We start from the raw sequence: 115,343 nt of genomic DNA on the forward strand, positions 1-115,343 counted from the left end.
GCGCGGTTGATCAGCACGGCGCAGGGCAGGCCGAGCTTGCGCACCATTTGTACGGCCAGATCGAGGTCGTTGAGTCCAAACGGCGTGGGCTCGGTGACCATCAGCACGAAGTCAGCGCCGGATACCGAGTTCAGCGCAGGGCACGAGGTGCCCGGCGGCGCGTCAAGGATTACCAGCCGATCGCTGTCCAGCCGACGTTTGACCTCGCGGATCAACGGCGGGCTTTGGGCCTCGCCCACGTTGAGTCTGCCCTGTAAAAAGCGCACGTTGCCGCTGTGGCCACTGAGCACTTCGCCGATCGGCCGTTCGATTTCGCTGATCGCGTCACGCGGGCACGAGGCCAGGCAGTTGCCGCAGGAGTGGCACAGCTCGTCGAAGGTCATCACCGATTTTTGCAGCACGGCCAGGGCGTTGAAGCGACAGGCGCGGGCGCATGCGCCGCAGAAGTCGCAAAGCTGATAGTTCACGCGCGGCACACGGGTATTGATGATTTCGCGTTTGGTTATTTTTGGGTGGAGGAAGAGCTGGCCGTTGGGCTCCTCCACGTCGCAATCCGCGTAGAGCACATCGCCGGCCACGCGCGCAAGGTTGGTCGCCAGAGTTGTTTTGCCAGTGCCCCCTTTTCCAGAGGCCACAGCAATTCTGAGTTGTCGATCGCTCATTTTTTCCGTTGCGCTCGCGGCCGACGATCGCTCGTCTACTTGCCGCTGAAGGGCATTGCCAGTTTTTTCAGCTGGTCCTGGGTGATTTCGGATCCGTAGGTGAACCACTGCACCAGCGGCTTCTCGTCGCTTTGGAGCAGCACCCACTTGTCGCCGTCCTTGTCCAGGAAGGCCCATTCGAGCTGGTCGGTGACCGCCGGGACCACGCCCTTAAAGAACGTCGCCTTGCCGTCCTCGAAGCTCATCATCGGTACGGACTCTCCGGCCTGCAGCAGCTTGACCGCCTCGTTGGCGTGGCAGCTCTCGCAATGCCGCCCGCGGCTGATCGAGTGCGTGTAGTAAGGACCGTAGCCCACGAACTTCTTATCGCCGGTCACCAGGCTCATCGCTGTGCCCGACGTAACCTTGCCCTCGTAGTTGACCAGCAGCAGCCAGTCCTTGTTCTTGATGAACGTGCCCTTGCGCGAGCCGGTGCGCAGGAACGTATCGAAGTGGCAGTTGTTGCACGAGAAGGTGCTCTGCACGTGGCAGGCCGAGCAGTCCAGCTTGTCGCCGTGGACAGTGTGCGAAAGCAGGGTCGAGTCCATTGGCAGAGCGTTTGTGGACTCGGCCGAATGGCAGTCCAGGCAATCGGTGTCCACTGCGCCTTGGTCGCGCATGGTCGTGTACTGCGTGCCGTTGCCGTGTACGTCTTCGCCGCGATGGCAGCGCGAGCAGCTGAAGCCCGCGGCCATGTGTACGTCAAGGCAGCCGGCGTTGCGATCCATGCCGAAGGTGCCCTTCTCGCGGCTGTGGCAGGCAAAACAGGTATCGTTCTGATGCGACATCGCGCCGGAGTAGCTGAAGTTTTCTCCGCGCTTCTCCGCGTGGCACTGGTCGCAGGACTTGACATGGCAGTTGCTGCAGTCCAGCTGGTCGTAGGGAATGCCCGTGAGCGACATGAAGCCGCCCTCTTTCTCATACCAGTAGCGCATGCCGTTGCCCGTGGCGTGCAGGCTCTTGTCGAAGAACGAGCTGTCAGCCTCGTCCTCGGCCAGCGCTGCCACGGTGAGCAACATTAACGCTGCAATTACCCCCAAGGCCACAATAGACCTTCCGCGCAACTTCATTCTCTCCCCCTTGTGCGATTAAATGCTTGTATGCGATACAACGCGCGGCTTAGCCGCGTACGAGCTTGACCTTGCAATCCGGGCACATCTGTTCAAAGCACGGCGTGCCTTGCTGGTGCGCTATGCGCTTGCCGCACTGCGGGCAGACACACGCGCCGCCGGGACCGTTGGCCTGGCCGCCCATGCGTCCTTGTCCGCCGCCACGTCCCAGGCCGCGACCGCCGCCGCCTTGTCCACGGCCTCCGCCGCCCTGTCCACCGCCTTGTCCTTGTCCGGGCATCATTCGCTCCTTATACCACAGGCCGGGGCCTGTGAATGATGTAATTTACTTCTGGGACTCGAGATCGCCGATGCGGGCCTTGATCGCTTGCAACTCGCTCTCCAGGGCCTCGGCCTCACCCTTGAGGTATGAGGCTTCCTGTTCGGCTGTGGGTTCGGGATAGGCTGCTTGTGGGCCGGAATTCCAGCCCATGTTTTGGCCCTGGCCCCAGCCCTGTCCGCGTCCGCCACCCCAGGCGCGGCCCCTGCCGCCTCCCCATGGTGCGAATCCGCGACCCGCGCCGCGGCCGTAACCCATGCCGCCGCCGCGACCAGCGCCGCGGCCGTATCCGCGGCCCGGCATAGGACTGGCGTATCCGGGCGCTGAATTGTCTGCGCAAAAGCCTGCGCCCCGTCCGGTCATCGATCCCATTCCATTGGGTCCTGTTCTGTCTCCACCTGGCATTTTCTATCTCCTTCTATTGTTATATCCCAGCGCGGAGCGACCGGATTCTCGGTGCATCCTCCCCCGGCCGTGGCCATGGCCGTGTCCGGGGTGTCTGGGGACGAGGGTTCCTAAAAGAAACTCGTTCAACGACTGGTCGATCTCGCCGACCACGCCGTCGATCACCCTAATGCCGCTGTGACGCAGGGCATGGGCGTCGCAGTTGCGCAACCCGCCGCAGAGCACCAGGCTCACGCCCTGGCTCAGCAGCAGCATTACCCGCTCTCTGGGGTCAAGCCCCACCAGAGCCAGGTCCTGCTGGTCATCGATTTGATTGTTGCAGATATCGACAAGGGTGATGCTCGATGCGCAGTCAAAGCGCGGCGAGATCCTCGTGCCGAAGGTCGGAATCGCGATGCGCTGCTTCTGTTCCACATTGTCTAATAGCAGCACGATTCATGCCGAAGTTGAGGGCATGACATATCGTCATGAAATGATAGGATATTTACCAATTGACGAGCAATGCTTCTTGCCTCCTGGTAGCATAAGTGCTACTTTGGGCTTGAAATGTGGTAGCAAAAACGCTACCGGAAGGTGAAGGAAGTCTCATGAATAATCCTAGTCAGGCTATTGAGACGATCCTCGATTCGATTGCCGACGGCGTATTTACCGTGGATCATCAGTGGCGCATTACATCGTGGAACGCGGCGGCCGAGCGGATCACAGGCTTTGGCCGCGAGCAGGCCCTGGGCCAGTACTGTTACGACGTGTTTCGCTCCAACGTCTGTCAATCCGACTGCTTGCTACGTCAGACCCTTGAGCACGGCAAGCCGCTGATCGACCGCCGGATTGATATCGTGACCGCGGGCGGCGAGGACAAGCCGATCAGCATCTCAACGGCCGTGTTGCGTGACCGCGACGGCGAGCTGATCGGCGGGGCCGAGACATTCCGTGATCTGTCGGCCATTGAGAGCCTGCGCAAACAGCTGCGCAAGCAGTACACGTTTCGCGACATCGTGAGTAAGAACCATCGTATCGAGCAGATCTTCGATATTCTGCCCGACGTGGGCCAATCCGAGAGCACGGCGCTGATCTTGGGCCCATCGGGTTCGGGCAAGGAGCTGTTCGCGCGGGCGATTCACGATCTGAGTCCGCGACGCGAGGGGCCGTTTGTGGCGGTCAACTGCGCGGCGTTGCCTGACAACCTGCTCGAGTCCGAGCTGTTCGGCTACGTGGCAGGCGCGTTTACCGACGCGCGGCGCGACAAGCCCGGCCGCTTTGACCTAGCCGCGGGCGGCACGCTGTTTCTCGACGAGATCGGCGATCTGTCCGCCGCATTGCAGTCCAAGCTGCTGCGTGTGCTCGAGCAGCGCACCTACCAGCCGCTGGGCACCAGCAGCGAGAAAAAGGCCGACGTGCGCATTGTGGCCGCGACCAACCGCGATTTGCGGCAGCTGATCAGCATCGGTCGTTTCCGCGACGATCTGTACTACCGGCTTAACGTAGTGAGCATTGAGCTGCCGCCGCTGAGCGAGAGGATTGAGGACGTGCCGCTGTTGGTCGAGCATTTCATTGAGCGGCTCAACCTCAACCAGGGGCGTGAGATCCGCGGCCTGAGTGCGCGAGCAATGGAGGCGCTGATGCGCTACTCCTGGCCGGGCAACGTGCGCGAGTTACAGAACATCATTGAGCGCGCGTTTGTTATGTGCCGCGATGAGCTGATCGATTTGCAGCACCTGCCGCGAGACATCGTGCCCGAGCAGCCGACCGAGCCCGAGCACGAGGGCGACCCGTTGAAGCAGGCCCAGGCCCAAGCCCTGCATCGCGCCCTGGCCGCGCACGAGGGTCACCGCCAACGCACTGCCGATGCCCTGGGGATCCACAAGACGACCCTGCTGCGCAAGATGAAAAAATTTGGGGTCAGCTACCCCTGAGCGACGCCCGCCCAAGCGCCTTGCCGGGTGCCGGGCGATGTTATATATCACTCAGACATTGCAAAAATAACCAGCGGGTCAGGAGGCAGATAATGGCGGTGCAGGAGATCACATTGGAGCAGCTCGACGTCGAGCAGTTCATCCAGCGGCAGGTGGAGCAGATCAGGCAGGCGGTGGGTGAGGGGTTGGCGGTCAACGCCCTGTCCGGCGGTGTGGACTCGGCCGTGGTAACGATGATCGGTCACCGCGCGCTGGGCGATCGGCTCAAGACCTACTTCATCGAGAACGGCATCATGCGCGCGGGCGAGGCGCAACAGATCAAGGATTGGTTCGACGAGCTGGGAGTGCCGATCGAGATCGTCGACTCCAAGGACGAGTTCTTCGCCGCGCTCAAGGGCAAGCTCGACCCCGAGCTCAAGCGCGAGGCGATTACCCAGACCTTTTACAAGAGCGTGTTCGGCAGATTGGTGCGCGAGTCCGGCGCCCACCACCTGCTGCAAGGGACCAACTACACAGACGTCGAGGAGACCGTGGCCGGCATCAAGCGTCAGCACAACATCCTCGAGCAGCTGGGCATCGATACCGAGCAGGAGTTCGGCTACAAGGTGATCGAGCCGATCATCGAGCTGCGCAAGACCGGCGTGCGTCTGGTGGGCAAGGCCCTGGGTTTGCCCGAGGTGATCTACACCCGGCCGCCGTTCCCCGGACCGGCCCTGGCCACGCGGGTGATCGGCGAGGTCACACCAGAGCGCGTGGAGACCGTGCGCCAGGCCACGCTGGTCGTCGAGCAGGAGCTGGCCGACTCCGGCGCATTCCAGTACCTGGCCGTGCTGCACGAGGATCGGGTCACCGGCATTCGCCAGGGTAAGCGCGACTTCGGATTGCAGATCGAGGTGCGCTGCTGGGAGAGCACCGACGCGGTGGTGGCCCAGCCGACCGACGTCCCGTTCGCCAAGCTGCGCACCATTGCCGACCGCATCTGCCAAGAGGTGCCCGGCGTGGTCAGCGTGACCTACAACATCGCCTCCAAGCCGCCGTCCACAATCGAGGTGGTCTGAACCGCCACGAAATTGATCGAAGACGGGCCGCTCCTATCCGGGCGGCCCGTTTTTTAGTTGAGCAGGTATAGCGCGCTGTTGAGCAGGGATGCGAACCCGACCCACAGCACGTAGGGAACCAGCAGTGCGGCGGCCATCGGCGAAACTTTCTTGAACGCCGAGTGAGTCCAGGCCAGTAATCCCAGCAGCAGCAGGATCACCACCAGTCCCAGGAACACGTCGTGTAGGCCGAAAAACATCGGCGACCAGATCGCGTTGAGCCCGAGCTGAATCGCGAACAGCTTCAGCGCTCGCCGCACCGTCGGTCGCTCGATCCCTTGACGCCAGACCAGATAGGCGGCAATTGCCATTAAAAGATACAGCGTGGTCCAGACTGGACCGAACAGCCAGTTGGGCGGGTTAAACCACGGCTTGTTCAGACCCGCATACCAAGTGGGGATCGACGGAACCGTAAACAGCGCGCCCAACACGCCGGTCGCCTGGCAGATCAGAATCAAACCAAGCAGCTTGGCCGTCTCGCGCAATACGCGCATCACTGGATTTGGCGGAGAGCGTCGAGCACCGTGGTATTGGCCGGGATGTCGGACATGCCCGAGCTGTAGTGCAGGTAGGTGATCGTGCCCTCGCTGTTGATCACGAACAGCGCGGGCATCAACCCGAGCTTGAGCAGGCGGTACTGCTGGCCGTAGAGCTCGCCGAGCCTGGCGTCGGGATCGGGAATACCGACGTAGGGCAGCTTGTTCTCGGTCCAGAACTCGCGCATCTTTTCCGCGTCATGGCGCGCCACCACTGCGATTTGCGCGTTGGAGGCTTCGAACTTGGCGATCTCGTCTCGCATCTGACCCAGATGCTTGCGCGAATACGGTCAGCCGAAGCCGCGTAGAAACACCAGCACCAGCGGGCCGTCCTGTAGCAGGCCGCGCAAATCGACCTGTTCGCCGTCGAATGTCTGCGCCTGAAAATCGGGCGCACTCTGGCCTTTGTTGAGCATCGGTCCTCCACAAGCACTGGCGCTCAGCGCCAGCACGATCAGCCCTATGAGCAATGTTCCCAGATACAGCCGCGTGCTTCGTAGTGTTTTCCCCATCAGCCCTCCCGTGTTCCAAGGTAGTACTGATACCCGGAGTGAGTTGCTGACCAATGTCATATTGTATGCGGTTTTTCGGCAGGTGGACGTGCGATAAACGAGCGCGGCGGGCAGCCGTTGCCGCCCACCGCGCATCAATACAGATTATTTATCAAGCGGGGTCCGGATCGTCGTCGTCGTCGGGCCAGACCTCGTCGTCGTCATCATCGTCGTCGTAGCCCGTCCAGGGATCCCGATAGGGCAGGTCGATGGCCAGCACGTCGTCCCATGAGTCCATGTCAGTGACAACCAGCGCGGCCTCGGAGATCGAGTAGATGTAATCGCCGATTACCACTGAGCGCAGTACGTTGTTGTTGCCGTACAGCGGATCGGAGCCCGTTTCGCCGGTGAAGTCCGAATGGTCCACGTCGTGCAGGTGGGTGAAGCCTTGTTCCACCGTGGCGCGGTAGATCATTAATGCGTGGTAGTCTTCGCCATACTTGAGATCGTCGTCATCATCGTCGTCGCCATAGCCCCACTCACTGTAGGGGAAGGCCAGCAGGTCTTTGCTCGCGTAGTACAGGAACGCCTTGTGATCCTGGTTGGCCAGGGATCGACCATCGTAATTGCCGATGTTCTCCTGGTGCAAAATCGTCGGCGCGGCGAAGTCGCTGACGTCGAACAGTACGAGTTTGACGCCCCAGGTGTCGCCCCACTGATCGCCCTGCAGGCCGAAGCCCAGCAGGTAGTCCTCGCCAAAGGGATGCAAGTAGGCCGAGTAGCCGGGCATCTGCAATTCGCCGACCACGGCCGGAGCCGTCGGATCGCTCATGTCCAGGGTGAACAGCGGATCGATCTGCTCGAATGTCACCAGGAATCCGCGATCACCCAGGAAGCGCGCCGACCTGATCTCCTCGCCCGGCGCGATGTCGCGCAACGCGCCGACGACCGTCAACTGCATCGAGCCCTGCTCGAGCACGAACACGTGGTTGGCCTGTTCCCCGCTCCAGTTACCGGTGGTGGTGGCGATCCGCAGGTAGTCCTGGTACTCGCTCATCGAGAACTGATTAAGCACCCAGCCCTCGACCTCGCCCGTGCCCACGTAGATCGCCTCGGAGGCGGTGGAGGCGATGTCGAACTTGTGGATCAACGAGCTGTCGGGGTCGTAGTCCTCGAACCAGTCCCAGGCCTGCCACGGATCGGTGGTCACGTACAGCGCGCTGGTCGAGGCATAGACGATCGAGCCGTCGGCGATCAGCCCGATGTCGTGCTGCTTGGCCGCCGGATCCTTCATATCGATGGAGATCACGCTCAGCGAGTCGGTTCCCTGGGAGTTGCTCGGTCGATAGAGGTCGGTGCAGTCGCTGAGTGTGCCCGAACTGATCTGCTCGCCCTGGGGCGTGTGCACGATTTGGTACAGCCGCGGCATCCAGGATTCGAGTTCGCTCGATTCGATCAGCTCGCGGTTCTCGCGCTCGAGTGCGTCGTAGGCCGCGTTGATCGCGTCGAAGTCGCAGTTTTCCCAATATTCGTCGCAGTACGGCGAGGGGTCGATCCAGGTCTTGTAGTCCGGCCCCTTGTCGCTGGACCAGAGGGCAACGCGCACGCCGTTGTCAACGCGGCGCGAACTCAGGTAGTAGCCCTCGACGTAGTCCTCGCGCACCAACTGCATTGCGGCGGGGTCGGAGATATCGACCACCGTAAGTTTGAGTACCTCCCGCGGCAGCTGTTCAACGTCCAGGTCGGGCCAAACGTCGTCGGGGAGCTGACTGCGGCCTACAGCGGAGAAGACCAGCACGTAGTCGGCATAGAGGAACATCTCCGTGGCCACGCCCGTGATCTCGATTCGGCCCAGCTCGGTGGTCTGGTCCGCGGGCTTGGGATCGAACACCAGCAAATGGCCGTTGGTCACCAGCACCAGCCGCTCGCCATCGGTCTTGACCAGGTCGGCCTCGTCGACTCCCTCCTCCTGCACGTTGGTGTCGGAGTGGTCGTCGTCATCGCGCCCCGCGTCGTCGTCGTCGCCCGTCGAGTCGTCGTCGCCCGAGTCGTCGTCGCCCGAGTCGTCGTCAGCCGAGTCGTCGTCGCCGAGTTCGTCGTCGTCATCGCCGTACCAGCCGAACGGGTCGTCACGGTACTCGTCGATGATTCGTTCCATCTGTTCGATCTCGAGCGCGCGCAGATAGCTTAGCGCCTCGTTGCAGCTCTCCATGCGGTGCAGGTTGTTCGACGTTTGGGCGGTCTCGCCGCCGCCATTGCCGTCGCCCTGGCATGAGACGAAGATCAGCGGCGCAACGAGCAGCGCCAGCCCGAACGCGATCATCGATATAATTCTGAGCCTGGTTCCCATTGCATCCCCCGCATCGACCGATTGAAAATTCCGCCTCGACCATTGTTCAGTGGCAAAAAATATACCAATTGCCGCCACCGCGTCTGGTCGAAACACCCGCGACAATGATAATCAATATTTACCCCGTTCAATAGAAATATTAATTCGTTAGGCAGCTTGATCGAATCCCGGTTCGTCTGATGAAAAACTGATATGCAGCGCGGAAAACCGTCGACAGCGGGCCGAGGTAATGGGTGAAATTGCAAAGGGACCGCAACTCTGATAATGATTTATTATTGACGGGTTTCGGTTACAGACGACAAAAAAAATTTAATACCCCAGGCCAGGAGGCTCGAAGTGAATAGAAGCATATTCACGCTTTGCTTGCTGTTGTTGACCGTCGCGCTTGCGGCGCCGCTGCCCGCGTCGGCCGGTCAGGCGTTCATCCCGACCTCGTTCGGCCTCACCGCGCGCGGCATTGCCATGGCCAACGCGCTGACCGCGATCCCCGATCCCGGGGCGTCGTATTTCAATCCCGCGGCCCTGGCCGCAGAACCCGGCGGGGAGATCGCTGTCAGCTTCGAGTTCGCATCGCCGGACTTCACCGTGAAACGCGAGCTGGACAACAAGACCACGGCTTATGACGAGGACAACGAGATCATCGCCGCGGCGATGAAGTTCGATCTCTCGGGCATGTTCAAGGGCGATCGGATAGTCGCCCTCGGGATCTCGATGGCCATGGACGACTACATGCGGCAGTTCGTCAGCTTCGGCGACGTGCGCGACGACCGCGGTCAGTTCGTGCGCTACGGCACGCCCGGCGTGTTCATGGCGTTCTCCCTTGCCGCGCAGATCATCCCGCAGTTGACCCTGGGCGTGGGCGCGCACATCAACATCGAGGCCAGCGCCAAGATGTCGCTGGTCACCGACCTGAGCGGCAACACCTCGTCCGAGAGCATGTCGATGGCTGCCAAGGCGAGCATGGGACCGCTGGCCGGACTCTACCTGGCGATCGACCGCTATCACGCGGGGCTGGCCTACCGCGGCGAGAACATGGGCAAGCTCGGACCGATGGACGTGCAGACCGACGCCACGGTATCGCAGTCCAAGCTCGCGGGCCTGCCGCTGTCGCTGAACTTCCGCGACAACTTCACCCCGCAGCAGGTCGCCCTGGGATTCGCCGTGGACGCCACCGACTGGATGCTCGTGGGCGTCGACGCGGCCTGGCATAACTGGGCCGGGTTCAACGATGAGGTCGACGACTACAACAAGGACCAGGGCCGTGCGGACAGCGATGTCGAGTTCAAGGATGTGTTCGTCCCGCGACTGGGCCTGGAGTTCAAACCCCTCGACGGGCTGTTCGCGCGTTGCGGCTACGCCTACGAGCCCACGCCGCTGAGCAAGCCCGGGACGTTCAAACCCGTGCCGGACAACGAGCTGATGCAGGGCTACGTGGCCGTGGACAACGCCAAGCACGTGGCGAGCCTGGGAGTCGGCTACACCTGGGAGAAACCGCCGCTGCTGGCGCTGCCGATCAGCTTCGACGCGTATTACCAGCTGCACTACCTTGTCCCCGAGACCTGGGAGACATCCGACGGCTATGAGTACGCCTCCGAGGGCATGATGCACACCGGAGGCCTGGGCCTCACGCTGCGCTTCTGATTGGAGGTGCACGATGCAGATCGCACGTAGATTGATTCCGATTTTGCTGCTCGCCGCGCTGCTGTTTGGTTGCCAGGGCGAGGAGCTTGAAGACCTCAACCCGCCCTGGACCAGCGGCGCGTTACAGATCGAGATGTGCATGCCCTACATCGGTCAGCAGAACGTCAGCCTTGCCATGCGGCCGGTGATCATCTTTGACAAGCCCGTGGACCAATCGAGCCTCGCTGGGCAGATCAGCCTGGCGCGGGTGGACGACGGCGTCGAGACCGAGTTGCCCATCGAGCTTGCCGTCGATGGTCGCAGCGTTTGGATCGACCACGAGCCGGGCCTGGAACAACTGACCGATTACGTGATCCATTTCGGCGACCGCATCAGCGGGATCGACGGCAGACGTTTCACCGGCCTGAACGTTTCGTTCAGCACCGAGGGGCACAACCCGATCGCGGGACGCCGTCCCGAGGTGATCGCGCTGATGCCGATCGTCGATAACAGGGTCTACGAGATCGCCACGCTTTGGGCGGCGTTCAGCGAGCCGATCCAAACCGCGACCGTGGTCTACGGCGATACCGTGCGGCTGACCCGCGACAGCGATGAGAGCCTGGTGCCCACGACGATCTGGCCGGGCTGGACCGTAATGACCATCGACCCGGACGAATATTTAATCGTGGGCGAGAGCTACACGCTGACCATCGGCAGCGGGATCGAGGACCTCAACGGCGAGAGCCTGATCGAGTACGTCTACGGCTTTACGGCCCTATTCTCGGGCGAGCTGGTCGACCTCACGGTGACGCACTGTCCCAGCGCCAACGATCCGGACACGCCGTGCGGCAACACCGAGATCGACGACCTGCCCACGTCCAAGGTCACCGGCCGCTCGTCCAACACGTTCTATACGATCAGCAAGCTGATCGGCGAGGGCTACGTCTATCACGGCGGGCCGTTGCGATCGGTTATGGGCGGCGCGGAAACCAATCCCGACATTACGCCGGTGCTGCTGCCGCGCGGTCAGCAGGTCAACGTCAGCGCCCTGGGCGTGAGCCTGGGCGGCGAACTCTCCACCGGAGTGACGTCCGGGCCGATGACCCTGACCCTGCTCAGCGACGTCTACGGCTTCCAACTCGGAGCGGAATATCTCTATGGCTCGCCCGGCGGTAAGCCGGGGATGTACATGATCCTCGACACCGCGCTGGTGGCCCAAACGCCGCTGGTCAACGCGATGTTCTCGCAGAACATCCTCGGCACGCAGCTGGTCGGCACTTCCGAGGTCAACCCGCAGACCGGCGATTTGTTCATGGACCTGGGCTCCTACATTACCCTGGATTTATTGGGCGAAAGGGCCACCACCGTGGTCTCGCTTAGCTACCAGCCGCCCAAAGATCCCTACGACTTCGAGCCCGACACCACGCCGCCCTCGGTGGTCTCGGTCGGGCCCGTGCCCGACAGCGACAACGCGCCGCTGACCGAGCCGGTGACCGTAACCTTCGACGATGTGGTGCTGCCCGCAAGCCTCGAGGGCAAAATCCGTCTGCGCGGCGGAACTCACGAGGGCCTGTGGAAGTTCCGCGGAACAACCGCCGTGTTCCATCCATCGCAGCCCCTCGAGCCGCTGACCCAATACACGCTGATGGTCGATGCGGGCATCGAGGACATGCTGGGCAACGCAATGGAGCAAGGCTACAGCTCGACCTTCACCACCCGCGCGTCCGAGGCCAGCGCCGAGGCTCCCACTTTGGGCACAACCAGCCCCAGCCAGGGCGGAACGCATGCGGTCGACATGCCGGTCGATCTGTTCTTTGGACAGGCCATCGATCGCGACAGCGTGGAGCCGGGAGTCAACGTCAGCATGATCGACGTCTCGTCCGGGGGCGCGGTGGACGGCTCGTGGCTGGTCGGTTTTCATCAGGTGCGTTTTATTCCCAACGAGCAGTTCACGCCGGGCTCCACTTATCGGCTGACGATCGGCGACAGCATAACCAACGTCGAGGGCGTGCGCCTCGATACCGAGCCCAATCGCCTTGCAGGCGGGCCTGATATCGAGATCGAATTCAACGCAGTGGAGTCGCTGGGCTACATACCGTTGGTGCTGATGATCGCGCCGGTGGCTGACGCCGACGACAGCGGGTTCCTCGGCATCGGCGAGCAACCGACTCCGGAAAACTCGATTTCGATGGACATCGCATTGATCAAAGAATCGAGCTATGCCAGCGGGATCATGGTCGCCTTTGCGCGCGGCCTGGAAGACGTCGGCGGACGCCAAGTCTTCGGCCTTGACCTGGGGGCCGGGATCCTGATGCACGTGACTTCCACCAGCATCGAACTGGCGCTCGAAAAGGGTTCCAAGGAGGAGCCGGGGCTGCTGGACATGGGACGAATCATCATCGCCTCCACTGATCCGGGCTCGGCCGATATCTACGATCTCGGGGACGGAGGTCTGGGGTTGGATATCCTGATGCAGACCGAGTTCAGCGTGGAGAACGAGCTGCTCAACGGGTTCCTGGTTCACGAGTTGGTGCTGAGCCTCGACGCTGCAATGGACTTCACCGCCGACGGCAGGATGGCCACGCTGATCTCCGGCCAGAGCACGATCATCATGGACGTGCCGATCATCGGCAGACTCGAGATCCCGGCGGACGTCAGAATGCGGGCGGTTACGCCGCAGCTGGAAAGGCCGTAACCCGGGCTGTCCCGTCGTTCTCGTCGATATTCCACCGACGCAGGTTGGTGCTGCGCGAGCCTTGCAGCGCCTCGCGGCCGACGGATTTCGTTGACAAGCGATCCGGCCTCTTTCTATGATCGACGCGTGCTATCTTAAAAATCTATGGAGGGGCAGATGCAGCAGTACAAGAAAGACCCGATCGTCTTCCTGGTGATTAACTTGTTTACGATGCTGATCCCGTACTTCCTGCACGTGGGAAGTTTCTTTAACGCCAAGCGGCCCGACGCCAAGATCAATTGGGTGGTCGATTGGCTGCTCTCGATGTGCACCTGCGCCATCGGCTGGCTGTTCGTCGTGTTTCCCAAGCACAGCAAGCTGCTCGACGAGCTGCGTGCCGAGGTCGGACTGCCGCCGAAGAATCTGGGTATCCTCCACGCCTTCCTCTCGCCGTGGGGTGTCTATGAGATGGCCGTGGGCATCAACGAAATCGTCGACGCCCAGGCCCAGCAAGCAGCCGCTCCGCCGCCCCAGGGTTGATGCGGAGGGCGGACTGAAGATCCGCATGTACAGGGCCCCGGAGCATTTTTCCCGGGGCCCTTTGTCCGTGCACAACCTGCGCCCGGCCCTGCGCGACCTGTTCGCGCCGGAGTTTATCGCGCTCAGCGTAGTGCTGCTCGCGGCGTTTGCCCTGCAAAGCGGCAACGTCGGGCCGCCGCTGTGCCCGTTTCGGCACTTGACCAACCTGCCGTGTCCGGGCTGCGGCATGACCCGCGCGTTCGTGGCCCTGGCCCACGGCCGGATCGTCGAGGCGCTGGGCTACAACCTGCTGGTGCTGGTGCTGTTTCCGGTGGCGGCTTGGCACTGGAACCGGCTGTTCTGGTACTTCGCCCTGGGGCTTGACGCGCCGCGCCTTGTGCCGCCAAGCTGGCTGCGGCCTTTAGGATACGTACTGCTCACCACGGCGCTGATTTTCGCCTTCTGGCGGATGGCCCTGCATTGGGACGAATTCAGGCCCCTGGGGATCATCCGCGATTGGTTGGCCGATGCAATCTAATACAAAGAACTCCTCGCAACGCAGCCTGCTTAGCAGGCTGGTCTCAACGCTGATCGTTACGCTGATGGCCCTGCTGTTGATCGCCTGGCTGGTGCTCGGCGAGAGCAAGGCGCAGATTTCCGGCCAGTTCCAATCCGCGGACTACGAGAGCCTGGCCGCGGCAATGCTCGACCCGGCGACGTTTGCGAACCTCGACAGCGGGTTCGACGGCATCGATGCGGACGTGATCGAGACGCTGTATTCCCTCGACGATCCGGCACTGTCAGAGCGGCTCTACCTGTTGAGCATTGTCACGAACCTGGGCGTGGTGCACGGCCAAAGTACGGCGCTGCTGTTGTGCTCGGTGAGTACGGGCGAGGCGGAGCAGGCAGTCGTGTGCAAGGTGCCGGACGTGCGCGACCTGGCCCGACGCAATCTGAGTTTCAAGTCGGACCAGCGCGTGACCGAGGCCTACCGCGGCGCGCTGCGCGGCCTGGACCTCGAGTTCAGATGTCCCGCAGAGGTGCCCTGTGGCTATCAGATCGAGGCCCGCGTCAAGACCTGGCTGCCCAAAGGCATGGCGCGCGGCCTGGTTATCGACGAATTTAAAGCGGTGATATCCGCCCTGGATCAGTCCGAGCCCTGACCCGCAGCAGGTTCCAGCCCGCGGCGTCGGCCAGCTGCACGCGCACCAGGTCCCACTGTTCGATAAAGCGCGCCACCCGCCGCGCATCGTCGCGCGGAAAAAGGATCGCGTCGATGTGTCCGCCGCTACGCATGTACGGCCCGATGTCGAACGGCTCGAGGTACTTCTGCTCGCCGGGCATGTAGCTCAGCGAGCGGATTCCGGTCAGCGCGGAGAACGCCAGCGAGTCGTGGGTCAGCACGATCTCGCCCGGGTCGAGCAGCTTGGTGGCGGCGATGCACGCTGCGTGCGCGCCGTTGTCGCGCGCGCACCACTTGTTGCGGCCATCGTAGGTCGAGAGCAGGCCGATATTGATCAGCGCGATCAGCGCCAGCAACGCTACGGCAACCTTGCGCGCCGGACGCTCCAGCGAACGTCGGTCGCGGCGTAGCGCAAACGTAACGATCCCGCCGACCGCGAACACGCCGCATACCAGGTAGTCGAGCATGAACGGGATCAGCACGGTGAAGAAGCGATTCTCCACCAGCCAGGGGATGATCAGCACCACCCCGAGATACGGCGGCACGTAGAAGTCGGCTGCGCGCCTGCGCCTGATCAGCGAGTACAGCCAACCGATGGCCATCAGGCCGAACAGCGCGCGCAGCGCCCAGCGCACGCCGCGGCTCTCCCGGTCTTCGCGCAGCAGCAGGCTCTGGGGCGCGTACCAGCTCGCGCGTTCGAGGTTGTCTTCAACCCGCTGGACGAGCTTGTGTGACAGCGGGTCGATCTGCCCGCCGTTCGGACTCCAGCCCTTGGTGCGCAGCACGCTGGTCTGCGACGGCGAGAGGTTGCCCGGCTGCAAGGTTTCGATCGTTAAGTAGTAGGGCAGCGCCACGAACAGCGCCAGCGCCCCGACGGCCAGCAGTTTGCGCCAGGCCCCGCTCATACGCAGCAACAGGTAGAGCGCAGCCCCGACGATCAGGGCGATGCCGATCTGTCGCGTGAGTGCGGCGCACAGCACGCAGGCCAGACCGACCCAGAAGTGCGCGCCGAGCCTGTCGCGTTTGACCGACTGTTCCAGGCACAGCAGCGCGGCCAAGGTCCATGCAAGATACGGCGCCTCTCCCTGAATGCGCCCGCAGAACAGGTAGAAGGTCGAGCCGGCCATCGCCAGCAGCGCCAAACCGCTGATCAGCGGACCCCATGAGCGGCCGTAATAGCGCAGGGTCAGCAGCAGGCACAGCGCGCCGCTGAGGATGATCCCCAGCTTGAGCATGGCCAGCGATTCGCTGATCCGCGCGAACAGCGAGAGGTAGGCGGGCAGCACCGGCGGGTAAATCGTGAACGGCGCCAGGTCGGGATGGTTGATGCTCACCAGCCCCATGCCGCGCGCCAGGGCCCGCGCCCCGAGCACGTAGGCGCCGGAGTCAAAGCGCGGGTAGGGCGGCTCGGCCAGCCGCACCAGCAGCAGCAGGCCCAGCACCAGCGCGATCAGCCACAGCCAACGCGGCAACGCTTGTTCTGTTTTTTCAGCTTCCGCTTTTAGCCGGTCCATCGGTTCAACTTGAATCCTGACGATCTAACAAGCAATATTTAGACAGCTTCACTTGGTAGCACTGAAAAGCCCTGCGCGACAAGTAAAAGGAGAAGCGCCATTCGTCTGGGACTGATATCACTGCATCGTTGCGGCAACATCGGCGACGAGGCGATCCTCGAATCGCTGGCGCGGCAGGCGCGCGTTGTAGCGCCGCACGCCGAGCTGTACTCGTTCACCTTCGGCCCGGCGGGCCACGCCATGCTAAAGCTGGGCGACCCGGACGATCCGAGCGAGGCGTCGAGGCGTCACGAGCTGTTCAGGCCGGGGAAGGCCGACCCGCGTCGGCTCTCGATCAGCGCGTTCCTGTTGCGCGCCCAGGCGCTGAGCATGTTGCTGCACATCGAGCAGCTCGACGCGCTGGCCTACGCCGGAGGCTACTGGCTGCACGACCTGAATCCCGTCAACTTTGCGGCGATCAGCGGCGTACTGCGAATCGCACGCGGCATGGGACGCCGGGTCGGGGTGATCGGTGTGGGCGCCGGTCCGCTGGAATCATCCGCGGGCAAACGGCGAGTGCGCCTGGCCCTCGAGAACGCCGAGGCGCTGACCGTGCGCGACGAGCACAGCCGCCGGGTTTTAATCGACGCCGGGCTGTCGCGGGTCGAGCTGACCGCGGACCCGGCGTTGGAGCTGCCCAGCGCGCCGCAGAGCGAGGCTGAGCTGATCTTGGAGCGTGCGGGTCTCGACCCCAACCAACCCTTGGCAATCATCACGCCCTGCGCTTGGTTTCGCATGAGCGAGTTCTACAGCCGCCGCGACCAGCACATCGCGGCCATGGAGCGCAGCCTGGCCATCGTGGCCGACGGCCTGGCAGAGGCCGGGATGCAGCTGCTGATGCTGGCGAGCATGGCCCCCGAGGACACGCTGACCTCGCGCAGGATTTTGAGCCTGATGCGCGGCCAAACCGCCACAGCGGTGATCGAGGCCATTGATCTGTTGCCCGGCCAGGTCCAGGCGCTGATCGGCCGGGCGCGGCTGCTGGTCTCAATGCGGCTGCATCCGCTGATCTTCGGGCTGAACTGCGGCGTGCCGCTGGTGGCGGTGGACTACGACGCCAAAGTGCGCGAACTGTGCGGGCGCGCCGGGATCGAGCAGTGGATGGTCGATCCGGGCCAGGGCGATTTCAGCGGTGCGGCCCTTGATCTTGTGCGCTCGTTACTCGACGATCCAAGTAAGCAGCTTGCCATGGCGGCCCGGGGGCGCAGCGCGATGGTCGCGCGGCTCGCGGGGAACGCCGCGGCGATCAGGAGGCTGGTCCGATGAAATTCACCATCGTTATTCCGGCCTACAACGAGGAGCAGGCGATCCGCGCCATTGTCGAGCGCTGCCTGGCGGCGCGCGAGGCGCTGGTGCGCGACACGCTTCTGGAACAGGTGCAGATCACCGTGGTCTCCGATGGTTCCAGCGACCGCACGGCGCAGATCGCTAGCGAGTTCGAGCCCGAGATCAAGCTGATTGCTTACGAGCGCAACCGCGGTTACGGCGCGGCGATCAAGCGCGGGTTCGCCGAGTCGGACGCCGAACTGGTCGGTTTCTTGGACGCCGACGGCACCTGCGATCCGCTGGTGTTCGTCGAACTGGTCAATAAGCTGCACAATGAGAACGCCGATGTCTGCCTCGGGTCGCGCATGACGCCCCAGAGCCGCATGCCCGCCACGCGACGGCTGGGCAACCGGCTCTACCGTCGGCTGATCAACATCATCGGCGAGTCGGAGATCACCGACGCGGCCAGCGGCATGCGCGTGATCCGGCGCGAGCGGTTGCCCGACCTCTATCCGTTGCCCGACGGCCTGCACTTTACCCCGGCGATGAGCTGCCGCGCGGTGCTCGACGAGGGGTTGAAGATCGTCGAGGTGCCGATGACCTATGAGGAGCGGGTGGGCGAGAGCAAGCTCAACGTGCTCGGCGACGGAATGCGCTTTCTGGTGGTGATCCTCGATATCGCGCTGACCTACCGACCGTTAAGATTGTTCGGCGCGCCGGCGCTGCTGCTGCTGATCCTAGCCCTGGGTTTCGGCGGCGGTATGCTGGTCGACTACGCGGCCACGGGCAAGGTCGCCGACTCGATGATCTTCCGCGCCATCGCGGTGGTCGCGTTCGCCGTGGGCGGCGCTACGCTGCTCAGCGTGGGCGTGCTCGGCGAACAAGCTGCCGCTCTGCTCCATCCGCGTTCGGCCGGACATCGACCGATCGCCGGGTTGATGAGCCGCGTCCTGGGCCAGGCGGTGCTGCTCGGGGCCAGCGCCGCGCTGCTGGTAATCGGCGGTCTGCTCGGTCTGCGGCCGCTGTTGCAGTATGCGCTGGGCGGCCACATCGCCGTGCACTGGAGCCAGTTGATCCTCGCCGGACTGTGCGTGGTGCTCGGGGTCCAGGCTTTCGCTCTGGGCGCTCTGGGACGGATGCTCAGCCACTTGCAGATCAAGCGCCGCGCCCAGCTCGACGAGCTTTTGGGGAACGGCCCGCAACAGTGAGGATCGCCTGTGTAAATCCGCCGTTCATCGGCCGTTACTCGCGCTCTCAGCGCAGTCCGGGCGTGATCAAAAGCGGCACGATGTACTACCCCTACTGGCTGGCGCACGCTGTCGCGCTGCTCGAACAGCGCGGGCACCAGTGTCTGCTGCTCGACGCGCCGGCCTCGGGCCTGGGCCTGGATGCCACGCTCGAGCTGCTGGACGATTGGCGGCCGGGCCTGGTGGTGCTCGACACCTCGACCCCGAGCTTTGAGAGCGACGCGCGCATCGCCGCGCAGCTCAAGGGGCGGCTTAGCGGTGCGCGGGTGGTGCTGGTCGGAACCCACGTCTCGGCCCTGCCCGAGAGCTGCCTCGCGGCCGCGTCTCCCGTTGACGGCGTGGCGATCGGCGAGTACGACCTGACCATCGCCGAGCTGGCCGATGTTCTGGCCGGGGACGGCGATCCGCTCGATGTGCCGGGCCTGGCCTGGCGCGCTGACGACGCGATCGTGCGCACCGCCGGGCGCGCGCCGATCGAGGACCTGGATCAGTTGCCCTGGATCGCGCCGGTCTACGCCGCGCAGCTCGACCCGCGCGACTACCGCTTCAGCCTGTCCGGCTTTCCCATGGCAATGCTGATCTCCGGCCGCGGTTGCCCCAACGGCTGCTTTTTCTGCGTCTACCCCCAGACCATGCACGGCAGACGATATCGCGCGCGCAGCCCCGAGCACGTGGTGGGCGAGATGGAGTGGATCGAGCGCAACATGCCGACCGTGCGCGAGATCGTGTTCGAGGACGATACGTTCACCGCCGACGAGTCTCGCGTGCTGGCGATCTGCGAGCTGATCCGCGGCCGCGGCCTGCGGCTGCCGTGGTTCGCCAACGTGCGCGTGACCACCGGCCGCGAGACGCTGCGCGCCATGCGCGACGCGGGATTTCGCGCCTGCGCCGTGGGCTATGAGAGCGGCTCGCAGCAGCTGCTCGACGAGATGCACAAGGGAATCACCCTCGAGCGCTCCTACCGTTTTGCCGCGGACGCGGCCGAGCTCGGCGTGCTGGTCCACGGCTGCTTCATGGTCGGATTCCCGGGCGAGACCGAACAGACCATGCAGGCCACGCTGCAACACGCGATCCGCCTGAATCCGGACAGCGCGCAGTTCTACCCGCTGTTTCCCTATCCGGGGACCGAGGCTTTTGCCTGGGCCGAGCAGCACCAGGCCCTGACCAGCACGGACACTGCGCAGTGGGTCGACGGGCAGGGCCGACACCGCGCGGTGCTCTCGCTGCCCGGACTTTCCTCGCAGCGGATGTTCGAGTTCTGCGAGCAGGCCTCGCGGCGATTCCACTTCCGGCCGCGCTATTTGGCCAAGAAGCTGTTGCAACTGCTGACTCGGCCCGTTGAGGGGCTGCGGTCGCTACGCGCCGGCCTAAGCTTCGTGCGCTATTTATTGGGGAGCGGCCGTGGCTGAACTGTGCGTGGCGATCCTCACCCGCAACGAGGAGCGCAACCTACCCGAACTGCTCGAGAGCTTGGTCGCCCAGAACATCGACCGCTCGCGATTTTGCGTGATGGTTGTGGACAACACATCGAGCGATCACACCGTGGAGATCGCCCGCAGCTTTGCCGACCGGCTGCCTGGTCTGCGCGTTGTCGACAATTCGCTGCGCGGGATTGCGATCAGCCGCAATCTGGCGCTACGCGAGGCCCAGCAGCCCTTAATCGCTTTTACCGACGCGGACTGCGTGGTCCCGCCGCACTGGGTCGGAAGGCTGCTCGAGGGCTATCGCGCGCACCATGAGCGCGACGCGGCGGTGGTGGCGGTGGGCGGGGGCAACGTGCCGCTGGCCGGGCAGGGCCGCTTCATGGACGCGTTGGGCATCACCCTGCGCAGCTTCTTCGGCAGCCACGGCTCGGTGCAGGGGATGGTCTTTGAGCGCGACCGCGATGTGGAGCACATACCCACGCTGAACATCCTCTACGACCGCGAGCGCGTGCTGGGGATCGGCGGATTCGACGAAAAATTCCTGATGGTCTCCGAGGACCCGGAGCTCAACCACCGCCTGCGCAACGCGGGGCTGCGCATCGTCTATCTGGCCGACTGCGTGGTGCAGCACAAGATGCGCCCCGACCTGCGCTCCTGGCTGCGCAACGTCAAACTCTACGGACGCGGCCGCACGCAGATTATCCGTAAACACCCAGATCATTTTCAGCTCAAGTTCTTGGTGCCGCCGCTGGTGGTGCTGTGCCTGGCGCTGACGCCTTTGGGGTTGCTGTGGCGGCCGCTGGCATTGCCGCTGTGCTACTTCGTTGCGACCCTGTTGTTGGCCGCGGCGCTGGCGATCAAGGCGCGACGTATCGACTGCCTGGGCTGGGCCTGGGTGATTCTCTCGCTCAACCCGATCGCCTATGGACTGGGCATGATTCAGGGTTTTTTCAAGCCGCAGCCGGGTCCTGATGATTGACCCAGAGCCTGGATTGTTCAGGCTAAATATTTTGAGACGATCGGCCCGAGCTTGCGCACGGTCTGCTCGGGAATCACCGCGCGGTCGGTGATGATCCCGTACTCCAGGGCCGAGGCGCATTTGCAGTTGCGCTCGCCGCCGATCTTGGGCACGGCCGCGGCGATTAGCTTCTGCGCCACGACCACGTTGCTGTTCATGATTTCGAGGATCGACTCGATGCTCACGTCGTCGTCCGGCTCGCGCCAGCAGTCGTAGTCCGTGCACATCGCCATCGTGGCGTAGCAGATCTCGGCCTCGCGCGCGAGCTTGGCCTCGGGGATGTTGGTCATGCCGATCACGTCCATGCCCCAACTGCGGTAGACGTTGCTCTCGGCGCGCGTGGAGAACTGCGGGCCCTCCATGCAGATGTAGGTGCCGTACTGGTGGATCGTCGCCCCGACCTCGATCCCCGCGTCGTAGAGGATCTGCGCCAGCTCGGAGCAGACCGGATCGGCGAACGCCACGTGGGCCACGATCCCCTCGCCAAAGAACGTGGGCACGCGCGATTTGGTGCGGTCGAAGAACTGGTCCGGGATCAGGATCTGCCCCGGCGCGATGTGCTCCTTGAGGCTGCCCACGGCAGAAACCGAGATGATCCACTGGGCGCCGATTTGCTTGAGTGCGTAGATGTTGGCGCGGAAGTTGATGTCAGAGGGCATCAGCCGATGGCCGCGCCCGTGACGCGGCAGGAACGCCAGCGTGACGTCGCCGAGCTTGCCCACCACCAGCGCGTCCGAGGGCTCGCCGAAAGGCGTGTCGATGCGCTCCTCGCGCACGTCGGTCATCCCGTCCATCTGGTACAGGCCGCTGCCGCCGATGACGCCGATTACTTTGTCGCTCATTGGGATCCTCCGAGGGGCTTTAATTCTGCCACTAATTGACCGCAGGCGGCGGCGATGTCCGAGCCGCGGGGTTTGCGAACCATCGCGGCCACGTTTGCATCGAGCAGTATCTGTTGAAACTCGCGCACACGCCGCTCTTCGGGCGGGGCGTAGTCTATACCGGGACCGGGGTTGAGTGGAATCAGGTTGACCTTGGAGGGCACCCGTCCCATCAGCGTGGCCAGCCGCCGCGCCTGGCGGTCCGAGTCGTTGACCCCGGCGATCAGCACGTACTCGAATGTGAATCGGCGGCGGTGCGCCAGTTGCACACGCTCCAGCGCGTCGAACAGCCGCTCGAGGTTGAAACGACGGTTGATCGGCATAATCCGTGCGCGCGTGGCGTCGTCCGGCGCGTTGAGGCTTACCGCCAGGCTCACGCCCGTGCGCCGGATCATCTCGTCGATGCGGTCGGCCAGGCCTACGGTGGAGAGCGTCAGCCGCCGCGTCGAGAGGTTCGGCCCGTTGGCGCTGAGCATGATCTCGCAGGCGCGGGCCACGTTCTCGAAGTTGTCCAGCGGTTCGCCCATGCCCATCAGCACTACGTTGCTGATCTCGCGCCCGTTCTCGGAGCGCAGCAAGAGCATCGCCGCCAGCCACTGGCCGCAGATCTCGCCCGGGCGAAGGTTGCGCCGCAGGCCCAGCGCGGCGGTCGAGCAAAACGCGCAGCCCATACGGCATCCGACCTGGGTGCTGACGCACAGCGTCATGCGCCGCGGTTCGGGGATCAGCACCGCCTCCACGGCCAGGCCGTCGGCCAGCCGCATCAGCAGCTTGCGCGTGCCGTCGGCCGCGATTTGCTCTTGTTCGATCTGCGGTAGGTCCACGCTGAAGCGCTCGGCCATCCGGCTGCGGAACACTTTGGCCAGGTTGGTCATCGACTCGAAATCGACCACGCCCTGGTGGTAGATCCAGCGCAACACCTGCGCCGCGCGGTAGCGCTCCTTGCCTAGATCGCTGATCAGCGCGGCGAGCTGGGGCTCGCCGTAATCGAGCAGGTTGTCGCGCAAGAAAACCTCCCGGCGGGGTTAGCCCAGATTGGCGAGGATAACGAAATTATTGCTAGCAGATTGTGTGCTGCAGCAGAAGCTTCGTGGATAATTCGGTCTAACAGTCGACCGCGAACCACGAGCGCTCGATCACCTCGCCGGCCTCGAAAATGACCATCACCGCCTGGCATCCGTTGTTGACCAGCCAGATCGCGGTCCCGCTATGCGTGGGCGATTGCTTGATTTCGGTGGTGCCCGGCGTGACTCCGAGCAGGGCCTCGATTTGTTCGATGGTCATTCCGGGCAGGATCTGCTCGGAAATCTGTTCGGCGTCCATGCTCTGGGCGATCTGTTCGCTTGCCGGATAGGCAGACACCGATTGTGCGGCAGCCGCCTGTTGCTCGTAGGTCTCCATCTGTTGCCGTTCGGTCTCGGCCTGCCGCACGTACTGCATCACGCCCAGGCCCAAAAAGGCGATGATGATCACCGCGGTTCGCAGCCAACGGCTGGCGGGCTTGGGCTTGGGCTGCTCCGCGTTGGGCTTGGCAGGCTGAGCTATCTGCGCCTGCTGCATCATCGACTGGTAGCGCGCCGGCTGCTTCAAACCGCAGAACGGGCAGGTGGGCGCCTCGGCGCTGATTTGCTCCTGGCATCGAGGACAGGAAAAGAAATTCATATGCTACCTATGCCACATCCGAGACTGTTATGCCACTGCGCCGCGCGGCTGGCCGTGGTACTCGTACTGCGCTAGGTATTCATTCTATAATCCCTTCTCATGCGCACACTAAAAATCGTCGCGGCACTGTTGGTGGTGGCCGGCCTTTTCGGCGGCGACCATCCGCGATACATCAGCGATTACTACAACGCCCCCGCGCCGCGGGTCGAGATTTCCAAAGACGAGCAGCAGGTGGCCGATCGGGTCAATGATGCGTTGCGCAGCCGCGGCCTTACGATCCTGAGTATGGATCCGCGGATGGTGCTGGTCTGCCGCCACATCAGCGCCTATCTGCAGGCCAACGGCATCGAGCGCGTCGACGTCTTCGATTCGGACGAGATCAAGCGACAGCTCAACGATGCGGGCGTGACCGACGGCCGGATCATGATCCACCTGGGCAACTCCCACGGGGTCGACGAGTTCATCGGATCGTCGCTGGACAAGCTGGTGGAGCAGGTGCGCAACGCGGGCATGACCCACGTGGGCGTGGGGGTCGTCTCCGGCGGAATGCTCTCGCGGGTGAGCTTCATCACCTTGATCATGACTAAGCGGCCGGTGTTGCTGGGCACGCTTCCGCGCAAGGTCGCGGGCGGAACGCGCCAGAGCCTGTCGATTGCACCGGCGCGCGGCGTGAAGAACGTCGGCCTGCACTTCAGCGACCCGGCGGGCCGCGAGCTGCCCGTGGAACTGCGCGGCGCAGCGGGCGGTAAACGTTTCGCCGAATTAAACTTCAACGCCGGCGGCGGCGCGTACACCATCGAGGTGACTTTCGAGGGCGACTACGGCCCGGAGGTCGGCGCGCTGTTTCAGGTCCAGTGCCAGGGACCCGCGGCCGCGCAGTCGCAGGCCTCGGTCAGCCCCTACACGGAGATCGACTGGGATATCCGCAACGAGCAGGAGGCCGAGGACCTGATCCTGATGTTGATCAACGACGAGCGGATCAGCGCCGGTCTGACTCCGCTTACGCTCTACGGCCCGCTGTCCGACGTGGCCCGTGGGCACAGCCGCGACATGGCGCAGAACAACTTCGTCGGGCACCTCTCGCCGGGCCGCGGCGACGTCTCGGATCGCGTGGACGCCGCGGGGATCAAGTGGTCGCGCGTCACCGAGAACATCGCCCGCGCCGAGACGATCCAGGACGCGCACCGCGGGCTGATGGGCAGCCCGGTGCATCGGCGCAACGTGATCGATTCGGAGGTCAACTTCGTGGGCATCGGCGTGGTATTCATCGACGGGCCCTATGGCGGTCGCCAGGTGCTGGTGACCGTCGATTTTCTCGCCATGCGCTGAGAGGGTTGCAATGAATCGTATCTCACTGCTGTGGGTGATGGTTTTACTGCTGCTGGTTTGCGCCACCGCGGCCTGCGAGGGCAGCAGCGATGAGTCAGACGCGCGGGGCGGATCCGACAACGACGCTGACGACGATGATGACGACGACGAATTGCCGGACGAGTGCGACAATCCGTTTTGCGTGTTCCAGGAGTACGACTTGGGGTCCGATTGGATTTGCGCTCCGGGCGACGAATACGGCTGCTCGTGTTACGAGGATTACGAGCAGTTTATTATCGAGGCTCAGCAATTCGCCGCGCCCTTGCCCGGCGGGCTCGACGAGCTGCTGGCGCAACTCGACGCCATTGAGGGTGGCGACGTGCCGATAGTCGAGGGCCCGCTGGAGCCCGAGGAAATGCGACGGATTGTGCTCGAGGCGCTCAACGTCGATTTCCTGATCCAGGGCATTGACCAGCGGCCGCTGTGGACCGTAATCGTCTCCCAGGAGCAGCAGACCAACTCGCTGCAGCAGCGAATCGTGTTCAGCGACCCCTACATCGGATCGTTCGAAGCGCTGTTGGCGATTCCCGACGACGGAGAGGAACTACCGGCGATCGTAGTGCGTCACGGCCACACCGAGTACCCCCAGGGGACCTTTGGCCAGACCTTTGGCAGCGGCGCGGTGCGGCGCGGATACGTGGTGCTGATCCCGCACAGCCGCGCGCTGTGCGGCGGCGACTACGAGCGCACCACCACCATGGATCTGCTGATCGAGGGCTTCACTTTTCAGGGCTTGCGCTATTACGAGACCCTGCTGATGCACAAGTATCTGCGCTATCTGGGGTGGCGCGACAACACGGTGGATGCCGACGCCCTGGGGCTGCTGGGCCACTCGGGCGGCGCGGCGTCGGTCAACCTCAGCGTGCGCATCGACCAGGGGTTCGCCGCGTTCGTGGGCGACTTCAATTCGACCTACTGCTGGCTGGATGACGTGGGGCGCTTTCTCGACGACACGGTGCCCCCACTATGGGCCTATCACGACTTGATCAACGATTACACGACCTGCCCAATGCCGTACTACGCCGCACAGTACGGCGAGCTGAACAATCAGGACCTGTGGGATTTCTTCGAGGAAAATCTTGGGCAGTAGTTCGGACTAGAAACGGCAGGGCCGCGGCAGGCGAAGTTCGTCCTGATCGCTCCACGGCTTTACGTCAGTCCGGTTTCATTCATCCTACGCGGCCCCGCCGTGTTGTTAAGATGAATATCAACATTCGTGCCAGGGACGCTGGTCTCGAAATTCCAACGGGTTAGCCGTGAAGCTCCAATTCCGACCGGATCGACGGACTACTGTTATCCGATGTTCGTCTCAGATATCCGTGGCAAATCAAAATGGAAAGATTGCGCCGGATCGCGGATAATCCGAATAATCAGAATAACCCGGACATCGACGGCATACAGCAGACAGGAGAGAAGATGAGCATTCTGGTTGTGGGCTCGGTTGCCCTGGATACGATCAGCACGCCCTACGGCAAGGTCGAGCGCGCCCTGGGCGGCTCGGCGACCTACTTCAGCGCGGCAGCGCGTTTCTTTGCGCCGGTGCGGTTGGTCGGCGTGGTTGGTGAGGATTTCCCCGAGGAGCACGTACGCTTTCTCAACGAGCACGAGATCGACACCAGCGGGCTGGTGCGCACTGCGGGCGAGACGTTCCACTGGATCGGCGAGTACGGTCATGAGCTGGGCGACGCGCGCACCATCGACACCAAGCTGGGGGTGTTCGCCGAGTTTCGGCCCGAGGTGCCCGAGCATTTCCGCGACAGCGAGGTGGTGTTCCTGGCCAACATCGATCCCGAGCTGCAACTGGACGTGCTGCGCCAAGTGCGCAATCCGCAGATCGTGGCGCTGGATACGATGAACTTCTGGATCGAGGGCAAGCTCGAAGCACTGCGGCGGGTGCTGTCCGAGGTCGACGTGCTGCTGATTAACGAGACCGAGGCGCAAATGCTCTCGGGCGAACGCGGGCTGATCGCCGCGGCGCGCAAGGTCTGCGCCATGGGTCCTTCGACCCTGGTGATCAAGCGCGGAGCCCACGGCGCACTGCTGATCATCGACGACGAGCTGTTCTGTTCGCCGGCGTTTTTACTCGACGAGGTGCACGACCCCACGGGCGCGGGCGACACTTTTGCCGGCGGGTTCGTCGGCTATTTGGCGCGCGCCGGCAGCCTGAATTCGCGCACCGCGCGGCAGGCGGTGGTCGCCGGATCGGTGATGGCCAGCTTTAACGTGCAGAGCTTCTCCTTGGAACGCCTGGGTGCGCTCGAGCAAGGCGAGGTGTTGCGACGGCTGGAGGAATTCGGCCGGCTGACCGCGTACGAGCCGCTGGCGCTCGACTGACGCGATGCTGCTCCCGGTGGGACACGGTCAGGGCCTTAAGCGCTGGCCGTGGCTCACTTTCGGGCTCATCGGCGTCAACTTCGTCTGCTTAGCCCTAACCGCAATCGCCCTGGTTTTCGTTCCCGTCGATACGCTGACGGATCTGCTGGCATTCAAGCCCAGCAGGTTTCTGCCCTGGACTCTGCTGACCTCGTTATTCCTGCACGCGGGCATCGGGCACCTGCTGGGCAACATGCTGTTTCTCTATTTGGCCGGACCGCCGTTTGAGGATCGTTACGGTCGCTGGGGACTGCTGCTGCTCTATCTGTCCGGCGGTGTGTTCGCGAGCCTGTTCTACGCCGTCTTTCACTGGGGCGCTCAGACGCCGCTGGTCGGGGCCAGCGGCGCGATTTCATCGCTGCTGGGCATGGCGCTGGTACGTTTTCCCAATATCAGGATCCGCTTCTACTTCACATTTATGTTCGTGTTCTGGTGGCCGTTCGAGGTGCGGGCCTGGATCATGCTGCCGCTGTGGTTGGCCCTGCAGGTGACCTTCGCCCTGCTGGCCGAGGGGCAGGGCGCGGGAGTGGCCTTTTCGGCGCACATCGGCGGGTTCCTGTTCGGAGTGGCCGCGGCCCTGGCCATCAAACGTTTGGGCTTGGAGGATCGGCTGACCCCCGAGGAGGTTAAGGATGCCGACAACTGGTACCAGCCGCTGTTTAAGCCCGACGAGCGTCTGATACTTGTCGAGGATCTGCTCAACGTCAACCGCGTTGCCGAGGCCTCGCGCGAGATCGCGGCCTACCTGAGCGAGAACCCGCATACCCCCGAGGCGCTGGGTCTGCACACGCGCGTGCTGCTCGATCAGGGCCGCGACGGTGCAGCGCTGCAGCAGGCGCGCCGAACCATCTCCGGCCTGCTGCTCGCGGAAAATCCCGACGGCGCGCTGGGCTTTCTGCGCAAACTGCGCGACGGCGGGTACGATCCCGATCTGGGCCCGTTGCCCTATTTCAAGCTCGCCTCGCAGCTCAAGGCCCGTACGGATTACCACCATGCCGTCGAATACTACCTCGAGTCGGTGCGCGTCGCGCCCGGCTCGAGCCTGGCCGCCAAGGCGCTGCTGGCCGCGGCCGGGATCTGTAAGGACAAGCTGCGGGACGGCCCACGCGCCAAAAAGTTTTACGACGAGCTGCTGCGCAAACATCCGAGCTCGCCCCAGGCCGACGCGGTACGCAGCATGCTGGTTGAAATGTAATGGTGAGCTGTCGGTTCAGCGATGCGTGGTCAAGTGCCCGTTCAGATGGCCGATCAATGAGCCGAAGAAGTTTTTAGTTGAGGCGATTGGCGATGGTTCCCAATAGCTGCCCTGTTGACCCCGATCTTGATCTGAAAGGATCAAGCAGGATGCGCTGTACAGACGCTCGGCCATTAGTTTTTCACAGAATAGGCGATACCTTTCAGCGTATGATGCGCCCTTGAACTCTTTAAGCACTGGGAAATGACTTTCGTTTACCCTGACTGGCTTGGTGGAGCCATCTGTTTTCTCTAAGAGCATGAAGTAGCCCAGCCACGGATGTGGCGAACTGTTAAAGGCACCGTCGCGATAGGCAGTCCACAGATCTGTAGCGTTGCCCAGGGACTCTTCGATTCGATTGTTGAAGTTGTTTCCAAACGAGCCGACCTGTGACTTGAGTTCGATCGCTGCAATAAGTTGGTTGTCAATAATTACGATAAGATCCCATTCCTTCATCGGTCTGAAAAAGCCCGGGATGTCGGTTTTCCCTTTTTTCGTTCGAAAGATCGTGTCTTCGGGTACACCGGCTTCAAGCAGAAGTTCCGAGAGCATGTCGAGGAATCCATCGAGCTGCTTGCCCCCGGTGGCTGCTCCTCTACTGCCTTGGTCTATATTGCCTGCCATACTTTGTTTGCGTTGTTGAAGCTCTCTGGTTTGCCAGAATGTCTTGACTGCTTGCCTTATCCGTTGGTCAACAGTGTTCATGAGTGGATTTCTATTTTAGCGTTGGTAAACAGACCTTCAGTTTCTCTACGGACACGGGTTGCCGAGTACTTAAAGTACTCAGGGTCGGTCTCTACTCCAATGCTGTTTCGGCCAACACGAGCGGCCGCCAGGCAGGTTGTTCCGGAGCCCAGGAACGGATCCACAACTACGTCTCCGACAAAACTGTACATCCTGATCAGTCGTTCGGCCAGTTCCAAAGGGTAGGGGGCTGGATGATCCTTGGTGGAAGCTCCTGTCAGACCGGTCCATATCTGCTGAAACCACAACCGGTGTTTTTGCTCGGGAATCAGACTCAAGACGCGTACAGGTACGCTGGGCTTTCGATAGCCCCCGGGCTTGCGTTCCATTAGAATGAATTCGATATCGTTTTTAATTATTGCATTGGGTTCGTAGGGCTTCCCGAGAAAACCGCCGCCTCCATTTTCCACTTCATATGAAGCGTTGGCGATCTTATGCCAAATAATTGGGGCTAAGTTGTCAAAGCCGATATTTCTGCAATGTTCCTGAATGGAGGCATGTAGTGGAACGACCATATGCCTGCCGCCGTTTTTCCGTCTGGAAAGGCAGACGTCGCCTACAACGCAGATCAGTCTTCCACCGGGGACCAAGGCGTCGAAGCACTGCTGCCAGACCAAGTCGAGCTGTTCTAAAAACAGTTGATAATCTTTGATATGGCCCATCTGTTGATCGGTTTTCCTATATTCTTTCAAAGTCCAATATGGAGGTGACGTCAGAACCAGATGTACGCTGTTGTGCTCGATAAAATCCATCTTGCGAGCATCGCCGAGAACAAGGTGGTGCTCAGAGGGGACCATAGGGAGTTGCTGCTCGATATCAGCGACGATCTTCTGGTCCTTTGCGAACATGGGGAGCTGTTTTTGGTGGTTGGTAATCGAGCCAATGCTTTTTGGAAGATGGCTTTGCCAATCGATTGACAGTGTGAGAGTTGACAGGTTTAGATTCAAGTGTCCGTCGGGTGCTCTGCTGGGGTTTAGAGCGAGGCAACAATCGCCTCGTGTACCGCCAATGCGAAGATAGCGGAATTCAACTTACGTCGCAATGGACGATGTTGCGTGCTAGTTGACCTTGGTCGCCCAGATTTCCTTGTGCAGGTCCACGTACTGCACCTGGTAGACCAGCCAGTTGCGGGTCGGGTGGAACATCGGGTCGGTTTTGTAGGGGTGGCGCGAGCTCTCCAGCCGTCGAAGATCGCTGCCGTCGAGGTTGACCAGGAACAGGTCTGTAACGTAGTTGGCTTCGCCGCCGAACACTCCCAGCGGCGTAACCATGCTGTTGCTCACCGGCTTGTTGGGGTTGATAAAGATTCCCTCGAACGCCAGTTGCTTCGAGTGCGGCGAGAACGCCGCCTCGCCAAAACCCTCGTAGTTATCGGCCGGAGCCAGCATCGGCTGGGCCAGCCCGCCGATGGCGTCGACGATCATTAGCACGTTGCCCACCTCGTCGGACGAGGAGTGCTGGTGAAAGGCGATTCTCAATCCATCGGGCGTGAAGAACGGCCTGGTCGAGAGGCCGTCGTTGGTCAGCTTCAGTGCGCCCACTCCGGGGCGATAGGTGTAGATGTCGTCGCTGACGACGCGACCCAAGTCTTCGGTGGTGAAGCTGCGCGCGCGCGTGGTGGGTCGGCCCTGGAACGCCAGCAGATTCTCGTTGGGCGACCAGACCGGGTTGGAGGCCACGATGCCCGAGACCGTCTTGACCGTAGGCTGGCCCTCTTCCTGGAGGCGCATGACGTGCAGCAGCTCCGGGCCCCAATTGTAAACGTTGGAGCTGCCGCGGCTCATGGCGATGTAGGCCAGGTAGGAGCCGTCGGGGCTGGCTGCCGGCGAATGCCCCTGGGCGATCATCGTTGTTTTGTGTCGCCTGAGTTCCACGCGATACAGCACCGGTTTGCCGTCTTCCCCGGAGGCCTGGTACACCAGCTCCTCTTTTCCCGGAAGCCAGCAGTAACCCAGGTCCCAGACCTCCCAGGCCGTAAATTGCGCCAGCTCGATCTCCTCGCCACCGGGAAACTTCTTGACGATCAGCGTCGAATCCTGGGCCGGAGCCCGGTGCTGCACGGCGTCGCGCAACTGGTCGAACGCACCGAACAGCGTGAACTTGGGCGTTTTAACGAATGCGACGTACTTGCCGTCCGGACTAAAGCGCGGATTGATCGCATCGAACTTGGCGTAGCCGGCGACGCGCACGGTGGAGGGAAAGACGAAAACCTTGAGGGCCGCCGCGGCCACCAGCAGCAGGATCAGTACGCCAATGATCTTCAGCCACGGCAAGCTGCGGCCGTCCGCGGATTGCGAATCGTCGTCGGAGCCGCTGGGCTCGGGCCGTAACGGCGGCAGCCCCTTGAGCCGGCGCAGCCGTTCCTTGATCAGCACGTTGCCCGGCGAGAGCTTGTCGGCGGCCTCGAAATGTTCGATCGCCCGGTCTTTGATCCCGGCATCCTTATAGTGCTGGGCCAGTTGCATATGCAGGGCCAACGATTCGGGTTTTTCCGTCAGCTCTTGGTGCAGGCTTTTAATTTTTTGCACCTCGTCGGCCGCAACGCCCTCGAGCACAATCTCCAGCTCGCGCTGGCGGTCGGCCCTCGGCGCGCTGACCAAGCGCATCCTGGCTCCGCAGTTGCTGCAGACAATGGCGTTTTGCAGGTTCGGCGTGCCGCAGCTGGAGCAAGTTTGCTGACCAGGACTCATGCAATCCCTCCCTAGTGCGATGCAACGCAGAGGTTGAGGCGCACTTGATGAACCATATTGCATTCGACGCGAGTTGACCCAAATTATTTTACGGATGCGCGCTTAAAGCAACTCGAGCTCGACGATCGCCACGCCGCCGCCGCCCTCGCCGCGCTCGCCGGGTCGCCACGAGGCCACGTAGGGGGATTGCGTCAGGTATTCGCGCACGAGCCCTTTGAGTACGCCCGAGCCGTGGCCGTGGATGATCGTTACCCGGCCGCGGCTGTCGCGCATCGCACGGTCGAGAAAATACTGGGTGCGGGCCAGGGCCTCCTCGGCGATAGTCCCGCGCAGGTCCAGCCGGTTCGCATCGTTCCCAAGCGTCGCAGCATCGGCGGGAGTTTCTCGCTCGAGACTGATGCGGGTGATCGTCTCGCTTCCACCACTCGCGCCCCGGAGCGGCAGCGCCACGTCGTCGGCCGCCAGGGTGATCACCGCCGAGCCCAGCTGCACACGCACCTCGCTGCGGTGGTCCGGGCCGGTGACCAGCTTGCCGTGGGCGTTCATCGGCGCGACCACTACCTCGTCGCCGGGCCGTAGCGCCGACCAGTCGTGGATCAGCACGCTCTCGATGGTTTTACGTTGCGAGGATTTTTCGGGCGCCGCCTGGACCACCAGGCGTTCGACCAGGCGGATCTCCTCGCGCGCCCCCTGGGCAGTTCGGTCCGAGGGCTCGGAGCGGAACGCGGCCAGCGCGGTCTTGATTTTCTGCCGCGCGCGGTCGGCCTCGCGCCGGATATTCTCCGCGGTCCTGCGTTGCAGCTCCTCGCGGCGCTCGCGTAAACGCCGGGTGATCTTGCGCTGCTTTTCGCGCTCCTCCGCGGCCTGATGCGCGTACTGCGCGGCTTTGTTCGACTGATCGATCAGCTTCTGGCGTTCGCGGTCGAGGCGTTCGATCGCGCCCTCGATCAGGCTCGCGCCCGAGCCGACGAGCTGCTCGGCGCGGTCGATCAGTTCAACGGGCAGTCCCAGTTTGCGAGCGATCGACAGCGCGGAACTGCGGCCGGGAACCCGCGGCAGAAAGCGGTAGGTCGGGACCATCCGCCGCTCGTCGAACTCCACGCTGCCGTTGTCGAATCCCTCGCGGCTCTCGGCCAGGGCCGCGAGTTCGGCGAAGTGGGTGGTGACCATCGTGCGGCAATCGCGCGACGCCAGCACTTCGAGCAGCGCCGTGGCCAAGGCTACGCCCTGGCGCGGGTCGGTCCCCTCGCCGACCTCGTCGAGCAGCACCAGGCTACGCTCGTCGATTCCGGCCAGGATCTCGCGGATCGTCTCCAGGTGTGCCGAGAAGCTGCTCAGGTGCGCCTCGAGGCTCTGCTCGTCGCCGATGTCCGCGAACACCGCGCCAAACAGAGCGATCTGCGAGCCGTCGCCGCAGGGCAGGTGCATCCCGGTACGGGCCATCAGCGCGAACAGCCCCAGGGTCTTGAGCAGCACGGTCTTGCCGCCGGTGTTCGGGCCGGTGACCACCAGCGTCGTGGTCGCGGGGCCGATCTCCAGATCGTTGGGCACGACCTCATCGCCGGCGAGCACCAGCAGCGGGTGCCGCGCCGCACGCAGCACCACCTGGCGGTCGACGCTGATCTGCGGCTCGACAGCGGACATCCGCTCGGCGAGCAACGCCCGGGCCATGATCGCGTCGAGCTCGATCAGGCACTTGCCCGCGTCGAGCAGCCCCGGGGCCACCTGCAGCACGCGGCCGCTGAGTTCGCGCCTGATCCGCGTCTCCTCGTGGCGGACCTGCAGCTCGCAGGTGCGCAGGTCGTTGCCCAGGCGCGTGACCTCGCGCGGCTCGATGAACAGGCTGGCGCCCGAGGAGGAGATGTCGTGCACAATGCCTTCGATGCGGCTTTTGTGCTCGATCTTTACCGGGACCACGTATCGGCCCGAGCGTACCGTGACCAGCCGTTCCTGCAGATACTGCGTCACGGCCGGTGTGTCGAGCAGCCGGTCGAAGGTCTCGCCGATCTGCTCGCGCAGCCGAATCTGACGGGCGCGCAGGCGCTCGAGCTCGGGGCTGGCCGTGTCGAGCATCTGCCCCTGGTCGTCGAAGCAGCGTAGGATCTCGTGCTCGACCCCCTTGGCCGAGACCAGCCGCCGTGTGCGCTGGTGCAGCAGCGGCAGGTCGCTGTGCATCTCGTTGATCGTCTGCTTGATCAGCCGCGAGCAACGCAAGGTGCGGGCCACGGCGATCAGCTCGTCGGGATCGAGCGCAGCGTCGAGCCGCACGCGTTTGATCACGTCGTCCAGGTCGTGGACGCCATCGAAGTTCAGGTCGCGACCGGTGGAGAGTACCCCGCGCGACTCGGATGTCTCGGCCAGATCCGCGCGGACTTGATCGAGGTCGCTTTGCGGCTCGAGCGCCCGGCAAGCAGCGGCGCCGCCGCGGGTGCGGGCGAAGCCGGCTAAATACTGCAGCAGCCTGGGCCAGTCCAACGCGGCCAGCGTGCGCCGCTCTAGGGTCTCACGCGCCATCTCAGGTTCCTGGTTTGCGGCGCGGGCGGCGTAGGTCGAACCTGCCGCGGATGCTGTCGTCGATCAGCAACGTGCCCTGGAATACCTGGAACTGCAGGTCGCTGGAGAAGCTGTCGCTGCCGTTGAGTTCGATCTTGTGCGCCAACGGACCATCGGGTCCCTCGAGTCGAAATCGGAAGGATCCGGAGAGCCTGTTTTGCAGACCCTCGGTGCGAAGCACGATTCCGGGCGTGGCAACCTCGGACAGTTCGGGCGGCAGCTCGTCAAAATCGAGCAGTTCCAGCCGGCCGACGAGGATTGTCTGTGTCTGGCTTTTGCTCATCCGCTGCTCGATTATGTTGAATCGCGTCTCGATTTTGCCGCTGTCGGAAAACGCCAGCCGTCCGTGGAACTCGTCCCCCTGATATTCGTAGTGCGGCGCGTGCGGCCAGAGGGCCAGGACCAACAGCAGCGCCAGCAATACGCAGGCCAGCAGCACGAAGGTCGGCATCGGCAGGCCCAGGACCTTGCGCTGTTTGGGCGTCATCTGCCCGACGCGCACGGCCTCGCGGGTCAGGCTCCTGATGCGTTCCGAGCGGTCCTGGGTTTCGTTTAATCGTATCGGCCGCCGTTCGCGGCGTCGCTGGGCCTGGGCCTTGCCGCGCTCGACGATCCGGGCGACATCCGAATGCTCGTCGTCCTGCTTGCGTCTGCTCATCGCACCATAATATCAAAACACGGCAGCCGTGGCTGATTACGAAAATGAGCCGGTCTGGGACCGGCTCATCGTGGTTGGTTGTTGGTTCCCGACTTGTAGCTAAGCGCGTTTGCGGATCAGCTTGCGGAAGTGCGGCACGACCTCTTTGGGGATCATCGTGATCCGGCGGTAGCGGATCGCCACGTTCTCAAGACGCAGCTCGTACTGGCGCTTGGGGTCGTGCTCGCTGGCCTCGATCGTCACCTTCAACGGAACCTGTGACTCGGTGATCTCGCGTTCGAGCGACTTGTAGGTTTTGTAGTAGGCGAACATCCGGCGGCCGCGCGCCGAATCGAAGAAATCGAAGTTCTTATTGCGCGAGGGCGGCTCGGTTGCGCCCAGCAGTCGAAGGAGATCGCGGCCGAACTCTTTGTCCATGCTCATACTCTGCGCCTCTCAAGTGCTGATTGCCTATTGCGCTGTGATGTCTGCTCAGCGGGATCGGCGATCGCAAAACGGGAAAAGGGGCGCTTTCCCCAGGTGGCTATCGTCCGGGCCTGTCAGGGCCCCTCAACTTGGCTCCCTAAAGGCCCGAAGATTTTATTTGAACCACGGCCCTTAGTGCAAGCATATTTATTACTTATCTCAAACAAGGCGCTTGTGTCGATGAGCCCGGATACATATCATTGAGTCATGAATGAACAGAACGGTACCCAACCCGGGGTCGAAATCCGCAACCTGCTGATCGATCTGGCGATTATCCTGGCGATGATGGGCCTGCTCACCCTGCGCATTAAGGGCTATTTTTAGCAGGGGAAAACATATTCCCATAAAAAAGCCGAGGGCGCAGGCCCTCGGCTTGGATCGTCTGGCGCGCCCGGGAGGATTCGAACCCCCAACCTACGGATCCGTAGTCCGTTGCTCTATCCATTTGGGCTACAGGCGCTTCAAATGGGCGGCCTTAATAGCACGCCCGATCGATCGCTGTCAACCCTTCGACTTTCCCCGGTTTGAAGGCCGGGCTTGCTCAGGATTGACCCTTCGGCTTGTACTCCGGGCAGGCCCTGAGAGGCGCTTTCAACCCCGCCTTGAAAGGCGGGGGTTGGCGTCGTCGAATGGGTCAACTGATAATTCTACAGTACTACAGCTCGCTGAGCTTGAGGTTGAACGCTTCGGCCACGCCGGGGCAGGTGACCCGGCCCTGGTGTACGTTCACGCCGAGCTTCAGCGGCTGATTCTCCGCGATCGCCCGCCCGAACCCCTTGTCGGCCAGCTCCAACGCGTAGCTCAGCGTGACGTTGGTCAGCGCGTAGGTGCTGGTGCGCGGCACGATCCCGGGCATGTTGGCTACGCAGTAGTGCACTACGCCGTACTTGACGAACGTCGGCTCGGCGTGGGTCGTGGCCCGGGTGGTTTCGATGCAGCCGCCCTGGTCTACGCTGATATCGATCAGCGCTGATCCGGGACGCATGCTTTTGACCATCTCGCGCGTCACCAGCTTGGGCGCCCTGGCCCCGGGGATCAGCACCGCGCCGATCAATAGATCCGCGCGCGCGACCTCGGTGGCGATGTTGGCGCGGTTGCTCATCAGGGTCACGACTTGGCCGCGGTGGATATCGTGGATGTAACGCAGCCGTTTGGGGCTGATGTCGAGGATCGTCACCAGCGCGCCCATGCCCACCGCGATCTCGCAGGCGCACGAGCCGGACACGCCCGCGCCGATGATCACCACCCGCGCGGGGGCCACGCCCGATACTCCGGCGAGCAGTACTCCCGAGCCGCCGTTCTCGGTCTCGAGGCACCACGCTCCGACCTGCGCCGAGAGCTTGCCCGCGACCTCGCTCATCGGCGTGAGCAGCGGCAGGCTGCCGTCGGGCAGTTCGATGGTCTCGTAGGCCACGCCGGTGCACTTGCTGTGCATCATCCGCTGGGTCAGGTCCCTGTCGGCGGCCAAATGCAGGTAGGTGAACAGCAGCAGGTCCGGCCGCAACAGGTCGATCTCGGGCCCGATCGGCTCCTTGACCTTGATCACCATCTCCGAGCTGTTCCAGACATCCGCGGCCTTGGAGACCAGCTTGGCCCCGGCCTGCTGGAAATCGCGGTCGGAGATGCCGCTGCCTACGCCTGCTCCGCGCTGGATCAGCACGCTGTGCTTGTGTGCGACCATCGCTGCCACGCCCGCGGGCGTGATGGCCACGCGCCTCTCCTCGGTCTTGATCTCTTCTGGGACCCCGACGATCATGGCGTTACTCCAAATGTTTGTGTGTGCAGCAGGAACGGGTGCCTAGTGGTAATAAGGATTTTATCCCAGATGGGAGAATTGGCAATAGCTAAAGGATGTTGAAGGAGCGACTCAGCTCAGGACCATCTCGTTTAGCCCCATCTCCTGCAACACCTCCGGATAGAGCCCGAAGGCCGGCCTGAGCAGAGGCAGCACCTTCAGCGCGCGCCCCACGTCCCCCTCGGCCTTGATCTTGCCGCGGACCAGCTCGGCGATCACGTCTTGGCGGCCGTGCCAGAAGCGGTGAAATCCCTCTGAATCCTGGGTCAGCACCAGGTCTGCGTTGTTCTTCTCGTCGAAGCTGTAGCTCAGGCATTTGCCCTCGGGAGCTTCGGGGTCGCCGAAGAATACGTTGAGTGTCAGGTCGTGATCCGCGCAGATGAAGCACATCTTGATCTTCATCCGTGAGATTTTCTCCGCGGCCGCGGGGTTGCCCGCCAACCTGTCCAGATACGTTCCCCACACTTTTTTACAGAGGTTCTTATCCATTGCCGCCCCCTCCCGAGTGTATCGAAAGGGCATACACTGATGCCTCTCAGGTTGTCGAACTGAACCTACTTCAATGATACTAAATCAGGGAAGTGGGCGCGTGTCAACGCAATCAATCACCGAATTTCGTGATTCTTACCCTGTATGTTGATGGTTTGACACAGATCGCGAGGTCTCTATAATGAATCGCCTTTGTCAATGCCGGATACAAGGAGAAAATTCGATGGGCATGACCGATTATCTGTTTTCATCCGAGTCGGTTACAGAGGGACACCCGGACAAGGTATCCGATCAGATATCCGACGCGATACTCGACGCGATCATCGAACAGGACAAGAACGGTCGCGTGGCCTGCGAGACGATGGTGACGACCGGCATGGCGATCATCGCCGGCGAGATCACCACCACGGGCTACGTGGATATGCCGGCGACCGTCCGCGAGACCATCAAGCAGATCGGCTACACCGACGCCTCGATGGGCTTTGATTGTAAGACCTGCGCCGTGCTGACCAGCATCGACAAGCAGTCGCCCGACATCTCCCAGGGCGTGACCGAGGGCCAGGGACTGTTCGCAGAACAGGGCGCCGGAGACCAGGGGATTATGTTCGGCTACGCGTGCAACGATACCCCCGAGCTGATGCCGATGACGATCAGCCTGGCGCATCGGCTTACCGAGCAATTGGCCGCAGTGCGCAAACAGGGCACGCTGCCCTGGCTGCGCCCCGACGGCAAGAGCCAGGTCTCGGTGCGCTACGTGGACAACAAGCCGGTCTACGTCGACTCGGTGATTATCGCCACCCAGCACTCGCCCGAAGTGAGCTACGACGACATTGTCCAGGGCGTGCGCAGCGAGGTGATCGACAAGATCGTCCCGGCCTCATTGATGGACGCCAAGACCAAGTTCTACATCAACGCCACCGGACGTTTCGTGATCGGTGGGCCCCAGGGCGACTGCGGCGTGACCGGCCGCAAGATCGTGGTCGACTCGTACGGCGGATGGGGCTCCCACGGCGGCGGCGCCTTCTCGGGCAAGGACCCGTCCAAGGTCGACCGCACGGCCTCGTACATGGCGCGCTACGCCGCCAAGAACGTGGTCGCCGCCGGGCTGGCCGACCGTTGCGAAGTACAGCTGGCTTACGTCATCGGCGTATCCGATCCGCTGTCGGTCAACGTGCATACCTACGGCACGAGCAAGATCGATCCGGACAAGATCGCCAAGCTGATCCGTGAGATTTTCCCGCTCAAGCCGCGACCGATGATCGAACACCTGGACATGCTGCGTCCGATATTCCGCAAGACCGCGTCCTACGGACACTTCGGCCGCGAGCTGCCCGAGTTCACCTGGGAGCGCACAGATAAGGCCGCCGAGCTGAAATCAGCCGCAGGACTGTAGGAGAAGCAATGGCCGTTTACGACGTTAAAGATCTCAATTTGGCCGCCAAGGGGCGCAACCGCATCGAGTGGGCCGAACGCACGATGCCCGTGCTGCGGCAGATCCGCGAGCGCTTTGAGCTCGAAAAACCGCTGCAGGGCGCGACGCTGGGCGCCTGCCTGCACGTCACCACCGAGACCGGTGTGCTGGCGCGTACGCTGGCCGCGGGCGGCGCCACGGTCGGGCTGTGCGCCTCAAATCCGCTCTCGACCCAGGACGACGTTGCAGCCTGTCTCGCCGAAGAGGGGATCAACATCTTCGCGATCAGGGGCGAGGATAACGAGACCTACTACAGACACATCAACCAAGTGCTCGATATGGGCCCGACGCTGACCATGGACGACGGCGCGGACGTGGTCTCGACGATCCACCAGGAGCGCCGCGATCTGATCGAGAACATCATCGGCGGCACCGAAGAGACCACAACCGGCGTGATCCGGCTGCGGGCGATGGCCGCCGAGGGCGTGCTGGCCTACCCGATCGTCGCGGTCAACGACGCGGACACCAAACATCTGTTCGACAACCGTTACGGCACCGGCCAAAGCAGCATCGACGGCATCCTGCGCTCGACCAACCGGCTGATGGCCGGCTCGGTCTTTGTAGTCGCGGGCTACGGCTGGTGCGGTCGCGGAGTGGCGATGCGCGCCCGCGGCATGGGCGCCCGCGTGGTCGTCACCGAGGTCGATCCGCTACGCGCCCTCGAGGCGGTGATGGACGGCTATCAACTGATGCCAATGGCCCAGGCCGCCCCATTGGGCGACGTGTTCTGCACGCTCACCGGCGACATTCACGTGATCCGCGGCGAGCACTTCGAGCTGATGAAGGACGGCGCCATCGTCTGCAACTCGGGACACTTCAACGTCGAGCTCGACCTGGAGACGCTGGCGGAAATGGCGACGGCCCGCCGCGATGTGCGCGAGTTCGTCGAGGAGTTCAGCATGTCCGACGGCCGCAAGCTCTTTGTGCTGGGCGAGGGCCGACTGATCAACCTCGCCGCGGCCGAGGGGCACCCCAGCTCGGTGATGGACATGAGCTTCGCCAACCAGGCGCTGTGCGCCGAGTACATGCTCAAGAACGCCGCCGAACTGGAGACGCGCGTCTACACCGTGCCCGAGCAGATCGACAAGCAGATCTCCAAGCTCAAGCTCGAGTCGATGGGTGTGAGCATCGACGTGCTGACCGATGAGCAGGTCAAGTACCTCAACTCCTGGAACCAGGGGACCTGATCGGCTGAAGCGACATTTAGAACCTTCAAGGCCCGGCGCTTGCCGGGCCTTTTCATTTTGCTGCGCATGGATAATGCGGGTTGGGGCGCTTGCCTCGAAACAGGCCTGCCGATAATCTGCGGCCGATGAAAAAAATTAAACACTGGTTGCAGGCCATCGGCCTGTTCCGTGGATTTTGGCTGGTGAGCCTGATCCCGGTCTCGACCGGCGCGGCGCTGGCGTGGCACGGAGGCGCACGGTTCAGCGCGCCGCTGTTCGCCCTGACCCTGGCCGGAGTTTGGGCGCTGCACATTGCGGCCAATCTGCTCAACGACTACTACGACCACATCAACGGCACGGATGATCACAACCAGGTAATCACGCCGTTCAGCGGCGGCACGCGGGTGATCCAGCAGGGGCTGCTCCCGGCGCGCTCGCTGCGGCGCGCGGCAATCGGTTGCCAAGTGGCCGGGGTGCTGCTGCTGACGCTCTGCGCCGCAATCAGCGGTCGCTGGTCGATCATGATCTGGGCGCCGCTGGGCGTACTGGGCGGACTGTTCTACTCCGGCGCCGGGCTGTGGCTGATCTCGCGCGGGCTGGGCGAGCTGACCCTGGGCGCGGTGTTCGGCCCGACGCTGGTCAGCCTGGGCTGCTATGTGCAGTCCGGATCGATTAGCAACGCCGCCTGGCTGGCCGGGATCGTCTTCGGCCTGGGCGCAAGCGCCGTGCTGACGATCAACGAGTTCCCCGACGTGCCTGCCGACGAACTGGCGGGCAAACGCACGCTGGTGGTGCGCCTGGGCCGACAACGCGGATTCGCACTCTACGCAACGATGATCGCGCTGATGCCGGTATGCATCCTGCTCGGCGTGGGATTCAGACTGTTCCCCATCGGCTGCCTGGCCGCGCTGATCCCTGCGGCTCTGGGCGCGCTGATCGTTGCGCGCGGCGAGCGGCCGCTGCGCGAGCTGGCCAAACAGATCGCGGCCTCGCGCAACACGATCGTGCTGCACGTGTCCACCTGGGCGCTGTTTCTGGCCGGCATCGGCTCGCACCAAATCGGTCGATGAAACCGGTCGGCCGTTCCGAGCTGCTAGGCGTCTCGGGGCTGTTGCTGCTGCTGATCGCGCTGTTCCTCTCGCCGCTGCTGATCCCCGGCGTGATGCCTTCGGCCTCGGGCATTTTGCACGTTTGGCCGACCTTTGAGATCGACGCGGACTATCGTCCCTACAACGATCTGCCCTCGGACCTGGCGGTGCAGCACGAGCCGTGGACGCATTACGCCCGGCAGCGGTTGGCCCAGGGCGAGCTGCCGCTGTGGAACCCGCACCAGGCCGCGGGCGTGCCGTTCATCGCCAACATGCAATCCGCGGTCTACTCGCCGCTGACCTGGATCGTCTACCTGCTGGGTGACCGCTGGGGGCCGGTGGCGCGCGCCGCGCTGATTCTCTACCTCTCGGGCATGCTGGCCTTCCTGCATTTGCGCGGGCTGGGTTTGGGCCCGCGTCCGGCCCTGGTGGGAATGGTCGGCTGGACCTTTGGCGGGGCCCTGGCGCACTGGCTGTTCTGGCGCAGCTCGTTGTTCGGATTTCTGCTTCCCGGCTCGCTGTACCTTACCGACCGCGCCTTTAAACGGCCGGATAAACTCGCCTCGTGCGCGTTGCTACTAGCGGCGCTGGTGGCCCTGGGAATCACCGCGGGCCACCCCGAGCGGGTGATGCTCTGCGCTGTGGCCGCGGCTGCCAACCTAGTCTATCGCAGCTTGATCTGCGGCCTGCCGTGGCGCGAGCGTGGGCGCGCGATCCTGGGACTTGTGGGCGGAGGGCTCTACGGCGGGCTGCTCTCGTCAGCCGCGCTGCTGCCGTTTATCCAGTACTCGCAAAACAGCGTGGCCTGGGTCTCGCGCGCCGGGGGCTACGCCGCGGGCCTGCTGCCCAAGTCCGCGGCCGTGCTGTTGTTCGCGCCGGATCTCTACGGCAATCGCGGGCTGTGGTTCAGCATCGATTGGTCCGCGCCGTGGACCAACGATTGCGAGGCGCTCAACGCGGTTGTCGGCCTGGCGCTGCTGATGCTCGCGGCAATCGGGCTGCGCCGCGGCAGGGCGGGGCGTTGGTTTTATTTTGCGTTGGCAGTGGGCGCGGCGCTGTTGGCCTACGGCGTGTGGCCCGCCTGGCCGCTGGCCAATCAGCTACCCCTGCTCGATCGCATGGCCCTTGGCCGCTTCAGCGCGCTGTTGGCCTACGCGCTGGTGGTGCTGGCCGTCATGGCCCTGCAGGATTTGGCGCAGGGAAAGTACGACCCGCTTTCCGGGCCCTCGCTGGTGCGCATCGGCGCGCTGTTCAGCGTTGGAGCGCTGCTCGTGGCCTGGAATCTGCTCAACGTCGATCGCTTTGTGCGCTCGCCGGGGATCCAAACCTGGTGGGTCGGCTGCGCCGTGCTTGCCGCGTTGAGTGCCGTAATCTGCCTCTGGCTGCTGCGCGGCATCGGCCGCAACAGCGGCTGGGCCTGGGTCGGACTGGTAGTGTTGGTGTTCCTCGAGACCGGCGGGCGCTGGGCCGGGTTCTCACCGCAGGTGCCCGATGAACTGTATTTTCCGCGCACAGCCGCGGTCGAACAACTGCGCGCTGCTGCCGGTCGCGGACGTTTCGCGGCGGTGGGATTGGCCAACCCGTTTGCGCCCAACCTGGCTACCGAGTACGGGCTGCGCGACGTCAAGGTCTACGACAACCTGGAGATCATGGAGTACCGCGTGCTGTTCGACGAACGGATCGAACATTTCAGCACTGGTCAGATCACCCAGCGCTTTGACCTTGACGCGCTAAGCGTGCTCGGGGTTCAGGCGGTCCTGGCGGTCAACGAGGACCCGGCGACCCTGGCGACGGCCGACGCCTCGCGCCTCGAGCCATACTACGCGGGTCGCGGCGTGTTCATCAGTCGCAATCCCGAGGCCCTGCCACGAGCGTTTTTTGTCAGCGCCGCGCGTCAAATTGCGAGCCCGGCCGACGTGTTCGAGCGCGACGCTCAGGGCCTGATCGCACGCCGCGCAGTGCTGTTGCAGCAGGCGCAGCCGCCGTTGCAGCCGATTCCACTCGAGTCCATCGATGCAGTACGCTGGCTGCGCGACACACCGGAGCTGGTGCAGCTTGAGGTCGATGCGCCACGGCGAGGCTGGCTGGTGCTGCTCGACTCGTACTTTCCAGATTGGTGCGTGCTGGTAGACGGCGAGCAAGCAACGCTGCTGCGCGCAAACCTGGCGTTCCGCGCGGTGGCGATCGAGGCCGGCCGTCACGTGGTGCGCTTCGAGTATCGGCCGCGCTGGGTTTACCTCGGGCTGCTGCTCAGCGCTCTGGCCACGCTGATTTGGCTGGCGGCGGCTGCGACCTGCGTGCTGCGCGGTCGACGGATGACAAGCGGCGACTAGCGCACTAACATCCACGACCATGGATGATCGAACCATCGCCGTTGTCGGCGGCGGTCCGGCGGGCGCCTACCTGGCGCATTTGCTCGGGGCTGCCGGTGCGCGCGTGGACCTCTACGAACCGCGCGGCGCGTGGGAAAAACCCTGCGGCGGCGGCGTGCCGCCCAAAGTGCGCCAGCTGATCCCCGAGGCCGCGAGCTACGGCGGACCGCGCAATGTAGTGGACACCGGCGTGTTCATCAGCCCGCGCGGAATCGAGATGAGCTTTCGCTCCGGGCGACCGCTGTGGATCGTGCCGCGCCTTGATTTCAACAAGCATTTTCTCAACCTGGCGCGGCAACACGCGGGCGTGGCGATCCATCGTCTGCGGGTCAGGGCGGTCCGGCGCGACGGCGATGGCTGGGTGCTGCACTGCGGCAAGGGCGAGCGGCCGCGACGCGCGGACTTCCTGGTGGCTGCCGACGGCGCGAGCTCGCTGGTGCGCAGGTCCGTGCTCGGAGCGCTGGGCCGCCGCAACCTGACGACCTGTTTTGGATTTCTCACCGATCCGCCGGACGACCCCACGCGCGCGGTCAGCCAGTTTCTCCCCGGATCGGGCTACATCTGGGCCTACCCGCGGCCGGACCGGATGTGCGTGGGCGCGGGCACCTGGGGCTCGGCGCGTTCGCTGGATCGGGTAGTGCGGCGCTTTATCGATCAGCGTTTTCCCGGCATTAAAATTCGCTCGCGCTGGTCGGCGCTGATCCCGTTCGTGCACGAACCGGAACTCTACGACCGGCCCTGCTCAGGCGAGCGCTTCGCCGCGTTGGGCGACGCCGCGGGCTGGGTCGACGCGATCACCGGCGAGGGGATCCTCTACGCGCTGTGGGGCGCGCGGCTGCTGGCGCAACGATTAATCGAGGACCGTCCGTTGCTGTTCGACGATGACTGGCGCGACGCCTTTGGCCGCGAGCTGCGGCGCGTATCCCAGATGGGCCTGCGCTTCTACCGGCCGGAGAACATCGAACGCGCTTTTAGCCTGGCCGCGCGCTCGCGCACGCTGGGCGAACTGGTGGCGCAGATCATGACCGATCAGCCCGAGTACAGTCGGGTGCCGATGATGTTCGCCCGCCGACTGCCGCTGGTGGCCCTGGACCTGCTGCGGGGCAGACGATGAACCGTCGCGAATGGTCGGTGGCGGCGCTGTTGGGAGCGGCGTTCTCGTTCTACGTGGTTTTCGACCAGTACGGCCTGCTGGGCTGGGCCCAAAGCGCGTTGGGTGTGGACGTGTGGGGCATGGCGCCGCTGCTTGGTTGCCTGGTGGTCTGCGGAGCGCTGAGCGCCGTGGCCGCGTCGCGGGCGATCGTCGCGCTGCGGCCGGGATTCGCGGCGCAGATCAAGCTGATTGCCACGGCCCAACTCGCCGAAGGGATCGTCGGACTGTTGTGCTTGGCCGCGGACTCGCGCGCAGAGCTGTTGTGGCCGTTGGCCGCGCTCGGAGTCGTGCAGGGCGTGCACATCGTGCTGATCCTCGGGTTGCTAAACAGTGCCACGCGTCCGGCGCGGCTGGGCTGGTCAGCGGGCGTGGCCGCGGGCATCGCCTATTTGCTTGCTAATTTGCTGACGGCGGTCTTCCCTGACGATCCGCGCGGCCTGTGCCTCGCGGCCTGCGTGCTGAGTCTGGTTGTGGGCTTGCTCGCGGCCCTGGCAGTGGAGCAATCGTTGCCGCAGGTGGAACTGCGCGAGCTCAATCGGGAGCCGGGAGGCCGCTCGCTGATCGCCGTGCTGCTGCTGGTGGTGGTACTCGACAGCGCGCTGTGGCAGGTGCTGACCTCCCTGGGCGGCGGCGTGGCCTTGGGGCCCCAATCTCCGCGCGAACTGTGGCTGCTCAATGGGTTGCTGCACCTGGCCGCGGCAATCGTTGGGGGGCTGCTCTGGCCGCTGCTCGGGTCGCGTCGCCTGGCCGCGCTCGGCGGACTGCTGATCGGCCTGAGCGCGGCGCTGGTGGCTTGGTCCCCGGACAACGCGCCGCTGTGGGGCGTGCTGCTGCTGCAAAGCGCGTCGGTCGGGATCTACTCGGTGGCGCTCTATGCCGCGTGGTCCGAGCTTGGGCTGCGGGCCGTGGGGCCGGGCATCGCCCTGGTCGGCTTTGTCGGATCTCCGTTGGGCGTGGGCCTGGGAATGTTGCTGGGACGCTTCCCGCGCCTCGGATTGTGGCTGCTGGCGCTGTGTGCGATCTGCGTCGGACTCGGTTTTCTCATACGGCCGACATCGCGCAGTACAGATCGCTGACTAAAGCTGATGGATAATTCGGGCTTGACTGCACGCTGCGAGGGGGTGATAATTTAGTCGCCTGCCTGTGTGGTCGGACAGCGAGTAAGCGGTTGACCGGCCTTTCCTCCCTATGTTAGCGTGATTTAGGCGTAATACGATTACGCATTCGACGGAAGGGCAGAAAAATGTATCGCAAACTCCTGTTGATATCGATCATGATGGCACTGCTGGCCGTGCCGATGAGCATCATCGCCGGACAGATTCCCTCTCCTGTGCCGCCCAAACCGCCTCCGATCCAGAGCACCTACCCCTTCGGCCCCGAGGAGACGGTCTACGGCGTGACTGTGCAGGAGGGCTGGTTTAAGAAGATGCACATCCAGCACGATTGGCATTACGCCTACTACATGAACTGCCACACCGTGTCCAAGCACTTCCTCAATCGCTATGGTAACGGCCAGATGGTGAAGATCGATGACGCGCTGGATGAAACCAACTCGCTGGACATCATCAACATCTCGAGCCACTACGATTGGTCGCGCATCGCGCTGAGCGCGTTCACCGGCTCCAACTACTGTTCGGTAACGATTACCGAGCGACCCTAGAACCGCAACGCAGCTGATACACGACGGGGGACCCGCTTGGGTCCCCCGTTTTTTTTCATCGATGAAATATTGGTTGGCTAACAGCCGTCACCAAGCAGCATTCCCAGGTCGCCCCGGCCCTGGCGCACGACCTCCATCGGTCCGTTGACAAAGCTGATGATCGTGCTCGGCTGGGGTTCGACCAGGCCGACGTTGAGCATCAGGTCGATGGCGTTGCCGAACGCCTGCTCGATCTCGCCGACGCTGGCGAGCAGTCCGCCGTCAGGGTCGCGGGCCGAGGTAGAGAGGATCGGCTCGCCCAAAAACGCCAGCAGCCGCTGGCAGGTCGGCTCGTCGGGCACGCGGATACCGACCTCTTTGCGCTTGGTCAGCACCTTGCGCGGCGCGGGTTTTTTAGCCTCGAGGATGAAGGTGAACGGTCCGGGCAGCAGGCACTTGATCGCGCGGTAGGCCTCGTCGTGCAGGTTGGCGTACTCGGCGATCATCGGCAGGTTGGGCACCAAAATCGACAGCGGACGCGAGATGCTTTTACGTTTGATCTGGTAGAGCTTGTCGATGCCCTTGGAGTTGTCGATGCTCACCGACAGCGCGTAGGTGCTGTCCGTGGGATGGACCACGATCCCTCCGCGTCTTAGCACACCCACCGCCTCGCTCAGCGCGCGATGATCAGGGTGTTCGCGGTGGTAGGTTCGGGTCGTCACTTCGCTCATCGAGCAGCTACCTTTAAAAGGGTGAATAAACGTTGCGATTGTACCGCCGGTTTCAAAGCTGTCAAGGGAGCCGCAGTCCGCGTCGATTGACAAGCCCGGGGGCGATGGCTATTTAAAAGAGCGTTCCACAACTTTCTATTCGATCGGGAGATACGGATGGACTTGTATGACAGCGTAATAATCGGTGCCGGCCCCGCCGGACTGACGGCTGCGATCTACGCCGGCCGCGGCGGAATTAACGGCGTGCTGCTCGAGCGAATGATTCCCGGCGGCCAGATCGCGGCCACCGAGTTGGTCGAGAACTACCCCGGATTTCCAGAGGGGATAATGGGCGCGGACCTCGCGGCCAAGATGCGCGAACAGGCGCTCAAATTTGGCGTGAACATCGAGAGCATCGACGTCGAGGCCGTGCAGCGGGCCGACGACGGATTTGAGATCCACGGCTCGGGCAAGACCCTGCACGCACGTAGCGTGATTCTGGCGATGGGTACCCAGCCGCGGATGCTGGGCATCAGCGGCGAGGCCGAGTTCTTCGGCCGCGGCGTCTCGACCTGCGCCACATGCGACGGCCCGCTCTACCGCGGCAAGCAGGTGGCCGTGATCGGCGGCGGCGACTCGGCGATCCAAGAGGCGCTGTTTCTGACCAAATTCTGCTCGCGGGTGCACGTGATCCATCGCCGCGACGCCCTGCGCGCAGTGCCGGCTCTGGGCGAGCGCGCCAAAGCATCGGAGAAGATCGAGATCCACTGGGACAGCGTGCCGCTGGCCGTGCTCGGCGACAACAGCGGAGTCAGCGGACTGCGCCTGCGCAACGTCAAGACCGACGAGCAGTCCGAGCTGGAGCTGCCCGGCGTGTTCATGTTCATCGGTTTGCTGCCTAACATCGCCTGCGCCCAGCCGCTGGGGCTCAAGCTGGACGAGGGGCGCTTCATTCTTACCGACCAGCAGCTCGCCACGTCGATCCCCGGCGTATTCGCTGCGGGCGACATTCGTTCCAAGACCCAACGTCAGCTGGTGACCGCAGTGGGCGACGGTGCCCAGGCGGTGTTTAGCGTCGAGAGGTATCTCGAACCGTGAGCATCGAGGTCGACCTTTCCGGACAGGTCGCGCTGGTCAGCGGCGCTGGACGCGGCATCGGCGCTGCCATCGCCCTGAGCCTGGCGCGCTGCGGCGCCGACGTGGCGCTGGGCGCGCGTAGCGCGGCGCAGCTCGAGGCCGTGGCCACGCAGATCGAGGCGCTCGGACAGCGGGCGCTGGTAGTGCAGGCCGACCTGCGCGAGCCCGAGGCCGCCGAATCCATGGTGCAGCGCACCCAGGCGGGTCTGGGCGGTCCGCAGATCCTGGTGCACGCCGCGGGCGTCGAACGCCACAAGGCCACGCTCGAGACCTCGGACGAGGACTACGCCGCGGTGCTCGACACCAACCTGGGGTCGTGCTTCCGGCTTTGCCGCGCCGCGGGTCGGACGATGATCGAGGACAGCGGCGGCAGCATCCTGCTGATCGCCTCGGTGGGCGCGTTCGTGGCCATGCCGCGCAACGCCCCGTACCACGCGAGCAAGGCCGGGATGGTGATGCTCGCTAAGTCCCTGGCCGTGGAGTGGGCGCGCCACGGAATCAGGGTCAACGCCCTGTGCCCAGGCTACGTGCAGACCGCGATGCTCGACTCGCTGCTGGGCGACGAGCAGCGCAAGGAGCGCTTTCGCAAGATGATTCCCCTGCGACGCTTTGCCGATCCCGATGAGATCGGCCGACTGGCGGCCGTGCTCGTCTCTCCGCTGAGCTCGTACATAACCGGCACCGCGATCGTGGCCGACGGTGGAATCAGCGCAAGCTAGCCCGGCTTTGAGCCGGCACAAATCTCGCGTATTACGCTGGTCGTTGACCAACGATCCACTCCGCGACGCGGAAAATATCGTGGAGCAACGTGCTTAGTCCGCTCGCGTGTTTTACCGCACTTCAATGGTGCTGGTTCGCCCAGATGCCGATTTCCCTATCGCGGGCCTGCTGCTCGACCTCGAGATAGTGCTGCTTGAGCTGCTGGTCGTAGTCAAAGTGACGGATGACCTCGGCCAGTCCCTGCTCGATCATCAGTTCGGAAAAGTCACTGCCGTCGGGCAGCTCCACATGGGCCAGCAGTCGGCCGTATTTATCGCGGTGGCTGCGCTGCTCGTTGGCCCGATCCAGACGCAGCAGCACGCGCCTGCTTGAAAGCAGAGTGCGGGCCTGCTGCTTGGCCTTCTGGGCATAGGGCTGGTCCGGACTCCCGGCGCGGGCCAATTCCGGAGTGTCGATTCCGATTACGCGTACGCGCTCGATCCGTCCGTGTTCGTCAATGCGAGCGTTGAATGTATCGCCGTCTATCACGGTTACGACCTTAGCGCTAAGCTCGTTTTTCCCTGCTGCGGCGTTGTCCTGTGCAGCGCGATGCAGGCCGACGCTGACCAGCACGGCGGCAATTATCAGCAGCGGTAGAATCCAGCGGATTTGTTTTCTCATCGAAATACTCCCACGGTCGATCAACTAAAAAAGTATATCGCGGATCAGGTGCGAGACTTAGTTGTCTGGACAGGCATGCTTTGTCTAGCCTTCATCAAGAATGCGGACGAAGACACTGTTGGTGAAGAATTCGGGATAGCCTGCGGCACGACTTTGCAGTAAGATTTGACCTCAGGTTGCGCGCGAAAACCGTGCGGAGTAACCTTTGAGTCCCGCAGCCACTCAGGCGTTGAGCAACAATGTCTATCAGAGCCACCAAGCAGATTGAAAACAGCCCGTTACCCGGGGGACCGGCGTTCATTCAGGGTAACGAGGCCATCGCAGATGCCGCGGTAATCGCCGGTTGCCGCTTTTTCGCCGGCTACCCGATCACTCCATCGAGCGAGATCATGCGCCGCATGATCGAGCGCTTCCACACTCTGGACGGCCGCTTCGTGCAGATGGAGGACGAGTTGGGCTCGATCGCCGCGGTGATCGGCGCGGCCTGGACCGGCGCCAAGGCGATGACCGCCACCTCGGGCCCCGGCCTGAGCCTGATGATCGAGAACCTGGGTTACGCCACGATGACCGAAACCCCGCTGCTGCTGGTCAACGTCCAGCGCGTGGGGCCGTCCACAGGCCAGGCCACACGTCCGGCGCAGGGTGATGTGATGCAGGCGCGCTGGGGTGGGCACGGCGGTTTCCCCTGCATCGCGCTGGCTCCCTCATCGGTGCAGGAACTGATCGACTTCACCATCCGCGCCTTCAACCTGGCCGAGGCGTTTCGCACGCCGGTGCTGCTGATGGCCGACGAGATCGTCGGGCATCTGCGCGAGAACTGCGTGTTCCCCGAACAGGTCGAGATCTGGCAGCGCTATTACGCGCCGGGCGAGCCGCCGTTCGACACCGACCACCCGAGCCTGGTGCCATCGATGCCCAAGTTCGGCGATGGCGAGGATCTGCTGATTACCGGCTCGACCCACGATGCCCGCGGCCTGCGCATGGCATCCAGCGCCGAGGTCCAAGCGCGCGTAAGCTGGCGGCTGCACGAGAAGTTCGAACGCGGTCGCGACGAGATCGTACGCACACAGCACTTCGGCGAAGCGCAGCCCAAGCTGCTGCTGGTCTCGTACGGCGGCTCGGCGCGCGCTGCAAGGCAGGCGCTGACCCGGCTGCTCGACCAGGGACGCGACGCGGGCCTGCTCAAACTCGACACGCTCTGGCCGTTTCCCGAGCAGCAGCTGCAAGCCGCGGCGGCCAAGGCCGATCAGGTACTGGTGGTTGAGGCCAACTGCGGACAGATCGTACTCGAGGTCGAGCGGCTGCTGCGCAACGGCCCGCGTGTGACCGCGCACCTGCGGCACGATGGCGAGGCGATAACTCCCAGCGAGGTGCTCGCCGCGGCGGAGGCGCTATGAGCGAAAGGCTGCTGACCCAGTACCCCGAGGAGCTACGGCCCGAGGCGTTCCCCACCACGTTCTGCCCCGGCTGCGGACACGTGCCGCTGATGACCGCGATTTTCGAGGCCTACCGGCTCAAGGGGCTCAAGCTGCGCGACACGACGTTCGTCTCGGGCATTGGCTGCGCTTCCTGGATTCCCAGCCCGCATTTCAAGGCCGACACCCTGCACACTACCCACGGCCGACCGATCGCCTTTGCCACGGGCGTCAAACTCGCCGCGCCGCAGCGGCGGGTGATGGTCATCTCGGGTGACGGCGACCTGGCGAGCATCGGCGGCAACCATCTGATCCACGCCGCCCGGCGCGACGTGCCGATCGTCGCGATCTGCGCCAACAACTTTATCTACGGTATGACCGGCGGTCAGGTCGCAGCGACCACGCCGTTGGGTCACATCACGCTGACCACGCCCTGGGGCAACGAGGAGCCGCCGTTCGACCTGTGCAAACTGGTGCTCGCGGCGGGCGCGCGCTTTGTCGCCCGTTGGTACGTCGGCCATCGCCGAGAGCTGATCGAGACCATCGCCGCCGCCCTGGATCACGAGGGGTTCGCCTTTATCGAGGCGATCTCGCTGTGCCCCACGGCCCACGAGCGACGCAACAAGCCCCGCGGCATGGGAGTGACCAAAGATCTGTTCGTCACCATCGAGCAGGCGCAGGGAATGACCGAGCAGGAATTGGAACCGAAGATCGTCTGCGGCCGTTTCGCCGCGGATTCGACCAGGAGGAATAAATGAGCAATAGCCAAGACCAACCTAAGCGGCGCACGCGCCAGAAACGTTCCTGGGCCGAGCCGTTCAAGATCAAGGTTGTCGAACCAATCAAAATGACCACCCGCGAGTCTCGCGCAAAGAGCTTGATCGAGGCGGGCTACAATACGTTTTTGCTGCGCTCGGACGATGTGTACATCGATCTGCTGACCGACTCGGGAACCTCGGCGATGTCGGACAACCAGTGGGCCGGAATGATGCTTGGCGACGAGGCCTACGCCGGGTCCAAGAACTTCTACAACATGGTCGAGGCCGTGCGCCACTACTACGGCTACAAGTACGTGGTGCCCACCCACCAGGGGCGTGGGGCCGAACACATCCTCAGCCAGTTGATGATCAAGCCCGGCGACGTGGTCCCGGGCAACATGTACTTCACCACAACCAAGCTGCATCAGGAGCTGGCCGGCGGAAAGTTCGCGGACATCATCATCGACGAGGCCCACGACCCGCAAAGCCAGCACCCGTTCAAGGGGAACGTCGACCTGGATAAGCTGCAACGGCTGATCGACGAGTACGGCGCCGAGCGCATCTCCTACGTCTGCCTCGAGGGTAACGTCAACATGGCCGGCGGCCAGCCGTTCAGCATGGGGAACCTCCAGCAGCTCAGCGCATTGTGTAAAGAGCACGGAATTAAAATCATGCTCGACGCCACGCGCACCGTGGAGAACGCCTACTTTATCAAACAGCGTGAGCCGGGCTTCGAGGAGCTGACGATCGCCCAGATCCTGAAGAAGATCTGCTCCTACACCGACGGGTGCACGATCAGCGCCAAGAAGGACTGCCTGGTCAACATCGGCGGCTTCCTGGCGGTCAACGACGAGGAGCTGTTCGACCGCGCGCGCAACATGGTCGTGATCTACGAGGGGCTGCACACCTACGGCGGCATGGCCGGCCGCGACATGGAGGCGTTGGCGCGCGGCATCGTCGAGTCGGTGGAGTTCGACCACATCCGCGCGCGCATCGGGCAGACCCAGTATTTGGGCCAGAAGCTGCTCGACGCGGGCGTGCCGATCGTCGAGCCCATCGGCAGCCACGCGATCTACCTCGACGCCAAGCGCTTGCTGCCGCATTTACCCCAGGACCAGTTCCCGGCCCAGGCGCTGGCAGCGGAGCTTTATCTCGACTCCGGCGTACGCGCCATGGAACGTGGTGTGGTCAGCGCCGGACGCAACCCCGAGACCGGCGACCACAACTATCCCAAGCTCGAGCTGGTGCGGTTGACGCTGCCGCGCCGGGTCTACACCCAGGCGCACATGGACGTGGTGGCCGAGAGCTGCGAGGAGGTCTTCTGGAACCGCGAGCTGATCCGCGGGCTGAAGATGGTCTACGAGCCGCAGTATCTGCGCTTTTTCCAGGCGCGCTTCGAGCAGCTGTAGCGAGCCCAAACATTTCAGGCTGATCCGCGGGGCCGGGCGTTCGTCCGGCCCTGTTTGTATTCGGCCACAGGCTGCGCAGCCGCGCTGGTGTATAATCGGGGCGCATGACGAACCGCGAGAGGTTGGATTGATGCGTCTACGATGCCTGCTGTTGCTGCTGCTCGTACCGGCTCTGGTACTCCTCGCGTCTTTTGCCTGCGAAGACGGCGGAGGCGACGATGAGGACGACAGCGACGATGACGATGATTCCGGCGACGACGACTCGGGCGGCGACGGTGAGCCGCCGACGATGCGTACGGTGACCGAGCTTGGAAATACCGACGACCAGACCGGCCCCTATCCGGTGGAAGCGCGGATCACGGACAACGTCAGAGTCGCGGGCGTGCGGCTTTATTACGATCTGGGCCAGGGCTTCCAGGATTTCTGGATGACCAAATTCGGCGCCGACGGCTATCGCGGACAGATCCCGGGCCAGGAAGCGGGGTCCACGATCCGCTACTTTGTCAAAGCCTGGGACGATGCGCTCAACGAATCGTACTGGCCCGCTGGCGGCCAGGACGCGCCCCAGGTGTTCCACGTGCGCGGCACCGTGGCCTTGGCTTATGATGACGACCTGCTGCCCGATTCGTATTACGGCGTGCAGCGCGCCGGCGACTGCCTGGTGGTGCGTTTCACCCCGCCGAGCTACCCGGCGCAGTTCCTGACCTTCAGCCATTACATCTGGGATTACCAGATGCCTCCCGATGATCGCTACCGGCCCATCGTGCTGTTCGACCCCAGCGCCTCGGGCATTCCGCCGATGCCCAACGTGCCCAACGTGCCCAACGACGGTATTTGGCGCGGCGAGATTGTGGAAGAGGGCACCATTGAGCGCCGTACTTGGTACAACTTCGAGTTCGACGGCGAGCCCGAGCTGGAGCAGGCGCTGGAGTCGGGCGACGCCTACATCGGCGTGGAGTTCGTCGAGGTGGCGAACGACGAAGAGGATATCCTCACCTTCGGTCTGGACACCACCGATCCGACCCATGCACGCACCTGGTACTTCGACCAGAGTCGGCTGACCTGGATCAACATCGACGAACATCTGCACGTCAAGGGCAACCTGATGTTCCGCAGCAGCGTCCAGTTGCAATAGCCGAGGCTGGCCGCCTGATGTGTAAACCCACTGCCGTGGACCCAGTTCTTCGGCTGCCGCTGATCGTTCTTCTGCTGTTGTGCCTGTTTATTGCGGCTTGCGGCGACCGGCAACAACCTCCAGCTCAACGCAGTCACGAGGCGCCCGATGTGAGCTTCGGTGCAAACCGCGCAGCCGCGGTCTCGGCCACGGACTGGCCGCGGGCGTTGGTCGCGCCCGAGGTGCGTGAGCTGCCGCAATTGCGTCCCGGCCAGGCGATTGCGGGCAAGCCCGGCGGTCCATTGGTGGTGCTGGGGATCGACGGCGCGGACTGGCAGGTGCTTGGGCCGCTACTGGCGCGCGGCGAGCTGCCCAATCTGGCGCGTATTTTGGCCTGCGGAGCGTACGGGTTTTTGGAAACCGACGTGGGCTACTCGCCGATCTCCTGGTCGACCATCGCCTGCGGCGCATCGCGTGACCGCCACGGCGTGGGCTATCAGACGGCCCTGGACCCGCAGCTCAGCTCGCGGCTCAAGGTGCCGCCGCTGTGGGAGATCGCCCTGGACCGCGGGCGCTCGGTGGGCGTGGTGCAGGCCTACTTCGGCATGGGATTGCCCGACAAGCGCGGCAGCTATTGGGGCATGCTCAAGTGGCCGCAGAACGAGATCGAGCTTTACAACGCACAGCTCCCCGAGGGCCTGTCAGCCGCGATGCCCCAAGGATTCGCCGAACTCAACCGCAGCGACGTCAAGGCCTATTTGGCCACCGAGCGGCTGCCCGATTTGTTCTTCACGATCATCGACAGTCTCGACGTAGCCTGCCATTACAACCTGCACGGGTTCGTTGCCGCGCGTCCCGGGGCCGCGCCGTCCGAGCCATCCGCCGCAATGCTGCGGGCGATGGCGCAGCGCATAGAACAGACCGCCGTCGGTATCGATGCCGTGCTGGGCTACGTCTGGGATCGTCTGCCAGAGCAGGCGACCCTGGTGCTGGTCAGCGACCACGGACAGGGGATTCTCGACCTGCGCTACGAGCTGCGGCCGGGATGGGCCATGTTGCAGGCCCTGGGTTGCGAATCCATCGAGCCCGGTCAACAGGCCTGCCGCATCGAGGCCGGGACGCTCGATGTGCGGTATGAGCGCAAAACCTTGCGGCGTCCCTGGATCGAGCTGCGCGGTGTCGAGCTGCCGCTGGAAGTCGAGTACGGCTCGATCGAGATCAGGCCCGGCAACGTCGATGCGGCGCAGTACGCAGCTTGGGCCGACGCCTTGGAGCAGAGTCTGCCGCGCCAGGGGCCCGAGGCGTTGTACTCAAAAGTGCAGCGTGATGGTGAGCGGATCGTACTGCAGCCGCTCGATCCGTGGCGCGCGGTGCTCGAGGCAAAGCCCCATGAGCAGATGGCGCAGTGGGAGCGCTACCCGCGTTTTCTTGCCAATCACGGCGAGGCAAACCCGGGGATAGTGGTTTTTGCCGGGCCGGGGATCATGCCCGGCCGCACGATCGAGGGTGCACGCCTCGAGGATGTCGCGCCCACCGCGCTCTATGCCATGGGCCTGGCTCCGGCCGACACCATGACCGGCCGCGTGCTCAGCCAGGCGTTCAGCGAGCAGCGGCTGGCCGCTTACCCGCCCAAACCGCCGCGCAGCTATGCGCGCGTGGAGTGCCAGGCGCCGCCGGGCGCGGACGCGCAGACCCTGGAGCGCCTCAGGTCGCTGGGCTACCTGCACTAGGCGGCTTGGCGCCGCGGCCAAACACGCGCAGTACGCTGGTCCTATTACAATGGGCCTCCCCGCGACGAAAGATTTTGGGGGTAGGCAAAGGTCGATAAATCGATCTTTGTGTGTAGGCTCGCCTGGGGGCACCTTTGAGGTGCCCGCAAAACTCGCGAGCGGACCAGGGTCGTAGTGCAACGACCTTCTCCGCGACGGCAGCTTTGAGGTGCGGCCAAACACGCGCAGTACGCTGGTCCTATTACAATGGGCCTCCCCGCGACGAAAGATTTTGGGGGTAGGCAAAGGTCGACAAATCGATCTTTGTGTGTAGGCTCGCCGGGGGGCACCTTGTGAGGTGCCCGCAAAACTTGCGCAGCACGACCCAACGCTCCGCCCCGCGTCGCGGCATGGGTCGACGCTAGACGACCAGGGAAATCTGCGAGCCATGCCCCGGCTCGAAGCCGCCCCCGCGAGCGTTTGCTCAAATATTGTAATTACAATATTTATCCCCCTTGTTCCTCGGCATATCAGGATAAAGCTGCGGATCAGCGTTGACAGCGCCGGGCATGCTGATTACAATCTGCGCCCGGTCCTAGGGGCCGGTAAAGCTCTGAACCCACGGAGGCGCTTGTGCAAAAAGATCAGCTGCTCAAATTGACCGTTCCCAAACTGCGCGAAGAGGCGCTGAAAGTCGAGACCATCTCCGGTGTCACCGGGATGAGCAAGACCGAGCTGATCCACGAGCTCGCCGCGCACTTCGGCATCGTGATTGATGTCGAAAAAAAGAAACGCGTCGACACCTCGGTGTTGAAGAAGCAGCAGAAGGCGCTACGCGAGGAGAAGGAAAAGATCCGCCCCGAGGCCGACCGCAAGCAGCTCAACATTTTGCGCAAGAAGATCAAGAAGACCAAACGCCAGACCCGCAAGGCCGTGATCTAGCCCGGACTTATTCATGCTGTAAAATAAAAGCCCCCGCCGATCGGCGGGGGCTTTTTTATTGCGGTCTCGGATGATCGATTACTTGGGGATCTTCTCGGCGTCGGCCAGGAAGCGCTCGAGGCCGAGGTCGGTCAGCGGGTGATTGAACATCTTGTCGAACACCGAATAGGGCACGGTGCAGATGTCTGCGCCGATCAGCGCGGCCTGCTGTATGTGCAGCGGGTGGCGCACCGAGGCCACGATCACCTGCGTTGCCATGTCGTAGTTCGCGTACATCTGCACGATTTGCTCGATCAGCTCCATCCCGTCGGTGGAGATGTCGTCCAGTCGGCCGATGAACGGGCTGACGTAAGCGGCGCCGGCTTTGGCCACCAGCAGCGCCTGCAGCGGCTGGAAGCACAGCGTAGCGTTGACCTTGATCCCTTCGGATGCCAGCTGCTTGATCGCCTTGATCCCCTCGCGGATGATCGGCACCTTGACCACGACGTTCTCGTGGACCGCGGCGAGCTTGCGTCCTTCGGCCACGATGCCATCGCAGTCGGTGGAGAGCACCTCGAAGCTGATCGGGCCGTCGACGATCTCTAAAATTTTGGGTACGATTTCGGCAAAGGGCATGCCGGTCTTGGCCACCAGCGAGGGGTTGGTGGTCACGCCGTCGATCACGCCGTAGCTCGCGCCTGCCCGTAGCTGCTCCAGATCGGCGGTATCAAGATAGATGTCCATGGTCACTCCTTATCGAGCCTGGAAACATTTGTATTGTGCACACATTGTAGCCGCGTCGCGGCTGGGGACAAGGTCTATTCAACTTCCGCGCCGAGCATTTTGCGAATGCCGCGCACAGCCTGTTTGATTCGTGGTTCGTTTTCGACCAGGGCGAAGCGCACGTAGCCCTCGCCGAACTCGCCGAAGCCGATGCCCGGGCTGGCCGCCACTTTGGCCTCGGCCACCAGCCGTTTGCAAAAGGCCAGCGAACCCTCGTCGCGGTACTGCTCGGGAATCTGAGCCCAGACGAACATCGTGCCGCGCGGCTTATCCACCGGCCAACCGGCGCGCACCAGCCCGTCGCACAGCGCGTCGCGCCGCGAGCGATAGGTCTCGACGATCCCGCGCGTCACCTCGGGGTCGGAGCGCAACGCGATCACTGCCGCGATCTGGATCGGCTGAAATACTCCGTAATCCAGGTAGCTCTTCATGCGGCCCAGGGCCGCGATCATCTGCTTGTTGCCCACGGCGAAGCCCACGCGCCAGCCGGGCATGTTGTAACTCTTGGACAGCGAGTAGAACTCCACGCCCACGTCCTTGGCCCCGGGCACCTGCATCAGGCTCGGAGCCCGGCCCTCGAACATCAGATCAGCGTAGGCGAAATCGTGGATCAGCATCACCTGGTTGCGCCGCGCCCAATCGACCAGCCGTTCGAAGAACTCGAGGTCGACCATCGCCGCGGTCGGGTTGTGCGGGAAGCTGAAGATCAGCGCCTTGGGCTTGGGCCAGGTAGTGCGGCCGGCCTCGAGCAGGTCGGCGAAGAAGTCGCGGTCCGGGCCGATCGGCACCGAGCGGATGTTGCCGCCGGCGATGCCCACCGAGTAGATGTGGATCGGGTAGGTTGGGTTGGGCACGAACACTACGTCCTCGGGTCCGATGCAGGCCAGCACCAGGTGCGCCAGCCCTTCCTTGGAGCCAATGGTGACGATCGCCTCGTGCTCGGGGTCGATATCTACGTCGTAGCGCTCGGAGTAGTGCTCCGCGATTTGGTTGCGCAGGCCGGGGATCCCCTTGCTCATCGAGTAGCGGTGGTTCTTGGTTTCACGCACGGCCTCGACCAGCCGCTCGACAATGTGCGGCGGCGTGGAGCCGTCGGGGTTGCCCATTCCGAGGTTGATGATGTCGTCGCCGGCGCGGCGTGCGGCCATCATCTGCTGCACTACCTCGGAGAAGACGTAGGGTGGCAGACGCCGCATGCGGTGGAATCGTTCGGAGAGCCAGTTGTCGGTCATCGGCGCTCAGCCCCGCTCGAAGAACGTGCGGTACGCCTGGTAGGTGGCGTAGAGGTCGGCCTTGCTCACCAGCTCGAACGGGCTGTGCATCGAGAGCAGCGCCGGGCCGCAGTCGAGCACCTCCGGGCCGTGCAGCGCCACGAACTTGGCGATCGTGCCGCCGCCCCCGAGGTCGACGCGTCCCATGCCCGCCGCCTGCCAGGGGACTTTGCCGGTATTGAGGATCCGCCGCACCTTGCCCAGGAACTCGGCCGAGGCGTCCGACGCGCCGGACTTGCCGCGCGAGCCGGTGTACTTGGTCAGCACCACGCCGTTGCCGATCAGCGCGGCGTTGCGCTTATCGTGGACTTCGGGCCAACCCGGATCGAGGGCTGCCGTCACATCGGCCGAGAGCACCTCGGAGGCCGCCAGCAGTCGGCGCAGTCCGCGCTCGGAATCGTCCCCGCCCTTGATCCGCAGCAGCTCGCCGAGGAACTCGAGCCAGAAACGACCCTGGGCACCGGTGTTGCCCTCGGAACCGATCTCCTCCTTGTCGAACAGCAGCGTGGCGATGTTGCGGCCCGAGCGCTTGGCGTCGATCAGTGCGCGCAGACCGGTGTAGGCGCAGCAGCGGTCGTCGTGCCCATAGCCGCCGATCAGCTCGCCGTCGAATCCAACGTCCACGGCCTTGCCCGCGGGCACGGCCTCGAGCTCGGCGCTGATCAGGTCCTCCTCGACCATGCCGTAGCGCTCGTTGAGCAGCGCGAGCACCGCGAGCTTGATGCGGTCTTTGCCCGTGCAATCGGGGTAGGGCGCGTGGCCTACGATCAGGTTGAGTTTCTCAGCGGGGAACGCCTCGGGTACGCGCTGGCGGTTCTGGTCCTGGCTCAGGTGCGGCAGCAGATCACTGACGCACAGCACTGGTTCGCCCGGCTCGTCGCCGATGCTGACCTCGACCGCATCGCCGTTGGCCAGCAGCACCACGCCTTGCAGCGCCAGCGGTCGCGCCATCCATTGGTACTTTTTAATTCCGCCGTAGTAGTGGGTCTTGAACAGACCGAGGTTCGACTCCTCGTACAGCGGATTGCCCTTGAGATCGAGGCGCGGCGAGTCGATGTGCGCGCCGACCATCAGCATTCGATCCAGGCTCTTGCCATCGATCCGCGCGGCGAGCACGCACTTGTCGCGGTAGACCTGATAGACCTTGCCGCTCCCGGAGGATTTGTCCAGACGCGTAAATCCGGCCTGATCCAAAATCTCGGCCACCCGGCGCGCGGCCAGCCGCTCGGTCTTGGACGCGTCGAGGAACGAGACGTAATCCTTGGCAAGGCTATGGGCCTTGTCGATTCCGGCGCGGCCCAGCAGATCCCAGGCGCTGGCGGTTTCGTGGGTGTACTTCTTCAGCAGTTCGTCGGCTTTTTGTTTGCTCTTTGCCATTTTCAGAATCCTATTCGCAGGCCGTAGCGCGCATCAGCAGTTCGGCCTCGAGTTGGTTGCTCACCGCTCCCAGGGCGTCGGCGACCTGTACGCTGAACTGTGACGACGACTCCGCGGGCGCGGTTTCGGTCAGGGTTACCTCAAGCTCCAGAGTTCCCTCGGTCTGTTCCAGATCCGGGGAGATGATGAACGGATTAATGCTTCCTTCATCGATGATGACCAGAATCATCCCACCGCCGAGATTGCCGTCGAGATCGGCGAAATCGACCAGCATCGTGCTGGTGCTGCCCACCAGATTGCACACCGGGTTGGGATCGAAGCGCAGGTTGCTGATCGAGGGTGTGCGGTTGGCCGGGGCCACCTCGAACGTCGCCTCGAGTACGTTGCTTTGGTTACCCGCGGCGTCGACGATCCAGACGGCTAGTAGATGCTCACCAGGTTGCGCGTCCTCGGCCGGCAGCACATTGGACATCAGCTCGCCCTCGCCGCGCTCCTCGTGGATGATCGTCACCGGCTCGCGCTCCACCGTATCCACTGCCGCGTGAATCGATCCGCCGATCAGGTCGGCATCGGGATCAACGAAATGGATCACGAAGTTCAGCGCGCCGCCCTGTGGCACCTGCTCGGGGTAGGTGATCAACTCCGAGATCTGCGGCGCACTGTAGTCGTCGTCATCGTCGTCGTCGATGTCGTCGTCCTGGTCGTCGTCATCATCATCATCGTCGTCGCCGCTATCCGCGCAGGCTGCCAGCAGCAGCGCGGTTAGGGCGATAGCGAGCAGAATGCGCCAAAGTGTGATGCGTGTTGTTTTCACCAGATGTCCGATGGGATGTCGCCGTTGGCCGCCAGTAGCAGGTCGACCAGGGCGTCGTTAAAGAAGTTGTGCGAGTCGTTGATCGAACGCGCCGTCTGCGAGGCGTAGAACTTGCGACCCTGGGCGATCTCGTCGGCCAGCGCCTCGAACAGATTGTCGCGGCGGATGCCGCTGCGCACCCTGGGACCGTTGTAGAGCAGGATGTCCGAGACGATGCCCCGCGCCAGCTCGCGCGCCTTGGAAGGATTGTCGATGGTCATTTGACCTCCACCGCGACCATCCGCCGCTCGCCGTCGCGCACGCTCTCAAACAGCACGCTGGTGCCCGGCGCGCGGCTCCACAACAGCGTGGCCAGCTGCTCGGGCCGGTTGATCGGAAAGCCATCGGCCTTTTCGATCACGTCGCCCACCTGCAGGTCCACGGCCTGCTGCACGGTGGCCGGATCGATCTTTACGACCATCACGCCGCCGCTTTGGTCCAGTCCCTCGGGCATTGCCACTACGCTGATCCCGATCAAGGCCTCGGTGCCCTGCGGCCACTGCGATTCGTAGAGCCGGTAGTCGTCCGGCGCGGGCAGCAGACGAGCATTAAGCTCGTTGGGCTGACCGTGGCGCACCAGCTCGATCTGCACCTCGGAGTAGGGCGGGATGCGCGAGATCAGCCGCTGCAGCGAATGGAAGTCGTCGATCGGCTCGGAGTTCACCGCGGTCAGCATGTCGCCGGGAATAATTCCCGCTTTAGCCGCCGGTGTTCCCGGCCGCGCCTCGGTTACCATTACCGCGCCGCCGCGCTGCTTGCCTCGCGCCCGCGCCTGGCCCGGAGTAAGGCTTGAGCCGGAGAGCCCAAGGAACGAACGGCGGACTTTACCGCCGGAGGCGAGCTGAGCCGCGACCCACCTACACGTATCCAGCGGCACGGCGTAGCCCACACCCTGGCGCGTACCCAATCTGGTCAGCAGCCCGATCACGCGGCCGTCGAGGGTCAGCAGCGGCCCGCCGGCCAGCTCGTCGATCACCGCGATGTTGGTCTGGATAAAGGTTTCGTAACCATCGTACCCCTCGGGCAACCGGCCCGAGGCGAGCACCACGCCGTGAGCCATGCTGCGTCCGCCGGAGAGTATCCCGCCCACGCCCACCACCCAGCGTCCCGGCTGGGGCGTCACGCTTCCGGCCAAATCGGGAACGGGCAGTTCCTCTCCCGCGTCGACCTTTAGCAGCGCCAAATCGCAAAGCTCGTCGATGCCCACAAGCTCGGCGGGCAGCTCGCGGCCGTCGGGCAGCTCGACAAACGTCGCCAGGTTGCCCTCGACCTGATGCGCGGTGGTCAGGATCAGCCCCTGGGGGTCGATCGCCATGCCCGAGCCCAGGCGCAACGCCGAAGCGCTGCCGGTCTGCAAGGCCACGGATCCGGGCTGCTCGATCGCGACCTGCTGAATGTGGCGCGTGCGCACCAGCACCACGGAGGGCGCGACGAATCCGGCGACGTCGATGATCCGCGCCTCCAGGTCGTCCAGACCCGGCGCGGGCGGCATCAGCGGCTGGACCACCGGCGGCGGCGCGGGCTCGCAGCCCGCCGTCAGTGCCAGTAGCGTAATAATCAATGCGAAAACGAGCTTGTTCACGTAATCCAGTCCTCGGATCATCGAAGCTATCGGATGCTCTCGGGCATGTCAAACAGGGGTGGGGGGGACGCCGCGTCCGCGGATTCGACCTTTGAACGGCAGTAGCAGCCGACTGCGTCGGCGCAGCTTGCGTACCTGCGCAAGGTGTAGCAGCGCCTCGCGTTCGCCGGCCTCGATGTAGTCCTCGATCCGGCCGAAGTCGGCCCAGTGGATGCCTCCCACCTCGGGTCTGAGCACCAGGTCGGCCCTGTCCAGCTCCTGGTTGCGCAGGGCGTACTTGGCGATCTCGTTGGCGCGATAGATCACCTCCAGCGAACGTTTGGTCGGCGCGACAGTCGAAAGATCGGCCGAGACGTCGACCGCGATCACTCTGCTGGCCCCCAGCCGCCGGGCCGCACTCACCGGGACCATCGAGGTCGTGCCGCCGTCGATCAGCTCGCGCCCATCGAGGGTTACCGGCGGAAAAAAGCCGGGAATCGAAGAGCTGGCGGCCACTGAGTAGAACACCGAACCCTGCTCAAGCAGCGCCTCGGACCCGTTGCGCAGGTCGGTGGCCACGGCGCAAAACGGTATCCGGCAATCCTCGAACGTCGCCTGCGGATCGATGATCCCCGCCAAATAGGCCGAGAGATCCTCCCAGCTGAGGATCGAGCGGTCGGTCACCGAGCGGGTGTAGGCCAGGCCGCGTTTGAGGTAGAAGCCGATCGAATCCCAGAACCCGTCTTCATCGTCCAGCTCGCCGCCGCGCCGCATGTTGTGAATTCGCGCGTTACGGAATTCGCTCGAGGCGAAGAAGCTGCGGAACTTTTGCAGCACTTTATCCACCTGCGGGGTCAGGCTAAACGCCGCGCCGACAACGCTCCCGGCGCTGGTGCCGACAATCATGTCGACTTTGATCCCCTCCTCTTGGAGGATACGCAGCACGCCCAGGTGCGCCAGCCCCCTGGCGGCGCCGCCGCCCAATGCCAATGCCAGTCCGCGGAAACGCTGCGTCATCTGAGAAACTCCAACGCTTCCTGGGGGATGAAGTCCAGCGGCAAATGTTGGGCTCGCACCACGATCCACTGATCGTCGCGTCGTTCGAGCAGCAATCCGACGTTCGCCGTGCGTCCGGCGTCGACCTGCGGCATGCCGCCGCGCAACAGGCTGGGCACGTAGGTTCCTTGGGCCGTGGCGTTAAAGGTGATCCTCGCCTGGTCGCCGTCGATCTCGATGCGCACCGCCGAGACGTCGATCTCGATGTCGCTGTAGACCTTGAGCCCGGTGCGCACGACCCTCTCCCAATTCTCGCGCGAGATGCCGGTGTCGTCGGTGAAGTCGTCGCTGAACAACTCGGTCAGCCGGTCGAAGTCCTCGTCCTGCACAGCGTCCGCCGCGTGTTCGAGCACGCGCTTGACGCGCTGCTCCTCGCTGGGAGTTGCGAAGTAGAGCATCAGCGCCAGGAATATGCCGGCGACCACGATCAGCGCCGCCAGCTTTCTGCCTTGTTGTGGCGTCATCTTCCTACCTACAATTTGAGCAGTTGTTGGACGTGCACCCCGAGCAGCTCGATCCGGAGCCGCCCGTGGTTGCGCCGCCCGCAGTTGCGCTGTGATGGCTGCACAGGCTGGGCAGCCGTCGTGCCGGAGCCTTGCAGTGCTCGCAAGTCGGAGCCGGGTCCGAGGCGCGCAGCAGCGTCTCGAAACAATTTCCGCAGGACGTGCATTCGAAGTCGTAAATCGGCATCGCGCTCCAGCGTTATTGCGTCAGACTGCCCGGCGGGCGATGCGATTCTCCGCCGGAGCCGTAAAGCATCAATCGATCGGCCAGCTCGAGTCGGCAGCGCAGGCACAGCAGCATCTCGATGCGCTGGCAGACCTCGTTCTCGAGCTCGTGCGCGGTGCGCGGATCGTCGGCCAGCCTGCGGACCGCAGCCACGAGATCGGCCTCAGGGTCGGTCTCGGGCAGCATGCCGTCGAACCCGGAGACCAACTCTACACGCACATGATAGAACAAACGCGACGGCGGCAGCTCGGCCCCGCAATGGTCGCAGCGCCTGTCCGCCTAGTCCCTGCCCGCCTGGTCCCTGTCCGATGGTTCCATCTAAGCCTCAAATCTGAGCGCCGCAATCAGCGCCAGCGCCGCGGGCTCGAGCTCGTGCGGCTCTAGGGTGCGCGGATCGAGCAGCAGCCGTTCGCGGCTGATGCGCGCGATCAACGGTGGATCGCCACGGCGCAGCCTTGCGGCCAGCTCGTCCACCGAAACCGCGAGCGGCTCGATCGCCACAGCGCGGGTCGGCAGTTCGATCAACGGCAGCGCGCCGCCCCCGGCGCGACTGGTCTCGTCGACGATCTCGAGCTTGGCCGCGCCCTGCGGCAGCGACGCCAGTAGCTCGACCAACCGTGCGGCGCGCTGTTGCAACTGCGTTGGATCGATGGTCAGGGCAGCCAGGGTCGGCACCTCGCGTATCGCGGTTTGCGGGTCGAGCGAGAGCCGCAGGGTCGCCTCCAGAGCGGCCAGGGTCATCTTGTCCAGGCGCAGAGCGCGCGCCAGCGGATGGCGCTTGCAGCGCGCGATCAGTTCGGACTTGCCCGCCAGGATCCCGGCCTGCGGTCCGCCGAGCAGCTTGTCGCCCGAGAACGTGACCAGGTCCACGCCCTCGTCGAGCACTTGGCGCGCGGTGGGCTCGTCGCCCAATCCCCACTGCGCGAGGTCGATCAGGCAGCCCGAGCCCAGGTCCTCGACCAGCGGCAGGCCGTGTTCGCGGCCAAGCGCTGTCAGTTCGCCGCGCGAGACCTCTTGGGTAAAGCCGACGATGCGGTAGTTGCTGGTGTGCGCGCGCAGCAGCAGCGCAGTGTCCGGGCCGATGGCCTGTCGGTAGTCGCTCAGGTGGGTCTTGTTGGTCGAACCGACCTCGACCATCTGGGCGCCAGAGGCGGCCATCACTTCTGGAATGCGGAACGATCCGCCGATCTCGACCAGCTGCCCGCGGCTGACGATCACCTGTTTGTCGCCGGCCAACGCAGCCAGGGCCAAAAGCACCGCGCCGGCGTTGTTGTTCACGGCGAACGCGTCCTGCGCACCCGTGGCCTCGATCAGCAGCTCGCGCACCAGATCGTGGCGCGAACCGCGCTCGCCGCGCTCCAGGTCGTACTCCAGGGTCGAGTAGCTCACTGCGCAACGCTGCGCAGCCCGGGCCGCCTCGGCGGCCAAACGGCTGCGGCCCAGGTTGGTGTGAAGCACGATTCCCGTGGCGTTGAGCACCGGCTCGAGGCGCGGCCGCAATCTACGTTGCAGCTCGCCGGACACCAGCTGGGGCCAGCTCGCGGACTGGGGCGGCCCTGCGCCCTGGATGATAGCCTGCCGTACACGCTCCACGGCTGAGCGTGCCGCGGCCCCCACGTGGGTCCGGCCGTGTTTCTCGATCAGGCCCTTGACCGGCTCGAGTTCGAGCAGCGCTCCCACCTGGGGCAGGCTGCGCAACGCATCTTTAGCAGTCATTGAACACCCGTATGCATCAAATATCGCTATCTTGGATTATCGGCGAGCCGCCAGTGGAAGGCAAACGGGATCAGAGCGCCTCATAATACTCCTGCAGCGAGCGGATCTCCCACTCGCCGGCCGCGTTGGATTCGATGGCGGCCAATGCGGCGCGGGCCTCGGGAGCGGTGGTGAAGTAGGGTATGCGATGCTCCAGGGCCGTGCGGCGGATGGTGTAGCTGTCGGCCAGGGGGCGCGAGCCGGTTACGGTGTTGATTACCAGCTGCACCTCGCCGTTGACCATCATGTCGGCGATGTGCGGCCGACCCTCCTGCACCTTGAACACCGGCATGACCATGACTCCGGCCGCGTCCAGCGCTGCGGCCGTGCCGCGGGTCGAGAGGATCTCGAAGCCCAGGGCGATCAGTCTGCGCGCCACGTCGACCATCGCCGGCTTGTCGCGGTCGCGTACGCTGATGAACACCTTGCCCGAGCGCGGCAGCTTGTTGTCGGCCGAGACCTGGCTTTTGGCGAACGCCTGGCCGAAATCGCGGGCGATGCCCATTACCTCGCCGGTCGATTTCATCTCGGGTCCGAGGATCGTATCGACGCCCGGGAACTTGATGAACGGGTAGACCGCCTCTTTGACCGTGATGTGCGGGGTGCGCACCTCTTGGGTGAAGCCGATCTGTTCGAGGGTCATACCGGCCATCACCTTGGTGGCGATCTTGGCCAGCGGCTTGCCGATCGACTTGCTGACGAACGGCACCGTGCGACTGGCGCGCGGGTTGACCTCGAGGATGTAGATTTGGCCGTCCATCACCGCCATCTGGATGTTGAGCAGCCCGATTACCCCCAGCTCCAGGGCCAGGGCAGCGGTCTGGCTGCGGATCCCGTCGAGTAGCTCCGGCGCCAGGCTCACCGCGGGCAGCGAGCACGAACTGTCGCCCGAGTGCACTCCGGCCTGCTCGATCTGCTCCATGATCCCGCCGATGGTCACGCGCGTGCCGTCGCAGACCGCGTCGACGTCGATCTCGATGGCGTTGTCCAGGAACTTGTCGATCAGCACCGGATGCTCGGGGCTGGCCTGGACCGCGTGGCGCATGTAGCGCCGCAGGCTCTCCGCGTCGTAGACAATCTCCATCGCGCGGCCGCCGAGCACATAGCTGGGGCGCACCACCACCGGGTAGCCAATGCGCTCGGCCGCGTCCAGCGCCTGCTGCTCGTTGGTGGCGATGCCGTTGTCGGGCTGGGTCAGCCCCAACTCGTACAGCAGATGCTGGAAGCGTTCGCGGTCCTCGGCGCGGTCAATGGCGTCGGGCGAGGTGCCGAGGATTTTAACTCCTGCGCGCTCCAGCGGCACCGCGAGCTTGAGCGGGGTTTGGCCGCCGAACTGGACGATCACGCCCTCGGGCTTCTCGACGTCCACGATGTTCATCACGTCTTCAAAGGTCAGCGGCTCGAAGTACAGCCGGTCCGAGGTGTCGTAGTCGGTGGACACGGTCTCGGGGTTGCAGTTGACCATGATCGTCTCGAACCCCAGTTCCTTGAGCGCGCACGCCGCGTGCACGCAGCAGTAGTCGAACTCGATCCCCTGGCCGATGCGGTTGGGGCCGCCGCCGAGGATCATCACCTTGCGCGCCTTGCTCGGCCGCGCCTCGCACTCGGACTCGTAGCACGAGTAAAAGTAGGGCGTGTGCGCCTCGAACTCCGCGCCGCAGGTGTCGACCATCTTAAACGTGGCGTGTATGCCGCGGCTCAATCGATGCTCGCGTACTTCGACCTGGGTCTTGCCGCTGATCTGCGCCAGGTAGTGGTCGGAAAAGCCCAACCGCTTGGCCTCGCGCAAACGCTCGTCGGCCAGCGCCTCGAGCCCGCCGTCGCTGATCGCCGCGGCCAGCTCGCGTTCCATGGCGAGGAGCGGCTCGATGCTGTGCAAAAACCAAGGGTCCACGCCGCTGATTTCGTAGATCTGTTGGGGCGAGATGCCCATGCGCAGCGCCTCGCAGATGTACCACAGCCGGTTCCAGCACGGTTTGCGCAGCTTCTGCTTGAGACCCTCGGGGTCGATCAGCCGTCCGTCCTGCACAAAGGCGTTGGGCTGTTCGAGGCTGAAGCGGCCGTTCTCAAGGCTGCGGATCGCCTTGCCCAGAGCCTCCTTGAACGTGCGGCCGATGCTCATCGCCTCGCCCACGGACTTCATCTGGGTGGTCAGCGTCTTGTCAGCGGCCGGGAACTTCTCGAAGTCAAAGCGCGGGATTTTGACCACGCAGTAGTCGATGGTCGGCTCGAAGCTCGCGGGCGTGGTGCGCGTAATGTCGTTGGGGATCTCGGGCAGTGTCAGGCCCACGGCGAGCTTGGCCGCGATCTTGGCGATGGGGAACCCGGTGGCTTTGGAGGCCAGGGCCGACGAGCGGCTGACGCGCGGGTTCATCTCGATCACCACCATCCGCCCGCTGCGCGGATTGACCGCGAACTGGATGTTGCTGCCGCCGGTCTCCACGCCGATTTCGCGGATGATCGCCAGCGACGCGTCGCGCATCAACTGGTATTCCTTGTCGGTCAGGGTCTGGGCCGGGGCCACGGTGATCGAATCGCCGGTGTGTACGCCCATCGGATCGAGGTTCTCGATCGAGCAGATGATTACCACGTTGTCGGCCAGATCGCGCATCACCTCCAGTTCGTACTCTTTCCAGCCCAGCAGCGATTGCTCGATCAGCACCTGGCCGTAGGGGCTCATCGACAGCCCCCACTTGACGTATTCCTCGTATTCCTGGGGGTTGTAGGCCACGTTGCCGCCGGTGCCGCCCAGGGTGAAACTGGGGCGGATGATCGCCGGGTAGCCGATCTGCTGCACGAACTCCTGGGCCTGCCTAAGCGTGGTAATGGTGGCCGAGATCGGCAGGTCCAGGCCGATGCGCTCCATCGCCTGCTTGAACAGCTCGCGGTCCTCGGCCATCTTGATCGACTCGAGCTTGGCGCCAATCAGCTCCACGCCGTAGCGCTCGAGCAAGCCGCTTTCAGCGACCTCGACCGCGGTGTTCAGCCCGGTCTGGCCGCCCATGGTCGGCAGCAGCGCGTCGGGGCGGTCGCGGGCGATGATTCGTTCGACCACCTCGGCGGTGATCGGCTCGATGTAGGTGCGGTCGGCGATCTCCGGGTCGGTCATGATCGTCGCCGGATTGGAGTTGAGCAGCACTACTTCGTAGCCCTCGGCGCGCAGCGCCTTGCAGGCCTGGGTGCCCGAGTAGTCGAACTCGCAGGCTTGGCCGATTACGATCGGCCCGGACCCAATGATCATGATGCGCTTGATGTCGGTTCGTTTGGGCACCCTGCAGTTCTCCCGCCGCCCGCTGACGCGGGCCGTCATGCTTACCAATAATCCGGGTTTGCAATGGAGCGCCGGACCTGTCCGGCCCAGATTTGCCAAAGCATAGGGAAAGGGGTCGCGCCAGTCAACGCCGGTTGGTTACTGTTTCGCCGTGGACTACTAGGCTAGTGGAAAAGATCGAGAAATCGATCTTTATGTGTAGGCTCGCCGGGGGCACCTTTGAGGTGCCAGCAAAACTCGCGCATAAAGGTTGGTTTTTAACAACGACCAATCCCGCGTCGCGGAGAGCATCGTTGGACAATGATTATGGTCGCTCGCGTGCCTTGCTGCAGCTCATAGCTGCCTCGCGGGGTGTTCGAAATTTATTTTGAGGTGGGCTGCGTGCTTTTCCACGCGTATGTCGAAGAAAACGTGCGTGGAGAACCTTGTTCGGCTGACATGCTGACTGTTGAGGGTCGCGGATACTGTCAAAGGCGGCATGCACTCCGACATTAATAAATTTCGTTCCAATGCCCCGCGAGCGCTTACTAATATTGTTTAAACAAACAATATTCCCCCGCTACACCACCGCCCGGACCTGTTCGATGACGTACTCGACCTGGGGCTGGGTCAGGTCGGGATAGAGCGGCAAGGCGATGGAGCGCGCGCCGATCGACTCGGCGACCAGGAAGTCACTGGGCTGATACCCCAGCTCTTGGCGCAGGTAGGTGTGCAGATGCAGCGGTCGGAAGAACACGCCCGTGCCCACGCCGCGTTCGCCCAGTTGCTGGATGATCTCGTGACGGCGCGAGGCTTCGACCCAGATCGTGAACAGGTTGCGCGCGCTTTTCGAGCCGGGCCGAACTCGCGGAAAGTAGACGTTCTCGATCCGGTCGAACGCCTTTTCGTAGCGCTTGCAGATTTCGTCGCGCCGCGACCATAACTCCTCAATGCGCCGCAGTTGCGGCAACAGCAGCGCCGCGCGCAGGTCGTCCATCTCGCTGTCGAATCCCAAGGCGTCGATGTCGCAGGGCATGTGCAGACAGTCGCATCGATCGGCCTGCGTTTCGCTGACGCTGAGATTGCGCAGCCGCCTGAGGCGCTGGGCCAGGTCCGAATCATTTAGCACGATCGCGGCGCCTTGGCCCGCGCTGATGTTGGCAGTGGAGTGGAACCCCAGGCAGGCCGCGTCGGAAAGCTGGCCGGGACGGACCCCCTCGCGGCGGCCCTCCAGGCAATGCGAGGCGTCTTCGATAAGCAGTAGGTGCGAACGGTCGGCGATCTCGCGCAGCATGGCCATGTCGGCCATCTGACCATAGAGGTGCATCGGCACGATCGCCTTGGTCTGCGGCGTGATCGAGGCTTCGATCCGTTCGGCGTTGATGTTGCCGGTATCGGGCTCAACATCCACGAACGCGGGTTTGGCGCCGGCGTGCATGATCGCGCTCACGGTTTCCAGCGGGCTCAGCGGCGAGAGGATCACCTCGTGGTCGCGGCCCACGTCCAGTGCGTGTAGCGCGAGCGTTATCGCATTCGTATTGTTGTTGACGGCCACACAGTGGCGCACGCCGAGCACCTGAGCCAGTCCGCTTTCCAGCCGCGTCACGCGATCGCTGCTGCACAGCAGTGGCCGCTGCAGCGCATCCATCGCTTGCTCGATCTCGTCGTGTCCCAAACAGTGACGGTAAAGCTCGATCTTCATGGCTTAAACGGAGCCTCCACAGCAGCTTTGGTTTCGGTCATGCTCGTCCGGGGGTTGCCCGTCCGCGTCATCATCATCGTCGCCCGCAGTGTCGTCGTCATCATTATCGTAATCGTCGTCGCCCGCCGGCTCCCAGGGGAATTCGCCGATCACCGGCAGGCGTAGGGTGGTCTGATCGCCGAAGACGATCGTGTTGGTCTGATCCAGCGGCAATCCGATTTCGCCCGGCGTGAGGCCTGGATTGATAGCGAAGAACGGCGATTCGGAGCTGGAGATCAGCACGCCGATGCGATGGCCGGTGTTGAACGCGTGGCTGGTCGACCACAGGTCGATTGTAAGCTGCGCCGCCTCGCCGGGAACCAGCGCGAGCTGTTGTTCGAATCCCTGGCGGAAGCGCGCGCGCAGGATGCCGTTGACGATCAGGATCATTCGGCCGTCGGGATAGAGGTCGACCAGGTAGGCGGTGACGTCGGTGTCCGCACGGTCGCTGATCAGCTCCACGTTGAGCAGTACTTTGCCCGTGACCTCCACCGGCTGGGGCAGCGGCTCGCTCTGGAAGTACAGCACGTCGTCGCGCTCAAGGTAGCTTGTCAGGTCGCAGGGCCCGGACAGTGCGCTCATTGAGCGGCCGCAGCGGGTGGGCAGCGGATCGTCCGGGTCGAACAGGTAGCTCAGGGTGCCCTCCGCAGGCGGATCGATCGACAGCGCGGCGTCAACGGTCGGGTAGAGCTTGACCTCGTGCTGTCCCGGCGGCGGCCAGCTCTCGCCGTACTGCCAGCTGTTGCCCGGCGCGTCGGGGTCGCTCACATCGCCCATGGTGTAGTAGCTCACCGCCGGCCAGTTGAACCCGTCCAACGTGCCCTCCAACGCCCGGTCGAGGAAGTCGTCCAGCGGATCCTTGCGCGGCGGTTTGTAGCAGCGCCGAGCGTTTTCCGGGAAGGTCAGCTCGCCTATGGTGTTCAGGCCGAAGGTGGCGTGGGTCCAGGGGCCGATCACCAGGTACTGTTGCTCGGCGCCCGCATGGCTGAAGATCTCGAATCCGCGGATCGCGCCCTCGGAGAAGAAGTCGTACCAGCCGCCAAAGTGGAACGCCGGGCTTTCCAGGTACGGTTCGCGCGTAGCCAGGTCGACCTGCTCCCAGTACTCGTCGTATGCCGGATGGGCCAGCATCTCGGGCAGGCGGAACAGGCTGCCCTGGCCCTGAAGCCAGCCGGTGATGTCGCCCTCGCGCAGCACGCCGCCCTGGAGAAAGCCGATGTGATAAAGCGTGGGCGAGGCCGCGGCCATCACCTGACCAGCCAGCTGATCCGAGGCCGCGCCGGAGAGCATGTATTGCAGAATCGCCAGGCCCGAGTAGCCCTGGCCGACGATCGTGCCGTTGTACCAGGGCATCAGCTCGACGGCGTGCACCGTGTCCAGGCCGTCGCGCAGCTCGCCCCAGCCGTCGCAGCGAAACACGCAGTCCAAGCCCTGGGATGCGCCGCGGCCGCGGGCGTCCTGAATCACCACCGCGCGGCCCTCGTCGGCCAGCGCTCCGTAAGTGACCATCTGCAGCTTGTCGTAGGGTGTGCGCAACAACAGCGTGGGCAGGCGGTCGCCCAGTTGGTAGCCGCCGGGCAGGTAGATATCCGTGGCTAGATTGACGCTGTCGCGCATCGGCCACGAGAGGGGAAAGTAGAGGAACGCTTGGGCCGCCGCGGGCAGCAGCAGCGCCAGAGCCACGATCACCGCACACGCCGTTGACCTGCGCATCAGTCGAACCAGTAGCTCGTGCCCAGCACGATGCTGGTCGAGATGCCGTTTACCGCGACCTTGTCCCCCGCGGGATTCACCGTGTCGCCGTTGCCCAGGTTGAGCAGCAGGCCCAAGCTGGTGTAGGTGCGGTTGGTGCGATAGCCGCCCTGCATAGTCAATCCGATCCAGTGCACCTTGAGGATTCCGGTGTCCGCGAGCTCATAGGGGTCCGGCGCCGCGGAGCGGTTGGTGTAGGCGCCCGCGGCTACGGTGTAGCGCTCACGGATTAGGAACTCCATACCCGCATTATAGTTGATCACCTGCAGCAGCGCTGCGTTTCCCGGCTGCTGAGTACCCGTGGCCAGGGTCAACAGGTTCTGCGCCGCGAAGTAGCTCAGATCGAGGCTCAGCGTGATCCACGGCCGAGGCATCATCGCCGTACCGAGCACCACGGTGAACGGAAAGGCGGTCTCGGCCTTAAGCGAGTTGACGATTTTGGAGCGGCCGCTTCGTTGCAAATGATCGGTGTGGGTCACGACCTTGGTGAATCCCGAGCGGTAGAGCGGCAAGCCCTGGCGCAGGCAGATCCCGATCCGCCACCATTCAAAGGGCCGGAATTGTGCGCCCAGGTGCGGGACCAAGCCGTGGTTGGTGGTCTTGAGTTGGAACACCCGGTCGTCGTAGCCGCCGGCGTCGTAGTCTACGTAGGTCGCGCTGTTGGCCTCCTTGCGGTCGTAAAAGTAGAAAAGCGACAGCCCCAGCGAGACGTGTTCGGCGACTCTGATCGAGTAGCCCGGCCCCAGCAGGTAGGTGCGCTGGGCTTGGCGCAGATCGAGGTTGACCTCGGCCGGTTCCCCCTGCCAGCTCGCGTTGGACAGGGTCAGGTCGGCGTCGATGTTCTCGTTGCTCGCCACCAGGGTCGAGAACCCGATGACTCCCGGGCCCAGGCGTCTGATCGCCGCGCCGCCGGTGGGATAGAAGTTGAGCGATCCCAGCCGCAACCGCTCGCCGCCGGAGTAGTCCGAGATCTCCACCAGCTTGCTTTCCAGCGCGCGTCCCGAGAGGCTGAAGCTGTCGTAGTCGGCCTCGATCGGCCCGGCCGGGTTGTAGTACCAACCCGAGGGATCGGCCGACAGCGCGCAATAGGCTCCGCCCAGACCGAAGGCCCGCTGCCCCTGCACCACGTTGAAGTAGTTGAATAGCTGCGCACGCGCCGGCGCGGCCCATCCCAGGACGAGCAGCGCCGAGAGCAGCAGCAGGCTTCGACGCATTGCGCCCGCCGTGCTCTACTCGACCGTGAATTCGGCCTGGCCCAGCAGGCCGTTTTGAGCGTCGATCACCTCGACGCGCCAACGTCCGGTCTGCGAGGGTGCGATCGTCTTGTACGAGTAGGTGCGGAACGGCGTGCTGCGGATCTCGAGTGCGATGCGCGAGACCGGCTGATCCTCGTAGTACCAGACGTGGGTCACGCTGGTGGGCTCGACGAACGGCTCGAGGGCCACGCGCGAGAGGCAGTAGACACGGCCCACATCCGCGGCAAAGACCTCGGAGGGGCTCACGGCCTCGTGATCCTCCACGCCTAGGCAGAACACGAGCTGCACCGAACGTTCCAACAACGTTTCTTGCTGGGGTGCCGCCGCAGTCGGCAAGGCCGCGGGTGCCGGTGTGGGCGTGGGAGTAGGCGTGGGAGTGGGAGTAGGAGTAGGAGTAGGAGTAGGAGTGGGAGTAGGAGTAGGCGTGGGAGTAATCGGCCCCGGATCCTGTCCCTGTTGGGCCGCCGCGGGCAGGGCCGTGAGCAGCACGAATAGCAGGCAGATCAGCAGGCTGAGCCTCATGACGTTATCTCCTTCATAATTTTCCGGTGTGGACAGGATCGACGGCCAATCTATAGGATGGTGCGTTTCATGTCCACGCGCTTTGGAGGTGCTTCGATGTCGATATCCAGACTGACAACTCTGGTGCTGGTCGCGTTCCTTATAGCGTGTCCAACGCTGTGTGCGGCCCAGGACGACGGGTTCGCAAACTACCTGCAGATCAGCTATGCCCGGGGCGGATCGCTCTCGCCCGAGGGCTCGCGGCTCGTCTATCTGGACAACGGCGGCGGCACGTATCAGGTCTACCTGCGCGACCTGACGGCTGACCAGAGCGCGCCCCCGCGGCAGCTCACCGACTTTGCCGAGCCGGTTGAGTTCGCCGTGTATTTGCCGACCCGGGAGCGGGTGCTGATCGGATCATCCGTAGGCGGCAACGAGCGCACCCAGTTGCTGCTGCTCGACCCGGCCACGGGCGAATACGAGGCGTTGACCAGCGCGCCGGAGGTGATCCACCGTTTCGGCTGCTTCAGCCGCGACGGCCGCTACATCGCTTACGCTGCCAATGCGCGTGATCAGGCCCACTTCGACATCTATGTGATGGACATGAACACGCGCGAGGCGCGCCGAGTTTTGACCCGCGACGGATACAACGACGCCGAGAGCTTCTCTCCCGACGGCAAACAGCTGGTCGTCAGCTCCTGGGAGAGCAACTACGACAACAATCTGTACCTACTGGATCTAGGCGACGGCGAGATGCGGCTGCTCACCAAGCACGTGGGCTGGGCGACCTACGAGTACCCGCGTTTCGACCGCAAGGGTAAGCATCTGTGGTTGACCTCCAACTACAGCCAAAACTTCAACAACCCGGCGCGAATCAAACTTCGCAACGGCAAACTGCGCTTCGAGCGGTTGATCAACCGCGAGACCGAGGCCCTGGTGCTCTCCGAGGACCCGCAACGCCTGGCCTACGTGATCAACGACGACGGCTACTCGATGCTGATGCTTTGGGACCCCAAGGGCTGGCGCGAGCTGGAGCTGCCGCAGATCCCGCGCGGCGTGATCCGCAACCTCTCGATCAGCCCCGACGGCACCAAGCTGGCATTCTCGCTCTCGTCGCCGACCCTGCCCAGCAGCGTGTTCGTGGTCGATATCGAGGCGCGCAACCTGCGGATGGTCAGCGTGCCGAATTTCGCGGGCATCGACCCGACGGGATTCGTCGAACCTGAATTGATTAAATACCAATCGGCCGACGGCAAGAGCGTCCCGGCGTTTCTCTACGTACCTCCCGGCGTCAAGGCCGACGGCTCCAACCCGGCGTTGATCTATGCCCACGGCGGTCCCGAGGGCCAGGAGCGGCCGGACTTCGGCATCACCTTTCAGTATTTCCTCTCGCGCGGCTACCTGATCTTCGCCCCCAATCCGCGGGGCTCCGCGGGCTACGGCAAGCTCTACATTCATGCCGACGACAAGGATAAGCGGCCGGCCGCGGTGGCCGACTACGCCTGGGGCGCCAAGTGGCTGGTCGAGAACAACTGGGCTGATCAAAGCAAGATCGGGATCTACGGCGGCTCCTACGGCGGCTACGTGGTGATGGCCATGCTCGCCCAGTTCCCGCAGACCTGCGCCGCCGGGGTGAGCTTTGTGGGCATCTCCAACCTGGTGAGCTTTTTGCAAAACACCGGCGCCTGGCGACGGGCGATCCGCGAGGCGGAGTACGGCTCACTTGAGTTCGACCTGGAGCTGCTGCAGCGCATCAGTCCGATCAACAAAGTCGAGCTGATCAGCTCGCCGCTGATGGTGATCCAGGGCGCCAACGATCCGCGCGTGCCGCAGCAGGAGGCCGACCAGATCGTGGCCGCGTTGCGTGCGCGCAACGTGCCGGTGGAATATCTGCTCTACGCCGACGAGGGGCACGGCTTGGCCAAACGCAAGAACCGGCTCGAGGCCTATCCCAAGATGGGCGCGTTTTTCGACCTCTATCTGCGCGGGATCCAGCCTGAGCCCGAAAAACAGACTGAGCAGAACGCAACGGACGAAGACGGGGAGCAGCCGCCTGCGACCGAGCAATAACGGGTCGTGGCCGGGCTTGCACGCATTTATGCTCACAGGTAGCCTCTAGCCTGGATAATCCGGGTCGACCTTGCCCAAGAAGGTCACGGGGATAAACAAGTAAACGGAGATCGAAGATGAAGCGCTGGATATTTATGGCGATGCTGCTGGCGACCCTGGCCCTTGTGTTTACCATCGGCGGCGGTTGCAGCTGCAGCGGCGATGATGACGACGACGACGACGATGATGACGATGACGATGACAACCAAGGCGATGTGCCCGACGAGGCGTTTCAGGAGATCTGCGGCGAGCGCGACTGGCTTGATACCTTGCAGCCGACCGAGCTGGTCTACGACTCGGGCAACGAGTTCGGCAACGACGGCCGCCTGCATTACGACCTGGCCGAGGGCGACGTGGCCGCGGTGCACTTTATTCCCGAGCACTCGCTGTGGATCAAGAAGCTCCGCGTGCACTTCACCGGCGAGGGGGGGCCGATCCGGGTCCACGTCTATGAGGGGTACGGCCGCTCGCGTCCGAACACCGACGTCGACCTGACCGAACCGATCGAGCAGGATATCGAAACCGACGCCGGATGGGTCGAGATCGACATCAGCGACCGCCAGCTGGTGGTGCTGCCCTCGAACCACTTCTGGGTCGGTTACGAGCACGTCAACGAGCAGCCCTACATCAGCATGGACAACGGCGTGGACAACGATTCGACCCACAGCCTGATCCGCATCGAGGCCGCGCAGCACGATATCAGCCCCTTCGATTGGATCGGCCTGGGCGACGTGGCGTTTATGATCCAGGTTACGGGCGACTACTTCTGCGAACTGGATATCAACGAGCGCCAGTTCACCAACGTCAGCGAGCAGGCCGGACTCTCCGAGCTCTCGGCTGTGCGCATCAACTGGGGCGACGTCAACAACGATGGCTGGGACGACATGCTCCTGCATCGTCTGGGCTATATCGACGAAACCGCCAATCTGCTGCTCAACAATCAGGACGGTACGTTCGAGAACGTCACCGACGATTCGGACCTCGACGGCCACTACGCGAGCTTCGGCGGCCTGGCCGATTTTGACAACGACGGCAACCTCGATGTGTACCTCGGGGTCAACGTACCCAATGAGGACGCCGATCCGCCGGACAACGGCGCGCGTTCGCTGATCATGCTCGGCGACGGCGAGGGCGGATTCACTGAAGTCGCGGGCAACGGCGTGGACCTCGAAGCCTCGACGTCCGCGGCCTCCATCGCCGACTACGACGCCGACGGCGACCTCGACATTTACGTGGGCAACTGGCTGGTCAAGTACCCCTCTCCGGCGTGCTGGTCCGACTTCATTTTTAACGGCAAGGGCAACGGCAAGTTCGATGAGACCTCCGCCGCGACCGGCATCGCCGTCCTTGAGGCGCGTCCGAGCTACGGCGTGACTTGGGTCGACTTCGACATGGACAACGACATGGACATCTCGGTCGCCAACTACGGCCGCGTCGACAACTTCCTGCTCGAAAACAAGAACGGACACTTCACCGACGTCGCGCCCCAAGTCGAGCTCGACCGCCAGGGCGTGGGCACCGGCGGCAACACCTTCGGCACCGACTGGGGCGACGCCAACAACGACGGCTACTTCGATACCTACCAGGCCGAGATCGCCCACCCGCGCTACCAGCCCAGCTCGGACATCGGCTCGATGATGTTCGGAATGGGCCCGGACGAGGACTGGCTGTTCCAGAATGTTACCGAAGCCGCCGGGATCTTCTACGACGAGGGGCAGGTCGACCCCAGCTGGGTCGACTACAACAACGACGGCCGCCTCGATTTCGCGCTCAGCGTGCTCTACACGTTGCAATACTTCCGGCTCTACCGCCAGGAAGAGGACGGTACGTTCACCGACGTGACCTACATCACCGGCACCGAGATTCTGGACACCAACAACAACGCCTGGGCCGACTTTGACAACGACGGCGACATGGACCTGATGAACATGGACCGCCGTTCCGGCGGGCACGCCAACCTGTTCCGCAACGACATCGGCAACGAGCTGAACTGGCTCGAGATCAGCCTGCGCGGCACCGACTCCAACCGCATGGCCGTGGGCGCGCGGGTCGAGATTTCCAGCCCGAGCATCGAGTACCAGGTGCGCTACGTGCAGGCGGGCAAGGGACACGCCTGTAGCCAGCATTCGGCGCGGCTGCACTTCGGCCTGAACACCGACGATGTGGTGCAGATCCTGACCGTCTACTGGCCCTCGGGATTGGAAGAGGAGTTCGGCGAGATCCCGGCCAACAGCTGGATCAAGATCACGGAGGGCGACGACGACTACGAGGTCGTGCAGTAACTTCGATCAGCGATACGTCAGCCACAAGGGGACGGCCCGGGCCGTCCCCTTTTTTTCATCTGCTCTCGCCCCAAGTCCCACGCCCGAGCTGTTAGAATTCGCGCACTGTGAAAAAAATGACGGTCCTGATTGTACTGATTGCGCTGCTGTTCTGCGGCTGCCAGGCCGTGATGCTCAACGGTGCCGAGGTACCGGCCACGCTGCGCGCGCCGCTGCTCGAGCGTCCCGCTGATCCGGCCTTGCCGCCGTGGTTGGAGCAGCGCCCCAAGCTGTTCGAGTTCTCGAGCTGGGATCAATCGTATCTGCGCAACGATCCCTACCCCGCGCGGCTGCTCGGCGGCATGGCCGTGGGCAATGGCCAGGTTTTCGCCCTTGAGGGGCTGAGCCTGCCGCTGGACACGTTGCACAATGTGGCGGGTCCGGACTACCAGCTGGAGTCGCGCTTTTTTTCGGACATCGTACTCGAGCTGCGTCGCGGACTGCGCCGCGTGCATTGGGAGCGGCAGCGCATCCGGCGCGTGGCGGGCACGGCGGTAAACGTCATCGACCGCAGTCGCGACGGCCTTTCGCTGTACAGCATCGACTTCGCGCCGCGAGGCGCCATGATCGAGGGCAGCGCTGCCCAGCGCTGTTTGGTGCGGCTGAGCGTGGTCCACAACAACGGGCCGCAGGCTGTCGACGATCTGGAACTCGAGTTGCGTAGCGTGTTGGGCAGCTCGTCCGACGAGCTGATCGTCGAACGCATTGAGGGCACGGGGCGCAACTTGGCCATCGGCACCAACGCCCACCCGTTGCGCTGTCGATCGCGCGACGGCGTGCTGCGCGTGCGCGTGGGTGATTTGCAGCCCGGCGAGCAGTTCATCTGTGCGTTCTTCATCAGTTTTGCCGACGGCTCGGACGCGCGCACCGTGCTGCGGCAAGCGCTCCAGAGCGATCCCGAGGCGCTGCTGTCCGCGACCATCGACGATTGGCGCTCGTGGATGGCCGCTGGCGCGCAAGTACGCACCTCGGATCAACGCTTTGACGAACTGCTCGAGGCGCTGCTGGTGGCGATCCGCGTGCAGACCGCGAGTAGCGGCGCGGTCTGCGAGATGAGCCGCTACTCGTTCACCTGGCTGCGCGACATCATGGGCCCGGCGCTACTCTATCCGCTGCTGGGGCGCATCGATGAGTATCGCGCGATGCTTGACTACTACTGGCTGGCCGCGCTGGACAACGGCGGGACAGCCAACGCGCTGCCAATCAACGTGGCCGGATTGCCCAAGGCGCAGCCGGACTGGGAGAGCTTGCCGACCGGCAGCGGACGCGAGGCGGCGGAGAGCGTGAGCTACGCGGTGCTGCACTACCGCGAGTACGTCCAGGCCAGCGGCGACTGGGAACTGCTGCGCCAACGCTACGGCATGCTGCGCCACGCGCTGATCCACCAGGACCTGCGCCACGGCTGCCTGCTGCCGTTTTCCGACGACGAGACCTTTCGCGGCAGCCTGGCCGCTGCCCAGGGGATCTGGGCTGGAAGCGGCCTGCGCGAGACGCACCTCTCGGCCAACTCCTCGTTCCTGTTCGTGGCCGCGGCCCAGTTCATGGAGCGCGCCGCGCTCGAGCTGGACCTGCCCGAACACGCCGCGCAATACCGTCGACTGGCTGACGATGTGCGCCAGTGCACCGAGCGCTTCTACTGGCTGTCCGACGAGCGCTGCTACTCTCCGGCGCTGAAGATCGATTCGCTGCAGCCGCTGGACGAGCCGTTCGTCGACGTGACGCTTAAGCCGCTGTGGTGCGGGTACCTCGACCGCGACGACCCGCGGGCCTATACCAACCTCGAGTCAATCATCGAGCTGCTGCCCGCGCATCGCGGCCTGGTCTACTCGCCGCTGCATCCCTATTACCAGGCTCTGGCCGGGCTGATGGGTTTCCATCGCGGGATTTGTACCGGCATGAGCTACGGCTTTTACCTGGACAATCTGGCGCAGCTGGACCATCCGCAGGCCGAGGCGCTGTTCGCGGGCTACTCCGAGTTCTTCCATCCCACGGGTACGGTCAGCGAGTACCACGTGGTCGACGACTTCGGCCGCCTGGTCTACCGCTACGACGACCAGGGGGTCCAGACCGACCAGACCGCGGCCTACCGCTCGTGGGAGGCGGGGGTCGACGCCGCGGCCATGCTGCGTTATCTGTTCGGCCTGGAGCTCGACGCGCCCCGCGGCCGGATTGTTGTTGCCCCGCATTTGCCCGCAGGCATGGACTTCGCGCGGCTCGAGGGGACGAGCTGCGGCGCCACGCGCTTCGATCTGGCGATCGAGCGCCTGCCGCAGGGTTTGCGCGTAGTGATCAGCGGGCTCGACGGACCGCTGTCGGTGGACGCCCGGCTTTCGCTGGCCGGGCCGATCGACGAGCTGTTGGTCAACGGTCGACCGCTGCTCGCGCCCAGCGTCAATAAATGGGATCGCTGGTCAATGCGGACCGCCGGACTGTCCGCCGGGCCGGACACGCCGCTGACCATTGAGGTCCGCTCGCATCTCGATCTGAATTATTAGCAGTCGATTAAAGTTTAGCCGGCCCGGAGGGTCCGTTCCTGCTCGGACATCTCGCTGCGAATGCGCATGATGTCCTGCGGGTCGTGCAAGCTGATCTTGTGAAGTCGGGCGCGCAGGCCCGCGGTGTCGTACTCGTAGCGCCGACGGTCCACGGTGTGCACCAGGCGGATCCGGCCGTAGGGGTTGGCCGCGGTCAGGCACATCATCATCCGCGGCACGTCGCCGATCGGCGGCAGGGCGTCGCCCTGGGTGTTGAGCATGGCGCTGACTTTGGTGCCGCCGGTCTTGATGTGGGTGATGGCGCAACGGCCGTTGCACTGCTTGGCCAGGGCGTGCAACCGCTGCAAGCCCCGGGAGCGCTCGAAGTAATCCTGGTCAAAGTCAAACGACCTGGGCGCGTCCGCCTCGAATCGACCGTCGTCAATAACCGTGATCTCCACCCGTGGTTTGGACCCGTTGGTCTCGCGGATCGAGATCTCGATACTATCGGCCTGATGCGACAGCATGTTCATGCCCACGTCGAGGATTAACTGCGAGATTTCGCTCATTGCGCTCTCCGGGTTTTACTAATCAGTTGCTACCCGGTTCCAGGGGCGCGGTTGAGCATCGATCTGATGGGGGGTAATGGCGGTGGTCGCCTCCCGGCAATACTCCACGGTAAGAGGATGATATGGGCTATCATTGGGAGCCTGAAAATGAAGCAGGTTGTAGCATGATGTGACGGTTTTGCTGTTTGCCGGTCGGTTAAGGAGGGAAGCGACCACCAACCAAGAAAACTGATAAGCCGGGCTTGCGCCCTTGGGTACCGGGAGTGGCAGGCTTGCCATCAGTTGTCTTTGCATTATTGTTTCCTACGCATGACTACCGGCGATGGGCCATGGCGGCGACTCATGGTGCAAATCAATGTTGTGAATGTCGCCGCCACGAACCGTGGTGAAAACAATACAAGTGTCGTGCCAAAACCAGGAGTTTTCGATAGACGTGGTAAATGGCAGCGATTACATTATTGTATAGTTATAGACTTATAGTGCGCCCCGGGCCCAAGTGTAATGATAATGTGACACTGAAAGGGCTTCATCGTGTTGAAATGCTACACAAATAGCTAACAAAACGTATATAAACAAGTACTTAATGATTTGAGTACGATGTTTCGGGGCAGAGACAAAATGACCGAAAATCGACCAATTATTACTGCAAAATCTTGAAATTTTGCTCCAGGGAGCGGCTGTTGCCCGCGCGATCGGTAACTTGAAGTTTGATTGTGTGCTCGCCGGGCTCCAGATTTTGGTCCGGGATGTATTTGATCCAGCCTCGCGGACCGTTGCTCTCGCCCACCACGCGTTGGCCATCGAGGGTCAGGACCGTGTTGCCCGCCGGAATGCCCGAGCCCGCGTCGCTGACCACGAAGCTCAGAGCCGGTCGCGCATTGCGCAATTTGGCGTTGGCGCGTGGCCCGGTCCACTTGATGTACGGCCGTTGCACGTCGCGCATCAGCGCGAAAGTGCCCAGTTGCGGCGCCCGTCCGCTGATGGTGCGCGAGGCTGGGTCGTGGTTAAAACCCATCTGCCACCAGCGGCCGGAGTCGTAGTAGTAGACTCCCACGCCGTTTGGGGTCTGGCCCTCGGGCAGCTTGATGCTCACCCCGATTTTGCCGCCCAGGGGCACGCCCTTGCGCTCGATGCAATAGGCCGCTCCCACCTGTTGCAGGCCCTGTTTGGGCTCGGGGACAGTCGTCTGTTCCAGCGTGGTGTAGAACGGACGCTCCAGCGTGCCCCGGCCGAGGCGCACGGCGAACCGGCCGTCGTTCGATTTAAGCCTGGCACCCCCGCGCGCGAGCTGCAGCGGCGCTGCAATGTTTGCGCGGACCTCGCGGCCTTGGCGGTCGCGTCCGCTGGCGCTGATCGACAGCGGGGTCGAGACGATGTTGTTGTTGTCCAGGATCGCCATGTAACGGCCGTTGCCCTGCCAGACGCCGGGCAGCAGCACCTCGTCCTCGCCCCCTCCGCTGACCTTTACCGTGGGCTCGCGCAGCAGCGGCTCTGCGGTGTTGATCACGATCTCGGTGTACAGCTCGCGCAGCCGGTAGCTGATCGAGATCTGCGGCAGTGCGGCAGCCTGTTCGATGGTGGGTCGAGCGTAGAACAGCCGCCATGGGGAATGCAGCCCGTGCCCGTCCTGGGTCCGCGCTTTGATCAGCAGGCCCTCAAGCGCTCGGCCCATGGGCGGCTCGAGCTCCCAACGTCCGGCGTCAAGCGCGTGCGTTGTGGCCGCATGCCACGAGCGTCCGTGGTCGGCGGACCAGGCGCTCTCCAAGAGCAGGTTGGGCTCGCCGTCAGGGTCGCTGCCTCCCAGCAGCACGCGCGTTTGTTCAGTCTCGATGCGGAACAGCTCGGGCGCGCGGTTGGCGATCAAGGTCAGCTCGACCACCGTGCTGTTGTCCGAGACGTCCGTGGCGATCAACCGCAACGTGTGCTCGCCCTGGGGCAGATCGCGGATTACGCCATCGCCATCCAGGTCAAAGGCCGTTTGCTCGACCCACTTGCGGAACAGCCGGTGATAGCCGTGGCCGTGCCGGAAGTACAGCTCGAGGTCGTAGGCGTAGTTGATCACCTGCTTGTGCTCGTAGCAGGAGCGCTGGAACTGCGAGAGGAAAATCGTCTTGCCGTCGAGCTCGGCGCGCAGTTGGTAGGGCGCCAGGATGCGGTCCGAGCCGTCGATGCGGTCGATAACCCGCAGCCCGAATCCAACCTCGCCGCTGATCGAGATCGGCCTGCCCGAGCTGTAGTGACCGTCGCGTTTGACCAGCGGCAGCACCGGCTTGGAGCGTCCGCCGTTGACCGTGGCGTCGTGGCTCAGTGGATCGATGAAGATTTCCAGCGGCTGGGGCGGGATGCTGTCGTCGCGGAAGAAGCCGTGGGTCAACGGGTTGAGCGGGCAGTTGTCCGGGCCGCGCAGCTCGAAGTGCAAATGCGGCGAGCTGGTGCCGGTGTTGCCCGCGTAGCCGATCACCTGGCCCGCCGTGACCTTGATCTCGCCGGGCTTTAGGAACAGGTCGGCCTCGTACGAGCCGATCTGCCGGTGATAGGCGCGCATTCGAGTCCAGATTTCGTCGATCATTCCGTCGAGGTGGGCGTAGACCACGGTGTTGCCGTCCTCGAGCCGGATGTACAGCGCCTTGCCGTAACCCACGGCGCTGGTGCGCGCGCGGCAGACCCAGCCGTCGGCCACAGCCACCACCGGCGTGCCGATCACGCCGTAGGTCGACAGGTCGAGCCCCGCGTGAGGGTGGCCGATGCGGTATTCGCCGAAGTTGCCCGAGATGCGAATCGGCGTCAGCAGCGGCCAAAGATAACCGCGGTCCGAGACAAAGCTTTGGGGCTGCATCTGCGGGACCTGTTGGGCCTGGGCCAGGGTGGCGGGGACCGGATCGGCGGCCACGGCCGGAACAGCGGTCAGCAGTACGGCCAGCGTCAGCGCGGCGATGGTTCTGAGCATGTCCAGGATCCGAAATTGCGGCGCGACCGGCCTCAAGTCGACTAGTTACACGGTTGGTTGCAGTAGGGCAGCTGGTTCAGCGGTCTGAAGGAGGAGACCGGATCGGACTCGTCGTAGACCTGGGCGTCGTAGGACAGCTCGAGCGAGGCGTAGAGTTTGCGCGTTACGCGTTTGACGATCAGCACCTGGCCGATTTGCAGCTTGTCCGAGGGCTTGATCTTGTTCCAGAGGCACAGGTCGCTCATCCGGCAGTTGAAACGGCGCGAGATCGTCCACAGCGAGTCGCCGGACTCGACATTATGCACGGCCTGTTCCATCACCAGCTCGCTGTTGTCGGCGACCATCTGCTCGATGCTCGGTTCGCGTTCGGGCAGCGGCGGCACTTCGCTGGTGTAGACCACCAGCGATTGTCCGGGGTAGAGCCTCTTGGAGCGACTCAGCCCGTTCCAGGCACGGATGTTGGACGAGGTGACCGCGGGGTCGAGAAAACGCGAGGAGATCGTGCTCAGCGAGTCGCCTTCGGCCACCACGTAAATCAGCGAGGGCCCGTCGCGCTTAACCCTGCGCGACACGCTCGAGCTGGCCACTGCCCTGCGCGAGGGCGAGTAGCTCGCGGTCTGGCGCGGGCGCGCGCTTCCGGGCTCGTAGTCGACCTGGGAGCCGCTGCCGATCATCCGCCCTTGGCGTGCCAGCTGGAAATCGGTCTGGGTCGGCGTAAATCCGTCGGCCGCAGCCACGGCATTCGGGCAATAGAAGCGGACGTGCAGGTGGTTGTGGTGTCCGCGCGAGTGACGGATGATCCCCTGGCGTACGCGGCGTCCGCGGGGATATTGAAAGACCGTCTCGAGGAAGGCGGCCGATTTTTTCAGGTTGTCGCGGCAGTAGGCGTAGAAGATCGATTGCAGCGAGTAGTCCAGGAAGATGTACTGGACTTTGCCGTTCTCGATCATCGCCTCGATCAACGTCCAGGTTTTGGGTACGTCGAGGTTCCCCTCGTTCATTGTGACGAAATGGCCGCGCGCGCTTCCGTCGCTGAAGTAGAGGCCGATGTCGATGTCGCGGCCGTTCTCGTGGGAGACGTGGGGCCGCAACGATCCGCCGCCCGGAGCGCTCAAATCGCCGATGTAAATGTCGTGGGTCCCGGGGTAGGTGACCTGCACGGTCTCAATGGCGTAGAGCACTGCCGAGATCAGTTCCGGCGTGGAGAAGTCGTGGTGCGAGCGGCGCACAAAGTAGCCCGGGCCGTCGGGGAACTGCACGCCGTTGATCAGCAGGCCGTTTGACGGAGCGCCCCAGGACATGCATACGCCCTCGGGCATCGGCACGCGCTGGCTGACGTCGATCGCTTTAGGTGGCTGTTCCACGGTCGGGGGCAGCTCTTTATTTATCGATAATTCGTCGAGGGAGTCCTGGTCGGACGCGGCTTGGGCGGAGTTCTGATCCTGGTCCTCGGCCTGTTCACCCTGCTCGACAGTCTGCTCGGAGGTCGATTCGTCGGATTCGCCTTGATCGGACGCGACCTCCTCGGCCCACACCGCGGGCGCGAGCAGTAGCAAGCTTAGTAGGGCGATCAGTAGCAGTCGTCGCAAACGTATACTCCCGCCAACCTGCCGTAGGGCAGCATCGGCAACATATAATCGTGTGATTATCTCAGAAACGAGATGCAAAACCAAGCCCTAACGCTTACTTATCCAGTAGTTCTTTCACCCGTTGGCGATCGCGGCCGTAGATGTCGGTGAGGAAGATCGCCCGGCCGTCATCGTGCAGCGCCACGGTGACGTACTCGATATGGATCGGGATTTTGGTGCGCAGCTCCAGCCGCCGGTTGTTGCCCGAGCGCAACATCCGTTCGGTGTTGGCCGCCTCGGGGTGGCCGTCCTGCTCGATCAGCCATTGGGCCATCTCCAGGGCATTTTCCAGGCGCATACAGCCGTGGGAGTAGGCGCGATAGCTGCGGTTGAACAGGTATTTACTCGGAGTATCGTGCAGGTAAACGTCGTGGTGGTTGGGAAAGAGGATCTTGACCTTGCCCAAGGCATTACCCGCGCCGGGCTTCTGAGTGATGTACAGCCGTCCGCTGCTTGATTCGCGCAGCTTGTAACCGCGGACTTTGTAGTAATCGTCGATGTCCTCGGCCAGTTCGGCCTTGGCCACGATCTCCTCGACGATCCGTTCGGGCACGTTCCAGAAGGGGTTGTACTCGACGAACTCGATCTCGTCGACGAACTCCGGGGTGTTGTTGTCCTTCTTGCGGTTGCCGACCACGATGCGATGCTTGCGGAGCAGCTCGCCCTCGCGCACCACGTGGACCTCGTACTGCGGGATGTTGACCCGGAAGTAGAAGGGCTTCCAGCGGCATGGCGTTTCGCGCAGCTTTTGCGTTGCCAGGGCGATCTGCGCCGCGCGCATATCGATCGGCACGTTGAGCGCCTTGAAGGTCGATCGCGCCGCCACACCGTCGGGCGTGAGCTGATGGTGCTCCTGGTAGCTCTTGACCGCATCTTGCGTGGCCAGGTCGAAAAAGCCGCTGACCGGACCTTGGTAGAATTCTTCCAGTCCCAGCCGCCGTTGCAGTTGTTCGACCAGCGGGCCGCGACTGTTGCGCCGAAGCTTGGTGAAACGCGAGCGCGGCTCGATCGGCTCGATCACGTCCCGAGCGTCGAGTTTAAGATAGAACTCCATCGCGCGTTGCAATCCGGCATAGTCGAGCATTCGCGGATCGAGTGCAGCCAGCGCAGCGTCGAGATCATTGCGCGCCACAGCCAAGACCGAGCCCAGGCGCGAGCGCGGCAGGCCCATCTGCAGCGCCATGCGCTCCAGGTCGCGGGCCAGCTCCACGTCCAGCCGGGCCGCGCGGCCCTCCAGCGCCCGAAGTTCGCGGTCCAGCCCTGAGACCTGTTCCACTGGCTTGGAATAGGCGCTGCCCGCATCAGCTTGCTGCAGTCGGTCCAGCAGCCTTGCGGCCAGCTGCTCGTGCGACAGGTCGCGAAGGTTGCCCAGCTCCAGGCACAGTCGCAGCTCCTGCCACAGCGTGATCTCGAGGCTGAAGCGATCGATCAGATCGCGGGCGTCGCTTTGGATCGCGGCGATCCGCTCGCGGTTGTAATCCACTCCATAGGACGTGGGGTCGATGCCATCGAAGCGCAGCCGCTCGATTCTCTTGAGCAGCGTATTAGCCGCGGGCAGCGGTTGATATCCGTCAAAGAACACCGGCCGTAGCCTGCCGTTGAAATACAGCATCCGCAGCGACAGCGCGATGCGGTCCTGGGGCAGTGCGGCGGAGATCTCGTCGGCCTGAAGCTCGAGCAGTTCGGGATCAACGGCCAGTTGCTCCGCCAGGGCCGGGCCGCAACGCGGCGCGAAGTCGCGCAGGGCGAGCTGATTGGGTTTGAGGTAGAGTAGGTATCCGGCGACCAGAGCGCAGATCGACAATGTCGCGGCCAGCAAAATATATGCCGGGCCGCGACCTCGTGTTTTTATGCTCTGCGCCTGTTCGTCCTCGGGCATCTGCGTTCCTCAGTTGATATTGTGCCCAATTTTGCGCCTGAATATCACACGTCGCATTACCGATCAACTTAAAAGCGTTACGATTTTTACCATAGTTGTGTTGCTGCGACCCGCCAAACGGCGAGAGTGGGGTGGGGAATAATGTTGGATAACATCAAAACTTATCGTGATCCGTGCGCAGGAAGATCTCGGCGCTCAGCAGTGAGACCAGCGCCCACAGCGCGATCAGCGGCAGCAATCTGATGGAGTAGTGCGTCGCGCAATTACTTTTTTTTCGGGTTTTTACGCTTGCCCTTATCCGCGGCATGCGCCGCGGGCACCGGCGGAGCCAGGCGCATATCGCCGAACAGCCCGTTGTAGAGCACGAGTAACAGCAGCAGCAGTCCGGCGAGCAGGAAGTAGCCGCCGACCACCCGGGCGTTGCGGTTGCCGATGCGTTTATCGTTGAGCAGCTCGCGCAGCAACAGCAGATCGTACGGGCTCACCTCGCCCAGTTGCTGGGCGAACATCTGCGAAAGGTGCGCGATGTTCTCTCCTCGCGGCCGCCCGTTGACGTCCTGCGAGGTCTGCAAATCGCGGTGGTACAGCTTGGTGGGCGCGAGCAGCCAATCTTGCATGGGCGCGATTTCGGACCACTCGGGGTGGTGGTTGTCGTAGAGCATTGGCCGCGCCGACTCGATCTGCGGGCCGTACCTGCCAAAGGCCAGTAACAGCACCAGCCCGGCAATCAGCGCTGCTCCGGCCAGGGGCAGCAGCGGGAACGACTCGAACTTGCTCGGGCTGAACAGGTCGGCCAGGCGGTTCAACGTTCGCCCTCCAAAAAGAAGTAGTGTCCCTCGAGCCCCACAGGATGCAATTTAATCAGCAGCCCACGCTCGCGCGCATAGCTGAAAAGCTCGTCCAGCCGTTGACGGGGGACCTCGACGAACTGGCCCACAGTGTGCACGCCGTCGCCCTTGCGCACCTCGAAAGCCCGCTTGAGCTGATCGTCCCAGGATTCGACCTGCACAACGGCGGACCCCGCGTTGTCCAGATCGTCGAACAGCGCCGGCTCTCTGGTGGGTACGTTCTCCAACGATCCGTCCGAGCGGATCAGCACGCAGTGCGAGGGATAGCACAGCACCCAGGCGTTGTAATAGAAGCTGAAGGTCGCGTTGTCCGGCCTGGTGGTCACCTGCGACAGGGCCTTGCTCAGATTCGGATCGCGGCGCGCGACGGGATGGCGCACGCCAAGATCGCCGGACTTGAACAGCAGCTCTCCCAGCCGTTGGGCAGGGAAGATCACCGCCCACTGGCTGGGCGTATCAGCGGGGCTGACCGTGCGTGATTGCGCCGCCCGCAGCCGCTGCTGGGCCGGGGCGTTGATGTGCACGAAGCTCGTCGAGTCCTCGGGATCGTACTGCTCCAGCGGCTCGCCGGGCGCCGTGCTCAGCCGCTGGGGCACCCAGAACAGACGGTCGACAGCACAGGCGCAGAACTGATACCAGCGCAGCTGGAACTCCTCGCGCATTTGCAGTGGCCGGTACTTGACCTCGACCGCGATGGTCTGGCCGGGCCAGATCAGGCCTTCGCTGAAAAAGCGTTCGGTCGTTCCGCGCGCCCCCGGGTCGTAGTTGTAGCCGCCCTGCTGATGATCGACCTCCAGCGCTCCGCGCGCCGTGCGCTGGAAGGTGTAGACGGTCCAGGGGTAGTCCTTGCGCTGTATGTCGTAGAGCACGTGCGGCTGGCTGTCCTTGTTGGTGATCTCGAACACGACCTTGACCAGCTCGCCCTCGCCCGCTGATTCGGGCACACGGGTGCTGATTTTGAACGGCGGCGAGTCCACGTGCTCAACAGGCGGCAATGCCGCCGCAGGTAGGCAGGCGATCAACAGCAGCGCGACAATCAATGCGGCTGGTTTGTACAAGCTTCACTCCATCTGGGACCGCGCTGATCTTAGCAAGAGGGCCGCCGGGGTAGCAACGCCATTTGACAGGCACTCAACGGCTGCGGACAATGAATTGCACTATGCGAACTATCCACCTGCTCGCCCTGGCCGCTATTGCGGCGCTGCTGTTGCCGACCCTGTGCTGCACTGATTACGCGGACTACTACGGGCCGGGCGGCGAGGGATTGGATTACGATTCCGGAAACGGGCCGTACGACGACAGCGACTCTTCGGGCTCGTTGCGCGGCGAGGTGAATCCTCTGGGTCCCGAGAACACGGTGGTGCGCGCGATGGCCGCGGACGAAAAATATCTTTTCATCGGCACGGACTCGGGCGAGCTGCTGTTCAGTGCGCTGGTGGCCGACCCGCCCAAGTGGACCTCCCTGGGCAGCGTGCCCGAGGCGGTCAGTGCCTTGGCCATTTCACCCAGAGACAGCGAGCTGCTGATCGCTCTGGACCGCACGTCGGACACGTTGATCTACCGTTTCGACGACTCCCATGGATTGATCCCCTCGGACGACGGGATTGTCGATGGCGGCCCGGTGCTGCAGATCGGGGTCGAATCGGGCAACGACGATATGTTCGTCCTGACCCCGCGCGCGCTGTACGTCAGCGCGGATAACGGCGTCACCTGGGAACGCCGCCTGCATGTGGCCGATGTGGGGTGCGCTGATTTCTACAAGATGGCGATTCATCCCCTGCTGCCGCAGTCGATCTTCATCATCGGGCTGTGCGACGATCGACCGACCGTGCTGCGCACGCTCAACGGCGGACGCCTGTTCAACAGCATCGAGCTGCCGGCCCCCGCCGGTGAGGAGGCCTGGTGCCTGGCCGCGTCGACCGATGACCCGCTGCTACTGGTGGCCGGCGGCAGGCGCGGGGTGTGGTCCAGCTCCGATTTGGGTTCGAGCTGGAGCATCGAGCGTTCATCCGCCCAGTGGGCCCTGAACTTCGACGCATCCTACAGCCGCCACAACGGCAAGCCGCTGTTCGTCGGGCTTGAGGCCGTGCACTACCGCCTGCTGCTGCTGATGGGCAATCAGGCGGGCACGGCTTGGCAGGACAAGATCGTCGATGGCTATACGGGCGGCAACGACGTGCTGTGCCCCAGCACGCAGCTCTCCAAGAGCTGCTTCGTGGGCACCGAGGGCAGCGGCGTAGTTTCGCTCATGCCCTGAGGGCCGCAGTAGAACCCTCATGAATAATGCGGGCCAGATCAGTCGGGTTTGTAGCCCAGTTCGGCCAGGGCTTGCGGGTCGCGGGTCCAGTCGCGCTTGAGTTTGACGAACAGCCGCAGCACGACCTTACGTCCCAGCAACTGTTCGAGCTCCTCGCGCGCCTGCGTGCCGATCAGTTTGATCGTGCGTCCGGCCGCGCCGATCACCATTCCCTTCTGGCTGTCGCGTTCGACCCAGATTTCGGCCTCGATTTCGACCGGCGCATCGGACGAGCCGGGTTCCCTGTAATCGATCACGTCCACGGCCGTGGAGTAGGGGATCTCCTGGCGCATGAGCTTGAAGACTTTTTCGCGCACGATCTCCGCGGCCAGCAGGCGCTCGGTCTGATCGCTGAGCTGGTCGCGTGGGTAATAGGCCGGACCCGGGGGCAGGGCGTTGACGATCTCGAGCAGCAGATCATCGACTCCGTCGCCGCTGAGCGCGCTGATCGGGATCACCTGCGACACGCCGGGCAGGCCGCTGTAATGCTCGATCATCGGCAGCAGCTCGAGCCGGTCGATCTTGTCGATTTTGTTCAGCGTGCAGATGCAGGCGATCTTGGCCTCGTGCAGACGATCGGCGATCTGTTCGTCGCGCCTGCGGTCGGGCTTGAGGCAGTCGACGAGCAGCACGGCCAGGTCGGCGTCCTTGATTACGCTCCAGGCCTCGCGCTGCATGTAGGCGGTCAGCCGCTTGTCGGTCCGCCCCAGGATGCCCGGTGTGTCCAGGAACAACACCTGGGCCTGGGGCAGGTTGAGGATCCCCAGAATGCGTTTGCGCGTGGTCTGGGGTTTGGCCGAGACTGCGGCGATTTTCTGGCCGAGCAGGCAGTTGAGCAGGGTGGATTTGCCCGCGTTGGGCTTGCCCAACAGCGCGACGTAGCCCGAACGCAGTTCGCTTTCAGCTGTCACAGCCCGTCTCCTGCTCATCGCCGATGGTGTTCAACGCCTGCTTGGCCGAACGCTGCTGGGCCTCCTTCTTGCTCGGCCCGTTGGCGCGGCCGTAGCGCTGGCCGTTGATCGTCACCTGCACGGTGAAGACCTTGGCGTGGTCCGGGCCGCTTTGTTCGACCACCGTGTAGACCGGGATCGAGCCGAAGCGTTGTTGGGAGACTTCCTGCAGCCGGGTTTTGTAGTCGCGGTAGAGATCCGACCCGGCCAGCAGCTCGCGCACCGTGGGCTGTAGGTCCGCCACCAACCGCCGACGCGCCTGGCGCATGCCGCCGTCGAGGTACAGCGCGCCGATCAGCGCCTCGTAGCATCCGGCGAGGATCGAATCCTTGCGCCGCCCGCCAGTGGTCTGTTCGCCGCGCGAGAGCTGCACGTAGCGGTCCAGCCCCAGGTTGAGCGCAGCGGCGGCCAGACTGCGACCGTTGACCACCCGCGCGCGCATCTTCGACAGCGGACCCTCGGGCTGGTCGGCGCACGATTTGTAGAGCATGTCGGTGATCACCAGCTCGATCACCGCGTCGCCGAGAAACTCCAGCCGCTCGTTGTGCTCCGCGCCCTCGGCCTCGGGCTCGTTGACGAACGAGCGGTGGGTCAGGGCGGACTGCAGCAGGTCCAACCGCTTGAAGTTGTACTCCAGGTGTTTTTGCAACCAGGTCAGTCGACGTTTGCGAACGGCATCCATGGCGTGCAATTAATCCCAGGCTAAGCTCACTGTCAACCTCGGATATTACCGTATGGTATAAATCGACCGTGCCAAAGCAGCCTTTAACAGACCGCGGAGAGCGCCGCAGGGCCCAAAGCCGCGCCGAGCGCTTGGGATTGCTGCTGGCGGTTTTAGGCGGGGTCGCACTGCGGCTGCCGCTGATCGACGCTTGCGGAATCATGCCTGCCGACGGCCTGCGCCTGGCAGTCTGGTCGATCACCGTGCAGGACAAAGCGCTGCCGCTCTATCCGCTGCTGCTCCAGGCGATGCGGCCGCTGTGCGGCAACGCGCAGCTCGCCGGCGGGCTGGTCGCGGCATTGCTCGGGGCGTGGGCCGTGGTGCCGCTCTACCTTTTGTTGAGCGAGCGGGTAAGTCGCGTCGCGGGCTGGATCGGCGTGCTGATCGCCTCGAGCTCGTTGCACTGCATTGCGCTCAGCGCCGGGGTCGTGCCCAATCCGGCGTTGATCGTGCCGCTGCTTTACGCCTGGCTCTTTTGGGGCCGACTAGATCCGGACGACCGCGCGAACCTGATTAAATTCAACCTGGCCTGCGGCCTGGCCGCTCTGGCGCGTCCCGAGGGTTGGGCGCTGATCGCACCCTGCGCCTGGGCCAACTATCGCTACATCCGGCAACGGGGTTTCTCTCGTTGGCTGGGGCCGGGTCTGGCCGCGGCGCTGCCCTACCTGGCGCTGGTCGGCTGGATGGCGCTGCTGGGGCACAGCGGCTACGCCGGCGAGTTCTTTGGCTACTCACTATCACGGCTGAGCGTCGGGGGCGTGCTGCACGGCCTGACCGGCTATCTCGCGGCGCTGGTGGGACACGGGTTTGCCTGGTGGTGCCTCGTTGCGCTCTGCGGCTGCGTCGCGGCGCTGTGTGGAAAGGGGTTTGCGCGCAGCCTGGCGTTCGAGGCGCTGGCGATTGTGGCGGTGCTGCTCGCGGCGCTCTCGATCCAGTGGGCGCCGGACCTGCACCGGTTGCTCACGCCCGCGGTCTTTGCGGTCTACGTGAGCGCTGCGGCGGCCCTTGGCGCGCTGCTGCGCGGGCTGCGGGCACGCAGGACGTTGCAAAGCGCGGTCGCGGTGACGATCGGGTTACTGGTGTTGCTCAGCGCGGCCCTGAGCTACGGCATTCTCTCCGATGCGCGCCAGGATCTGCGCGGTGTGTTCGACGATCGACTGCGGTCCTGGCAGGTCGCGGCGGCCGCGACTCAGGGCCGATTGCACAGCGACCTGCCGCTGGAGGCCTCGTACTATTCGGGCCGCGAATTCGACCGTTACTCGATCGAGACTGCGCTGCCCGGCGATACGTTGGCGCTGCACAGCACCGAGGGCTGCCTGGAACAGCGGATCGATGAGTTGCGGGAGCGCTTCGAGCTGCGAGTGCTGCGCCGGTTGACCGCTCCCCGGGCTTTTAAGTACGGCCCGGCCAACGTAAGCTGTTTCAATGGAAGCGATCCGGGAGAGCTGCACGTCTCGATAGTGATCGCTCTGGACCAAGTGAGGTAAATATGCGCAAAACGGCCTTGGCATTGGCCTTGGTCTGCCTGCCGCTGCTGCTCGCCTCATCCGCGCTGGCGGAAGAGCGCGGGCTGGAAAAGCTGGTCACGATCCTCCAAGCCCAGGACGCGCGGCAGGTGACCGAAGGATTGGCGCAGCTTACGCGTGATCCCGACCCGGCGATCGCTGCGCGCGCCCTGCGCGCCCTGGGACGCATCGGCGATCCGGTGGCTCTGCCGTTGCTGCTCGAGGCCCTGCACTCGGGAAACGTTCGCGACGAGGCGATTTTTGCCCTGGGCGAGTTGGAGGACCGCGAGACCCTGGCCTTAATCGGCGCCAAGCCTGATCCCATGGCGCTCGAAGCCCTGCGCGGCGTGCTTGTCGAACCGACGACGATCCTCTCCCAAGACGTGTTGTTGCGCCGCGCCCTGGCCGTGGAGGCGCTGGGCAAGCTTCGCGACCGCGAGTGGGTGGAGAAGATCGTTGAGGCGGGCACCATGGGTCTGGGCGGGATGCGCGGCTCGATGCCCGAGTTGCTGTGCCTCAACGCGATTACCGCGCTGGTGCGCATCGACGACGAGGCTGCGCTGCCGCTGCTGCTCAGCGCCCTTGAGGCCCCGAGCCCGGCGCTACGGCGCAGTGCGGCTCTCGGGCTGGGGAGGATGGGCCGCACTGAAACAGCGGACGAGCTTTCGGCGCTGTTCAATGATCCTGATCCGGAAGTGCGTTCGGCCGCGTTGTGGGCGCTGGTGCGGCTTGCGGCGTCGGATAAGGCGAACCTTGCGCTGCGGATGCTCTCCGACCCGGTGCTCGAGGTGCGGATCGAGGCGATCCGACTGCTGGCGCTGGGTTCGGGCCCGGAGGTCAGCGGCGCGTTGTTCCATCATCTGCGGCGCAGCGGCGGCCGTCCGCCCGCGGCTTACAATAACGAGGATCTCGAGGTGCTGCGCGCCCTGGGCCGACTGGGCGGCAAGGACGAACGCAACCTGCTCTCGATGCTCGTGAGTCAGCCCGGGCCGGCCGGGTTGACTGCGCGCTGGGCCTATGCGACCTGCAAGACAGTGGAAGACCGCGACGTGCTGACCGTGGAGCGCAAGTACTATGCGAGTACGCCGCTGTCCTACGTTTCGTGGGCCGAGGCGCTGGCCCAACGCGGTGGAGAGGCGGGCCGCATCGGGCTGCGCGCGGTAATCGAAGACCCGGCGGCTCCGGCCGAAGCCAAGTGCATTGCGCTGGACGCGCTGGCCGACAAGCTGCCCGAGCAGGTCGAGGCCTGGGCCACGGAGTTCCTCTCCCAGCCGGGCAGCCCGCCGCAGCTCAAGGCCGGTGCGGCCCAGGCCCTGAGCGCGATCCAGAGCCAGAGCGCGTTGGCCGAACTGCTCGCGGCCTGGCCCCGGGCGCATCACGAGGTTGATCCCGACGTGCGGCTCTCGCTGCTCGACGCGTTGGGCAAGCACGCGGCTCGCCTTGACCAGCGCTCCCAGCGCTGGTCAAGGGTGCGCGCGGCGATCTACTCGGGTACGCGCGATCAACAGCGGCTGGTCAGGGCGCAGGCGATCAGGTTAATGCGCGAGATCTACAACGAGGACCTGCTCTCGATGCTCGCCCAACAAATGCCCGCGTCCGACGACGGGCGCTGCGAGCGGGCCGCGCAGTTGATCGGCAAGCTGCGCATACTACGGATCGAGACGCCGCGCGGCCGGATCGACGTGCGGCTGGAGACCGACGATGCGCCGCTGACCGTGTTGCAGATCAGCGAGCTGGCGCGTTCCGGCGCGTACAACGGACTAATCTTCCACCGCGTTGTGCCCGATTTCGTTGTCCAGGGCGGCGACCCGCGCGGCACTGGTTGGGGATCGGCCGGCGAGCTGCTGCCGTGCGAAATCAGTCGGCTGCGGTTCGTCACCGGCGCGGTGGGCATGGCCACGGCGGGCAAGGACACCGGCTCGAGCCAGTTTTTCTTTACGCTCTCGCCCCAGCCGCACCTCGACGGCGGCTACACGGTGTTCGGCGAGGTGGTGCAGGGGATGGACGTGGTGCGCAGGCTGCTGCCCGGCGACAAGATCGTACGCGCCACGCTGCTCGACCTGCGGCCGCAGCAATAACAGCAACAGTTCGGCGGCGCTATTTCTTATTCAGTGCGCGCTTGCTGACCCTGATTGCGCAGAACTCCCCGCACATAGTGCACACGTCGTCCTCGGTCGGCGGCGTGTTGGCGCGCAGTTCCTCGGCGCGTTTTGGGTCGATGGCGGACTCGATCTGTCCCGGCCAGTCCTGGGCCACGCGACGCTCGCTCATCTTGCGGTCGAGCGCCCAGGAGTCGGCGCGGCCGCGAGCTAGGTCAGCGGCATGCGCCGCGATCTTGGAGGCGATCACTCCCTGCCGCACCTGCTCGACGTCGGGCAGCCCGAGGTGCTCGCTGGGCGTGACGTAGCACAGGAAGTCCGCGCCGTGCCAGGCGGCCAACGCCCCACCGATGGCGCAGGCGATGTGGTCGTAGCCCGGAGCGATGTCGGTCACCAGCGGACCGAGCACGTAGAACGGCGCGCCGTCGCAGATCCGCTTCTGCAGCTCGACGTTGCTCTGCACCTGATCCAGCGGCACGTGCCCCGGCCCCTCGACCATCACCTGCACGCCCGCGGCCCGCGCGCGTTTGGTCAGTTCGCCGAGTACGAACAGCTCGGCGAGCTGGGCCGGATCCGTGGCGTCGACGATCGATCCGGGACGGAATCCGTCGCCCAAGCTGAGCACAACCTCGTGCTCGGCCGCGATCTGCAGCAATTCGTCATAGCGCTCGTAGAGCGGGTTTTCCGCCTTGTTGTGCATCATCCACTCGACGAGGAACGAGCCGCCGCGGCTGACAATGCCCATCAGTCGCGGGTTGTCCAACAGTACCTTGAGCGAGTTGCGGTTGATGCCGCAGTGCACGGTGATGAAGTCGACTCCACCCTCGCATTGGCGGCGGATCACCTCGAACAGCAGGTCCGGGTCGAGGTCGGCCAGGCCCACGCCGCAGGCGATCGATTCGATGACCGCCTGGTAGATCGGCACGGTGCCCAGCGGGACCGGGCATTGCGCGAGGATCTCGCGGCGCACCGCGTCGATATCGCCGCCGGTGGAGAGGTCCATCACCGTGTCGGCCCCGGCGTCGAGCGCCGCCCGCAGCTTGTCCAGCTCGAATTGCAGGTCCGCGCGGTCCTTGCTGGTGCCGATGTTGGCGTTGACCTTGATCCGCGCGCCGCCGCCCACAGCCAGCGGCTCGATCTGCGGCCGGTGCAGGTTGCGCGTGATCACCGCCTTGCCCGCGGCGACCTGCTCGGCCAGGCTTTCGGGCTCGAGCCCCTCGCTGTGCGCGGCCTGAACCACGGATTGGGGAAGTGTGCCGGACTTGAGTTGTTCGAGTAGAGTCATCTCTTCCCTCCAGGGCGGAGCCGTGTTTCCCGCCTGGGCGGCGGTGTCTCAATCCACTGAGACACCCCCAGCGGCGGCCCCTTTTTAAGCCCGGCCTCGCCTGCAAGTCAAGCTGCACGGCCCAGGTCGCGGACCGCGAACCGGCGACGCGGGCGGCATGACGGCAGCCTTGCTTTTACAGGGTCGGTTCACTAGATTCATCTCGAACCGCGTACCGTCGGGTTCAATCACCGGGGAGGAATGGGTGCCGATCTACGAGTACGAGTGCCGCCGTTGCGGCGCGACCACCAGCTTTATCGAGAAGATGTTCCAGCGGCCGCGATTGTTCGGCAGCCGGCGTCGCTGCTCCAAGTGCGGCTCGAAGAAGTTGGTTAAGGTGGTCAGCTCGTTCTCGAGCAAGGTCGAGCGCACACGTACCGAGACGCTCAACGAGATGGCGGGCATGGGCAACGTGCAGTTCGTACCGCAGCAAAGTCAGCCCCAGGGCCCGCCGCCGGGCGGATGCCCCTACTGTTCCCCGGAGGGCCAAGAGAAAGAGAACGACAAACCCAAGGGACCGGATTCAATCAACGTCAGAACAGACTGATCTGCCACACTCTGAGGAGGTCCAATGGCCACGAAGGATAATCTGCTGAATCGCATCGTCGGAATGGGCGAAGATAAGATGACCGATCTGGTCAACGAGCTGATGGGCAACCCCAAGTTCGCCTCGGCCCTGGGCAACACGATCCAGCACGCGATGCAGACCAAGGGGCGCATCGACAAGAACGTCGCCATGGTGCTCGGCGCGGTCAACGTGCCGACCAAGGATGACTACGACAAACTGTCCAAGAAGGTCAGTTCGGTCAACAAGGGCATCTCGGCGATGGAACTGCGCCTCGACGAGTTGATCGGCCAGGTCGACCAGCTCGCCGCCAAGGTCCGCAAGGCCCCGCCCAAGAAGAAGGCCCCGCCGGTAAAAAAGGCTGCGCCGGTTAAGAAGGCCGCGCCCAAGAAAAAAGCCGTGCCCAAAAAGAAGACCAAGAAGTAGCGACGAGACTTAATGCCGGAGGCTGCCCCGACAAGCTCCACCCGCCGCGTGCGCGGTCGGAAGCATCCGCCTACGCTGGTCACCGGCCTGAGCGGTTACGCCGGGATGGCGCTATTCGAGCAGCTTTTGGCAGACTCGCGTTGCCCGCAAGTGGTCTGCATCGACCTCGAGCGGCCGGGGTTCGACCTGGGTCGCGCCAAGTTCTTCCGCGTCGATCTGACGCTGCCCACGGCCGACGCGCTGGTGGCCGAGATCCTCGAGGAGGAGCAGATCGGCCGGGTGATGCACGCGGCGTTCCTCAGCGGCCCCAGCCACGACCACCTGCGCGCCCACGAGCTGGAGACCATAGGCACAATGCACGTGCTCAACGCCTGCGCCGCGGTGGGGGTAGAGAAGATCGTGGTGCCGCTAAGCACGGTGAGCTACGGCGCGCGGGCCGACAACCCGAATTACCTGACCGAGGAACACCCGCTGCGCGGCGACCCGAAATATCCCTACGTCCGCGACAAGATCGAGGTCGAACAGTTGTTGGCCGAGCACGCCCGGCGCTACCCCGAGTGCTGCGTGACCGTGCTGCGCGCCGCACCGGTGGTCGGCCCGGACTCGAGTTATTTTTTCAACAAATATCTCAGGCGACCTCTGATGTTGCGGCTCTCGGGATACGATCCGCTGATGCAGTTCCTGCACCAGGACGACCTGACCTTCGCGCTCAAGGCTGCGCTGGACGCGGACAGCCCGGGCGCGTTCAATATCGCGGGCCGCGGCGTGGTGCCCTACAGCGCGGTGGCTCCGCTGGTCGGCCGCGCCTGCATCGCGTTTCCGCTGGCTCTGGCCAGAACGCTGAGCGCCGCGTTGTGGCCGGTGTACGCGCTGCCGTTCGATCCGCGCTACCTGGAATATTTGCGCTACCTGTTTGTGGCCGACATCTCCAAGGCCGAGGGCGGGCTGGGCTTTTCGCCGCGTTACAGCTCGCGCGAGGCGCTGCTCAGCGTGAGCTGAGCCGGAGGCTTTAAGGGGGGGAGATTGCGAAAGATCGCTTTTGTCAACGAGAAGGGTGGAAGCTGTAAGACCACGCTGACGGTCAGCGTCGGCGCCTACCTCGCACTGTATAAGGGCGCGCGCGTGCTGTTGTGCGACCTGGACCCCCAGGGTCAGGTGGCCAAGAGCCTGGGGATCGATCCGCGCGGGCTGCCGCTGTCGATGACCGACCTGCTCAACGATCCGACGGTCAAACTGCGCGATGTGGTGCATCATAGCCGCATCGAGGGCCTGGACGTCGTGCCCTCGAACAAGACGTTGACCGATTTCAGCATCGAGGCGGCAAAACGCCAGGACCGTAACATGCGGCTCAAGGTGCAGATCGACCGTGTGCGCGGCTACGACTATGTGCTGTTCGACTCGCCGCCCTCCCTGGGCCTGCTGACGATGAACATCATGATGGCCACGCGCGAGATCGTGATTCCGGTCAACCTGACCTTCCTGGCCCTCGACGGCTGCGCCGAGATCGTCGATACGATGGAGGCGGTACGCAGCAACTACAACCGTCGCGAGCTGCGCGTCTCGCTGGTGGTCCCCACGCTCTACCGGCCCACGCGGCTGGCCAACGCGATCCTCGAAAAGCTCGGCGAGTACTTCGGCGATCGGCTTTCGCCAAACGTGATCGGCTTCAACGTGGCCATCGACGAAGCCCAGAGCCAGGGATTGACAATTTGGGAATACAGCCGGTCGAGCCGCGGCGCGCAGATGCTTGCGGCGCTGGCCGAGGAGATTGCCGCGATCAAGGCGGACTGATGGCACAGCACGAACAGCCGCAGAGCGCGACCGATCGCGCGGCCCAACTCGGTCTGGGCGAGAGCTTGGCCGGGCGGCTGGAGCATCGCTTGGCACAGCGCGAAGGGCGGCGCGGCGAGCCCGAGATCGAGCGTGATCTGTTGCAGCCGCTGGTGCAGTTTTTCAGTTCGCTGAGCAGCTCGCTTTCGTCCCGCAGCGACGACCCCGAACAGATCGGCCTGGTAGACGAGTTCGGTATGAACGAGGGCTGGCGGGCCCGGGTGCGACATTTCCTCGAGCTGCTCTACACGGCCTACTGGCGGGTCGAGGTCAGCGGCCTGGAGCACGTGCCCTCCGATGGGCGGGCGATGCTGGTTTCCAATCACTCCGGCGGGCTGCCGTTCGACGCGTTTATGATCTCGCACTGCATCGAGCGCGATCACCCGGCGCACCGCTCCGTGCGGCCGCTGATGGAGGACGTGTTCTCGACTCAGCCCTACTTTTCGATATTGATGTCGCGCTACGGCATGGTGCGCGCCTGTCAGGAGAACGGCCAACGACTGCTCGAGGCTGATCGGCTGATCTGCGTGTTTCCCGAGGGGGTTAAGGGCGTGACCAAGCGCTACCGCGACCGCTACCGCCTGCTGCGCTTCGGCCGCGGCGGATTCGTCAAGCTCGCGCGACGCACCGAGTCGATGATCGTGCCGGTCTCGGTGGTTGGCGCCGAGGAGATCTACCCGATCGTCGCCCGGCCCGATCGTATCTCCCGCCGACTGGGATTGAGTTTGCCGCCGGCCACGCTGACCTTCCCCTGGCTGGGCCCGCTGGGGCTGGTTCCGCTGCCGAGCAAGTGGTACATCGATTTCGGCAAGCCGATCGACGTGGCGCAGCTTGGCGTGCGCTCTGAGCACGACGACATAGCGATCAACAGCGTAAAAGAGCAGGTTCGCGCACGAATCCAGTGGCAGATTATCGAGCGACTCAAGCGCCGCGAATCGATCTGGAGAGGCTGATTGCGCGGCCCGGGCGCGGGAAGCGAACAGGTGAACGACGCGGCTGAGCCTCAACTCGCCCAAAGTCTCGCGCGCCATCGCGCTGCTCTCAAGCGCGCCCAACGCCGCGGCGACTCGGGCTTTGACACGGCCCGCGCCAACTGCGCGTTTTTCGACGAGTTGGTGCGCGGACTGTTCCAGCGCGCGCTGGAACAAGGCGAAGAGCACGATCCTCTGCCCGCGCTGATCGCCGTGGGCGGTTACGGCCGCGGCCTGCTCGCTCCGTACTCTGACATCGATCTGTTGTTTCTGTTTGCCGACGGCGCGGACGTCGAGGCCGGACGGCGATTGATCGAGCGCACGCTCTACCCGCTGTGGGATTTACGGCTCGACCTGGGCCACGCCGCGCGCACGATCGATGAACAGCTCGACCGCGCGATTCACGATCCCACGATTCTCACCGCGACCCTGGATTGCCGGGCGCTGGCCGGCGACGAGGCGTTGCCCGTCGAGCTGGGACGCAGGCTCGATGCGGCGATCGCTTCGGGCCGGGTCGCGGGGCCGGTCTCGCGCCGCGTCGAACCCGGGGCCGGGGAGTATCCGGTGAGCTCGGTCACCGTACTGGAGCCCAACGTCAAGGAGAGCCCCGGCGCACTGCGCGACTTCCAGCTTGCCCTGTGGAACGCTCGGGTCTGCCTCGGGGTGTCCGACCTCGCCGGGCTGGTCCAGATCGATGTGCTCAGCCAACTCGACGTGACGATACTCAACGCCTCGATCGATTTTTTACTCAAGCTGCGCTGCGAGCTGCACCTGCTCGCCGGACGCCGTGCGGACGTGCTGTCGATCGAGATGCAGCGCGAGGTGGCCGGCAACCTGGGCTTCGGCGCCAAGTCCGAGCGCCAATTGATCGAGGATTTGCTGCGCGAGTATTACCTGCACGCCCGCCGCGTCTACGACCTGCTGCGCCGCGTCAACCGGCGCTGTGCGCGTCCTCGGGCTGACGCGGCTCAATTTTCGCGTACGATCGAGCCCGGGCTGCTCTACACATCCGAGGGCGTGGAACCGGCGTCGGCCGACGATTTGCGCCGTGACCCGGTTCTGCTGATGCGCACAATGGCTCACGTTGCGATCGAGGGCAGACGGTTTTCCGAGCGCGGTCGCGCGTTGCTGCGCGAGGCCGCCGATTTGATCGACGAGGATTTTCGTTCGGGGCGCGAACAGGCCAAGACGTTTATCGAGTTGCTGCACGGCGATCACGCCGCTCTGGCGTTGCGCCAGATGCACGAGCTGAGGCTGTTGGGCCGCTACCTGCCGGAGTTTGAGGCGCTCAACTGCCTGCCGCAGTACGACATCCACCATCGGTTCACGGTGGACGAGCACACGCTGCTGACGATCCACTTCCTCGAACAGCTCGGCGGCGAGACGCCGGACGAGCTGCGGCGACTGGCCGGAGTCTACCGTCGGCTCAAGCGGCCGGAGGTGCTCAAGCTGGCGCTGCTGCTGCACGACATGGGCAAGGCCGGCGGTCCGGGGCACGTCGAACGCTCGCTGCGGTTGATGGCGCCGGTGTTGCATCGCTTGGGCGTGGACGAGGACGATGCGCGCAGCCTGGAGTTTCTGGTGCGCAATCACACGGCGATGAGCACCCTGGCGCAGCTGCGCGACATCCACGACCCTAAGCTGCTTCGGCGTTTCGCCGGCACCGTGGGCGGAGCCGAACCGCTGGCCATGCTCTATCTGCTGACCTACGCGGACATGCGAGCGGTGGGCCCGGGAATTTGGAGCTCGTGGAAGGGCTCGCTGCTCGAGGAGCTGTACAACCGCACCCGCGACCTGCTCGATCCCGGGGCCGACCAGCGCGATGAGGACCTGCGCGAGCAGCTCGAGTACGAGGTCTCGGCACGGGTCGCCGGAAGGCCGTTCGCCGCGCGGCTGCAGAACTACTTCGCGCACATGCCCGAGAACAGCCTGCGCTGGCTCAGCCCGGCGCGCGCTGTGCGCCATCTCAAGGTGCTCACCGGCCTATCAAAGGCCAAGCCGGTGTCGGTCGGCGTGTTCGAAGAGCCTTCCCTGGGCGTGCTCGAGCTGGTGGTGGCTACCCGCGACCGCCGCGGCCTGCTGTGGCGCATCGCCGGGGCTTGCACCGAGCTCGACGTCAACATCCTCGGCGCCCAAGTCTTCACCCGCTCCGACACGGTGGCGATCGACACTTTGCAGCTCGAGCCGCCGAGCGAAGATCCTGAGACCGGGCTGCCGCTGCTCCCGCCATTCGAGCTCCAGACGCGCCTGGCCGACAGGCTCGAGCGATTATTCACCGGCGACGATCTGCCGCAACAGATCGAGTGTAAGCACAGTCCCACACGCCGCAGCCGCGAGATGAGCCGTCGCGTGCCGGTCAAGGTCAGCGGCTCCAACGACGAGTCGGTCAGCCACAGCCTGATCCAGGTCCAGGACTTGGACCGATTGGGTCTGCTCTACGACGTGACGCGTACGATCTTTAAGAACGGCGCCAACGTCTACCTGGCCAAGGTAAACACCGAGGCCGGGCGCGCGGTGGACGCGTTCTACGTCGACAGCGAGGGGAGCAAGCTCTCAGCCGCGAAGCTCGATGAGCTGTGCAGCCGGATTCGCGATGTGCTGACCCGGGCACAGGAGCGGCAGTGAGCGAGATCCTCGGCCCCGCAGGCTGGCCGCTTCCGGCGCGCGTGGCCGCGGTTGCGGCCTGTTCCGGCTCGGTCGATTCGCAGGCGGCGGCACTGGGCTTCATGCGCCTGGCCGAGCTGCGGCCGCAGCCGGTGGACGAGGCTGCGATGCCCGACTTGGCGCTGATCTTCGGCGCCAGTCCGTTTCTTGGCGAGCTGCTGCTCAGCGACGACGAGCTGCTTGACGCTCTGTGTCGCGGCGGGCTGAACGCGGCGCTGCCCGACGCGCGACAAATCGATGCGCGACTTGCGGGCTGTGGCGATGCCGAGCAGTTGCGCCTGGTCCGCTCGCGTCTGCTGTTCACGATCGCCCTTAGCGACCTGGCGCGCCGTGCGGACACTCCGCGGGTGCTACTTGCTCTGTCCGACTTGGCCGACTGCGTGTGCCAGCGAGCCTGGGAGCTGGCCTGCGAGGGCCTGGACGTGCAGCGCTTCGATAACGACGAGGGCCAAGGCGGCTGGGCCTTTTGCACCCTGGCCATGGGCAAGCTCGGTGCGCGCGAGCTTAACTTCTCGTCGGACATCGATCTGGTGTTCGTACACTCCGGCGAGCCGGCAGGTGGAGCCGACGACCGGGTCGCGGGCGGGCACGAGCTGGCTGCGGCCGTGGCCAGACGGATGATCAAGCTGATGACAGCGCCGGGGCGAGGCGGCGCGCTGTATCGCGTTGATTTGCGGCTGCGGCCGATGGGCCGCAGCGGCGACGTGGTGACCAGCCTGCGCGCGGCCGAGGTCTACTACGAGTCGTGGGGCGAGACCTGGGAGCGCCAGGCGTTGCTGCGCGCGCGGCCCTGCGCCGGGAACATCGAGTTGGGATACGAGCTGCTGGAGCTGCTGCGGCCGTTCGTGTTTCGCCGCTACCTCGATCATCAGTCGTTGGAGGCAGTGGCCCGCATCAAGGAGCGGATGGAGGCCGAACTGGGCGCCGCGGCGCGTCAGGGCGACGACGTCAAGCTCTCGCCCGGCGGGATCCGCGAGCTGGAGTTCATCGTCCAGAGCCTACAGCTGATCCACGGCGGCCGCGACAAGTCGTTGCGCACAACCTCGACCCTTGATGCGCTCGAGGCTGCGACCCGTAGCGGGCACATCGAGGCTGATCGAGCACAGCGTCTACGCGATAGCTACCTGTTCCTGCGTGAGCTGGAAAACCGTTTACAGATGCACGGCAACCTACAGACCCAACTGCTGCCCCACGACCAACGCCGCATGGCGGCGCTGGCGCGGCTGATGGGGATCGCGCAAACCGACGATATCCGCGCGGCGCAACAGCTTCGACAGCGTTACGACGAGATACGCCATGGAGTGCGCGAGATCTACGAACAGGTGGTCCCGGCGCGGGCCACGCGCAGCTCCACGCACTCGATGCCCCTGGGCGGGCCGGAGTGGGCAGCGCGCAAGGGCACGATCCAACGTTTGGACGAGGCCGGGTTCGCCGACCCCAAGGCCGCCTATGCCGCGTTGATCAGCATCCGCGAGGATCCGTCCGAGCCCGAGAGATCGGCCACTCGCGAGCTTTTCGCGCGCCTGGCGCCGGAGCTCGTGGCGCGCGCCGCGCAGACCCCGGACCCGGACGCGGCGCTGATGCGCATGGAGCGCTTCGTGCGCGCGCGCGGCAACCGCTCGTCGCTGTTCAAGCGGCTGTGGTCGCGGCAGCGCGAGATCGAGCTGCTGCTGCGCGCCCTGGGCGGGTCGGCCTACATGGCCGGGATTCTAATCGCCCATCCCGAGCTGAGCTCCCAAGTGCTGCGGCCCGACGCGGTGTTGCTGCCGCGCGGGCTCAAGGCGGCCCGCTCATCGGTGGACGCGTTTCTGGAGGGCACGCGCGATCCTATGGAGCGTGCGGCGGAGCTGGCCCGCTCCAGACGCGCCAACGAGCTGGCGATCGGTTTACGCGACATGCTGCAGGCTGCGGACGTGCGCCGGATCTGCTCCGAGCTCTCCGACCTGGCTCAGGCCTGCTGCGAAGTCTGCCTCGACCTGGCGCGTAAGCGGGTTTCCGCGCGGCACGACGTGGAGCCGGGCGATTTGGGTGGCTTCGCTGTGCTGGCCCTGGGCAGCCTGGGCCCGCGCGAGCTGACGTTCAACGCCGACCTCGACCTGCTGTTTTGCTTCCAGGATGTGGAGTACGACGACCAGGGGATCAGGCAACGCACCGCGCTGACCAGGCTGGCCGAGACGCTGATCGTCTTGCTCGCCGGTTCGCGTACGGCCGGTCCGATCTATCGCATCGACGCCCGGCTGCGACCCGACGGCGGCCAGGGAGCCATCGCCATGCCAGCCAGCGCTACGGCCAATTATTTTCGCACGCGCGCCGCTCCCTTCGAGCGCCAGGCGTTGCTGCGCATGCGGCTGCTGGCAGGCGACGCGGCAGTGGCCGAGCCGCTGCTGCGCGCGCGCGACGAGCTGCTGTTCTCGGGGCCGGCCGCGCGCGATGACCTGCAGCAGTGCGCGCAGATCCGCGAGCGCTATTTCTCGCAGATCGACGGTCCGCCGCAACTCGAGCTGAAGTTCGGGCCCGGCGGCCTGCTCGACGTGGAGTTCGGCGTGCAACTGCTGGCCCTGGCCCACGGCTATGATCACCAGGGGCTGCGCAGCGGCGCGACTCTGACGATCATCAACGCCGCGGCGCGCGCCGGGTTGATCCAATCTAAGTCCGCGGCAGCGCTACGCCTGGGATGGCTGACGCTCAAGGCGGTGGAGAACAAGCTGCGGCTGACCTACGAACGTCCGCGCAGCACCATGCCCCAGCCGGGAACGGCCGAGGCCGCGTTCCTCGGTCGGCTGCTCGATTGGCCTGAGCCCGGGCCGTTCTACGAGTACCTCGATCGCGTGCGGCGCGACGTGGAAACGGCTTACCTCGAACTGCTCTCGGGCCTGGGCATCGAGATCGAACGGGGAGATCGATGATCTGGGGCAGGCGCAAGGCGCAGCGCGAGACGCACGAGCAGCAGTCCCAGCCGCTGAGCGGGATGATCGATCTGCACGCCCATCTGCTGCTGGGCAAGGACGACGGCGCGGCTGACGTCGCGGAGGTGGCGCAGATTTTAACCACAGCGCGCGAGGCCGGGTTCCTGTTGGTGACCGCCACTCCGCACCTGATGGCCCAGGGCAGCTTGGTCGGACGCAAGGATACCCTCGAGGCCTTTGAGCAGCTCAAGGGCGATCCGGCCCTGGCCGGGCTGGGCGCGATGCTCGTTCCAGGCGCCGAGAACTACATGGACGAGGCGTTTTTCGACAATCTCGAGCGCGGCGATCTGTTGCCGCTAGGCGGCGTGGGACGGCGTCACCTGCTGGTCGAGGTGCCGATGGTCGGCATGCCGCCGTTTATGGCGCAGGCCGCCTTCCGTATTCGAGTCAAGGGCTGGGTACCTTTGCTGGCGCACCCCGAGCGCTACGTCGCCGTGATCGAGAGGCCGGGACTGCTGTACGAGCTACGCGAGATGGGTTACATGCTGCAGGGCAACCTCTCGAGCCTGGCCGGGATTCACGGCCGCAGCGTGAAGCGTACCCTCGAGCAGTGTCTGGCAGAGGGGCTGATCGACTGCCTGGCCTCGGATGTGCACACGGCGCGCCGCGCGGAGACGATCTACGGCCGCGGGATCGCACGCTGCTGCGAGCTGCTGGGCCGCGACCAGGCGCTGCGGCTGCTCAAGACCGTGCCCTCGCAGATCCTCGAGGAGTAACTCGTGGCCGGCGAGATCAAGCGCGGGCCGGCGATCGTGCTCCGGCAATATCCAATCGGCGAGTCCGACCGGCTGCTGGTGCTGCTCACGCGCGAGTGGGGCAAGCTGCGCGTGCTGGCCAAGGGCATGCGTCGCAGCCGCAAGCGCGGGCTGGCGAGCCTGGACCTGCTGAGCCTGGCCGACGTCGAGCTGGCCGGGTCGCGTCGTAGCGACTGGTTGCGATTGTCCGGGGGCAGGGTGATCGAGCCGTTCTGGCCGCTGAGCGCCGATCCGTTGCGGCTGTGCCTGGCGTTCTGCCTGGTCGAGGAGATCGACCTGCTGATCGAGGACGATACGCCGGTGCCCGACAAGTTCGAGTTGCTGCTGGTCACGCTGGGCGAACTGGCCGCGGGCCGTGGAGTCGATATGCTGCGCGTCTCCGAACTCAAGCTGCTGGCGCTCTCCGGCCTGCTGCCGCTGATGGAGCGCTGTCCGCGCTGCGGCGTGGATCCGCTGAAGCGCGAGGGCACGGCGCGCTACTCGTTCAGCGCCCAGGCCGCGTTCTGCGCGCGTTGCGCCGGAACCAACCGCACCAATCCGGCGCTGTCGCAAGGCTCATTACGTGCGATTCGCGCGGCTGCGATGCAGCCCATCGAGAGCCTGCCGCGGATGAGTCTGACCGACGCCACCGCCGCGGAACTCGACGCGCTGGTGCCGCGGATGATCGAGTATCATCTCGGGCGCAAACTGCGCGGACTCAGGGTGTTGGCGCAGCTGCGAGCGGGCCGGGAGCCAGCAGCTCGGGACGTTCCAGCGCCAGGCGGCAGATCCCAATAAGTTCCAGGGTCCAGGCACGCAACCCTTCAGGCAGGTCCTGCGCGAGCAGCGCTTCGTACGCCTCGACGGCGTGCTCGTAGCGGCCCAGCTGCACCCGGCAGCCGCCGAGCATGATCAGCGCCTCGCGCCGTAGGGCCTGGTCCGGGATCGCGCCCCAGGCCGCCTGGTCGAGCAGCGGCTGGGCAAGGTCGTATGAGCCGTTGGAGTACAGCCGGCGGCCGTAGAGGTAGCTGATCAGCGGGTCGCCGGGATCGATCGAGCTTGCAACGGACAGCCGTCGCATTGCGGATGCCGTGCTCTGATGGATCACCAGGTAGGCCATCAGCTCGTCGCGCGTGGGCGAATCCAGGGCGTGCAGCCGGACATAGGCCGCGCGGTCGCGGGAGGGCGAGAGGTGACGCTGGTACACGCCCTGGTACAGCTCGCGCGCCGCGCGCAAATCGCCCAACCGGTAGAATATGTCGCCCAGATCGAGCTCGAGCGACGAGCGGGTTAGCGCGGTCTGGCCCGGGGTCTCGATCGCCTCTTCCAGGGCACGCCGCGCGCCCGACAGATCCCCAGCGCCGGCCAGCGCCCCGGCCAATCCTCGCAACGCCGATCGGTCCCCGGGCGATAGCTCCAAAGCTTGCACGAAGATCTCGCGGGCGCGGGTGAACCGACTGTGCTTCAGGGCCGAGCGCCCCAGTCCGAGCAGCCGTGCCCGCTCGCGGCCGCAGCTGGTCTCGAACAGCCCCTTGCGTTTGAAGCGCACCTGGGCCGCGGGCAGCACGCGCGGGTCGCCTGGATATGCGTCGATGAACTCGAGCCACTGCTGCGCCAGCTCGTCCAGGTCGGCCCCTGCCTCCTGCTCGAAATCGCCCCAGGCGTAGAGCTTGCGCACGCGCTCGATGCCGATGCGGTCGATCAGCCAGCCGACGAAGCTGCCCGCGGTGATGTAGGCCCGCGAGCCCTGGATCGGGAAGAAGCCGGTGGTCGACATCACCCGTCGCGGGTCCGGCAGCAGCTCCAGCTCGCGCATGGCCCAGGCCCAGTCGTGTTCGAGGAACTCGCCGGAGTAGCCCTCGCAGGCCTCGGCCAAGCCCTCGGTCAGGCCGTGGTTGATCGAGAATCCGAGCAGCGGCATGCCGATCGGGCCCGAGAGCACGTGCAGTAGCTCGTGCTTGAGCACCGGGTGCGGGAACGGTTCGTAGTTGATGTGCTGCATCCGGCCCGCGATGTCCGCGTAGCTGGTGCCCGCCGCGCCCATCAGCCGCTTTTTTTGCTGGGGCGAGGCGTAGATGAAGCTGGTGACCTTGTGCGGGTAGTCGATGCCCAGAAACTCGATGTCCTGTTGGTAGCGATACTCGTGTTCGAGGATCAGCCGTGTGATCTCGCGTTCGACCCGCGAGTCGCGGGGATAGATGTAGACGAAGTGCGCGGACTCGGCGCGTCCGCCCAACGTGCGCTCGATGTACGCGCGGTCGATGCCGATGCCCAACTCGCCGCGATAGACCTGGCCGGTGATGATCGCCGATAGGCAGACCGCGATCAGTCCCAGTTCCAGGCCGCGTAGGTTCTGCGCCAGCCAGCCGGCGTGGCGTAGCGCGTTGTGGCGTAGCCGGACCAGCATTCGCGCAGAGCTCAGCAGCAGCACGGCCCAGCACAGGTCTAGCCCGCGGCTGATAAGCAGCGGCGCCTTGATGGTGACCACAGAATCGTAGATCGGGCCGGGGAAGTAGCCGAACACCGGGTTGTAGAACATGGTTACCGGCTCGCTGACAAAGCGGTAGACGCTGTAGAGCAACACGCCGAGCACCAGCAGGGCCGCGGCCAGCGCGCCTTTTTTGCGGCCGGGCACCACGATGGCAGTAACGAACGCCATGGCCGGGACGGTGATCGCCGAGATCAACGGCAGCAGCAGATGCCATTGCAGCCAGATCGTCAGGTTGCACGCCGGGTGGAAGATGGTGGAGGCCCAGGTGACCAGCCCGCCGAACAAGGCCAGGTAGATTGTTCCGCCCAGGGCCTCGGTGGCGTCCTGATCAAACGCCGCGGGTGCGTAATTCGTATCGCGCAGCCGCAGCCAGCCGTGGAAGCGCCGGTTGGCAACGCGCACCGACCAAAGCGTGCCGGCCAGGGCGATGATCAACGTTTGGGCCAGGGCGTTCTCAAACCCCGGGTCGGCCAGCAGCGGCACCCAGGCCAGTCCCGCAACCCCGGCCGCGACGAGCAGCGCCAGTGCGATGTAAAACGGGTCGCGCAGCGGTTTGAACACGGCGCTAGTCTGTATCCGATTCGGGGTCGCTTGCGAAGTCCGCAAACTGTGCGGCCTCGGCCAGCGCCTGTTCGCGGTCAACGGGTTTGCTCAGCGCGGCGGCGTTGCCCTCGCTGGGCCGCACCTGCTGCGCCTGCTCCACAAACAACCGCGTGGGAGCCTGCGGCGCGCGGCCCACGCGCACCATCCGCGTGTGGATCAATGCCAGCAGCAGCGCTTTTTTCAGCGTCTCGGGATCGACGCTGGCCCCCAGAATTTGTTTCAGGCTCGTGGCGCCGTCGATCATCGTGCACAGCAGCAGTTGGTCGCGCGACAGCGCCAGGTCGGCCAGGGAGTAGGGCGCAAACTCGTTGGGCACTAGGTACGAATCGGCCGCAGGCAGCTCGTCGTCCAGCCGTTGCTCGCCGTAGCCCAGCAGCAGCCCGAACAGCGCCAGCCGCGGGGTTGGGATCTTCAGCCGCAGTCCGGCCTGGCGCTCGCGCCGGTTGCGGTCGAAGCTCAGGTCGCACGCGCTCCAGGTGAACAGCGAGAACACGATCTGCGCGAAGGTCTCCTGCAGCTCGGAGCGCAATTGCTCGGGCTGCAGCACGCCCAGCGCGATCAACGATTCGCCCAGCGGCTCGTTGCTGCGTTCGGAGCGGCGCACCGCTTGCAACAGCAGCGACTCGTCGAGCCTGCCGCGGGCCAGCAGCTGGTTGCCCAGCTTGTCGGCCATCAACTCCGAGCGGGCGCTGGTGACCATTCCGGCTGTGAACTGCAATCCCTTGACCGTGTTGTGACCGCGGAAGGTCAGCTCGCCCTCGAACCCCAGGGTGTCGGCGGCGGCCAGCAGGCGCGCCATGCGCAGGCGTTTTAAATTGATCTCGGCCACCTCGGGATCGGGACTTGCGCCCGGTCCGACCAGCCGGTCCAGGGCGGCCAGCAGCGCCTCGGCGCGCGTGGGGAATCCCAGCGACGCGTCGGCGTGCTCGTCCCCGGATCGGTCGCTGGAGTAGGGGCTGAGGGTGTTGATTGCCACCAGCGGCGCGTCGAGTCCCAGCTCGCGCAGCACCTGGGGCGCTTGAGCGTTGAATGAGCCGGATTCTCCGCGTTCGACCACCACTAGTTGCGGTGCGGCGCGCGCCACGCACTCGAGCCCCGCGCTGTCGGTGGCGATCAAGGGCTCGTAGCCGGACTGCTTGAGTAAGAAGTACAGCAGGGCCGCGGTCTCGGCTTGAGGCTGCACCAAACAGATCCGCGGCCCGCCCGATTGTTTATCCATGGGGCGAGCTTAGGCTTAGATCACGGCGCGGATCAAGCGAAGATGATTACCAGCGAGGCGAACAGGAACGCACCCTTGATCAGCAGCGAGCCGATGTTGGTCTCGTCGTCGGCCAGGCTGCCCAGGAATTTGAAGGTTCCGGGGTACAGCGGATCTTTCTCGTCGGCGTAGGTTCCCTCGTCGTACAGCCGCAGGATGTTCGAAATTTTGACCTGTAATCCGAGTAGGTCCTGCAGCCGTTTGCGGTTGACCTCGATCAGCTTGCTGCCGCTGGAGGCCGCCATGAACACGCCTGCGATCAGCAGCACCTTGAACACCAAGCGCCAGAACCAGCCCGCAACGCCCCACGGCCCGCCGAAGGCGATAACCGCCAGCAGCGCCAGCGCGCCGCACAGGGCGCAACAGAGGATCATCGCGCGCTCCTCGCGGGCGCGACGATAGAGCACCTCCTCGTTGTGGGCGAGGAACAGCATTTTGAGCACGCTGAACTGGGGAATATCCAGTGCGTCGGCCTGTGCCGCTACGGCCGGATCAGCCTTGACGCTTTTAGCAGCCGTTTTTTGGGCGGCGGTCTTCTTGGCCGCTGCCTTTTTGGCGCCGGCCTTTTTCTTGGGTGCGGTCGATTCGAAGATATCGTCGAGCTTCTTGTCTGACATCATTTACTCCCGGCAAGTCTTTGAAGCACCTCGTCGGTCAGGGCGGTGAAATCCTCGGTCCCCCTGCCGGACTTGGAGCGCTCGTATTCGAAGATCGTCTGGTGCTCCAACGGAGCGGCTTTGTGCTTGGTGTTGATGCGGATCATGGTTTGGAAAACCGCGTCGCCGAAACGTTCGCGGATCGTGTGTTCCACCTTGTGGGTGATCGTCTCGCGCCGGTCGTACTGGGTCAGCAGGTAACCCAGTACCTCGAGCTCCGAGTTGAGCTTGGAGCGTATTTTATCGACGGTCTGCAGGAAGTACTTGAGCCCCAGCAGCGGCAGCACCTCGCAGCTCACCGGCACCAGCACTTGGTTGGCGGCGACCAGCGCGTTGACGTTGAGCAGACCCAGGTAGGGGCCGGTGTCGATCAGTATCAGGTCGTAGCCTTTGATCCGCTCGGAATCCAGTGAGTTTTTCAGGAAGCTCTCGCGGCCCATCAGCGGAGCGAGGTTGAGATCGGCGTTGGCCAGGCTCTCGCCCGCGGGCGCCAGGTCGATATGCTCCAGGGCGGTCTGGACGATTACACCGTCGAGCGGGTTCTCGGCCATCAACGCCTCGAAGATTCCGTCCTCATCCTCCTCGAGATGGTGGTAGAGCACGTGGGTCAGGTGGCCCTGGGGATCCAGGTCGAGCAGCAGCACCCGCTTGCCCCTGCGGCCCAGTCCGGCGGCGAGGTTGACGGCGGTTGTGGTTTTACCCACGCCACCCTTCTGATTAGAGACGGCGATTATCGGTTGCATCGGTTTTTCCCGAGATTTCGGGGTTTCCAGCACGGAACCTTTAAAGCTGGGATTTCTCTAGCTATCACAGCGCCGGGGCGCTCGTCAACTTATCCGGGATTGCTGCCGCGCTATTACTCGTGTTCGGGCAGGAACTCGTCG

General features: G+C 64.2%; 97 protein-coding genes, 1 tRNA gene and 1 pseudogene (1 of these 99 running past the window's edge). 45 read left to right on the forward strand and 54 right to left on the reverse strand.

Features of this window, described 5'->3' with window-relative positions; translation table 11 throughout:
* From P9M14_01430 to P9M14_01450, 5 genes are all read right to left on the reverse strand, one after another.
* On the reverse strand, window positions 1-662 hold a 662-nt coding region (locus tag P9M14_01430; protein ID MDP8254388.1), incomplete at its 3' end, for an ATP-binding protein.
* A gap of 35 nt (window positions 663-697) precedes the next feature.
* Window positions 698-1,720 (reverse strand): hypothetical protein, encoded by a 1,023-nt coding sequence (locus P9M14_01435; GenBank protein ID MDP8254389.1) that lies wholly within the window; start codon window positions 1,718-1,720, stop codon window positions 698-700.
* Window positions 1,721-1,820: 100 nt separating this feature from the next.
* Window positions 1,821-2,051, reverse strand: coding sequence for a hypothetical protein (locus tag P9M14_01440; GenBank protein MDP8254390.1), 231 nt, complete (start codon window positions 2,049-2,051; stop codon window positions 1,821-1,823).
* 45 nt (window positions 2,052-2,096) lie between these two features.
* On the reverse strand, window positions 2,097-2,495 hold the full coding sequence (locus tag P9M14_01445; GenBank protein MDP8254391.1) for a DUF5320 domain-containing protein: 399 nt from the start codon (window positions 2,493-2,495) through the stop codon (window positions 2,097-2,099).
* Window positions 2,496-2,498: 3 nt separating this feature from the next.
* A complete protein-coding gene (locus P9M14_01450; protein MDP8254392.1) occupies window positions 2,499-2,927 on the reverse strand; it encodes a NifB/NifX family molybdenum-iron cluster-binding protein in 429 nt (142 codons plus the stop codon).
* 155 nt (window positions 2,928-3,082) lie between these two features.
* Here P9M14_01450 and P9M14_01455 point away from each other — a divergent pair, with 155 nt between their 5' ends.
* Together P9M14_01455 and P9M14_01460 are read left to right on the forward strand one after the other, a co-directional pair.
* Window positions 3,083-4,408, forward strand: coding sequence for a sigma 54-interacting transcriptional regulator (locus P9M14_01455; GenBank protein MDP8254393.1), 1,326 nt, complete (start codon window positions 3,083-3,085; stop codon window positions 4,406-4,408).
* 92 nt (window positions 4,409-4,500) lie between these two features.
* Entirely contained in the window at window positions 4,501-5,466 is a 966-nt protein-coding gene (locus tag P9M14_01460) for an asparagine synthase-related protein (GenBank protein ID MDP8254394.1), read from the forward strand.
* Window positions 5,467-5,519: 53 nt separating this feature from the next.
* Here P9M14_01460 and P9M14_01465 read toward each other — a convergent pair whose 3' ends face one another.
* The 4 genes and pseudogenes from P9M14_01465 to P9M14_01480 form a co-directional block, all read right to left on the reverse strand.
* A complete protein-coding gene (locus tag P9M14_01465; GenBank protein MDP8254395.1) occupies window positions 5,520-5,990 on the reverse strand; it encodes a TspO/MBR family protein in 471 nt (156 codons plus the stop codon).
* 8 nt (window positions 5,991-5,998) lie between these two features.
* A pseudogene (locus P9M14_01470) lies at window positions 5,999-6,319 on the reverse strand (redoxin domain-containing protein).
* 12 nt (window positions 6,320-6,331) lie between these two features.
* Window positions 6,332-6,553 (reverse strand): hypothetical protein, encoded by a 222-nt coding sequence (locus tag P9M14_01475; GenBank protein MDP8254396.1) that lies wholly within the window; start codon window positions 6,551-6,553, stop codon window positions 6,332-6,334.
* Window positions 6,554-6,704: 151 nt separating this feature from the next.
* Window positions 6,705-8,882, reverse strand: a complete 2,178-nt coding sequence (locus P9M14_01480; GenBank protein ID MDP8254397.1) for a beta-propeller domain-containing protein — start codon at window positions 8,880-8,882, stop codon at window positions 6,705-6,707.
* Window positions 8,883-9,218: 336 nt separating this feature from the next.
* Here P9M14_01480 and P9M14_01485 point away from each other — a divergent pair, with 336 nt between their 5' ends.
* The 5 genes from P9M14_01485 (at window position 9,219) to P9M14_01505 (ending at window position 14,858) form a co-directional block, all read left to right on the forward strand.
* The gene (locus P9M14_01485; GenBank protein MDP8254398.1) at window positions 9,219-10,523 is read left to right on the forward strand and encodes an outer membrane protein transport protein; all 1,305 of its coding nucleotides are present in this window, start codon (window positions 9,219-9,221) and stop codon (window positions 10,521-10,523) included.
* Window positions 10,524-10,536: 13 nt separating this feature from the next.
* Window positions 10,537-13,197: an Ig-like domain-containing protein gene (locus P9M14_01490; GenBank protein ID MDP8254399.1), complete on the forward strand. Its 2,661-nt coding sequence runs from the start codon at window positions 10,537-10,539 to the stop codon at window positions 13,195-13,197.
* A 156-nt stretch (window positions 13,198-13,353) separates the two neighbouring features.
* On the forward strand, window positions 13,354-13,716 hold the full coding sequence (locus tag P9M14_01495) for a hypothetical protein (protein MDP8254400.1): 363 nt from the start codon (window positions 13,354-13,356) through the stop codon (window positions 13,714-13,716).
* Between the two features lie 67 nt (window positions 13,717-13,783).
* Window positions 13,784-14,233 carry a DUF2752 domain-containing protein gene (locus tag P9M14_01500; GenBank protein MDP8254401.1) on the forward strand — a complete coding sequence of 150 codons (450 nt, stop codon included), beginning with the start codon at window positions 13,784-13,786 and terminating at the stop codon, window positions 14,231-14,233.
* The gene (locus tag P9M14_01505) at window positions 14,223-14,858 is read left to right on the forward strand and encodes a hypothetical protein (GenBank protein MDP8254402.1); all 636 of its coding nucleotides are present in this window, start codon (window positions 14,223-14,225) and stop codon (window positions 14,856-14,858) included. Before P9M14_01500 ends, P9M14_01505 begins: the two co-directional genes overlap by 11 nt.
* Here P9M14_01505 and P9M14_01510 read toward each other — a convergent pair.
* Window positions 14,818-16,392 carry a glycosyltransferase family 39 protein gene (locus P9M14_01510; GenBank protein ID MDP8254403.1) on the reverse strand — a complete coding sequence of 525 codons (1,575 nt, stop codon included), beginning with the start codon at window positions 16,390-16,392 and terminating at the stop codon, window positions 14,818-14,820. The two genes, P9M14_01505 and P9M14_01510, sit on opposite strands and share 41 nt — an antisense overlap.
* Window positions 16,393-16,530: 138 nt before the next feature.
* On the opposite strand from P9M14_01510, the gene P9M14_01515 reads away from it, so the two are divergent.
* The 4 genes from P9M14_01515 to P9M14_01530 are packed head-to-tail and all read left to right on the forward strand — an operon-like array spanning window position 16,531 to window position 21,347.
* Window positions 16,531-17,697, forward strand: a complete 1,167-nt coding sequence (locus tag P9M14_01515) for a polysaccharide pyruvyl transferase family protein (GenBank protein ID MDP8254404.1) — start codon at window positions 16,531-16,533, stop codon at window positions 17,695-17,697.
* Complete coding sequence (locus P9M14_01520; protein ID MDP8254405.1) at window positions 17,694-18,905, forward strand: glycosyltransferase family 2 protein; 1,212 nt, start codon at window positions 17,694-17,696, stop codon at window positions 18,903-18,905. The genes P9M14_01515 and P9M14_01520 overlap by 4 nt, the downstream gene beginning before the upstream one ends.
* Window positions 18,902-20,353 carry a radical SAM protein gene (locus P9M14_01525; protein MDP8254406.1) on the forward strand — a complete coding sequence of 484 codons (1,452 nt, stop codon included), beginning with the start codon at window positions 18,902-18,904 and terminating at the stop codon, window positions 20,351-20,353. The genes P9M14_01520 and P9M14_01525 overlap by 4 nt, the downstream gene beginning before the upstream one ends.
* Window positions 20,346-21,347, forward strand: coding sequence for a glycosyltransferase (locus P9M14_01530; GenBank protein MDP8254407.1), 1,002 nt, complete (start codon window positions 20,346-20,348; stop codon window positions 21,345-21,347). The genes P9M14_01525 and P9M14_01530 overlap by 8 nt, the downstream gene beginning before the upstream one ends.
* Before the next feature lie 17 nt (window positions 21,348-21,364).
* Here the strand turns inward: P9M14_01530 and mtnP are convergent, their stop codons facing one another.
* From mtnP to P9M14_01545, 3 genes are all read right to left on the reverse strand, one after another.
* Window positions 21,365-22,228: an S-methyl-5'-thioadenosine phosphorylase gene (mtnP, locus tag P9M14_01535; GenBank protein MDP8254408.1), complete on the reverse strand. Its 864-nt coding sequence runs from the start codon at window positions 22,226-22,228 to the stop codon at window positions 21,365-21,367.
* Window positions 22,225-23,274 (reverse strand): 23S rRNA (adenine(2503)-C(2))-methyltransferase RlmN, encoded by a 1,050-nt coding sequence (gene rlmN / locus P9M14_01540; protein ID MDP8254409.1) that lies wholly within the window; start codon window positions 23,272-23,274, stop codon window positions 22,225-22,227. The genes mtnP and rlmN overlap by 4 nt, the downstream gene beginning before the upstream one ends.
* Window positions 23,275-23,371: 97 nt before the next feature.
* Window positions 23,372-23,929, reverse strand: coding sequence for a hypothetical protein (locus P9M14_01545; GenBank protein ID MDP8254410.1), 558 nt, complete (start codon window positions 23,927-23,929; stop codon window positions 23,372-23,374).
* Between the two features lie 99 nt (window positions 23,930-24,028).
* Here P9M14_01545 and P9M14_01550 point away from each other — a divergent pair, with 99 nt between their 5' ends.
* The 4 genes from P9M14_01550 (at window position 24,029) to P9M14_01565 (ending at window position 28,865) form a co-directional block, all read left to right on the forward strand.
* Window positions 24,029-25,258, forward strand: coding sequence for a CAP domain-containing protein (locus tag P9M14_01550; GenBank protein ID MDP8254411.1), 1,230 nt, complete (start codon window positions 24,029-24,031; stop codon window positions 25,256-25,258).
* Window positions 25,259-25,268: 10 nt separating this feature from the next.
* On the forward strand, window positions 25,269-26,387 hold the full coding sequence (locus tag P9M14_01555; protein ID MDP8254412.1) for a hypothetical protein: 1,119 nt from the start codon (window positions 25,269-25,271) through the stop codon (window positions 26,385-26,387).
* Window positions 26,388-26,713: 326 nt separating this feature from the next.
* Window positions 26,714-27,631, forward strand: coding sequence for a PfkB family carbohydrate kinase (locus P9M14_01560; GenBank protein ID MDP8254413.1), 918 nt, complete (start codon window positions 26,714-26,716; stop codon window positions 27,629-27,631).
* Window positions 27,632-27,635: 4 nt separating this feature from the next.
* Window positions 27,636-28,865 (forward strand): rhomboid family intramembrane serine protease, encoded by a 1,230-nt coding sequence (locus P9M14_01565; GenBank protein ID MDP8254414.1) that lies wholly within the window; start codon window positions 27,636-27,638, stop codon window positions 28,863-28,865.
* Between the two features lie 15 nt (window positions 28,866-28,880).
* On the opposite strand, the gene P9M14_01570 is transcribed toward P9M14_01565, so the two are convergent.
* The 9 genes from P9M14_01570 to P9M14_01610 form a co-directional block, all read right to left on the reverse strand.
* Window positions 28,881-29,609, reverse strand: a complete 729-nt coding sequence (locus P9M14_01570; GenBank protein MDP8254415.1) for a PaeR7I family type II restriction endonuclease — start codon at window positions 29,607-29,609, stop codon at window positions 28,881-28,883.
* Window positions 29,606-30,595, reverse strand: coding sequence for a site-specific DNA-methyltransferase (locus P9M14_01575; GenBank protein ID MDP8254416.1), 990 nt, complete (start codon window positions 30,593-30,595; stop codon window positions 29,606-29,608). Before P9M14_01575 ends, P9M14_01570 begins: the two co-directional genes overlap by 4 nt.
* A 111-nt stretch (window positions 30,596-30,706) precedes the next feature.
* On the reverse strand, window positions 30,707-32,338 hold the full coding sequence (locus P9M14_01580; protein MDP8254417.1) for a hypothetical protein: 1,632 nt from the start codon (window positions 32,336-32,338) through the stop codon (window positions 30,707-30,709).
* A 102-nt stretch (window positions 32,339-32,440) separates the two neighbouring features.
* Window positions 32,441-34,852 carry an endonuclease MutS2 gene (locus P9M14_01585; GenBank protein ID MDP8254418.1) on the reverse strand — a complete coding sequence of 804 codons (2,412 nt, stop codon included), beginning with the start codon at window positions 34,850-34,852 and terminating at the stop codon, window positions 32,441-32,443.
* A gap of 1 nt (window position 34,853) precedes the next feature.
* Window positions 34,854-35,549 carry a hypothetical protein gene (locus P9M14_01590; protein MDP8254419.1) on the reverse strand — a complete coding sequence of 232 codons (696 nt, stop codon included), beginning with the start codon at window positions 35,547-35,549 and terminating at the stop codon, window positions 34,854-34,856.
* A gap of 99 nt (window positions 35,550-35,648) precedes the next feature.
* Window positions 35,649-35,972 (reverse strand): hypothetical protein, encoded by a 324-nt coding sequence (locus P9M14_01595; protein ID MDP8254420.1) that lies wholly within the window; start codon window positions 35,970-35,972, stop codon window positions 35,649-35,651.
* 425 nt (window positions 35,973-36,397) lie between these two features.
* Window positions 36,398-36,474, reverse strand: a tRNA-Arg gene (locus P9M14_01600).
* A gap of 195 nt (window positions 36,475-36,669) precedes the next feature.
* Window positions 36,670-37,770 (reverse strand): alanine dehydrogenase, encoded by a 1,101-nt coding sequence (ald, locus tag P9M14_01605; GenBank protein MDP8254421.1) that lies wholly within the window; start codon window positions 37,768-37,770, stop codon window positions 36,670-36,672.
* A 111-nt stretch (window positions 37,771-37,881) separates the two neighbouring features.
* Window positions 37,882-38,298: a hypothetical protein gene (locus tag P9M14_01610; GenBank protein ID MDP8254422.1), complete on the reverse strand. Its 417-nt coding sequence runs from the start codon at window positions 38,296-38,298 to the stop codon at window positions 37,882-37,884.
* A gap of 223 nt (window positions 38,299-38,521) precedes the next feature.
* Here P9M14_01610 and metK point away from each other — a divergent pair, with 223 nt between their 5' ends.
* The 7 genes from metK (at window position 38,522) to P9M14_01645 (ending at window position 47,208) form a co-directional block, all read left to right on the forward strand.
* Complete coding sequence (metK, locus tag P9M14_01615; protein MDP8254423.1) at window positions 38,522-39,691, forward strand: methionine adenosyltransferase; 1,170 nt, start codon at window positions 38,522-38,524, stop codon at window positions 39,689-39,691.
* 8 nt (window positions 39,692-39,699) lie between these two features.
* Window positions 39,700-40,956 (forward strand): adenosylhomocysteinase, encoded by a 1,257-nt coding sequence (ahcY, locus tag P9M14_01620; protein MDP8254424.1) that lies wholly within the window; start codon window positions 39,700-39,702, stop codon window positions 40,954-40,956.
* 125 nt (window positions 40,957-41,081) lie between these two features.
* Complete coding sequence (locus P9M14_01625) at window positions 41,082-42,005, forward strand: prenyltransferase (protein MDP8254425.1); 924 nt, start codon at window positions 41,082-41,084, stop codon at window positions 42,003-42,005.
* A complete protein-coding gene (locus tag P9M14_01630; protein MDP8254426.1) occupies window positions 42,002-44,356 on the forward strand; it encodes a YfhO family protein in 2,355 nt (784 codons plus the stop codon). Before P9M14_01625 ends, P9M14_01630 begins: the two co-directional genes overlap by 4 nt.
* A gap of 19 nt (window positions 44,357-44,375) precedes the next feature.
* On the forward strand, window positions 44,376-45,509 hold the full coding sequence (locus P9M14_01635; protein MDP8254427.1) for an NAD(P)/FAD-dependent oxidoreductase: 1,134 nt from the start codon (window positions 44,376-44,378) through the stop codon (window positions 45,507-45,509).
* Window positions 45,506-46,624: a hypothetical protein gene (locus P9M14_01640; protein ID MDP8254428.1), complete on the forward strand. Its 1,119-nt coding sequence runs from the start codon at window positions 45,506-45,508 to the stop codon at window positions 46,622-46,624. The genes P9M14_01635 and P9M14_01640 overlap by 4 nt, the downstream gene beginning before the upstream one ends.
* A gap of 167 nt (window positions 46,625-46,791) precedes the next feature.
* A complete protein-coding gene (locus P9M14_01645) occupies window positions 46,792-47,208 on the forward strand; it encodes a hypothetical protein (protein MDP8254429.1) in 417 nt (138 codons plus the stop codon).
* A 77-nt stretch (window positions 47,209-47,285) separates the two neighbouring features.
* Here P9M14_01645 and P9M14_01650 read toward each other — a convergent pair whose 3' ends face one another.
* On the reverse strand, window positions 47,286-47,918 hold the full coding sequence (locus P9M14_01650; protein ID MDP8254430.1) for an L-threonylcarbamoyladenylate synthase: 633 nt from the start codon (window positions 47,916-47,918) through the stop codon (window positions 47,286-47,288).
* A 156-nt stretch (window positions 47,919-48,074) separates the two neighbouring features.
* On the opposite strand from P9M14_01650, the gene trxB reads away from it, so the two are divergent.
* The gene (trxB, locus tag P9M14_01655) at window positions 48,075-48,995 is read left to right on the forward strand and encodes a thioredoxin-disulfide reductase (GenBank protein ID MDP8254431.1); all 921 of its coding nucleotides are present in this window, start codon (window positions 48,075-48,077) and stop codon (window positions 48,993-48,995) included.
* Entirely contained in the window at window positions 48,992-49,753 is a 762-nt protein-coding gene (locus P9M14_01660; protein ID MDP8254432.1) for an SDR family oxidoreductase, read from the forward strand. Before trxB ends, P9M14_01660 begins: the two co-directional genes overlap by 4 nt.
* Window positions 49,754-49,874: 121 nt before the next feature.
* Here P9M14_01660 and P9M14_01665 read toward each other — a convergent pair whose 3' ends face one another.
* The gene (locus P9M14_01665; protein MDP8254433.1) at window positions 49,875-50,414 is read right to left on the reverse strand and encodes a thermonuclease family protein; all 540 of its coding nucleotides are present in this window, start codon (window positions 50,412-50,414) and stop codon (window positions 49,875-49,877) included.
* A 239-nt stretch (window positions 50,415-50,653) separates the two neighbouring features.
* Here P9M14_01665 and P9M14_01670 point away from each other — a divergent pair, with 239 nt between their 5' ends.
* The 6 genes from P9M14_01670 to P9M14_01695 all read left to right on the forward strand — a co-directional run bounded on the left by P9M14_01670 (window position 50,654) and on the right by P9M14_01695 (window position 57,761).
* Complete coding sequence (locus tag P9M14_01670) at window positions 50,654-51,811, forward strand: 2-oxoacid:acceptor oxidoreductase subunit alpha (protein MDP8254434.1); 1,158 nt, start codon at window positions 50,654-50,656, stop codon at window positions 51,809-51,811.
* Window positions 51,808-52,587 (forward strand): thiamine pyrophosphate-dependent enzyme, encoded by a 780-nt coding sequence (locus P9M14_01675; protein ID MDP8254435.1) that lies wholly within the window; start codon window positions 51,808-51,810, stop codon window positions 52,585-52,587. Before P9M14_01670 ends, P9M14_01675 begins: the two co-directional genes overlap by 4 nt.
* A complete protein-coding gene (locus P9M14_01680; GenBank protein MDP8254436.1) occupies window positions 52,584-53,996 on the forward strand; it encodes a tyrosine phenol-lyase in 1,413 nt (470 codons plus the stop codon). The genes P9M14_01675 and P9M14_01680 overlap by 4 nt, the downstream gene beginning before the upstream one ends.
* Window positions 53,997-54,126: 130 nt before the next feature.
* The gene (locus tag P9M14_01685) at window positions 54,127-55,131 is read left to right on the forward strand and encodes a hypothetical protein (GenBank protein ID MDP8254437.1); all 1,005 of its coding nucleotides are present in this window, start codon (window positions 54,127-54,129) and stop codon (window positions 55,129-55,131) included.
* A gap of 17 nt (window positions 55,132-55,148) precedes the next feature.
* A complete protein-coding gene (locus tag P9M14_01690) occupies window positions 55,149-56,840 on the forward strand; it encodes an alkaline phosphatase family protein (GenBank protein ID MDP8254438.1) in 1,692 nt (563 codons plus the stop codon).
* A gap of 612 nt (window positions 56,841-57,452) precedes the next feature.
* On the forward strand, window positions 57,453-57,761 hold the full coding sequence (locus tag P9M14_01695) for a hypothetical protein (protein MDP8254439.1): 309 nt from the start codon (window positions 57,453-57,455) through the stop codon (window positions 57,759-57,761).
* 78 nt (window positions 57,762-57,839) lie between these two features.
* Here the strand turns inward: P9M14_01695 and fsa are convergent, their stop codons facing one another.
* From fsa to P9M14_01775, 16 genes are all read right to left on the reverse strand, one after another.
* On the reverse strand, window positions 57,840-58,484 hold the full coding sequence (fsa, locus tag P9M14_01700) for a fructose-6-phosphate aldolase (GenBank protein ID MDP8254440.1): 645 nt from the start codon (window positions 58,482-58,484) through the stop codon (window positions 57,840-57,842).
* 74 nt (window positions 58,485-58,558) lie between these two features.
* On the reverse strand, window positions 58,559-59,755 hold the full coding sequence (locus P9M14_01705; protein ID MDP8254441.1) for an aminotransferase class I/II-fold pyridoxal phosphate-dependent enzyme: 1,197 nt from the start codon (window positions 59,753-59,755) through the stop codon (window positions 58,559-58,561).
* 6 nt (window positions 59,756-59,761) lie between these two features.
* Window positions 59,762-61,171 carry an aminopeptidase gene (locus P9M14_01710; protein MDP8254442.1) on the reverse strand — a complete coding sequence of 470 codons (1,410 nt, stop codon included), beginning with the start codon at window positions 61,169-61,171 and terminating at the stop codon, window positions 59,762-59,764.
* Between the two features lie 10 nt (window positions 61,172-61,181).
* Entirely contained in the window at window positions 61,182-61,985 is an 804-nt protein-coding gene (locus P9M14_01715; protein ID MDP8254443.1) for a hypothetical protein, read from the reverse strand.
* Window positions 61,982-62,245, reverse strand: coding sequence for a hypothetical protein (locus P9M14_01720; protein MDP8254444.1), 264 nt, complete (start codon window positions 62,243-62,245; stop codon window positions 61,982-61,984). The genes P9M14_01715 and P9M14_01720 overlap by 4 nt, the downstream gene beginning before the upstream one ends.
* The gene (locus P9M14_01725) at window positions 62,242-63,627 is read right to left on the reverse strand and encodes a PDZ domain-containing protein (protein MDP8254445.1); all 1,386 of its coding nucleotides are present in this window, start codon (window positions 63,625-63,627) and stop codon (window positions 62,242-62,244) included. Before P9M14_01725 ends, P9M14_01720 begins: the two co-directional genes overlap by 4 nt.
* 27 nt (window positions 63,628-63,654) lie before the next feature.
* Window positions 63,655-64,602, reverse strand: coding sequence for a patatin-like phospholipase family protein (locus P9M14_01730; GenBank protein MDP8254446.1), 948 nt, complete (start codon window positions 64,600-64,602; stop codon window positions 63,655-63,657).
* Window positions 64,599-65,105, reverse strand: coding sequence for a nuclear transport factor 2 family protein (locus tag P9M14_01735; protein ID MDP8254447.1), 507 nt, complete (start codon window positions 65,103-65,105; stop codon window positions 64,599-64,601). The genes P9M14_01730 and P9M14_01735 overlap by 4 nt, the downstream gene beginning before the upstream one ends.
* A gap of 4 nt (window positions 65,106-65,109) precedes the next feature.
* On the reverse strand, window positions 65,110-65,331 hold the full coding sequence (locus P9M14_01740) for a zinc ribbon domain-containing protein (GenBank protein ID MDP8254448.1): 222 nt from the start codon (window positions 65,329-65,331) through the stop codon (window positions 65,110-65,112).
* A gap of 12 nt (window positions 65,332-65,343) precedes the next feature.
* Window positions 65,344-65,601, reverse strand: coding sequence for a hypothetical protein (locus P9M14_01745; GenBank protein ID MDP8254449.1), 258 nt, complete (start codon window positions 65,599-65,601; stop codon window positions 65,344-65,346).
* An 87-nt stretch (window positions 65,602-65,688) separates the two neighbouring features.
* Complete coding sequence (selA, locus tag P9M14_01750) at window positions 65,689-67,086, reverse strand: L-seryl-tRNA(Sec) selenium transferase (protein ID MDP8254450.1); 1,398 nt, start codon at window positions 67,084-67,086, stop codon at window positions 65,689-65,691.
* A gap of 70 nt (window positions 67,087-67,156) precedes the next feature.
* The gene (carB, locus tag P9M14_01755) at window positions 67,157-70,396 is read right to left on the reverse strand and encodes a carbamoyl-phosphate synthase large subunit (GenBank protein ID MDP8254451.1); all 3,240 of its coding nucleotides are present in this window, start codon (window positions 70,394-70,396) and stop codon (window positions 67,157-67,159) included.
* A 559-nt stretch (window positions 70,397-70,955) separates the two neighbouring features.
* The gene (locus P9M14_01760) at window positions 70,956-72,077 is read right to left on the reverse strand and encodes a DegT/DnrJ/EryC1/StrS family aminotransferase (GenBank protein ID MDP8254452.1); all 1,122 of its coding nucleotides are present in this window, start codon (window positions 72,075-72,077) and stop codon (window positions 70,956-70,958) included.
* A 3-nt stretch (window positions 72,078-72,080) separates the two neighbouring features.
* Window positions 72,081-73,829 (reverse strand): CocE/NonD family hydrolase, encoded by a 1,749-nt coding sequence (locus P9M14_01765; protein ID MDP8254453.1) that lies wholly within the window; start codon window positions 73,827-73,829, stop codon window positions 72,081-72,083.
* A complete protein-coding gene (locus P9M14_01770) occupies window positions 73,829-75,082 on the reverse strand; it encodes a hypothetical protein (protein ID MDP8254454.1) in 1,254 nt (417 codons plus the stop codon). The genes P9M14_01765 and P9M14_01770 overlap by 1 nt, the downstream gene beginning before the upstream one ends.
* 15 nt (window positions 75,083-75,097) lie before the next feature.
* Window positions 75,098-75,646, reverse strand: a complete 549-nt coding sequence (locus tag P9M14_01775) for a DUF2914 domain-containing protein (GenBank protein ID MDP8254455.1) — start codon at window positions 75,644-75,646, stop codon at window positions 75,098-75,100.
* Window positions 75,647-75,742: 96 nt separating this feature from the next.
* Here P9M14_01775 and P9M14_01780 point away from each other — a divergent pair, with 96 nt between their 5' ends.
* From P9M14_01780 to P9M14_01790, 3 genes are all read left to right on the forward strand, one after another.
* Complete coding sequence (locus tag P9M14_01780) at window positions 75,743-77,695, forward strand: prolyl oligopeptidase family serine peptidase (GenBank protein ID MDP8254456.1); 1,953 nt, start codon at window positions 75,743-75,745, stop codon at window positions 77,693-77,695.
* 116 nt (window positions 77,696-77,811) lie between these two features.
* Window positions 77,812-80,016 carry a CRTAC1 family protein gene (locus P9M14_01785; protein MDP8254457.1) on the forward strand — a complete coding sequence of 735 codons (2,205 nt, stop codon included), beginning with the start codon at window positions 77,812-77,814 and terminating at the stop codon, window positions 80,014-80,016.
* A 116-nt stretch (window positions 80,017-80,132) separates the two neighbouring features.
* Window positions 80,133-82,550 carry a hypothetical protein gene (locus P9M14_01790; GenBank protein MDP8254458.1) on the forward strand — a complete coding sequence of 806 codons (2,418 nt, stop codon included), beginning with the start codon at window positions 80,133-80,135 and terminating at the stop codon, window positions 82,548-82,550.
* Window positions 82,551-82,564: 14 nt separating this feature from the next.
* Here P9M14_01790 and P9M14_01795 read toward each other — a convergent pair whose 3' ends face one another.
* The 6 genes from P9M14_01795 to P9M14_01820 all read right to left on the reverse strand — a co-directional run bounded on the left by P9M14_01795 (window position 82,565) and on the right by P9M14_01820 (window position 91,458).
* Entirely contained in the window at window positions 82,565-83,098 is a 534-nt protein-coding gene (locus P9M14_01795; protein MDP8254459.1) for an ATP-binding protein, read from the reverse strand.
* Between the two features lie 640 nt (window positions 83,099-83,738).
* Window positions 83,739-86,045: a peptidoglycan DD-metalloendopeptidase family protein gene (locus tag P9M14_01800; protein ID MDP8254460.1), complete on the reverse strand. Its 2,307-nt coding sequence runs from the start codon at window positions 86,043-86,045 to the stop codon at window positions 83,739-83,741.
* Window positions 86,046-86,086: 41 nt separating this feature from the next.
* Window positions 86,087-87,634, reverse strand: a complete 1,548-nt coding sequence (locus P9M14_01805; GenBank protein MDP8254461.1) for a penicillin-insensitive murein endopeptidase — start codon at window positions 87,632-87,634, stop codon at window positions 86,087-86,089.
* A gap of 94 nt (window positions 87,635-87,728) precedes the next feature.
* Window positions 87,729-89,552, reverse strand: coding sequence for a L,D-transpeptidase family protein (locus P9M14_01810; GenBank protein ID MDP8254462.1), 1,824 nt, complete (start codon window positions 89,550-89,552; stop codon window positions 87,729-87,731).
* A gap of 263 nt (window positions 89,553-89,815) precedes the next feature.
* Window positions 89,816-90,358, reverse strand: a complete 543-nt coding sequence (locus P9M14_01815) for a hypothetical protein (GenBank protein ID MDP8254463.1) — start codon at window positions 90,356-90,358, stop codon at window positions 89,816-89,818.
* Window positions 90,355-91,458, reverse strand: coding sequence for a hypothetical protein (locus tag P9M14_01820; GenBank protein ID MDP8254464.1), 1,104 nt, complete (start codon window positions 91,456-91,458; stop codon window positions 90,355-90,357). Before P9M14_01820 ends, P9M14_01815 begins: the two co-directional genes overlap by 4 nt.
* Window positions 91,459-91,559: 101 nt before the next feature.
* On the opposite strand from P9M14_01820, the gene P9M14_01825 reads away from it, so the two are divergent.
* A complete protein-coding gene (locus tag P9M14_01825) occupies window positions 91,560-92,657 on the forward strand; it encodes a hypothetical protein (protein ID MDP8254465.1) in 1,098 nt (365 codons plus the stop codon).
* Between the two features lie 38 nt (window positions 92,658-92,695).
* On the opposite strand, the gene era is transcribed toward P9M14_01825, so the two are convergent.
* Entirely contained in the window at window positions 92,696-93,607 is a 912-nt protein-coding gene (gene era / locus P9M14_01830; protein ID MDP8254466.1) for a GTPase Era, read from the reverse strand.
* Window positions 93,597-94,328: a ribonuclease III gene (gene rnc, locus P9M14_01835; protein MDP8254467.1), complete on the reverse strand. Its 732-nt coding sequence runs from the start codon at window positions 94,326-94,328 to the stop codon at window positions 93,597-93,599. The genes era and rnc overlap by 11 nt, the downstream gene beginning before the upstream one ends.
* 68 nt (window positions 94,329-94,396) lie before the next feature.
* Between rnc and P9M14_01840 the strand changes: the two genes are divergently transcribed.
* Entirely contained in the window at window positions 94,397-95,854 is a 1,458-nt protein-coding gene (locus tag P9M14_01840) for a glycosyltransferase family 39 protein (protein ID MDP8254468.1), read from the forward strand.
* A gap of 2 nt (window positions 95,855-95,856) precedes the next feature.
* On the forward strand, window positions 95,857-97,950 hold the full coding sequence (locus P9M14_01845; protein MDP8254469.1) for a peptidylprolyl isomerase: 2,094 nt from the start codon (window positions 95,857-95,859) through the stop codon (window positions 97,948-97,950).
* Between the two features lie 19 nt (window positions 97,951-97,969).
* On the opposite strand, the gene thiC is transcribed toward P9M14_01845, so the two are convergent.
* Window positions 97,970-99,256: a phosphomethylpyrimidine synthase ThiC gene (gene thiC, locus P9M14_01850; protein ID MDP8254470.1), complete on the reverse strand. Its 1,287-nt coding sequence runs from the start codon at window positions 99,254-99,256 to the stop codon at window positions 97,970-97,972.
* Window positions 99,257-99,500: 244 nt separating this feature from the next.
* Here thiC and P9M14_01855 point away from each other — a divergent pair, with 244 nt between their 5' ends.
* The 9 genes from P9M14_01855 to recO are packed head-to-tail and all read left to right on the forward strand — an operon-like array spanning window position 99,501 to window position 110,249.
* Window positions 99,501-99,842 (forward strand): zinc ribbon domain-containing protein, encoded by a 342-nt coding sequence (locus P9M14_01855; protein MDP8254471.1) that lies wholly within the window; start codon window positions 99,501-99,503, stop codon window positions 99,840-99,842.
* 24 nt (window positions 99,843-99,866) lie between these two features.
* Entirely contained in the window at window positions 99,867-100,286 is a 420-nt protein-coding gene (locus P9M14_01860; GenBank protein ID MDP8254472.1) for a hypothetical protein, read from the forward strand.
* A gap of 12 nt (window positions 100,287-100,298) precedes the next feature.
* Window positions 100,299-101,285 (forward strand): NAD-dependent epimerase/dehydratase family protein, encoded by a 987-nt coding sequence (locus tag P9M14_01865; protein ID MDP8254473.1) that lies wholly within the window; start codon window positions 100,299-100,301, stop codon window positions 101,283-101,285.
* Between the two features lie 24 nt (window positions 101,286-101,309).
* Window positions 101,310-102,077, forward strand: a complete 768-nt coding sequence (locus P9M14_01870) for a ParA family protein (protein ID MDP8254474.1) — start codon at window positions 101,310-101,312, stop codon at window positions 102,075-102,077.
* A complete protein-coding gene (locus tag P9M14_01875) occupies window positions 102,077-103,069 on the forward strand; it encodes a lysophospholipid acyltransferase family protein (protein MDP8254475.1) in 993 nt (330 codons plus the stop codon). Before P9M14_01870 ends, P9M14_01875 begins: the two co-directional genes overlap by 1 nt.
* The gene (gene glnD, locus P9M14_01880; protein MDP8254476.1) at window positions 103,070-105,712 is read left to right on the forward strand and encodes a [protein-PII] uridylyltransferase; all 2,643 of its coding nucleotides are present in this window, start codon (window positions 103,070-103,072) and stop codon (window positions 105,710-105,712) included.
* Entirely contained in the window at window positions 105,709-108,657 is a 2,949-nt protein-coding gene (gene glnE, locus P9M14_01885) for a bifunctional [glutamate--ammonia ligase]-adenylyl-L-tyrosine phosphorylase/[glutamate--ammonia-ligase] adenylyltransferase (GenBank protein MDP8254477.1), read from the forward strand. The genes glnD and glnE overlap by 4 nt, the downstream gene beginning before the upstream one ends.
* Window positions 108,654-109,433, forward strand: coding sequence for a CpsB/CapC family capsule biosynthesis tyrosine phosphatase (locus tag P9M14_01890; protein MDP8254478.1), 780 nt, complete (start codon window positions 108,654-108,656; stop codon window positions 109,431-109,433). Before glnE ends, P9M14_01890 begins: the two co-directional genes overlap by 4 nt.
* A gap of 3 nt (window positions 109,434-109,436) precedes the next feature.
* Window positions 109,437-110,249 (forward strand): DNA repair protein RecO, encoded by an 813-nt coding sequence (gene recO / locus P9M14_01895; GenBank protein ID MDP8254479.1) that lies wholly within the window; start codon window positions 109,437-109,439, stop codon window positions 110,247-110,249.
* Here the strand turns inward: recO and P9M14_01900 are convergent.
* The 5 genes from P9M14_01900 to P9M14_01920 all read right to left on the reverse strand — a co-directional run.
* Window positions 110,170-112,503 carry a tetratricopeptide repeat protein gene (locus P9M14_01900; protein MDP8254480.1) on the reverse strand — a complete coding sequence of 778 codons (2,334 nt, stop codon included), beginning with the start codon at window positions 112,501-112,503 and terminating at the stop codon, window positions 110,170-110,172. The genes recO and P9M14_01900 overlap by 80 nt on opposite strands.
* Window positions 112,504-112,507: 4 nt before the next feature.
* Window positions 112,508-113,764: a hypothetical protein gene (locus P9M14_01905; protein ID MDP8254481.1), complete on the reverse strand. Its 1,257-nt coding sequence runs from the start codon at window positions 113,762-113,764 to the stop codon at window positions 112,508-112,510.
* A gap of 32 nt (window positions 113,765-113,796) precedes the next feature.
* Window positions 113,797-114,420, reverse strand: coding sequence for a hypothetical protein (locus P9M14_01910; GenBank protein ID MDP8254482.1), 624 nt, complete (start codon window positions 114,418-114,420; stop codon window positions 113,797-113,799).
* Window positions 114,420-115,202 (reverse strand): AAA family ATPase, encoded by a 783-nt coding sequence (locus tag P9M14_01915; GenBank protein MDP8254483.1) that lies wholly within the window; start codon window positions 115,200-115,202, stop codon window positions 114,420-114,422. The genes P9M14_01910 and P9M14_01915 overlap by 1 nt, the downstream gene beginning before the upstream one ends.
* 113 nt (window positions 115,203-115,315) lie before the next feature.
* Window positions 115,316-115,343 carry the final stretch of an ASCH domain-containing protein gene (locus P9M14_01920; GenBank protein MDP8254484.1) on the reverse strand. It continues 425 nt past the right edge of the window, so only the last 28 of its 453 coding nucleotides appear in the window; its start codon lies off the right edge, out of view — the gene reads right to left on this strand; its stop codon occupies window positions 115,316-115,318.

Source organism: Candidatus Alcyoniella australis, assembly GCA_030765605.1.
GTDB classification, from domain to species: domain Bacteria; phylum Lernaellota; class Lernaellaia; order JAVCCG01; family Alcyoniellaceae; genus Alcyoniella; species Alcyoniella australis.

Bases quoted from the DNA above. Each gene is read 5' to 3' on its own strand.
- P9M14_01435 (MDP8254389.1), bottom strand. From the start codon at position 1,720: ATGTTGCTCACCGTGGCAGCGCTGGCCGAGGACGAGGCTGACAGCTCG.
- P9M14_01440 (MDP8254390.1), bottom strand. From the start codon at position 2,051: ATGCCCGGACAAGGACAAGGCGGTGGACAGGGCGGCGGAGGCCGTGGA.
- P9M14_01445 (MDP8254391.1), bottom strand. From the start codon at position 2,495: ATGCCAGGTGGAGACAGAACAGGACCCAATGGAATGGGATCGATGACC.
- P9M14_01455 (MDP8254393.1), top strand. From the start codon at position 3,083: ATGAATAATCCTAGTCAGGCTATTGAGACGATCCTCGATTCGATTGCC.
- P9M14_01460 (MDP8254394.1), top strand. From the start codon at position 4,501: ATGGCGGTGCAGGAGATCACATTGGAGCAGCTCGACGTCGAGCAGTTC.
- P9M14_01475 (MDP8254396.1), bottom strand. From the start codon at position 6,553: ATGGGGAAAACACTACGAAGCACGCGGCTGTATCTGGGAACATTGCTC.
- P9M14_01480 (MDP8254397.1), bottom strand. From the start codon at position 8,882: ATGGGAACCAGGCTCAGAATTATATCGATGATCGCGTTCGGGCTGGCG.
- P9M14_01490 (MDP8254399.1), top strand. From the start codon at position 10,537: ATGCAGATCGCACGTAGATTGATTCCGATTTTGCTGCTCGCCGCGCTG.
- P9M14_01495 (MDP8254400.1), top strand. From the start codon at position 13,354: ATGCAGCAGTACAAGAAAGACCCGATCGTCTTCCTGGTGATTAACTTG.
- P9M14_01505 (MDP8254402.1), top strand. From the start codon at position 14,223: ATGCAATCTAATACAAAGAACTCCTCGCAACGCAGCCTGCTTAGCAGG.
- P9M14_01510 (MDP8254403.1), bottom strand. From the start codon at position 16,392: ATGGACCGGCTAAAAGCGGAAGCTGAAAAAACAGAACAAGCGTTGCCG.
- P9M14_01520 (MDP8254405.1), top strand. From the start codon at position 17,694: ATGAAATTCACCATCGTTATTCCGGCCTACAACGAGGAGCAGGCGATC.
- mtnP (MDP8254408.1), bottom strand. From the start codon at position 22,228: ATGAGCGACAAAGTAATCGGCGTCATCGGCGGCAGCGGCCTGTACCAG.
- P9M14_01545 (MDP8254410.1), bottom strand. From the start codon at position 23,929: ATGAATTTCTTTTCCTGTCCTCGATGCCAGGAGCAAATCAGCGCCGAG.
- P9M14_01550 (MDP8254411.1), top strand. From the start codon at position 24,029: ATGCGCACACTAAAAATCGTCGCGGCACTGTTGGTGGTGGCCGGCCTT.
- P9M14_01555 (MDP8254412.1), top strand. From the start codon at position 25,269: ATGAATCGTATCTCACTGCTGTGGGTGATGGTTTTACTGCTGCTGGTT.
- P9M14_01560 (MDP8254413.1), top strand. From the start codon at position 26,714: ATGAGCATTCTGGTTGTGGGCTCGGTTGCCCTGGATACGATCAGCACG.
- P9M14_01565 (MDP8254414.1), top strand. From the start codon at position 27,636: ATGCTGCTCCCGGTGGGACACGGTCAGGGCCTTAAGCGCTGGCCGTGG.
- P9M14_01570 (MDP8254415.1), bottom strand. From the start codon at position 29,609: ATGAACACTGTTGACCAACGGATAAGGCAAGCAGTCAAGACATTCTGG.
- P9M14_01580 (MDP8254417.1), bottom strand. From the start codon at position 32,338: ATGAGTCCTGGTCAGCAAACTTGCTCCAGCTGCGGCACGCCGAACCTG.
- P9M14_01585 (MDP8254418.1), bottom strand. From the start codon at position 34,852: ATGGCGCGTGAGACCCTAGAGCGGCGCACGCTGGCCGCGTTGGACTGG.
- P9M14_01590 (MDP8254419.1), bottom strand. From the start codon at position 35,549: ATGAGCAGACGCAAGCAGGACGACGAGCATTCGGATGTCGCCCGGATC.
- P9M14_01595 (MDP8254420.1), bottom strand. From the start codon at position 35,972: ATGAGCATGGACAAAGAGTTCGGCCGCGATCTCCTTCGACTGCTGGGC.
- ald (MDP8254421.1), bottom strand. From the start codon at position 37,770: ATGATCGTCGGGGTCCCAGAAGAGATCAAGACCGAGGAGAGGCGCGTG.
- P9M14_01610 (MDP8254422.1), bottom strand. From the start codon at position 38,298: ATGGATAAGAACCTCTGTAAAAAAGTGTGGGGAACGTATCTGGACAGG.
- metK (MDP8254423.1), top strand. From the start codon at position 38,522: ATGGGCATGACCGATTATCTGTTTTCATCCGAGTCGGTTACAGAGGGA.
- ahcY (MDP8254424.1), top strand. From the start codon at position 39,700: ATGGCCGTTTACGACGTTAAAGATCTCAATTTGGCCGCCAAGGGGCGC.
- P9M14_01625 (MDP8254425.1), top strand. From the start codon at position 41,082: ATGAAAAAAATTAAACACTGGTTGCAGGCCATCGGCCTGTTCCGTGGA.
- P9M14_01630 (MDP8254426.1), top strand. From the start codon at position 42,002: ATGAAACCGGTCGGCCGTTCCGAGCTGCTAGGCGTCTCGGGGCTGTTG.
- P9M14_01635 (MDP8254427.1), top strand. From the start codon at position 44,376: ATGGATGATCGAACCATCGCCGTTGTCGGCGGCGGTCCGGCGGGCGCC.
- P9M14_01640 (MDP8254428.1), top strand. From the start codon at position 45,506: ATGAACCGTCGCGAATGGTCGGTGGCGGCGCTGTTGGGAGCGGCGTTC.
- P9M14_01645 (MDP8254429.1), top strand. From the start codon at position 46,792: ATGTATCGCAAACTCCTGTTGATATCGATCATGATGGCACTGCTGGCC.
- P9M14_01650 (MDP8254430.1), bottom strand. From the start codon at position 47,918: ATGAGCGAAGTGACGACCCGAACCTACCACCGCGAACACCCTGATCAT.
- trxB (MDP8254431.1), top strand. From the start codon at position 48,075: ATGGACTTGTATGACAGCGTAATAATCGGTGCCGGCCCCGCCGGACTG.
- P9M14_01665 (MDP8254433.1), bottom strand. From the start codon at position 50,414: ATGAGAAAACAAATCCGCTGGATTCTACCGCTGCTGATAATTGCCGCC.
- P9M14_01670 (MDP8254434.1), top strand. From the start codon at position 50,654: ATGTCTATCAGAGCCACCAAGCAGATTGAAAACAGCCCGTTACCCGGG.
- P9M14_01675 (MDP8254435.1), top strand. From the start codon at position 51,808: ATGAGCGAAAGGCTGCTGACCCAGTACCCCGAGGAGCTACGGCCCGAG.
- P9M14_01680 (MDP8254436.1), top strand. From the start codon at position 52,584: ATGAGCAATAGCCAAGACCAACCTAAGCGGCGCACGCGCCAGAAACGT.
- P9M14_01685 (MDP8254437.1), top strand. From the start codon at position 54,127: ATGCGTCTACGATGCCTGCTGTTGCTGCTGCTCGTACCGGCTCTGGTA.
- P9M14_01690 (MDP8254438.1), top strand. From the start codon at position 55,149: ATGTGTAAACCCACTGCCGTGGACCCAGTTCTTCGGCTGCCGCTGATC.
- fsa (MDP8254440.1), bottom strand. From the start codon at position 58,484: ATGGACATCTATCTTGATACCGCCGATCTGGAGCAGCTACGGGCAGGC.
- P9M14_01705 (MDP8254441.1), bottom strand. From the start codon at position 59,755: ATGACCGACAACTGGCTCTCCGAACGATTCCACCGCATGCGGCGTCTG.
- P9M14_01710 (MDP8254442.1), bottom strand. From the start codon at position 61,171: ATGGCAAAGAGCAAACAAAAAGCCGACGAACTGCTGAAGAAGTACACC.
- P9M14_01720 (MDP8254444.1), bottom strand. From the start codon at position 62,245: ATGACCATCGACAATCCTTCCAAGGCGCGCGAGCTGGCGCGGGGCATC.
- P9M14_01725 (MDP8254445.1), bottom strand. From the start codon at position 63,627: ATGATCCGAGGACTGGATTACGTGAACAAGCTCGTTTTCGCATTGATT.
- P9M14_01730 (MDP8254446.1), bottom strand. From the start codon at position 64,602: ATGACGCAGCGTTTCCGCGGACTGGCATTGGCATTGGGCGGCGGCGCC.
- P9M14_01735 (MDP8254447.1), bottom strand. From the start codon at position 65,105: ATGACGCCACAACAAGGCAGAAAGCTGGCGGCGCTGATCGTGGTCGCC.
- P9M14_01740 (MDP8254448.1), bottom strand. From the start codon at position 65,331: ATGCCGATTTACGACTTCGAATGCACGTCCTGCGGAAATTGTTTCGAG.
- selA (MDP8254450.1), bottom strand. From the start codon at position 67,086: ATGACTGCTAAAGATGCGTTGCGCAGCCTGCCCCAGGTGGGAGCGCTG.
- P9M14_01760 (MDP8254452.1), bottom strand. From the start codon at position 72,077: ATGAAGATCGAGCTTTACCGTCACTGTTTGGGACACGACGAGATCGAG.
- P9M14_01765 (MDP8254453.1), bottom strand. From the start codon at position 73,829: ATGCGCAGGTCAACGGCGTGTGCGGTGATCGTGGCTCTGGCGCTGCTG.
- P9M14_01770 (MDP8254454.1), bottom strand. From the start codon at position 75,082: ATGCGTCGAAGCCTGCTGCTGCTCTCGGCGCTGCTCGTCCTGGGATGG.
- P9M14_01775 (MDP8254455.1), bottom strand. From the start codon at position 75,646: ATGAGGCTCAGCCTGCTGATCTGCCTGCTATTCGTGCTGCTCACGGCC.
- P9M14_01780 (MDP8254456.1), top strand. From the start codon at position 75,743: ATGTCGATATCCAGACTGACAACTCTGGTGCTGGTCGCGTTCCTTATA.
- P9M14_01785 (MDP8254457.1), top strand. From the start codon at position 77,812: ATGAAGCGCTGGATATTTATGGCGATGCTGCTGGCGACCCTGGCCCTT.
- P9M14_01790 (MDP8254458.1), top strand. From the start codon at position 80,133: ATGACGGTCCTGATTGTACTGATTGCGCTGCTGTTCTGCGGCTGCCAG.
- P9M14_01795 (MDP8254459.1), bottom strand. From the start codon at position 83,098: ATGAGCGAAATCTCGCAGTTAATCCTCGACGTGGGCATGAACATGCTG.
- P9M14_01800 (MDP8254460.1), bottom strand. From the start codon at position 86,045: ATGCTCAGAACCATCGCCGCGCTGACGCTGGCCGTACTGCTGACCGCT.
- P9M14_01810 (MDP8254462.1), bottom strand. From the start codon at position 89,552: ATGCCCGAGGACGAACAGGCGCAGAGCATAAAAACACGAGGTCGCGGC.
- P9M14_01825 (MDP8254465.1), top strand. From the start codon at position 91,560: ATGCGAACTATCCACCTGCTCGCCCTGGCCGCTATTGCGGCGCTGCTG.
- rnc (MDP8254467.1), bottom strand. From the start codon at position 94,328: ATGGATGCCGTTCGCAAACGTCGACTGACCTGGTTGCAAAAACACCTG.
- P9M14_01845 (MDP8254469.1), top strand. From the start codon at position 95,857: ATGCGCAAAACGGCCTTGGCATTGGCCTTGGTCTGCCTGCCGCTGCTG.
- thiC (MDP8254470.1), bottom strand. From the start codon at position 99,256: ATGACTCTACTCGAACAACTCAAGTCCGGCACACTTCCCCAATCCGTG.
- P9M14_01860 (MDP8254472.1), top strand. From the start codon at position 99,867: ATGGCCACGAAGGATAATCTGCTGAATCGCATCGTCGGAATGGGCGAA.
- P9M14_01865 (MDP8254473.1), top strand. From the start codon at position 100,299: ATGCCGGAGGCTGCCCCGACAAGCTCCACCCGCCGCGTGCGCGGTCGG.
- P9M14_01875 (MDP8254475.1), top strand. From the start codon at position 102,077: ATGGCACAGCACGAACAGCCGCAGAGCGCGACCGATCGCGCGGCCCAA.
- P9M14_01890 (MDP8254478.1), top strand. From the start codon at position 108,654: ATGATCTGGGGCAGGCGCAAGGCGCAGCGCGAGACGCACGAGCAGCAG.
- P9M14_01905 (MDP8254481.1), bottom strand. From the start codon at position 113,764: ATGGATAAACAATCGGGCGGGCCGCGGATCTGTTTGGTGCAGCCTCAA.
- P9M14_01910 (MDP8254482.1), bottom strand. From the start codon at position 114,420: ATGTCAGACAAGAAGCTCGACGATATCTTCGAATCGACCGCACCCAAG.
- P9M14_01915 (MDP8254483.1), bottom strand. From the start codon at position 115,202: ATGCAACCGATAATCGCCGTCTCTAATCAGAAGGGTGGCGTGGGTAAA.